This is a genomic window from Streptomyces sp. NPDC104309, from assembly GCF_055584025.1.
Genome location: NZ_JBVJMV010000033.1, coordinates 1 through 85,915 on the forward strand (window position 1 = coordinate 1; position 85,915 = coordinate 85,915).

The window sequence follows — 85,915 nt, forward strand, 5'->3', positions numbered from 1 at the left end:
ACTCGCAAGGTGAAGTCCCCCATCTCCCGTTACGCGGAAAGGAAGCTGGACGGCCGCCCCGACGGCAGCCGGGTCGTGACTTCAATGACGGTCACCCTCCTGCCGCCACCACCGCCGGAGCCCGAACTGCCAGCGACGACCGTCCGGGAGAACACCGGCAACGGCAAGCCCGGCAGCCGCATGGCACGCGTCCTGGCCATCCTGCAGGCAGAACCCGAACGGCTGTGGCGCTCAAGGGAGATCGCCGAGCTCCTCGGCGACATCACCCTCGTCGCCACCTATCGACAACTCGCTCGCTGGACCGAGAAAGGAATGATCAAGAGAGTCCGCACCGGCCGCTACGCGGCAGTCACACCGATGACGAATCCCTTGCGTGACCTGCGGAAACGCTAACTACCCGGCCTTGGATCAACCTCACATCGACGCCGACACCCGTCACGTGGTCGCCGTCGGCCGGCCCCTGCCGGGCAACCGCAACGACTGGAAGGCATGGAAACTGTCCGGCGCGATGGACGCAGTCGGCCACACCACGGTGATCGCGGACGGTGGCTACCGGGCACCGGCCTGATCATCCCGCACCGCCGTGAACCCGGCCAGGCTAAACTCCTGCCTGGAAAGAGGAACACAACGCCTCTCACCGCAAGGTCCGCGCGCGGGTCGAGCACACCTTCGCCCGCATAAAGGCCTGGAAGATCCTTCGAGACTGCCGCCTCAAAGGTGACGGCGTCCACCACGCCATGCTCGGGATCGCTCGCCTGCACAACCTCACCCTCTCCGCCCCCCGGTGCAGGTCCTCTCCCGCCCCTTCAGGGGCGGGCTCGGCGGAAGCCTGATGGTGGTGAACAGTCGCACTGACCTCACTCCAGTGGCAGCTGAACTCGGCGGCCCTGCAACGTCGCCCGCGTCACCGACTGGATCGACACCGCACCCAGAACACGACGCCGAGCCACGCACTTCCGCACTCTGTGCCCAGCCACCGCATGATCTGCCCAACATCACCAGCAGAGTCGCGTCGTTGAGTTCCGCGTCGAGGGCGCGATGCATGAAGAGAGGGCGCCGTGTCCCGGCGGGGCGGGTAAAAGCCGGTCCGTAGGGAAAGATGACAAGGCGCGGTCCTTACCCGTGCTGTAGCGGGCTGGAGGGAAGTTCTCGTGAGACGAACGCCTGCAAACGCAGGCACCGAGATCGTAGGGTGGGCCATCCCAGGGGACGGCGGGCAATGGTTTGCCCCCCTGCAGTGCAAAACCCGGGACCTCTCGCTGCTCAACCCCGACCTTCCCCACGTAGAGCCGCACGTCACGGCGTGGGCGCAGAAAGTGGGGCTGCTGTCTGCGGAAGCGGCTGAGCAGGCCCGCAGGGAGCGTCATATTGCCTTCGCCGGACGGGTCTGGCCATGGGCACCCCCGGAACGGCTGGCAGAGCTGTCTCGCTTGACCCTGTGGATGTTCGTCGTCGATGACCGCAGTGACGCCCGCGGGGACGATTCCGGAGCGGTCGACGCAGAGCTGCAAGCCATGATGCGCATCGTCACCTGCGCACAGGACGTTGTGCCCGAAAAGGCGCCGGGGACCGTACGCGTCCTGGCAGAGGTCGTGCCCCGATTGACCGATCAGATGGGCCCCGCATGGAGCGATCGCTTCCGCCGGCATCTGGCGGAATGGATAAGCACCAACCGGGACATGATCCGGCGCCGGGTGGAACGCAGCGTACCCACGCCTCATGCCTACGTCGCCTGGCGCCGGGTCTCCGGAGCGGTCGGCTGGTGCTTCGACCTCACCGAATACGCACAGGATGCGGAACTCACCGAGCTGGTGTGGTCCTCGCCGGCCTGCCGACAGCTGCGGGATACCGCCGCCGACATCATCTGCTGGACCAACGACCTGTACTCCCTCGGCAAAGAACTACGCACCGGCGAAACCAGCAACCTCGTCGTGATACTGCAGCACCATGACCACTTGACGCTGCAGGACGCTGTCAACGAGGTGCACCGCCGGCTCTCCCTGCGAATCATCGAACTGCCTGCCGCAATGGCCAGTCTGCAGACCACCGCCCTCGCCATGAACCTGACGGTGCAGGAACAGGCCGCAGTTGACCGGTACGTGGACGGGATCCGCGCATGGGCGCGTGGGTTTCTCGAATACAGCCAGGAATCGGCACGGTACGCCGAGGCCTCCGTTCCCCCAGCAACGGCGGGGCTGCGGTTGTGAGCCAGAATTGCTTTGGAACGGGCGACCGATCGATGTCCGCCCGACCGGCTCGGGAAGCGTCCTGAGCGTACTGGCAGCAGGACCGCACCCGGTCCTGCTGCCGGCCCTTCAGCGGCTGGCGGTACGCCCCGGAAAACCCCGAGGCCGACGCCGGGTTCGACGACTCGTCCTGGCGGCTCTGCGACCTCACCACGTCCCACAGGTGGCGCGCGAACCCTCCTGGGCCAACGACGTCTTCAAGTCGGCCCGTGGGCTGACCGCGGCCGGACTCGACGGCGACGCCACCGTGCTTGCCTGGCGCATCCGGGGCGGGACCGGGGACGAACCCGTCCGGGGACCGCTCAACGCCGGTGGATGTACGAAGCCGAACCCCACGCCGGCGTTGCGAGATGCCACCGCACGATCGCCCGCATCCAATCCCTCGACATCTCTGCCGTGTATATGTGTGTTTCGCTAGGCTTCCCCGCATGCTGGCAGAGCAGGGGGAATAAAGTGTCGGAACGTTACCGCACCGGGAGGACCACCGTCGTGGACGGACGCGATCGGGTGGGTAAGCCCCTGTACGAGCGCCAAAACGAGGTGGTCGCTGCTCGGAATGCGGTGGAGGGGATCTGCGCAGGCGGCGGGGACGGCGAAGGCAAGCAGGGTGGGCTTCTGTTCTTCAGCGCTGCCGCCGGGCTGGGCAAGACGACCGTGCTGGCCGAGGTCCGGCGCATCGCCACTGCCCGCGGCTGCACTGTACTGTCTGCCCGAGGCAGCGAGCAGGAGCATACCGTCCCCTTCCATGTCGTACGCCAGCTGCTGCAGCCCGTCCTCGCTTCCTGCACCGAGGCCGAGCGTCGCGAGATATTCGGCGGGTGGTACGAGATCGCCGGCCCGGCCGTTGGTCTGTTCGCTCAGCAGACCGGTACCGCCGCCCCGGACCCGCAGGGCGTCCGGGACGGTCTGGACTGGGTCGTCACCCAGCTGGCCGTGCGACGGGCACCGATAGTGATCGTTCTCGACGACGCCCATTGGGGTGATCTGGAGTCACTCGCCTGGCTCGCCGCGTTCGCGGTGAGAGCGCAGGAACTTCCCGTGCTGGTGGTCCTCGGCTACCGCCCGGACGAAGTGCCCACTGAGGCCGCGACGTTCCGCGAACTGATCGACGGCCGCAGCGGACGCCCGATCCCCCTGCACGTTCTCAGCCCGGAGGCAGTGGGCGAACTGGTGCGAAGTTCGCTCGGAGCGGAAGCCGACGACCTCTTCTGCCACGAGTGTTGGGTGGTCACCGGCGGCAACCCCTACGAGGCCGTCGAGCTCATCGCCAAGGTCCAGGACCGCAGCCTCGCCCCGAACGCGGAGTCGGCCTCCCTGCTGCGCGAACTCGCTGCGAGCGCACGCGGCGCCGGACTGGTCAAACGGCTGGAGAGGCTCGGCCACGCCTCTGTCCGGCTTGCCTGGGCCGCCGCGGTGCTCGGCACCGAGATCTCCCCGGAGCTGGCCGCAGCAGTGGCCGGACTGCCACCGGCCGAGGCCCAGGACGCCGTGGACCGGCTACGCGTCACCCGTATTCTCACCGGCAGCCGGACACTCGAGTTCATCCATCCACTCGTCGCCACCGCTGTGTACCAGGCCATCCCGCCGACCACCCGCACCGCGCTGCACGGTCAGGCCGCCTGGGCGGTGGCCGACGCGGGGCTGGGCGTCACAGCCGCCGCTCGGCATCTGCTCGAGACCCATCCCGAGGACGACCCACACACCGTCCTTCAACTGCGCGCTGCCGCGCGCGAGAATCTCCGTCTTGGCGCGCCCGACGCGGCTCGACGCTGTCTGGAACGTGCGCTGCGCGAACCGCCGGCGCCCGAGGATCGCGCGGGCGTGCTCTACGAACTCGGCTGCTCTGCCCTGCTCACTGCCCCGGCCGTCACCGTCAATCACCTCACGGCAGCCCTGGAGCAGCCCTTCCTGGACCCCGCGCTCAGGGAGGACGCCACCTTCCGGCTGGCTCAGGCATTCGCCCACAACGACCAGCCCGCCAGAGCGGCCGCCGTCGCGGGCGCCGAGGCAGCACAGGCAAAGTCCGCTCGAGCGCGGCTGCGCCTGCAGGCAGCGCATTATCTGTGGCTGGCCTTCGACGCGCACGAGGCGCAGGCGTCCGAGCGCTCCCGTCGGCTCGTACGGCTTGCCGAGCACGTGCCCGGAAAGGACATCGAGGAGCGGGCCCTGCTGTGCGTTCGAACGTGGGACGCGATGTTGCGCGGGGAACCGACCGCGAACACGCTGGCCATCGCCGCACGTGCCCTGGGACTGAGCTACACCGACCCGGACTGGGGTTTCGAACTCCCGAGCCTGACCGCGCTCAGCTACATGTACGCCGACGAGTGCGACCGTGCGGAAGAACTGTTCAGTTCGGCCATCGCAGAGTGCGAGCAGGTCGGGTGGAGTGGTGCCCACCTCTCTTTCGGCTTCACTCTCCTCGGCCTGGTCTGGTTCCGGCGCGGGATGCTCGTCGAAGCAGAGGACTGCGCGCGTGAGGGAGTGCGCCTGGCCGAGCGGGTGGGCCCCCGGGTGCCCGCCCAATGGTATGCCGTCGGACTGTTGCTGGACGTCCTGCTGTCCCGGGGCCGCGTCGAGGAGGCGCTTCGCGTCGCCGAGACGTACGACTTCGCGCCCCCCTACCCGAACGCGGTGGCCTTTCCCGACTCCCAAACCGTCTACGGACGACTGCTTCTCGCCCGTGGCCTGCGCGAGGAGGCCGTGGCACAACTCACCGCGGCAGGGAAACGGCTGGAAGCCAAGGGCATCCTCAACCCGACCTGGTGCCCCTGGGCGGGATACCTCGCCATCGCCATCGCCGAGGAGGACCCCCAGGGCGCCCGCGCCCTCGCAGCGGAGATGCTGCGTCGGGCAGAGCGCTATGGCACGCCCACCGCCATCGGTGAGGCGCTGCGCTTCGGCGCGGCGGTGGACGAGGACGGGCAGGCGCTGCCCCAGCGAGAGCGCGCGGTGAAGGTACTGAGCCGGTCCCCCAACCGGCACGCGTACGCTGAGGCACTGATTGACCTCGGCGCGGAGCTCAGGCGCGACGGCCGCACCGACAGGGTAGCCGAGCTGCTGTTCGAGGGTATCGAGCTGGCGGACCGATGTGGTGCCGACCATCTCGCTGAGCGAGGCCGTGCGGAGATGGCCAAGGCGGGGCTGCGGCTGCATCGGCAACGCACTTTGGCACAGCGTCGGGTGAGCGCCGCAGAGCAGGGCTGACCTTGAGCGAGGCAACGGGGTCGACCCCCCTGAATGGGGCCTGTGTGATGTCGTGATCAATCTTGCAGATCCGGATCCGCCTGGAAGGCGGATCCGGTGGGAAGACGATCGCGACGCGCAGGCAACTCACTGACGAACAGCGGAAGTTGATCGAGCCGTTCCTGCCGATAGCTGAGTACGGCCCGGACCCCGAGCGGCTGCGGGATCAGTTTGAGGGGGTGATCCGGCGGTTCAGGACAGGCGCGCAGTGGCGTGAGATGCCGGCCGTGCTTCACAGGCGGCACCCGCTGCCCGGGACGGTGACGTTCAACGGCGGGTTGCCGAGCTTGGCACACAGCTTGCTCATCGTGACCTTGACGACGGTGGTGAACGGGTCGGTGTTGGCGTCCCACGCCTTCTCCAGGAGCTCCTCGGCGCTGACCACCGTGCCCCGCGCCCGCATCAGCACCTCCAGCACCTTCAGCACGGCGTACTCCTTGAGGGACAGCGGCAGGTAGCGCCCGTCACGGTGGGCCTGTCGGAGCCCGGTGTCCAGTGCGATCCCGGCGCGTTCCAGCACTGGCGGCAGCGGCGGACCCGCCCGTCGGCGCCGACGATTCGCGCGGATTTACACCACCCTCGGAACCCAGGACCCCCTCTACCGGCGCTTCTGTCTCTACCGCGAACGAGACTTCCGTGAGGCGCCGGGCCAAGTTCGACTCGTGGACGACACTGAGATCACAATCAAGCTCACCTCCGACGAAGCCCTCGTCCTCTCGGACTGGCTGGAGCGAGTTCAGATGACCGACCTCAGCCGTCTGGTCGACGACCCAGCCGCATGGGTTCCGATCCACAAGCTCGCGGGGACATTGGACAAGACACTCCCCGGGATCTTCGCTGCTGACTACGCGGAGCGTCTGGCTACGGCACGGCGCCGTCTGAGGGAGACCATGGGCAGCTTCGCTGAAGAGCAAGACGGCTGAGTCAGCTGTCCCATCCGTCAGCACGATTCCGTGAAAGCCATGTCAGTTGAGAATACTGAGGGCCAGCGTTCTCAATCAACGTGGCACCCCACCAGGTCAACGGCTCACCATCTGACAGATGCACTTCGACAGGACATCAAGTCCAGTGAGACGAACTCCTCACCTGTCGTATCCAAGCTGGCGGATTCACTCGTTCTCGTTCTTGTTGGCAGAGGCCAGTCGACCTCGGACTGGCGTGGACCCGCTATTTCGACCGCATCGAGACACACCCCACCAACAAGAAGATCCCTCCGAAGACCGCCGCCTGGCGGCCTTCCCCGAGATCACGGTCGTGACTGACCTGATCCTCAACCCGGCGACGAACACCGCCGACTCCAAAAGAGCTCTGCCTGACGACGACAGCCAAGCTGAGCCGGCAGTTCGCGCGCACCTATTTGATCAGAAACTCAAATGGTTCTCGCTGATGGTGTAGCGGACGTGGGGGCCGCCGAAGTAGCCGCGGACGATGTGGGGCTGGCGTTGGCGGCGGTGGAAGAACCTGAGTGTATCGGCCGCGAGTTGGGCCTGGTCGCGTGCCCGGCTGCCCATGGGCAGGCTGCGTTTGAGGTCGGCGTTGACGAGTTCATCGGGGTTCAGCTCGGGCGAGTACGAGGGCAGGAAGTGTAGCTCGATCCGGTCGGCGTGATCGGCCAGCCATGTGCGAACCGTGCGGGAGCGGTGTGCGGAGTGACCGTCCACCACCAGGTGAATCTTGCGGTCGAAGTGGCCGAGGAGACGGTCGAGGAAGCGCCACATGACCTGCGCGTCGAAAGTCTCGGTGAACACCATGAAGTGCATCCGGCCCTTCGTACTGATCGCGGACAGCGCGTTCACGGAGAACCGGTTGCCGGTGCGGCGCACGATCGAGGTGCGGCCCTTCTCACCCCAGGTACGACCAGTGACCTGGTCGGAACGAATGCCGACCTGGTCGGCGAACAGCACTTCGCCGTCCTCGGCCTTCGCCTGTGCGCGGATCGCCGGCCAGGTTTCCTCCAGCCAGGTCCGCACCGCCTGCGGGTTCTGCTCGACCGCCCGCTTGTCGGGCCGCTGGAACGACAGCCCCCAACGCCGCAGGTACTTGCCCACACCCGGCTCCGTCAGCCGCACCCGATACAGCTTCGCGATCAGCTCACCCACCAGACCACGCGTCCATAACTGGCCCCGAAGGTCCAGGTCACACGGCCGGTGGTCGAGAATCGACTGCCGGATGGCCTGCTGCTCGGCCGTGTCGAGGACCTGATGTTCACCTGGGCGCCGCCCGCGAGGCTGGGCCAGTAGCGCCTGACGTCCGCCGGCCAGCCACTTCACCCACCAGCCTTCCACCGCCTTGAGCGAGACCTGAAACATCGCCGCGACGTCCTCGCGGTCCCGGCCCGACATCAACGCGGCTACCGCCCGCAACCGCAGAGCCTCCTGCCCCTGCGGCGACAACTGCCGTGCATCCCCAACCAGTTCTAGTGGTGGATGTGAAGCCGCACTGCCGGCTGTCCACCCCAGTGGTGGCGTTCACGTTCGCGTGGACCCGGCAGGCGGTCGAGTCACGTGACGGGCGCTCAGCGCCTCGTCTCGTACCTGGTCAGGATCACGCCGCAGGGAAGCGTCCGCGTCTCCACCAGGTTCAGGTTCACCCAGCTGTCCAGCGCGGTGAAGAACGGCGTGCCGCCGCCCACCAGGACCGGCGCGGTGGCCAGCACGTACTCGTCAATCAGCCCGGCCCGCATGGCCGCCCCGGCGAGCGTCGCGCCGCCGATGTCCATCGGGCCGCCGTCCTCGGCCTTGAGCCGGGTGATCTCGGCGACCGCGTCGCCGGTGACCAGGCGGGTGTTCCAGTCGACCTTGTCGATCGTCGAGGAGAACACCACCTTCGACATGTCCCGCCAGCGGCGCGCGAACTCGATCTGCGCCGGGGTGGCGTTGGGCTGCTGGTCGCCGGTCGGCCAGTAGGAGCTCATCGTCTGCCACAGCTTGCACCCGTACAGCGACAGGTCGGTCGCCTGCAACTGGTCGGACCAGAATTGGAACAGTTCGTCACTCGGCACGCTCCAGCCGATGTCGTCGCCGGGCGCGGCGATGTAGCCGTCCAGAGTCAGGTTCATGCCGTAGATCAGTTTCCGCATGGCGCCAACCTTCCGTGAGTCGGTCTCACGCGTACAGACCGGCGCGGCGCGGGAAACTCATCGGTGCGCGATCTGAGCTCGCATGTAGTCCTCGTGCTCGGTGGCTCAGCCGCAGACTCATCGTTCCGCCGAGGAGATGGCATCGATCTGAGACTGATCTTGGGTGACATCGCGGTGAGACAACAGAGAACCAGCAGGTCACAGAAGATCGACATGTCATCGGCGGCGAGACCCTACACGAAATGTAGGGTCTCGCGATCCATGGCGGAATCTCGTGGATCTTGGCGGGGTGGTGGCGGATACGCCACCCCGCTGAGATCTCATGTGGCGAGTGCGTGCGAGGGCTCCTATGCAACAGCTGGCAACCACGGGCTCGGCCGGTTCAGGGACTCTGTGAACCACCTTCGGTCCGCTGTTAGCTACCTGGAGTCCTTCCAGTAGATATCGGGTCCCCGGATGTCTCCGCCGCAGGAGAGAAGAAGGTGACGCTGGTTGGCGAGGGCGTGACCACCGCAGTGTGAGGCTCCGGCGGCGGGGGCCGGTACCTCGCACAGAATCCTGTCGTGCTGGGAAGGCACAATCGGCGCATGCCTGAGACCTTCGTTGACCTGGGATCCGTCAATGCGCCGTCCGGCGTGCTCGTGCTCGGCATGGCCGGGTGGATCGACTACTGGCGGGAGCTCGGGCAGCCCTTGCCCGAGCGCGCCAGGACGGCAGCGTCGTCGGGAGGACGCCATCTTCGCGAGTGGTTGTGCGAGGCGGTCGCGGTCCCGGCCGTCGCCGATCGGCCGTTGAAGGTGAGGGCGAGCACCTCACCATCCCCGTTCGACGAGGAACCGGCGATCGCGACCCTGGAGATCAGCCTCGGCCTCCCGTGGCCCGGGACCGCGGGCCGATCGGCGCAGATCCGGCTTGGGGACCTGCCCGTTGACCGGTGTGGCATAGTCATCGGCGACGCTGCGGGGCTGGACACGTGGACGGGAATGGACGGCGAGCCGGCCGACGGGCTCGCCGACGTCTTCTACTGGGGCCGGTACGCGGACGACGCGCACGCGCAGTTCGGCGGTGAGCGGATCGCGCAGTACGGCGTCGACGGACCGCACGGGTGGCTCGACCTCCCGCTGGCCGAGGCAGCCGCGCGCGCGGCCGAACTCACTGCCTGGTGCGACCGCCTCCATGGCAAGGGCCTCGTGGTCTCGATCGACAAGCACACCGACTTCCACCGTTTCCGGCGAGCCGGGTGGCACCACCCGCTCCGCGCCGGAGTGATTGAGGTCGGCGGCTGCCAGGTACTCGGCATCGAATGGGACCAGGGGGACCACTCGATGAGGCACCGCGGTGAGCGGGATGCCGGCCAGGTCTATCCGGTCACGCTTGAAGCCGACACGGCGGGCGGGACGGTGATGAGCTGGACCATCCCGCCCTACGACTTCGACGACGAAGACGAATGACGAGCCCGGCTCTGGGGATCCGCCACCGTCGTGAGACTGATCAATTCCGACATGTGGTGAGACGGGTTGGAGAGCTCCAGGTCACAGCGGTGACTTCTGACACGAGTCGCAAGCCGGCGGAACCGTGCGCGCCTGAACCGAACGCCTCACAGCAGTCCCCATACAGCACGTCGCGAGCCCATGGGTCAGCAATGCCAAGAGCCCGCGTTTTCCCCGCCCGAGGCGCAAGCATCTGGCCATCTTGTCACTTTATACGCCAGGAGCATTTCTTTCCGTGACCGCCAAACCGATATCCGAGTACCCGGATCCGCACACACCCGACACCGTCGAGCGCTTGGTCGAGGCCGCACTGGCTACCGACGGCATCAATGCGCCCCGTGAGGCTCTTACCGCCGCATTTGCCTACGCCGCCGAGCCGGTCGAACACCTCGTCACCACCGAGCGGGGTCGTGAACGCATCCACCCCGCCCGCCTGCGCTCCGTGCGCGTCGGCGGCGAAACAGCCCTGGAGCTGGATGTGCGGCTGTTCGGCTGCGCCGGCAGCACCTGGGAGCGCAACGACTCCTGCTGGGGCTCCCCGGCCGACCCGGCCTCGGCCAGCGCCGAGTGGATGCTCACGCCGACCGAGGTCTGGCACGGCTCCGACGGCAAGCCGAAAGCAGCGCTGAGCGTCACGATGACGAGTGCCGACCCCGTCGCCGAAGTGATCGGCCGCGCCTCGGAACTACTCAGCGCAGGCGACGGCCGCCGCCGCTACGACCTCTGCGCCGACCTCCTGCTGAACGGACAGGAAGTCCCCTGCCTGATGGTCGCGCAGGTCTACCGCACCCCCGAGGGCGATTTCTGGGCCTGGCCGACCGTCAAAGGCAGCAACCGGACGAAGGGTCGCCATCACATCCTGAAAGCCGACCAAGCGGCGCTGCTCACGACACCGGATGTGACTGCCGCTCTTCGACAATGGACGGTTGAGCGCAACGCCGAACTGAAGCATGCCGACTCGAACGAGCACCCGGCGCGACTCGCGCTCCAGATCGCCGTCGTCGATGCCAGGCTCATTGTCGGATGTACCAAGCCCGAGCTGCTGCACCAGGTAGCGCAGGCCGGAAACCGGCGCGACCACATCCACGCGAACCTGGGATTCACGCCGAACGAGTCGTGGTCACGAGCGACGCCATGCACACCCAGCGCGAGCACGCCGGCTACCTCCTGGGCCGCGGTGCCCACTACATCGTGATCGTCAAGGGCAACCAGAAGAAGCTGCGCAGACAACTCAAGTCCCTTCCGTAGCAGGACATCCCGCTTCAGGGCCGCGCCAAGGGCGTCGGCCACGGCCGCTCGGAGGTCCGCCGGATCAAGGTCGCCACCGTGAACAACCTCCTCTTCCCCGGAGCCCGCCAGGCCGTCCAGATCAAGCGCCGCCGCACCGACCGCAAGACCGGCAAGGCCACCGTCAAGACCGTCTACGCCGTCACCAGCCTGACCGCCGAGCAGGCCACCCCGGCCCAGCTCGCGCGACTCGTCCGCGACCACTGGCAGATCGAGAGTCCGCACCACGTCCGCGACACCACCTTCGCCGAGGACGCCTCCCAGCTACGGACCGGCAACACGCCCCGCGCGATGGCCACCTGGCGCAACCTCGCCATCGGAGCCCTCCGGGCAGCCGGAGCGAAGAACATCGCGGCCGGTATTCGCCGCAACGCCCGCGACCCCCGTCGCCCCCTCGCACTCCTCGGCCTCGCGTGATCACAAAACGGGCGTCACACAACTACGCCGAAGCCCTGCCTGGGAAGCCAGTCGCCACAACGAATGTCGCGCGGGTCGCAATGTGCCCGGAAAGCAACCGTCGCAAGACGGCGCCGGGCGGTCAAGATCCAGCCGGGTGCGGGAACCGTCGGCTGGCCGCACCGAGGTCGTCTCGGGCGCCTTCAGCGTGCCGGTCACGCCAGCCCTTTGGCTTGCGCCTTCAAGTTGTGGTGGAGCTCATCAGTCATATCCTTCGAGTGTGTATCCGCCCTCACGGTTGGTGGCATTGCCGTGACTGCGTCCGCCGCTCGGCCGGGCGCCCCAACTTCGTGCCGACCGCAACCGTGTCGGGGGTTCTCACGTCCAGTTCTGCAGAGCACGTCACCAAAATCACAGGGAGAACCTATGGCCAGAGGTGGCAAGGTCGTGAAGACGCCCCAGGAGAAGTCGCGCGAACGCTGGATAGCCCGATTCCAGGTGCGGCTGGCTCTGCAACCGGGCGTGGACCGTCCCGTCGTGCTCCAAGCGGTCAAGGAAGTGACGACCTATTGCGCTGACACTGGAGAGGAAGCCGAGTCCGTTTTCGGCGACCCGGACACGTACGCTGTCCAGACAGCGGCGCGACTCGTCCCGGCGGAGAGGCGGGAGCGGGAGGAGCAGCGCGAGACCAAGCGGAACGCTTTTATTTCGCTCGCGCGAAGGGTCAGGGACCTTGGAGGGCTGTAACGTGACCCAACTATTCCCACCGGAGCTGCGGGACGCGGAGCGACACTTGACCACCACGCGCGGCCACGCGGTCCGAGCAGATTGCCAACTCGACATCTGCGGTGCGCAACCTGGCGCTGGCGCTCGGACCCGAGATTCAGATCGAACATCTCACGACAATCATGACGACGGCGCTCACGGGTAACCATCCACGCCGAAGCCCCCAGCATCTCCAGGCCGTCGCAACCGTGCACCGCTTCGCCCTCCGCCATGGCTTCAAGCCTCACGACCTGGTCATCCAGGCATGGCGAGTGGAACTCCGGACCGCGCAGGAGTGGACGCGGAGAGCCCGGAAAGCAGGGTTTCCAGGGACCCGCTCCGCCGAGCTCAAGAAGCTCAACCCTCCGAAGTGGCCCGAGAGGGGGAGGTGACCGGCGCTCGGCCTGACCATCGAGCAGACTGTCGATCGGGCAACGCGCCTCCGGCACGAAGTGGGCATAGTGGTCCAGCGTGATGGTTGCAGACGAGTGCCCCAGCCCGCCAGTGTCACCACGGACTCCCCGCCCTCAAGGACGATCGAGGTGTACGTGTGCCTCAGCGCATGGAAGCCATCCCTGCGCTCCGCCTGCCACTGCCGCGGCTTCGCACACTCGTCTACCTCAAAGCCGCCCCGAAAGAGGTCGACCTCATCCCCGGCTTCACGGGGGACATGACGGGCATCGGCCACCACGGAACCTGCGACCTGGAGCTGCAACTGCGCAGGCAACGGCGTCCGCGATGGGGGTGGGTCCTGCGGTGAGTTCGAGGATGCGGCGGCGGATGCCGGGCTGGCGCACGAGTTCCGCAAGGACGGGGGCGATGTCGTCGCGGGGGACGTCGGCGAAGTCGATGGCCTGTCCGATGCGCTGCCGCTGCCCGGCTGCTTGGTGGCTCCGGTAACCAGCCGCGTTGGTCTCACACCGCGTGGCGACGGTTCGCCGATTACTGCGGAGAAGCACAGGAGGCAGCGGCTGGAGGGGGGCGGACTGATTGGGGGGCGTTGTTGACACAGGCGTACGGCGAGGAGTCGGGCGTTCCGGCCGTGGAGGGTTCCGGGTCGATGGTGGTGAAGCGGCGGTTGGCGGGGCATGGATGTGGTCGCGTGGGTTCATCCGGCCGTCTATGTATGGGTTTCACGGTGAGGGGGCCTGCCGGTGCGGGACCATGTGCCACCAACCATGGCCGGCTCCGCAGAAACCCGCCAGGCCTGACCCCAGGCGCGCGGAAGGGGAGAACACTACCCGCCCGATCCGCCCCGAATGCCGAAGTTCATCGCTGCGTAGTCAGCACCAAGTCAGCACGGGACAGGTGATCAGGGGTGCTGACATGCGGTTTCAGGTCAGCACCAAACCAGCACGGGAGTCAGCACCAGGGCAATAAACCATGCCTAATAGCGCAATCCTGACAGGCGCCTGCCGGCCTTCAATACGGTCCTCGAAGCAGTCTCGACGTGCCTGTCATGGTGGCCCCGCGCACACCCGGCCCGAGAACTATGGTGTCCCGCCACATGTGCCTCTGACCTGCCCATTCCTACGGTGTGGCGACACGAATCCGTCCCCGCCAACCGCCCGGAAGTGGTGTTCATGGCTGCCTCGGCATCCGCCCCGCCGACCACCCGCTCGCTCAAGCGCATCGTCGCCGCAAGTCTCATCGGGACCACCATCGAGTGGTACGACTTCTTCCTGTACGGGTCAGCCGCCGCGCTGGTCTTCAACAAGCTGTTCTTCCCCGAGTCCGACCCGCTCGTCGGCACGCTGCTTTCGTTCCTGACCTACGCGGTCGGCTTCGCCGCCCGGCCGCTCGGTGCCCTGGTGTTCGGGCACTACGGCGACCGGCTCGGCCGGAAGAAGCTGCTGGTGCTCAGTCTGTTGATGATGGGCGGAGCGACGTTCGCCATCGGGCTGTTGCCGACGCATGCCACGGTCGGGGCCGCCGCCCCCGTGCTCCTCACCGTCCTGCGTCTGGTGCAGGGCTTCGCCCTCGGTGGTGAATGGGGTGGAGCCGTGCTGCTGGTGTCGGAGCACGGGGACCCCGAGCGGCGTGGGTTCTGGGCCTCCTGGCCGCAGACCGGGGCTCCGGCCGGGCAGTTGCTCGCCACCGGGGTGCTCTCCGCTCTCACCGCGCTGATGTCGGACTCGGCCTTCGGGGCCTGGGGGTGGCGCATCCCCTTCCTGCTCTCCGGGGTGCTGGTGATCATCGGCATGTGGATTCGTCTCTCCGTCGATGAATCGCCGGTGTTCAAGGCGGCGCTGGCTCAGGCTGAGGAGCGTAGGTCGGCCGCCGGCGCGACGGAGAAGATGCCGCTCGTCGCCGTGCTGCGGCACCACTGGCGCGATGTGCTGATCGCCATGGGGGCCCGGATGGCGGAGAACATCAGCTACTACGTCATCACGGCGTTCATCCTCGTCTACGCGACCACCGCGGCAGATCTGGGCAAGCAGACGGCGCTCAACGCGGTGCTCATCGCCTCGGCCATCCACTTCGCGGTCATTCCGGCGTGGGGCGCACTGTCGGACCGTATCGGGCGCAAGCCCGTCTATCTGGTCGGCGCCATCGGCGTGGGGCTGTGGATGTTCCCGTTCTTCGCGCTGATCGACACCCGGAGCTTCGGGAGTCTGCTGCTCGCCGTCACTGTCGGACTCATCTTCCACGGCGCGATGTACGCGCCTCAAGCGGCCTTCTTCTCGGAGATGTTCGCGACCCGGATGCGCTACTCGGGGGCGTCGATGGGGGCGCAGTTCTCGTCGGTCGCGGCCGGTGCCCCCGCGCCGCTCATCGCCACCGCTCTGCTCGCGGACTTCGACAGCTCGACACCCATCTCGCTGTACGTCATAGCCGCGGTGCTCATCACCGTACTGGCGGTCGGTTGCGCCAAGGAGACCAGGAACCGGGATCTCGCGGACATCGACGGGGCCGCCGCCCCGGAGCCGGACGCGCCCGCGGCGCTGCCGGCCGACGCCCGGGGCGTCTGAGCCGTGCTCGTCGGACGGGCCGGGGAACCGGGCCCGTCCGACGAGCACCGGTCGTCACCGCTGAGCGGTGGGTTCGAACCAGGTGGGTTCGTCGGTCAGTGACTGCTTGATCCTGAAGAGCGAGAACTCGTTCAACGGCGGCAGCGCGTCCACCGGGAACCAGCCCACCTCCAGCGACTCGTCGTCGTTGACGCGCGCCTCGCCACCGGTCGCCCGGCAGCGGAAGGTGACGTCCATGTACTGGCAGCGGTCGCCGTTGGCGTACTGCACCGGTGCCAGGGCCTGGGTGAGGACCACCCGCTCCGCCACACAGCGCACGGCGGTCTCTTCGTACACCTCGCGCTCCGCCGTTGTCGCGGGCTGCTCACCGGGCTCGCAGATGCCGCCGATGACCGACCACTTTCCGGTGTCGGACCGGCGTCCGAGGAGCACTCTGCCTTCTTCGTCGAAGACCACGGCTGTGACTCCCGGCAGCAGGAGCAGTTGTCGGCCGGCGGTGGCGCGGATCTCGCGAATGAAATCAGGAGTAGCCATGGACCGACCCTACGTGGCGGGCGGGGTGGTTCAGCGGCTCCGCCGCATCCGTACCGCACGCGCGGTTGCCCAGCCGAGCCCCGCCACGGCGATCAGCGCGAGGATTCCTTCGGGAAGCGTGCCCATCCGGGTCGCGGGCGTCAGCGAGGACCTCAGCGGCACCTTGTCCACGAGCGCGTCCGGGGTGAACAGCTTCGACTTCTGGACGACGGTCCCGTCCGGGCGGATGATCGCGCTGACCCCGCTGGTCACGGGGACGACGACGGACCTGCTGTGCTCGACCGCCCGGACCCTGGACATGGCCAGCTGCTGGTAGGTCATCTCGCTGCGCCCGAAGGCGGCGTTGTTGCTGGGTACGGCGATCATCTGGCCGCCGTGCATGACCGTGTCCCGCACGGCATCGTCGAACGCGGCCTCGTAGCAGGTCACCAGGCCCACGTTCGTGCCTGCCAGATCGAAGACTCCGACCTTCTTGCCGGGGCCGAAGTCCCGTCGTACGCGGTCCACGTCGGAGCTGAAGAGGCGTACGAAGGAACGCATCGGGATGTACTCGCCGAACGGCTGGATGTGGCGCTTGTCGTACGTCTCACCGGGCCCCTTCTTCGGATCCCACTGAATGAGGGTGTTGCGCAGCTTGCCGGTGTCGGGCTCCACCACCGCCCCGACCACGGTGGGCACGCCGATCGCCTTCACCGCGTCGTCGATCACGATCCGAGCGTCGGCGTTGCGGTAGGGGTCGAGGTCGGAGGAGTTCTCCGGCCACAGGACGAAGTCGGGCTGGGGAACCTTGCCCGCCTTCACGTCCTGGGCGAGTTGTTCCGTGCGGCGCACATGGTTGTCGAGGACGGCGCGGCGCTGGGCGTTGAAGTCGAGTCCGAGCCGCGGCACGTTGCCCTGGATCGCGGCGACGGTCACGGTGCCGTCCTCGGCCGAGTCGTCCACGAGCGGCAGGGCGGCGTAGGCGGCGGCGACGGGCACAAGAACGGTCGCGGCCGCCGCGGCGACGGCGGCCCGGGGCATCTCGCCCGTGCTGCGGTACTTACGGAATTGGCGTACCGCTTCGTAGAGACCGAAGCCGCACAGCACCACGGCGAAGGAGAGCAGCGGCGTGCCGCCCACGGCCGCGAGCGGCAGGAACACGCTGTCCGCCTGCCCGAACGCGATCTTCCCCCAGGTGAAGCCGCCGAACGGCACCCTCGCCCGGACCCCCTCGTCGAGGGCCCAGACCGCGGCGGCCCAGACCGGCCAGCAGGCCAGGCGCGAGACGGCGGCGATCCCGAGGCAGCCGACCGCGATGAACAGCGCCTCGGCCAGGGCCAGCGCCAGCCACGGCACCGGACCGACCTCCTCGCCCGTCCAGTACAGCAACGGCAGCATGAAGCCCAGCCCGGCGAGGAGGCCGAGGCCGAACCCCGCGCGCAGTCTGCGTGTGTGGAGCACCCAGCCGAGCAGTGCGAATCCGGGAAGAACCAGCCACCACAAGGGGCGCGGGGGGAAGCTCAGGTAGAGGAGTACTCCGGAGATCACGGCGGCTGCGGGCCGTACGAGCCGCTGTGTCAGCCGTCTCCCCCGGGGCACGGGGGTGGATGCGGGCTGCTGCGGGTCGTCGACTGAGGTGATGGTGGCGCTCACCCGGCGGAGTCTACGGTGATCGTCTGTGTGCCGGGCAGTCCCGTTCGCGTGACGGAACCCTTCATGCCGGATCGTTTCGGCATTTTCCCGCGCAGATCCGGTCCCCTGCCGTTACGGTGCCGCGGGTCAGGCTCCGGCCGGCGCGCCGGTCCCCCGCAGGTGCAAGCGCTCGCGGATGAACCGTACGCCCGCTTCCGCGTCGTCGACCGTGATGGTGAACGTCCGGCCGTCACCGAGCCTGAGCACCAGCCCCTCGCCCCTGCGGACCACCACGGCCGTGCCCTGCTCGGGGCGCCAGCGGTAGCCCCAGCCGCCCCACTGACGCGGGGTGACCCGTGGCGCGAATTCCGCGCCCACCACATGGGTGAGCAGGATCCGGCGGCGCGGCAGGCCCATGTGGCCGCAGCGTACTTCCAGAGCGTCCCCGTCGACCCTGACGGCCACGTTCACGAAGGCCAGAGTGCCGAACAGCATGAGCAGTCCGGCGGCGACGCAGCCGATCACGGACATCAGCAGCGGGGCGATGCCGGAGGTCCAGTTGGAGGTCACGGCCAGTTGGACGCCGAGCGCCACACAGGCCGCACCCGCGGCGGCGAGCACCCACTGGGCCCGGTTGGTGGCCCGGCCGATCCAGACCTCGGAGTGGGGGTCGGCTCCGGTGTGCCTCGGTTTTCGGGGGTGGTCCCTCATGTCAAGCAGCGTACTCAAGAACCCGCACGCCGGAGATGGGTCCGATGGCCCGCGCAGAATCAGCGGGCGGGGCTGACGGCGCCGAGCAGTCGCCCCTCGGCATAGGCCAGAGCGGCTTCCGGCAGGTCGGCGGTGCGTCCGCTGAGAAGCACGGTGAGGCCTCCGGCCGATTCGGCCGACGGAGCGGGTTCGGCCCCGATCCGGCGCAGCGCCTGGGCGGCGACGGCACCGGCGGAGCCGTAGAGCGCGACGGGAGGCAGACCGGGCTGCCGGACGGCGGCACGGATGCGCTCGGCGACCAGTTCGTAATGGGTGCACCCGAGGACCACGGCTCGCACATCACGCGGGGTGAGCGCGGCGGCTGCGGCCACGGCCCGGTCGATCGCCGCCTCGTCCGCGTGCTCCACGGCGTCGGCGAGACCCGGGCACGGAACCTCGGTGACGGCGACGGAGCCGGCGAATTCACGGATGAGTCCGCGCTGGTACGGGCTGCCCGTGGTGGCGGGCGTGGCCCAGATCGCGACGGGGACGCCGCCGACGACGGACGGCTTGATGGCGGGAACGGTGCCGATGACCGGCAGTGCGGGTTCGAGCTCGGCGCGGAGCGCCGGCAGGGCGTGCACGGAGGCCGTGTTGCAGGCGACGATCAGTGCGTCGGGCCGGTGGGCCGCGGCCGCTCGGGCCACGTCCAGCGCGCGGGCAGTCACGTCCTCGGGGGTACGCGGCCCCCATGGCATGCTGCCGGGGTCCGAGGAGAGCACCAGATCGGCGTCGGGCCTCAGGCGGCGTACCGCGGTGGCGGCCGCGAGCAGGCCGATTCCGGAGTCCATGAGCGCGATCTTCACCCGGTCACCTTAGTCGACCGCCCTTGCGGTTCCGTCACAGTGGGGCAGACTGCGGCAAATGAGTGCCGTTGCCTGGATCGCCGTGGGTTCGCTGGCCGCGTGGGTGTGGCTGCTGCTGGGACAGGGCTTCTTCTGGCGCACCGACCAGCGGCTGCCGCCCCGGGAGGCCCTGGAGCACTGGCCGTCCGTCGCGGTCGTCGTGCCCGCGCGTGACGAGGCGGACATGCTGCCGGTGAGCCTGCCGTCACTGTTGGCGCAGGACTATCCGGGGGTCGCGGAGATCTTCCTCGTCGACGACTGCAGCAAGGACGGCACCGGGGATGTCGCCCGCGCGCTGTCCGTGCGCTACGGGGGCCTGCCGGTGACGGTGGTGTCGCCCGGTGAGCCGGAGCCGGGCTGGACCGGCAAGCTGTGGGCCGTGCGGCACGGGATCTCATTGGCACGGGCCCGGGAGCCGGAGTATCTGCTGCTGACGGACGCCGATATCGCGCATGAGCCGGACAGCGTGCGGGAACTCGTCGCCGCCGCCGTCTCGGGCGGGTTCGACCTGGTCTCGCAGATGGCCCGGCTGAGGGTGTCGAGCGTCTGGGAGCGGATGGTCGTGCCGGCCTTCGTGTACTTCTTCTCGCAGCTCTATCCGTTCCGGTGGGTGAACCGGGCGGGTGCCCGGACGGCCGCGGCGGCCGGAGGGTGTGTGCTGCTGCGGACGGAAGCGGCGGAGCGGGCCCGGGTGCCGGAGTCGATCCGGCAGGCGGTGATCGACGACGTGTCGCTGGCGCGGGCGGTGCAGCGCGGCGGCGGGCGGATCTGGCTGGGGCTGGCGGAACGGGTGGACAGCGTGCGGCCCTATCCGTGCCTGGCGGATCTGTGGCGGATGGTGTCGCGGAGCGCGTACGCCCAGTTGAGGCACAGTCCGCCGGTGCTCCTCGGGACGGTCCTGGGGCTCGCGCTGGTCTACCTCGCGCCGCCGGTCACGCTCGTCGCCGGGCTGCTCGGCGGTGCTCCGGTGGCGGCGTGGGCGGGCGGGGCGGCGTGGGCCGTGATGGCCGGCACGTACATGCCCATGCTCGGCTACTACCGGCAGTCGCTGTGGCTGGCGCCGCTGCTGCCGTTCACCGCCGCGCTCTATCTGCTGATGACGGTCGATTCCGCCGTGCAGCACCACCGGGGGCGCGGCGCGGCCTGGAAGGGGCGTACGTACGCCCGTCCCGAGGCCGCGCCGGACCGGTGAGCGGAGCCGGCCGTGGGCCGATGACCGCAGTGCCTGCCGGACTCCCGGGGGGTCATTTACGACCGGGCGTCCAGTTCATACCCCACCCGTAGGCGTAGTCGATGGTGCGCTGCGGGCTCACTCCGCGCTCGGGTACGAGATAGCGGGCCTCGCGCTGCACCGTGAGGTCTCCCCCGTTGTTGGTGAGGAGCGCGAGCGCGCAGACGGTGGACGGGACGGTGCATTCGTCGAGCGAGAAGTCGATCGGGGCGCCGTGCTGGGGCCGAAGGGAGACCGTCGCATGGAGATCGGCGAAACTCCGGGCGCCTTCATAGATGGTGACGAAGATCAGGACGCGGCGGAGCTTGTCCTTCTGGTCGAGGTTGATGGTGAGGTTCTCACCGGTGGCGACGGCGCCGGTGCGGTCGTCTCCGTCGAGATGGATATAAGGGGGCTGCCTGAGTGCGCCGAACGCGTTTCCGAGTGCCTGTACGACTCCCTTGCGGCCGTCGGTGAGTTCGTAGAGGGCGCAGAGATCGAGGTCGAGGTCCGCGTGGTCGGCGACCGCTCTGCCGAGTTTGCTCGCCCAGCCCTTGAACTGTTTGCGCACTTGCCAGTTGAGATTGACCTGGAGGACTCCCGTGGTGCCGCCCTGTTTGGCCAGGGAGACCGAGGGTGCCTCCTTGGTGAGCGTCACCTTTGACAGCCGGACGGGCGGGGCGGCGGGAGGCACGGGGGGCGCCGTCGGCGGTACGGGCGGGAGCACCGGCGGAGGCGGGGGCAGATCGTCAACCCGCGTACCTCCTTGGGTCTGTTGAGGGGATTGGGGTTGTTGATACGGCTGGGGCCGCTGTGGTTCATCGACGGAAATACCGAAGTCCGTCGCGAGACCTTCGAGACCGCTGCTGTATCCCTGGCCGACGGCACGGAATTTCCAGGCGCCCTGGCGCCGGTAGAGCTCGCCGAGGATGAAGGCGGACTCGACCGTCGCGTCCGTGCTGTCGAAGCGCGCGATCTCCGAGCCGTTCGACGCGTCCATGACGCGTACGTAGAGCCCCGTCACCTGACCGAAGGTGCCGCCGTCCGCGGAGGCCGCCAGGACGATGCTCTCGACGGCCGGCTCGACGCGTGCCAAATCGACGGCAAGGCTGTCCGTCACCCCGTCAGCGGTGGTGCGCTTTCCCTCGTGGCGAACCGCGCCGGACGCGTGGGAGGGCTGGTTGTAAAAGACGAAGTCGGCGTCGTCCCGCACCTTTCCCGACACGAGAAGCAGTGCCGAGCCGTCCACATCCGGCGTCCCCGGAAGGGCGCGCCACCCCAATTCGACCCGCACGGCCCGAGCCGCCACCGGAACATTGGCACCTTTTAGCATGATCATGCTCGCCCCCATCGCGAGTCCGGCTGCCCGAAGGCTTTTCTCCGACAACCTAATCCCCTGCGCGCCACGGGGCCCACAGCGGTGCGGCCACCGCCAGGAGGCAACCCGGTGAACCGTGCCGTCGTCCTCAACGACAGGTCGTCTCAAGGAGGTCATGCGGTGGGTCCGCACGCCGACATCGTCAAACCACTGCCGGAACTGCTCGGGGACCACGCCCGGCGCCTCGGGGACAAGGTCTGTTTCCAGCACCGGCTCAGGCGTGTGACCTACCTGGAGCTGGAAAGGAGAACCGCACGGCTGGCCGGTCACCTGGCAGAACTCGGCCTGGCGCGCGGTGACCGGGTGGCCGTGCTGCTCGGCAACCGTGTCGAGGCGGTCGAGAGCCTGCTCGCCGTCACCCGGGCGAGCGGCGTGGGGGTACCTCTGGACCCGGGGACCTCGGAGGAGGAGCTGACCCGCTTGCTGGACGACAGCGGGGCACGGGTGCTCATCACCGATGGCGCCTGCCTGACGCGGCGGCGAACGCTGCCGTCGCGACCCGGGCTGACCGTGGTGGTGGCCGAAGGCGGCGCCGAGGACGGGGACGGGAACTCGCCTTGGTGCGCGGACTTCGAGGAGCCGACGGACGGGGCCGGCGCAACCGGGGGCCGGCCCGCCGCGGTCGCGGGCGGCGTTCTGCGGTACGAGGAGTTGGCGGGTACGGAGCCGCGGACGCCGGCCCGGGACGATCTCGCACTGGACGAAGTGGCCTGGCTGCTCTACACCTCGGGATCCTCCGGCGTGCCCAAGGGCGTCCTGTCCACCCAGCGAAACCGCCTCGCGCCGGTCGCGACGGGCCTCGTCGGCGTCCTGGGCCTGTCCGAACGGGACCGGGTGCTGTGGCCGTTGCCCCTCCATCACGCGATGAGCCAGATCGTGTGCTTCCTCGGGGTGACCGCGGTGGGGGCGAGCGCGATGCTGCTGCCCCGGTTCTCGGTGGCCGGGGTGCTCGGCGAACTGCGTCGTGGCGAAACCTCGTTCACCCTGCTCGGCGGGGTCCCCACCACGTATTCGGCGCTGCTCGACGCGGTCCGGGGCGAGGAGAGCGGCAAGGACGGCGGCGGTCTCGGCGCCCCCGCGCTGCGGGGTTGCGTCAGTGCTGGCGCCGCGGCGGGGCCCGGGTTCCGCGAGTCCTTCGAGGCGATCTGCCGTGCCCCCTATCTGGAGCACTACGGCAGCACGGAGGCGGGCCCGGTCACCATGCCGGCGCCGGGCGAGGCGACGACGTCCGGGGCGTGCGGCCGGGTGCTTCCCGGCACCCGGGTCCGGGTCGGCGGGGGCCCCGACGGCCGGGACACGGGCGAGGGCGAGTTGTGGGTCAACGGGCCCGGTGTGATGGCCGGTTACCACGGCAGGCCGGAAGCCACTGCGGAGGTACTGCGCGATGGCTGGTTCCGCACGGGTGACCTGGCCAGGATCGATGCCTTCGGTGGACTGGCGGTCACCGGCAGAGCGAGTGATCTGATCATTCGGGGCGGGGTGAACATCCACCCCTCGGAGGTGGAGGCGGTGCTGCGGCGGCTGCCGGGGGTGGCGGACGCCGCCGTGGCCGGACGCCCGCACCCCGTCTTCGGCGAGGTGCCGGTCGGCTACCTGGTCCCCGAGCCCGATGGCGGCGTGCTGGACAGGGGGCGCATCCTCGCCGCCTGCCGTGCGGAACTGTCCGGCTTCAAGGTACCCGTCGAGCTGTTCGAGGTGACGGAGATTCCCCGTACCACCTCCGGGAAGACCCTGCGACGGGACCTCGCCGGCCGGCCGGCGCGGGCGCTGGGCGCGGAGACCACCGGGAAGCCGTCGGAGGGCTTGCTGACCCTGGTGCGGAACGAGGTGGCGGCCGTGCTCGGCTGTGCGGCTCAGGCGGTGGAGCCGAACACGGCACTGCGGGACCTGGGTATGGACTCCCTGACGGCGACGGTGCTGCGGGAGCGCTTGTCGGCGGTCACCGGCCTGCCGCTCTCCGAGGCCGTCGCCTTCGACTTTCCCACGGTCGCCGCGCTCGCCGCCCACCTCGGGGCACGGAACGCCGCCGCGCCGGCCGGTGCCGGGCCCATGAACCGGGGTGCGGCCCGGTCGGACGACGACCCCGTGGTGATCGTGGGGATGGCATGCCGCTATCCCGGAGACGTGACGTCTCCCGAGGAACTGTGGCGGCTGGTGGCGGACGGGAGGGACGCCATCGGTCCCTTCCCCACCGACCGGGGCTGGGACACCCGGGCGCTGTACGACCCGGACCCCGGGCGGCCCGGACGGACGTATGTGCGCGAGGGCGGTTTCCTCTCGGGTGTGGACCGCTTCGACCCCGGCTTCTTCGGCATCTCTCCCCGCGAGGCGCTGGCCATGGACCCGCAGCACCGGCTGCTGCTCGAAGTGGCGTGGGATGCCTTCGAGCACGCCGGTCTCGTCCCCGGCACCCTGCGCGGCTCGGCGACCGGGGTGTACGTCGGGCTGATGTACAGCGACTACGCCCGCCACCTGACAAGGACGCCCGAGCATGTCGAGGGCTACCTCGGCCTCGGCAACGCCGGAAGCGTCGCCTCGGGTCGTATCGCCTACACCTTCGGTCTCGAAGGCCCGGCCCTCACCGTGGACACGGCGTGTTCCTCGTCCCTGGTGGCCCTGCACCTGGCGGCCCAGGCGCTGCGCCGGGGTGAGTGTGCCTTCGCGTTGGCCGGCGGCGCCACGGTGATGTCGGGGCCCTCGTCGTTCGTGGAGTTCAGTCGCCAGCGGGCGCTGGCTCCGGACGGCCGCTGCAAGGCGTTCGGCGCGTCGGCCGACGGCACGGGGTGGGCCGAGGGCGCCGGAATGCTGCTGCTGAGCCGGTGGTCCGAGGCGCGCCGCGCCGGACTTCCGGTACTGGCCGTGGTGCGCGGTTCGGCGGTGAACCAGGACGGGGCGAGCAACGGGCTGACCGCACCGCACGGACCGGCGCAGCAGCGGGTGATCCGGCAGGCACTCGCGGACGCGGGGCTGAATCCCGGGGACATCGACGCGGTGGAGGCGCACGGCACCGGCACCCGGCTGGGGGATGTCATCGAGGCGGAGGCCTTCTTCGCGACGTACGGGCGCCAGGCGCGGCAGCGTCCCCTCCGGCTGGGCTCGGTGAAGTCGAACATCGGTCACACCCAGGCCGCCGCCGGAGTGGCCGGCGTGATCAAAATGGTGCAGGCGATGCGGCACGGCGTGCTGCCGCGTACGCTGCATGCCGACGAGCCGACCCCCCGTGTCGACTGGTCGACGGGGCGGATCGCGCTGCTGACCCGCATGGTGGAGTGGCCTGCGACGGACCGTCAGCGACGGGCGGGGGTGTCCTCGTTCGGCATCAGCGGCACCAACGCCCATGTGGTGCTCGAAGAGGCCCCGGGCCACGGGGAGGCCGCACCGCCGTACGTCGTGGCGGACGGCGGGACCGCAAGCAGCCGCGTCGGGCCCGGGGCGGTGCTGGAAGGTGCGACACGCCCCGGACCGGCCGCGGTGGCCTTTCCGGTGTCGGCCAGGAGCATGCCGGGGCTGCGGGACCAGGCACGACGGTTGTACGACCATGCGGTCGCCGCCCCTGATGCGGCCCCGGTGGACATCGGCTACTCGCTCACCACCACGCGTGCGGCCTTCGAGCACCGGGCCGTGGTGGTGGCCCGGGACCGTGCCGAGCTGCTCGGCTCCCTGCGGGCCGTGGCGGAGGGTGGCGACCGGCCCGGAGTGCACACGGGCACGTCCCGCCACCACGGCCCGCCGGCCCTGCTGTTCACCGGTCAGGGCAGCCAGCGTGTCGGCATGGGCCGTGAACTGTACGAGTCGCGGGATCTGCATCCGGCCTTCGCCAGTTCGTTGGACGAGTGCTGTGCCCTGCTCGACACACTGCTGCCGGTGCCCCTGCGGGACGTCATGTTCGCCGGGCCCGGTACGGAGTCGGGCGCGCTGCTGCATACGACCCGGTTCGCGCAGCCGGCGCTCTTCGCCCTGGAGACGGCCTTGTTCCGGCAGTTCGAGGCCTGGGGGGTACGCCCCGGCCTGGTGGCCGGGCACTCGGTGGGCGAGGTGACGGCGGCACATGTCGCCGGGGTGTTGTCCCTCGCGGACGCGTGCACACTGGTGGCGGCCCGGGGCCGGCTGATGGACGCGCTGCCTCCGGGCGGCGCGATGGTGGCTGTGGCCGCCGGGGCGGACGAGGTGGCCGCCCACCTCGCCGAGACCGGGGGTGCGGTGGAGATCGCCGCGGTCAACGGGCCCGCCTCGGTGGTCGTCTCGGGCGACGAGGCCGCGGTGTGGGAGGCCGCCGCGTACTTCCGGACGCGGGGCCGTTCGGCGACGCCGCTGCGGGTCGGCCATGCCTTCCACTCCGCTCGGATGGAGCCCGTGCTGGCCGACTTCGCGGACGTGGTCCGGCGTCTGTCGTTCGCCGCGCCGCGGCTGCCTCTGATCACCGCCGTGCCGGGCCGGGCGGCCACCGACGAGGAACTGTGCACACCGGAGTTCTGGGTGGACCATGTCCGCCGTCCGGTCCGCTTCGCCGATTCGGTGGCGCACCTGGGTGAGCGAGGCGCGGCACACTACGTCGAACTGGGGCCGGACGGGGTGCTCACCGGCCTGGTACGAGATTGCCTCGCCTCGTCCGGACCGGCCCCGGCCGACCCGGACACGGGCGAAGCGGGCGGCGGCAAGCGGGGCCCGGCACCGCTGGTCCTGCCGACACTGCGCGGGACGCGGCCGGAAGCGGACGCCCTGCTCGACACGCTGGCCGCGCTGCACGCCCACGGCGTGCCCGTCGACTGGCGGGCCGTCTTCGCCGGGCGCGGCGGGCGGCGCGTCGCACTGCCCACGTACGCCTTCCAGCGCCGCCGGTACTGGCTGGAGTCCGCCCCAGGGAATCCGCCCGTGTCCCCGACGGCCGAGCCCACTCATCCGTTCCTGCGGTCGGACACCCGCACGGCCGACGACGACGGGTTGCTGCTGAGCGGGTTGCTCTCGGTGCGCGACCAGCCGTGGCTTGCCGACCATGTGGTGGCTGGGGAGATCTTGCTACCGGCGACCGCCTTCGTCGAAATGGCCCTCCACGCCGGCGAGTTGGTGAGCGCGGCCGTCCTGGACGAGCTCGTCCTGACCGCGCCGCTGCCCTTGCCCTCGGACGGTGCCGTCGCCTTGCAGGTGAAGGTGGCGGGGGCGGACGACGCGGGACGGCGGACCGTGCTCTTCCACTCCCGGCCGCACACTCCGGCGAGTGACCAGCCCTGGCTCCGGAACGCCGTCGGCACTCTTTCGCCGGCGCAGCCGCCCGCGGACCGGAAAGCGGCCGCCGTCGAGACCGGCGGCGCGCCCCGGCCGCACGTGTCCTGGCCGCCGGAGGCGGCGACGCCGGTGCATGCCGACGATCCGGGGACCGGACCGTACGAGCGGCTGGCCGCCGACGGGCTGCGTTACGGCCCCGCCTTCCAGGGCATGCGCGCCGCCTGGAGGCACGGGGAGGAGCTGTACGCCGACGTCGCGCTGCCCGAAGCGGCCCGGGCCCCGCGCCCGGAGGCGGACGGCCCGGACTTCGTCCTGCATCCCGCACTGCTCGACGCGGCGCTGCACGCCCTGGCCCTGGACAGCCTTGGCACGAACGGTTCCGGGACAGCCGGTCCGGCAGCCGACGGGTTGTCCCTGCCGTTCGCCTTCAGCGGAGTGCGCGTGCACACCACCCGCGTAGAGCGCTTGCGGGTACGGGTGACCCCCGGGCCCGACGGGCGGGCCGGAGTGGAGCTGACCGATGGGACGGGCTCACCGGTGGCGACGGTCCGTTCGCTGACGCTCCGGCCCCTTCCGCGTACCGGATCGGCGACGACGGACGCAGTCACCGGTGCTCTCCACCGGACGGACTGGGTGCCGTTGACCGAGCCGCCCGCACCTGCGGCGATGCCCCGCTGGGGGGTTCTGGGCACGGCGGGCACACGGCTGGTGGACGCCCTCGTGCCCCCGGGTTCCGTCGTCCCGGTGTACCCCGGCCCGGCGGCGTGCGACGCGTCGTCGGCCGTCGTCGTGGCACCGTGCCCGCCGCCGCCCGACACGACCGGCGGCGCGCGGGACCAAGCTGCCGGGGTGCTGCGGGCAGCGGACTGGGCGCTGAGGCTCGTGCAGGAGTGGCTCGCCGAACCGCACCTGTCCCGCTCCCGTCTCGTCCTCGTGACGTCCGGCGCCGTCACTTCGGCCGACGACGGTTTCCCTGCGGACGGCGCCGGTCGCGGGAATGACGGCCGATCCGGCGAAACAGCGTCCGTACCGTTGCACACACCGGTGTGGGGACTGGTCCGCTCGGCCCTGCGGGAGAACCCGGGCCGCTTCGCCCTGATCGACGTGGACGAACACCCCGACTCCTGGAGTGCCCTGCCCGCCCTGCTGACCGCCTCGGTACCGGAGGCAGCCGTACGTCGGGGGACGGCGTACGTGCCGAAGCTGGTGCCACTGGCCACGGCGGCACCGAAGCCGCGGAAGCGGCGGCCGCTCGACCCGGAGGGCACCGTCCTGGTCACCGGCGGCACCGGTTCCCTGGGCATGCTGGTGGCGCGGCACCTGGTCACCACCCACGGCGTCCGGCATCTGCTGCTCGCCGGCCGACGCGGGCCGGACGCTCCAGGGGCCCGGGAACTCGTCGCGGAACTGCGTGAGGCGGGCGCCCGGGTGACCGTTCACGCCTGTGACGTCGCGGACCGGACCGCGCTCGCCGCCCTGCTCGACGTGGTACCGGCGGCCCACCCGCTGACCGGTGTGGTGCACACCGCGGGAGTGCTGGACGACGGCGTCGTCGCGGCGCTCACCACCGACCGTCTGCGCCGGGTACTGCGCCCCAAGGCGGATGCCGCTCTCGCTCTGCACGAACTGACCTTGGGACACGACTTGGCCGTGTTCGCGCTGTTCTCCTCGGTGGCGGGTACCTTCGGCTCCGCCGGCCAGGCCAACTACGCCGCGGCCAACTGCGTGCTCGATGCCTTGGCACGGCACCGCGGGCGGCTCGGACTGCCCGGTACGTCGATCGTCTGGGGCCCCTGGCGGCAGAACGACGGCATGATGGCGCACCTCGGCGACGCGGATCGGCAGCGGATGGCCCGCTCCGGGTTCGGCCCGCTCGGGCCGGAAGAGGGCCTGGTCCTCTTCGACGCCGCGGTGGCCGGTGACGAACCTGTGGTGGTGGCGGCCCGCCTCGCCCCGGCTGCTCTCCGCGGCGGCGACCCGGCGGCGAACAGGCTCCGAACGCCTGGTGCCGACGCGGACGGGGACCCACTCGGCCGGGCGCCGGCGGCTGCTCGCCCCGACGAGCAGGGCGGGGTGCTGCTCACCAAGGTCCGGATCCTGGCGGCCCGCGTCCTGGGCCACCGGGAGGAGGCGAGCGAGATCGACGAGGACACCCTGCTGGCGGACCTGGGGCTGGACTCCCTGGCCGCGGTCGATCTGCGCAATGAGCTCGCGGAGTGGACGGGGCTGGCACTGCCGTCCACGCTGCTGTTCGACTTCCCGACGCCGCGCGCGCTCGCCGCCGAACTGACGCGGCGGTATGCCGCCGAGGCACCTCCTGTGGGCGCCGCGTCCGCCGGCCCGGTACGGCCCGAGGCGGCCGGCTCTCCGGGGCGACCGGCGGACGACGGCGCGGGGGGCGGTCCAGGGGCGGGCACTCCGCCGGACGCCCGGGTACAGGCCGCCGACGCACCGCACGCCGGGGAAGCTCCGGATTCCCTGGGCGCGCTCTTTCGTACCGCATGCGCCCGGGGACAGAGCTGGGACGGCATGGTGCTCATCACCGTCGCCGCGCGCCTGCGCCCGGTTTTCGACAGGGACGGGGCGCCCGGTGCGACGCACGTACCCGTCGTGCTCGCGGCGGGCGGCACGGGGGCCCGGCTGGTCTGCTCCCCCGCGCTCAGCGCGCTGTCCGGACCGCAGGAGTACGCGCGCCTCGGTGCCGGGCTGCGGGGGCTGCGGCCGGTTTCCGCGGTGCGGCACCCGGGGTTCGAGCCCCGAGAGGCTCTGCCCGCCACACTGGACGCCCTTGTCACCGCCCAGGCCGCCGCCGTCCGCGCAGCCGCGGTCGAAGGCCCCCCGGTACTGCTGGGGCGGTCGGCCGGTGGCTGGGTGGCCCATGCCGTGGCCGAGCGTCTGGAGTCCGAGGGTGCCGCCCCGGCGGCCGTCGTCCTGGTGGACACCCATCCCCCCGGTCACGGCGACCGGGGTCAGGCGCTCTCCGCGATGACCTCGGACATGCTGCGCCGGGCGGCGGAATTCGCCTCTGCCGAGCCCGACCGGCTCACCGCCATGGCCGGATACTTCGAGCTCTTCAGTGACTGGAAACCCGCGCCGCTCGCCTGTCCCACCTTGTACGTACGAGCCCGGGACCTGCTGCCCGGCGCCGAACCCGCCCCGGACTGGGGCCTGCCGCACGCCGAGGTCACCGTGCCCGGGGACCACTTCACCATGCTGGAGGAACACGCCCGTACCACCGCACTCGCGGTCCACGAGTGGCTGGGCAGCCGGGTCTGAGGACGTCCTGGGAGAAGCGCGGGGGTGCGTGGAACGGCTCCGTCCCACGCACCCCCGCGCCCGCCGCCCTCGCGGCCAGTGCCGTTCGCTGCCCGCGCCACGGCGGTCGCCGACCCGCACACCGCATGCCTGGCACACCTCACAAATGACCAGCGCGATTCTCGACTCTCCGTCTCGGAAAGGGGGCGTGGCATGATCGGCGCCATGGAGCACTTCATACGTCCCAACGGTTCACCGCCCGTCAACGGCTACAGCCACGCGGTCGCCTTCACCGGAGCGATGGTCGCCGTCTCGGGGCAGGTTCCGATGGACGGCGACGGCAATCCGGTCGGTAAAAAGGACGCTGAGGCCCAGGTCCGGCAGGTCTACGCGAATCTGACCACCGCGCTGGAGGCAGCGGGCTCCAGCCTGGAGCACGTAGTCAAACTGACCGTTTACCTGACCGATCTGGACGATCTGGGCGCGTTCCGTAAAGTGCGAGACGAATACCAGGACGCAGAACACCCGCCCGCCTGCTCCTTGGTGAGGGTCGCCGGCCTGGTTCACCCGGACTTCCGGGTCGAGATCGACGCATTGGCCGTGGCACCGAGCGCTGGGTAATGGCTGGGTCCACTGAGCCTCCGCCAACTTGAAGCCAGAGGCCAAAGGGCTGGTGTGACGGTCTTGTGGGTGCTCACGCTGGTCGGGAGCGGAAGTCTGCGGAGTAGATCGTCCGTCAGCACTGTCGGTTCGCCGGTTCCTGCTCACTGCGGCCGGGGGGCCTTCTACGATCCTGTGCGGCGGGCTGCGTGAACGACCGTCCGGCCCGCATCACACCCCGTCCGACGCCGTGCCGGCCACCGCACGGACGGCGATGGCCGCGATGTCGTCGTCGAGACGGCCGTGGCTGTAGCGGACCAGGTCGCTGTGCAACTGCCCGAGCAGCCGGGACGGGGAGTCCGCGTCCCACTGTCCCGCGTGCTGCACCAGCGGGAAGAACGCACCGGTGTGGTCGCGGGTCTCGGTGACGCCGTCGGTGTAGAGCAGCAGCTGATCCTCGGCGGCGAAGGAGAAGGTGTCGATGCGGTAGTCCTCCCCGACCAGCGCACCCATGTTGATGGGTGGCGAGGGAGCCGTGGGGGTGACCTCGCGGACCGTTCCCGCGCGAAGCAGCAGCGGAGGAGGGTGTCCGCAGTTCACGGTCCCGACGGCCGACCCGCCGTCGGGGACCTCGACCAGCAGGGCCGTGGCGAAGTACTCCATCCGGTCGCCGGGCCGCAGCGCGGTGTAGCGGCTCGTGCTGACGTCCAGTCGGCGTGCCAGCCGTGCCAGGTCCGGCTCGTCGTACGCGGCTTCCCGGAAGCAGCCGAGGATCGCTGAGGCCATGCCGACCGCAGGGAGGCCCTTGCCGCGCACGTCTCCGATGATCAGGCGGACGCCGTGGGCTGTCTCCAGTGCTTCGTAGAAGTCGCCGCCGACGCGGGCCTGCGCCGCGGCGGCCAGGTACAGAGCCTCGATGTCCAGCCTGCCGAGGCGGTGCGGCATGGGGCGCAGCAGGACTTTCTGGGTCGTCTCGGCGACGGAGCGGACGTCGGCGAGGGTCTGCTCCCGCTGCTGGCGCACATAGCTGGCGCAGGCGGCCGCGGCGGTGGCGCCCGCGATCACCGCGAGGGTGAACAGGTGTGTGTGCGAGCTCTCGCCCGGATTGCCGATGGTCAGAACGATCACTACGTCGATGGCCCCCGCGAGCCCACCGATGGCCACCGTTCCGGCCACTGGCCACACCGAGGCGGCGAACGCGGGGGCGAGCGAGAGAAAGCGGCTGAAGTAGAGACCACTGGGAGTCACGAAGGCCAGCACGGTGATGACGGCGGTCAGTGCCAGGGGCGCCAGACGCACCAACTGCTCCCCGAGACCGCTGCCCGCACGACGCCAGAATCGACCCGAACAGTTCACATAAGCAGCGTATAGGGGCGATTGCATCGAATCGGCCGGACACGGCGCCGGCAGCCCGCCAGGCCCAGGGCGACCGGATCCGCGTCACCGGGGCCGGGGCCACCCTCCTCCCCGCACATGGCGAGCCCCGCACCGAGCCCGGCCGGGCCGATCACCGCTCTGCTCGACCCCGGGCAGGCTCCCGCCGAGCGGGTCGCCCGGCTCTGTGCGGAACGCCGGAAGGCCGGGCTCGCCCTCGACGGCTTGAATCGGACCGAGCGTTCACCCTCGGCGCCGGGCCGAGGATCTCTGCCGCGGACCCCGGCTCCCCTCGCACCGGGCGGCCGACGAAGCCGTTCGTCCGGGCGACCCGGCGCGAAGGTGCCGCGCAGGACCACTGCGCCGTACCGCAACCCGACGGAGTAACCGCGCGAGCGCCTGTCCCCGCACGGCGGTAGGAAGGAACCGGACACCGGGGGCGATGGAAGGAGTGGCTCGGAATGCGGATCGTCGTAGACCTCACCCGCTGCCAGGGGTACGCGCAGTGCGTATTCCTCGCGCCGGACGTGTTCGAGCTGCACGGGGAGGAGGCGCTGCTGTACGACCCGGCCGTCCCCGATGACCAGCTCGAACGCGTGCGCCAGGCCGCGGCCGCGTGCCCGGTCCAGGCCATCCGGCTGGGTGAGGAGGTGAGCGTCGATGTCCGGTGACCTGTGGGAGGGCCGGATCGTCATCGTCGGCGCGTCGCTGGCCGGGCTGCGGGCCGCCGAGACGCTGCGGGAGGAAGGCTTCACCGGACCACTGACCGTGGTCGGGGACGAGCCCCATCCGCCCTACGACAGACCTCCGCTGTCGAAACAGGTGCTGCTCGGCCGGGTGGCGGCGGACTCCACCGGTCTGCCGGTCGGGCGGGACCCGGAAGCGGAGTGGCGGCTCGGAGTGCGTGCTACGGGGCTGGACCCGGTCAGGAAGCAGGTGATGCTGGCTGACGGGGAACCGCTGCCGTACGACCGGCTGCTGATCGCCACCGGGACCCGGGCGCGTCCCTGGCCCAACCCGGCGGAGGCCGCACTGGACGGGGTGTTCACCCTGCGTACCAGCGACGACGCGGGCCGCCTGGCCGAGCGGCTGGCCGCCGGGCCGCGCCGGGTGCTGGTGATCGGCGCCGGATTCACCGGCTCGGAGATCGCCTCGGCGTGCCGGGAGCTGGGCATCGAGGTCACGGTCGCCGAACGCGGCCCCGCGCCGCTGGTGGGCGCGCTCGGAGGAACGCTGTCGAAACTCGCGGCGGGCATGCAGCGAGCCCACGGTGTGGACCTGCGCTGCGGTGTGACGGTCACCGCGCTGCGCGGCAACGGCCGGTTCACCGGCGCGGACCTGTCCGACGGCAGTCGCGTCGACGCGGACCTGTGCGTCGTGGCGCTGGGGGCGGTCCGCAACACCGAGTGGCTGGCGGACTCCGGGCTCGCGGCCGGCCCGCGCGGGGTCGCCTGCGACGCCGGGTGCCGCGCCTTCAGCATGTACGGGATCGTCACCGACGACGTCTTCGTGGCGGGCGACGTGGCCCGCTTCCCGCACCCGCTCTTCGAGTACCAGATGCTCTCCCTGGAGCACTGGGGCAACGCGGTCGCGCAGGCCCGGGTGGCGGCCCACAACATGATCAACCCTGGAGTACTGCGGCGCCCGCACCTCACGGTCCCGGTGTTCTGGTCGAGTCAGTTCGGACTCAACATCAAGTCCGTGGGCGTCCCCACCTTCTCCGACCAGGTGGTCATCGCCCAGGGCTCGCTCGACGAGCGCCGTCTGGCGATGGTCTACGGCTACCGGGGCCGCATCACGGCCGCCGTCACCGTCAACATGGCCAAATGGCTTGAGTACTACGAGGGCCTGATCGAGACAGCGGCCCCGTTCCCCCCTGCGCCCGGCGCGGCCGACCGTGCGACGGCAGCCGACATTGCGATCCCCTCCGACGTACCGGACCCGCAGCTGCTCTCGCACGGCCCCACCGTCGCACTCACCGGTTACCTGCCGGACCGCCGGCTCATCACGGTGCGGCACACCGGCTGACCCACCGTCCCGCCCGTCCACGAGGAGCCCAACCGCATGACCGCCGACACGCTGCTGGAACGGATCACCGACTACGCCAACCGACCCGACCCCTACCCGTTGTACGCGGAACTCCGTGAGGCGGGGGTGGCACGGCAGACGGACGGCAGCTACCTGGTCGGCACGTATCACGAAATCGCCGCCCTGCTGCACGACCCGCGCATCAGCGCGGACCCTCGCAACCGCAGCGTCCCGCGCAGCCAGCTGTCCGAGGAGGAGCTGCGGCCGCCCTTCCTCCGGCTCGACGACCCCGAGCATCAGCGACTGCGCAGCCTGGCGATGCGGCCCTTCGGTCCGCCGCACAGCCCGGGCCGGGTCGACGCCATGCGAGGCGAGATCGCCCGGATCACCGAGGAACTGTTCGAGGCGCTCCAGGACCGCCGGCAGATCGACGTCGTCGACGACTTCGCCTACCCGCTGCCCGTCACCGTCATCTGCCGGCTGCTCGGTGTGCCGCGCGAGGACGAGCCGCTCTTCCGGGGATGGTCGGACACGATTGTCGAATCCGCCGACATCAGACCGGGCGAGGAGGCCACCGAGCGCCTGCGGGCAGGCCGGCAGGCGCTGGCCGAGATGGGCGACTACCTCGTGGACCTCGCCGAGCGCCGCCGCGGCCGGCCCGGCGACGACATGCTCTCCGCATACGTCAACGACGACGACCCGGCCGGACCGCTCACCCGCGAGGAACTCGCCGCCACCGCCGTGCTGCTGCTCATCGCGGGACACGAAACCACGGTCAACCTCATCACCAACGGGGTGCTCACCCTGCTGCGCCTGCCCGACCAACTGGACCGGCTGCGCCGTCACCCCGACCTGCTGCCGAGCGCGGTGGAGGAGCTGCTGCGCTACGAGCCCCCGGTCCACATGCGAGAGCGGTTCCCCCTCGCCGACATGGACGTCGCCGGCACCACCATTCCCAAGGGCTCACCTCTGGTGCTCGCGCTCGCCTCAGGCAACCGTGACCCCAAGCGATTCCGCGACCCCGACGTGTTCGACCCCACCCGGCCGGACAACCAGCACCTCGGCTTCGGCAGCGGCATCCACCTCTGCTACGGCGCACCGCTCGCCCGCATCGAAGCCCAGATCGCCCTGGGCGCGCTGATCCCCCGCCTCGGCACCGCGCACCTCGTCCAGGACCCGCCCCCCTACCGGCGCAACGCCATGCTGCGAGGCCCCCGCCACCTGCCCGTCGAGCTCTGAGCGGTCAGGTGATTGGCGTGGCAGGCTCCGCTCCACGCGGCCCGACAGGAGCTGCTGGAGGCCCGGGGCCCGGGGGCATGAGTTCCAGTGGTTGTCGCAACACCCCAGTTGAGGGGATGCGATGGACTTCAAGATCCAGGACCGGTCCGTCATTCAGGAGCGCCGTGCCTTGTCCGAGGCACGGCGCCCCTGCCTTCAGCTCATGCGGCAGGGTGTGAGCAGCAAAGAGGCGTGCCGGATCGTCGGCATCAACGAGAAGACCGGGCGGCGCCGACGTAACGGCCGTGCACCGTCCGGCGGGCGCGTCGGGGCCGGATATCGGCGATCAGCACCAAGGGCCGGATGCACTTCATGGTCTTCACCAAAGCATTCACCGCCGAGGCGATGTGCCACTTCCTGGACCGGCTCGCCGGCCGCTTCGACCGCAACCACCGACAGGTCCGGTTCGACCGCGACCCAATCGCCGTGCCGCCAGACACCGGGATAGACATCGAAGCAACTCGCCAGACAGCGCTGGATCTCCAGGTCGTTGACGAAGTGCAACGGCATCGTGGGAAGCGGTGCCGACACCACCAGCTCCCCCTGTGCCCCGACAAGCGGCTGCCCGGAGCCGTCCCAGGCGGCGATGGCGACGCCGAGCTCGGGACACTGCATCCGGCCGACCCGCACCGGGAGGAGCGGGGAGCCCTCGCGAGGATCGAGCAGACATCGGTCCCTCCACAGATCGACTGCAGCCGGGCGTCGGGGGCGAGACGGTCGTAAACCCAACGCCACGTGCTGCCGGGAAGCGATGAGCCGGTCTGCAGGATGGACCGCAGAGCGCTCAGATCGATCCGATCTGCTGGGTGTGCATCCGCTTTCTCTGCGGCGACCAGGTAGGCCGCTCCCACGCCGACCATCGTCGCGCGCGTCTGTGCGGCGACCTTCCAGACGCCGTTGATGTCGCTGTTTGTGGGGCTGCCGTCGTACAGGACGATCGTGGCGCCGTGCAGCAGGCCGCCGACCATGAAGTTCCACACCATCCAGCTGGTGGACAAGGGGCGCTCTGCGGCTCACGGCTCCCTCCTGCCCGGCGTGGGCAGGAGGGAGCCGTGAGACAAGGTCGTCGCCGGTCACGCGGACATGTCGGACGAGGCTCGGCCGAGTTCGCGCACGAACTCCTCCGCCCGGGGCCATGCGCCGTAGCCCGAGGCGGGGTTGAGGTGACCGACCGGGCCGAGGTCCACGAGGCGGCTCCCCCACACCCGGGCGAGATCAGCGACGCGATCGGCAGCGGCCAGGGGGTCGTTCGTGCTCGCTGCGACGATGCTGGGGAAGGGCAGGGGCGTCCGCGGCGTCGGCGTCCAGCCGTTTTCGCGCAGCGCTACCGGGGTGGGATAGCCGTCCGGCAGCGGGGTGACGAAGTCGGGCGGCGTCGCCAGCAGCGCCCCCTTGACCGGACGCCGGTGTCGTTGCGCCCAGTGCACGGTGGTCATCACCCCTGCGCTGTGGGCGACCAGTAGGACGGGGCCGGAAATATCGGACAGGACCTCGTCCAGTGCGGCAACCTGGGCGTCGCGGCTCAGCCTGTCCTTCTCCAGCGGGGGAACGGTTCGGGCGTCGGCGATCTTGGTGGCGAGGACCGTCTGCCAGTGGTCCGGCACGTGATCGCGCAGCCCGGGGACCATGACGACCGTCGGCAGTGCGCTGAGACTCATGACTGCAACTCCGGGATCTTGAGCGCCAGGTCGGGGAGCAGCCCCAGGCGGCGCAGATCTCTTTCGTAGGAGAACTTGCCGATGGTGAAGGCCACGCCGCCCGCGAGCGCGACGAGCGGAATCACCCGCAGTGCGCCGAGCAGGCCCAGGTGGTCCGCGAGCATGCCCGTCACCGCGGGTCCGGGAGCCAGCCCGAGCAGGCTGTTGGCCAGGGTCAGGGTGGCGAAGGCCGTCGCCGCGATGGCGGCGGGGGTCAGATCTGCCACCATGGCGGCCGCCGGACCGGCTGTGCCGCCGGCCACCAGGGTCCCCGCCGCGATCAGCACGAGTTGCAGCGGGCCGGCCGGCAGGTGGAATCCCGCCATCAGCAGCACGAACGACCCGAGCGCGCAGCCGATCGCAACGATCCACTTCCGGGCCGCGGCCTTCCGGCTGAGGCGGTCCGCGACGATCCCGCAGAGGATCATGCCAATGCCACTGATCAGCGCGAAGACTCCGGCGGCCAGGCCGGCCTTCGCAGGAGGCATGGCGTAGTACCGGTTGAGGAAACTGGGTATCCACGCGAGCAGGGCCATCGCGATAAACATCTGCAGCCCGCTGCCGATGTAGGCGCAGACCACGGAGACCGAGGAGAACAGTCGCGGCAATTGGGACCGGATGGGGGCGTGTTCGCCGGACTTGGCGCTGTTACGGATGGACGCCGGGCTCAGCCTCTTCTCTGTGACCACGACGCCATAGACTGCGGCCAGGATCAGTCCGAGGATTCCCATCGCGCCGAACGCCCAGCGCCAGCCATACTCCTGGGCGATCACACCGCCGACCGACACACCCAGCACGGATCCGAACGACCCTCCCGCCATGAAGGCTCCGGAGAGCGTGGCTCGCAAGTTGATGGGGAACACGCTGAGAACCACCGCGATGCCGACACTCCCGTAGGCAGCCTCTCCGACGCCCACCATGAACCGGCCCAGGAACATCTGGCCGTAGCTCGCGGAAATGGCGCAGCCCAGCGTCGCCAGGCTCCAGGCCGTCGCGGCGACGACCAAGATCTTGACCCGGCCCCAGCGGTCCGCCAGAAGCGACAGGGGGAAAGTGAGCACACCGACCATCAGGGCCACGATGCCGCTGAGAGAGCCCAACTCGGCATCGGAGAGCAGCCATTCCGCCTTCAGCAGAGGAAAAACCGCGTTGAGGACCTGTCGCGACATGTAGTCGGACAGCAGAAGCCCAAAACCGAGGGCGAACACCAGCCAGGCATAGCTCCGGGACACAGTCGGTGCGACGGGAAACGTCCCTGACACCGTTGTACCGGCAGTGTGCAGTCCCATTGGCATCACCATTTCGTCTCTGGTCAGGGCTCAGAAAGGTTGGTCGCCGACAATCCCCGCGCGCTCCATCCTGCGGACGGCGGGCCAGTAGTCCTGGACGGCGTAATGCTGAGTGGAGCGGTTGTCCCAGATGGCGACGCTGTTCTTCTGCCAGCGCCAGCGCACCTGGTATTCGGGGACGGCCGCCTGGCTGATCAGGTAGTTCAGGAGACTGCCCGCTCCGGGCGCGTAGTCCTGGCCGAAGCGCACGTTCTCGGGCGTGTGGTAATTGACGAAGTGCGTGGTGAAGGCGTTGACGAAGAGAATCTGCTCGCCGGTCTCCGGGTGGGCACGCACCACTGGGTGCTCCGGGTCGGGGAAGCGGGCCTTCAGTTGATGGCGTTGCTCCGTCGGCATCACGGCACCGAAGGTTGCCTCGATGCTGTGACGTGCGCGCAGGCCCGCGATCTGCGTCTTGATGTGCTCCGGCAGCCTACGGTAGGCCTCAGCCATGTTGACCCAGATCGTGTCACCACCCACCTCTGGTGTTTCCACGCAGCGCAGCACGGCGCCCATGGGCGGGCACGCGCGCCAGGTTGCGTCGCAGTGCAGCGCGTTCTCGTAGTGCTCGGGTTTGCTGTCCAGATCCTTGTAGATACGGACGAGCCCTGGGTGGCCGGGGTCGCTGCCGACCACCGGATGGTCCTCCAGCGGGCCGAAGCGCCCCGCGAAGGCGATGTGTTCGGCGCGCGTGATGTCCTGGTCACGCAGGAACAGGACCTTGTACTGCAGCAGCAGCGCCTTGATTTCGGCGAAGAGATCGCCGTTGCGCGCAGCGTCGCCGAGGTCCACACCGGACAGTTCGGCGCCGATGGTGCAGGTCAGGGGCTCAACTTTGATCGAGCTGCGGAGGACACCCGGGCGCACCAGGGCGGGCGTGTCTTCCTTCGGGCGGACGGTCTGGGGCATGTGTTCACTCCTGGGGGTGACGTGCGGGGCACGACGAGCTCAGAGGACGAAGACAGAAGATCCCGTGGTCCGCCCCGCTTCCAGATCACGATGGGCCTGCACCGCGTCCTGAAGGGCATAGCGCTGGTTGGTCTCGATCTTGATGCGGCCGCCCGCGACGTGCCCGAACAGCTCGGCGGCCAGGGAGTCCCGCTCCGCCGGATCGGCGATGTAGTCGGCCAGCGCGGGGCGGGTCACGAACAGCGATCCGTGGATGGCCAGTTGCATGGCGTCGAGCGGCGGGATTCCGGAGGCCGTGCCGAAACACACCAGCAGGCCGCGGCGTTGCAGCGAAGCCATGGATCCGGCGACGGTGTCCTTGCCGATACTGTCGAAGACGACCGGGACGCCCTTGCCGTCGGTCAGTTCACGCACCCGCTCGGCCACGTTCTCGCGCCGGTAGTGGACGATGTGCTCGCAGCCGTGGGCGCGCGCGACCTCGGCCTTCTCCTCGCTGGAGACCGTACCGATCACCGTGATGCCAAGCAGTTTCGCCCACTGGGAGACGATCAGACCGACGCCGCCGGCCGCCGCGTGGAGCAGCACGGTATCGCCGGAATTCAGCGGGTGGATCCGTCGCAGCAGGTACGCCGAGGTGAGGCCGCGCATGGTCATCGCCGCGGCGGTCTCGCAGCCGATCTCGTCCGGCAGCTTGATCAGTGAATCCGCGGGCATGACCCGCTCCGTGCTGTAGGCACCCAGCGGACTGCCGGTGTAGGTCACACGGTCGCCCTCGGCGACATGCGACACACCCGCGCCCACGGCCTCGATCACACCCGAGGCCTCCACGCCGAGCCCCGCAGGCAGCGGAGCCGGGTACAGGCCCGTGCGGAAATAGATGTCCGCGAAGTTGAGTCCGACGGCGACGTGCCGGATCCGTACCTCGCCCGGCCCCGGGTCACCGACGGCGACCTGTTCCCACCGCATGACCTCAGGGCCACCGGTTTCGTGGAATCGAATGGCATGTACCAAGGCGTGCTCCGTTTGCTCGTGTGTAGGGCTGCGTGGAGCGGCGGCGGGACGGGAACCCGGGCCGCCGCCGCTGGGGGCCGGTCAGCTCTTGAGGTCGCGCAGCATGGAACCGCGGTGGCCGGGGCGGCGGTTAGGCACCATGCCGAGCTGGGCCAGGGTCTCGTCGGCGTCCGAGTACCATTCGCCGATCTTGTAGATCTTCTTCGCTTCCTGCCCGGTGGCGATCTCACGCCCGAGCGCACGGGCGATCTCGGCCATCTGCTCGACCTGCTCCACGGAGGACATCCGCTTGCCCTTGTGCCGCCACAGGTTGTCCTCGTTGCCCACCCGCACGTGCGTGCCGAGGGCGATGCCGATCGCGTTCATCGGCGCCACCGCGCGCATGGATGCCTCGATGGTGAGTACGGCACCATCCGGGACACGGCGGATGAACTCGATCAGGTCGGCCGGGTGCCGGCCGGCGAACCCGCCGCCGATGGCAACGTAGTTGAGGACCAGCGGCCCGCTGTAGACGCTCTTGCGGATCAGCCGCTCCACGGTCTCCAACTGTGCCATGTTGGCGAGTTGGAAGTGCGGCTGGATGCCGTGGGCACGGAGCCGCTTAAGATGCTCGAGATAGAAGTCCGGACCAGCCTCGACCACCATGTCCCGGTAGGCCTTGTGGTACCCCGGCTTGGCGATCGAGGTGCCCTCGATGTCCTCGTCGTCGAAGAGCTCGATGATGTTCATCTGGTTGGTGTTGATCGCGATCGTCACCTGATCGGGCCTGGGAGTGATCTCGGCCAGCATGTGGCGCGTGTCGTAGCTGAGCCACTTGGCGTCGCCGCCCTCGTCCTCGGGGGCGAAGGAGATCGATCCGCCGATCTGCAGCACCATGTCCGGCACGGCCTCGCGCAGGCGGGCCATCAGCTCGTTGAACATGGAGATGCGCTTGGATCCGTGGCCGTCCAGCTCGCGCACGTGGATGTGCAGCACCGTGGCGCCGGCGTTGTAGCAATCGACGGCCGCCTGCACGTGCTCGTCCATGGTGAGCGGGAGGTCGTCGGCGTCACCGGGCAGCCACTCCGGCCCGTAGGGCGCGGCCTGGATGACCAGCCTCTCCTGGTTCTCCGGGTACAGGGAGTCGTCGAAGAAGTGCATGGTCCATCTCCTTTGTCGGATCGGTCTTCACTCGCCGCACGCATCACTGCCTGCGATGCGAGGCCCGGAGGGCTGGCGAGGAGCGGACGCGGGAATGCAGACGGGCTGCCTGGGCTCGCCGGGGTCTCGGATACGATCAGCGGGCCCGGGAGAGAACATTCGGCTGCGGGCAGGGTTTCTGCCCGTCCTCGTGGGATCGGCCATGTTCCTTGCGGTGAGGCAACGTTAAGTGCGGGCTAGGGTGCGCGCTTGACCGAGGGTGACAGAAGACTTGCCGCTTGGGGACATGCCTTGCCCTCGCGGCCGTCGTCCCCGGGCCGAGGCAGGGACATGACGGGGTAGGGCGTGAACTGCCGTTCCACGCCCCTGTACAGAAATCTTGGTGGTCACTCCTCGCCGGAGGGCTGCTGCCTCGTCCCACGGACCCGCCACTGCCTCGGGCTGCAGCCGAACCGCTCGCGGAACCAGCGCGAGAAAGCACTCGGTGCCGAGAATCCCAGGAGCCCGGAGATCTCCGTGAACGAGCGGCGCGGGTTCGCCACGAGTTGCTCCGCGAGCTGGGTACGTGTGGCGTTGAGAAGGGCGGAGAACGTCTCGCCCGAGGCCGCGAGGTGCCGGTGGATCGTCCTCCGGTCGATGCCGAGGCTGTCTGCGACCTGCTCGATCGAACAGCGCCCGGTGGGCAGCAGGACTTCGATCAGCTCACGCACGCGGTCCAACACGGTGGTGTCCTTCGAGACCGCGACGGACTCGAAATACTGCCGGGCGTACGTCCGCATCAGCGGGTCCGACATGGGGTTGGGAGCCCTGAGATCGCCGGCGTAGAAGACGATCCCGTTGAACTCCCGGTCGAATTCCACTACGGGGCCGAAGAGGCGCCGGTGGGTGCTGGGATCCGCCGGCGCGTCGTGCGTGAAGCACACGGACAACGGCTGCCACCGGGCACCGAGAAAGCTGCGGAGGACTCCGTGGAAGGCCCCGACTGCCAGCTCAGTGGCCTGGCGGGCGGCCATGGCCTCCCCCAGTTCGAGGCTCACTTTGAGGGTGGCCAGGCCGTTCGCCCCGGAGAGCCTGCTGCGGAGCATCTCGTTGTACATGTGCTCATGGCGGACGAGAAGTTCGAGGGCGCTGCGGACATCGGGCTCGTCGCGCAGGACCAGACTGATGGGGCCGAGATTGGAGAAGCTGCGTCGCTCGGCGAGGAGCAGGCCGAAATCTCCGCGCCGTGAGGCCGCCGCCGAGAGTTCGAGCAGCTGGGTGACCGCCGTGCCGGGGATCCATCTGTCCTGGACCGCGAGGCCGACAGGGTCCAGGCCCACGCGCTTCATCAGGGCCCGCGCATCGATGCCGAGCGAACGGCTCACCTCGACATAGTTGTTCAGCGCTGCATTGCGGACAAGAGGCTTCATGGGCGCGCTCCAGGGGCTTTGTCCCCAAGTGATAAGTGAGATGTCACGTCACGTCAAGCCATGGGTCACGTCGTGACATAGCGTTGCACCACTGCGGTTGGGTCCTCCGCCTGGATACGGCGACCCGGCCGATCGGTGACCGAGCGGAGAACACCATCACGAACAAGTTCAAGTGCTGACCGGCCCTGAAAAAGCGGTCTGGAATCTCCTGCGGATCAATTGATTCGGGGCGGTGACACGCACCGAATCCGCCAGAAATATTCCACAGGGAAAGGAGGGCGGTGATATGCGCGATTTCTGTTCCAGCCGGCAATGAGCTGCACACGAGCCCGAAGAGAGATGTACGACCTGAGGGAGGTCACCATGACGAGCGTGATCAATGTGCCGCGTCGGCCCGGTACCGGGCCGGCCGTGTGGGCGGGTCCGGACCTGGCGGACTCCGAGGAATGGGTCATGCAGCTCTCACCGGCGCAGATCGACGAACTCGAGGCGGCCCTGCACGCGGTGCGCGCACGGGGCCTTCCGCTGTTGAAGATGACCGCCGGCGACTTTCCACTGCCGACCCTGGCCGGCGAACTGGAACGCATCGCCGGCGTACTGGAGAACGGACGCGGATTCGTGCTCGTCAAACGCATTCCGGTCGAGCGGTACAGCCAGGCGGCCGCGAGCACCATTTTCTGGGGATTGGGCCGGCACCTGGGTCTTCCGGTATCGCAGAACGCATCGGGCCATATGCTCGGCCACGCCCGGGATACCGGCCGTAGTCTTTGCGACCCGGGAACGCGCGGATATCAAACCAGAGCGAGGTTGCCGTTCCACACCGACGGATCCGATGTCCTTGGGCTGCTGTGCCTGAAAGCGGCCCGCTCTGGCGCACGGACCGCCGTCGTCAGCTCGGCAGCGGTCTACAACGCCGTCCTGGCACGGCGACCGGATCTGCTCGAGCGACTGCACCGTACATACTTCCTCGACCTGCGGGAGGAGCAGGCCCCCGGCGAATGCCCGTACGCCGCGGTCCCGCTCGTGTCCTGGAACGGGGGCAAGCTCAGCATGCGCTACAACCGCTGTTACCTCGAATCCGCACAGCGCTTTCCTGACGTTCCCCACTTGGAGCCGACGGACGTGGAACTGTTCGACCTCGTCGACGCATTGGCAGGGTCACCGGAGCTCCGGCTCGAAGTCGACTTCGAGACCGGCGACCTACTCTTCCTCAACAACCATACGGTTCTTCATTCCCGCACGGAGTACGAGGACTTCGCCGAGCCCGAACTGAAACGCCACGTCCTGCGGCTGTGGCTGGCCGTGCGGCAGGGACGCAGCCTGCCGCCCGACGTGTGGGGAGATCCGCACAGCACCGGCGGCGGTCCCGATCTCGGTGGGATTGCCCCTCGCGACGTGATCGCGACACAGAACTCCGTGGGCCTCGGCGGCTGCCGGCACCAACGGTGATCGCCACCAACCCGGACGGAAGAGGAAAACGCATGAACAACCTTGCCACACTCCTGGCCGAATCCACCCGGGCCGACGGCGACCGCGTCGCCGTTCGCCAGGATGAGATTGCCCTCACCTATGCCCAACTCAGCCGCCGGAGCGCCCGGTTCGCCGGACTGCTGCGGACCAGGGGCGTGCGGCCGGGTGATCGCGTCGCACTGGTCATGCCCAACATCACCTGTTTCCCGGTCGCGTACTACGGCATCCTCCACTGCGGTGGCGTGGTGGTACCGATGAATCCGCTGTTGAAGGCCCGTGAAATAGCCTTCGCTCTCCAGGATTCCGGATCGCGGATCGTGGTGACATTCCCGCCTTGCGCGGACGAGGTCGCCAGGGCTGCGGCAGAGGTCGGGGCCGACTGCCTGGTCATCGACTCGACGGCGTTCGACACCCCGGTGCGGGCCGCCGAACCGATGCCCCGGGTCGCCGACCGGGCGGACGACGACACTGCCGTGATTCTCTACACATCGGGCACGACGGGAACCCCGAAGGGCTCCGAGCTGACCCACCGCAACCTGATGACCAACGCCGCCACCGCGGCCGAGACACTGCTCCACGTCGGGCCGGGCGACGTACTGTTCGGGGGCCTGCCGCTGTTCCACGCCTTTGGGCAGACCTGCGCTCTCAACACTGCCGTCGCCGCGGGCGCCACTCTGGTCCTGCTGCCGCGGTTCGAGCCGGCCAAGGCTCTGGAGATCATGCATCGCGACGGGGCCACCATCTTCCTGGGCGTGCCCACGATGTACACCGCCCTGCTCCACACCGGGATCCCCGACGGCTACGACCTCTCACGACTCCGCCTGGCCGTTTCCGGCGGTGCGTCCTTGCCGGTCGAGGTACTGCACGACTTCGAACGGGCATTCGGCGTCACGGTGCTGGAGGGCTATGGACTGTCGGAAACGTCGCCCGTCGCGTCGTTCAACCCCTCGGACAGGCCGCGCAAGGCCGGTTCGATCGGTCTCCCGATCCATGGGGTCGAGTTCAAGATCGTGGCGGACGACGGCACCTCGGTGGGCCCGGGTGAGGTGGGTGAGATCGCGATCCGCGGCGACAACGTGATGAAGGGCTACTGGAATCGTCCGGATGCGACCGCTGATGCCATCCGGGACGGATGGTTCCACAGCGGCGATCTGGCCCGTGTCGACAAGGACGGCTACTACTTCATCGTCGACCGGAAGAAGGACCTCATCATCCGCGGCGGATACAACGTCTACCCACGTGAGATCGAGGAGGTGCTCTACGAACACCCGGCCGTCGCCGAGGCCGCAGTGGTCGGCGTGCCGCACGAGACCTACGGAGAGGAGATAGCCGCCGTCGTGACACTCCGGGACGGTGCACAGACCACGGCCGATGAGATACGCGACCATGTCAAACAGCGGGTGGCGGCCTACAAGTATCCGCGGATCCTCACATTCACCGACGCACTCCCCAAGGGGGGAACCGGCAAAATCCTCAAGCGTGAGATCGTCGTCAAGCAGAGGGCTTCCACGGACTGAACCGATCTGATTCGACGGCGGCAACCGCAGGAAGACGCTGCGTGCACAGCGGCGTGCGCAGCGCGGTGGGGCTTCTGGTCGACGGTCTGCAGGGAACCGGGGTGTGCGGATCGGCACAGGTACTTGCCCACCCCCTGCTCGGTCAGCCGCACCCGGTACAGCTTCGCGATCAGCTCACCGACCTGCCCACGCGTCCACAACTGTCGGAAAGCTCCGGCTCGCGGTCGCGCGGTACCGGTCGCGGCCCGAAGCGGCGATCAGATCGGTCGCCGCTGATCTGAGGGTCAACTCGGAGACGCTGCGGAACGGGATCCGGGCGGCCGGAGCAAGCCGGCCCCGGGGGGGCGCCGGGCGGAGGTGCCGGCGGAGCCGCCCACGCCGCTGGAGGCGGAGAATGCCGCCCTGCGGAAGAAGGTCCGCGAGCTGGAGGAGGAGCGCGAGATCCCGCGGAAGGCGGCGAAGTGTTTCGCCGGGGAGGCGGGCTGGTGATGAACCGCTTCCAGTTCGTCGCCAACCACCAGCGCCGCTACGGCGTGAAGCTGCTGTGCAGCATCCTCGGCATCGCCCGCTCCAACTTCTCCTACTGGCGCCGGACGACCGCGAACCGAGCCGCCCGGCAGGCGGCCGACGCCGGGCTCGCCGCCCGGATACGCGCCGCGCACCGCGAATCGGACGGCACCTACGGCGTCCCGAGGATCACCGCCGAACTCCGCGAGCCCATCAACCACAAGCGGATCGCGCACGTGATGCGGAGCATCGGTCTGCCAGGAGTGCGGCTGCGTCGCAGGCACCGCACCACTGTCGCGGCGAAAGCCCCCGACTTGAACGGCCGCAACGTCACCACGAACGATCCGAACACGAAGTACGTCGGCAACATCACCTATCTCCCTGTAGCGAACGGGAAGTTGCTCTCTCTGGCCACCGTCATCGACCTCTCCTCGCGCCGCCTGGCCGGCTGGGCCCTTGCCGATCACGTGCGCACCTGGCTTGTCATCGACGCGTTGGCCGTCGCCGAGCGATGCCGCGGCAGCCTCGCCGGGGTGGTCATACACACCGGCCATGACGCCCAGGGTGGATTCAACTGATCGTCGCAACACCTCGTAGTCGGAGGTGGAGTGATGGGTGCTGGTCCGCTACAGCGCAGGGTTCGTGAGCACCGGGGGCAGCTGCCGTCGCCGGGTCGGCCGACGGTCGCGTGGCGTGAGGATCGCGTCCGGTTTTGGGCTTTGGGCACGGCCGGCACGTAACCGATTCCGGTCTCCTCCAGCATCCGGCGGAAGCGCCATTCCTGCCGGTAAAGGCTGTCGGCCGCCACCGATGCGACCGGTAATCGTGAGGCGGAAGCGCGGGCCGCCATGGCATTTGCCAACTCTCCCTTGGCGGCAATCGCACGCCCGTCGGGGATCTTCGCCGCACGGCACCGCTGTCGGTTCTCGGTCCAGGATTCGGCAAATGCAACTGGTATCCGCACGTCGGCTTGACCGATGGACCTGCGACAAAGTAGCTTCGAGCGCACCGACTCGTGAGTTGCTGGAAGGGGGCGAAGTCGGATGTCGACCATCTCCGACCTGCATCGCCTCGCTCACCAGACCGCCTGGGTGCCGGGTCGTGTAGCACACGGCTGCTGAGCAGCCTCCTTCTTGTAGTACACGGCTGCCGAGCGGCCCCTTTCACGTTGCACACGGCTGCCGAGCGGCCCCCTTCCCGGCGTGCCCGATTGCGGCCCCGGCACCTTCCGATATCCGTCACCGCCCCCGGCACGTCGTCGCGTGCTGATTTGCGCTCCGGGTTTTCAAGCCGCGCCACCGAAATAGAAAGCTCCTAAAATGGCGACTAGGACAATCAGATCGACCGCGCACCGAAATGAGAATGTGCCATGGTAGCGGCACGGATCACGGTCAACGGGAAAGAAACACCGATTTCACCGGCTGCGCCCCACAGCACGGTGCTGGATTTTCTGCGCGAGCGCGGCCTCACCGGCGCCAAGGAGGGCTGCGCCGAGGGTGAATGCGGCGCCTGTTCGGTCCTGGTAGCCCGTCCCGGGGTGAACAAGCCCACCGACTGGGTGGCGGTCAACGCCTGCCTGGTCCCGGTCGCGGCGCTCGACGGTCAGGAGATCATCACCTCCGAAGGTCTCGCCACCGTCGGCGAACCCGGCACGCCGCCCACGCTGCACCCGGTGCAGGAGGAGATGGCCGTCCGCGGCGGCTCCCAATGCGGTTACTGCACACCGGGATTCATCTGCAGCATGGCCGCCGAGTACTACCGACCCAACCGCTGCGCGCACGCGGACTCGGCCGACAGCACCGACTCCGAGCACGGTCCGAACGGTTTCGATCTGCACTCGCTGAGCGGAAACCTGTGCCGCTGCACCGGCTATCGCCCGATTCGCGATGCCGCGTTCGCCGTCGGTACGCCCACCGAGGACGACCCCCTGGCGCAGCGTCGCGAGCAGTCCCCGCCCGAACCGGTTGCCACCGAATACACCCAGGACGACAGCGCGTTCCTGCGGCCGAGCACCCTGGACGAAGCACTGCAGCTGCTGCGCGAACGGCCCTACGCGGTGGTGGTCGCCGGAAGCACCGACTGGGGCGTGGAGGTGAATATCCGTTCCCGCCGGGCGAATTGCGTGGTCGCCATCGACCGGCTGCCCGAATTGCGCGAGCTGCGAGTCGAATCCGACTACATCGAGATCGGGGCGGCGCAGACGCTCACCGAGATCGAACGCCGCCTCGACGGCAGCGTCCCGCTGCTGGCAGAGCTGTTCCCGCAGTTCGCATCCCGGCTCATCCGCAACAGTGCGACCATCGGCGGCAACCTGGGTACCGGCTCCCCCATCGGTGACAGCCCACCGGCGCTGCTCGCGCTTGAGGCGTCGGTGGTGCTCGCCGACGCCGACGGTGAGCGCGAGGTCCCGCTGGCGGACTACTTCACCGGCTACCGGCAGAGCGTGCGCCGTCCCGGCGAGCTGATCCGCGCAGTGCGCATCCCGCTGCCGCTGACGCCGGTCACGGCCTTCCACAAGATCGCCAAGCGGCGCTTTGACGATATCTCCAGCGTGGCGATCGCTTTTGCGCTCGACATCGAGGACGGGATCGTCCGCAAGGCACGCATCGGCCTGGGCGGCGTGGCCGCCACCCCGATCCGCGCCCTTGCCACCGAGGCGGCCCTGGAGGGCAAGCCGTGGGCGGCGGAGACCGTCGGGGCCGCGGCCCAGGTGCTGCAGGCCCAGGGCACGCCGATGAACGATCACCGCGCCAGCGCCGAATACCGCGCCGCGATGCTCGGCCAGAGCCTGCTGAAGCTGTACGCGCAAACCACCGAGGCGGTGTCGTCATGAGCCATTTGTCCGAGCGTCCCGAAAAACCCGTCGTCGGCGTTTCGATGCCGCACGAGAGCGCCGACCTGCACGTCACCGGCACCGCGCTCTACACCGACGACCTGGTCCATCGCACCAAGGACGTGCTGCACGCCTACCCGGTCCAGGTCATGAAGGCCCACGGCAGGATCACCGCGCTGCGCACCGCGCCCGCGCTCGCCGTGCCCGGTGTGGTCCGCGTGCTGACCGTTGCCGACGTGCCCGGCGTCAACGATGCTGGCATGAAGCACGACGAACCGCTGTTCCCCGACGAGGTCATGTTCCACGGCCACGCGGTCGCCTGGGTGCTCGCCGAAACCTTGGAGGCGGCCCGGCTCGGTGCGGCGGCCGTCGAGGTGGAACTCGACGAACAGCCTTCCCTGATCACGCTGCAGGACGCGATCGCGGCCAACAGCTTTCACGGTGCCCGGCCCGTGATGCTGACCGGCGACGTCGACGCCGGCTTCGCCGACTCCGCGCACGTGTTCACCGGCGAGTTCCAGTTCTCCGATCAGGAACACTTCTACCTTGAGACCCACGCCGCGCTGGCCCTTGTCGACGAGAACGGACAGGTGTTCATCCAGAGCAGCACCCAGCACCCCTCGGAGACCCAGGAAATCGTCGCGCACGTGCTCGGCCTGCACAGCCACGAGGTGACCGTGCAGTGTCTGCGCATGGGTGGCGGCTTCGGCGGCAAGGAGATGCAGCCGCACGGGTTCGCGGCCATCGCCGCGCTCGGTGCCAAGCTGACCGGCCGGCCGGTCCGGGTCCGGCTCAACCGGACCCAGGACCTGACCATGTCCGGCAAGCGTCACGGGTTCCACACCGAGTGGAAGATCGGCTTCGACGCCGACGGCCGCATCCAGGCCCTGGACGCCACCTTGACCGCGGACGGTGGCTGGAGCCTGGACCTGTCCGAGCCGGTGGTGGCCCGCGCGCTGTGCCACATCGACAACACCTACTGGATTCCCCACGCACGCGTCGCCGGCCGCATCGCCAAGACCAACAAGGTCTCCAACACCGCCTTCCGCGGCTTCGGCGGACCGCAGGGCATGCTGGTGGTCGAGGACATCATGGGCCGGTGCGCGCCGCTGCTCGGCCTGGATCCAATGGAGTTGCGGGAGCGCAACTTCTACCGACAGGGCCAGTCGACGCCGTACGGACAGCCGGTCGCTCACCCCGAACGGATCTCCACCATCTGGCAGCAGGTTCAGGACGACGCCGGCATCGCCGATCGCAAGCGTGAGATCGCGACCTTCAATGCCGCGCACCCGAACACCAAGCGGGCGCTGGCGATCACCGGCATCAAGTTCGGAATCTCGTTCAACCTCACCGCCTTCAACCAGGGCGGCGCGCTGGTGCTGATCTACAAGGACGGCTCGGTCCTGATCAACCACGGCGGCACCGAGATGGGGCAGGGCCTGCACACCAAGATGCTGCAGGTGGCCGCGACCACGCTGGGCATCCCGCTGCACAAGGTGCGGCTGGCCCCGACGCGAACCGACAAGGTTCCCAACACCTCTGCCACCGCCGCCAGTTCCGGAGCAGATCTCAACGGTGCGGCGGTGAAGAACGCCTGCGAGCAGTTGCGCGAGCGGCTGCTGCAGGTGGCCGGCACCCAGCTGGGTACGAACGCCTCGGACGTGTACATCGTCGAGGGCATCGCGCGCGCCCTCGGCAGCGACAAGGAACTGGCCTGGGACGACCTGGTGCGCACCGCGTACTTCCAGCGGGTTCAGCTGTCGGCTGCCGGTTTCTACCGGACCGAGGGTCTGCACTGGGACGCGAAGACGTTCAGGGGCTCACCGTTCAAGTACTTCGCCTACGGCGCCGCCGCAACCGAGGTGGAGGTGGACGGCTTCACCGGCGCGTACCGCATCCGGCGTGTGGACATCGTGCACGATGTCGGCGACAGCCTGTCCCCGTTGATCGACATCGGTCAGGTCGAGGGCGGTTTCGTGCAGGGCGCGGGCTGGCTGACGCTCGAGGAGCTGCGCTGGGACAACGGTGACGGGCCGAACCGGGGCCGGCTGCTGACCCAGGCCGCGAGTACCTACAAGCTGCCGAGCTTCTCGGAGATGCCCGAGGAGTTCAACGTCACGCTGCTGGAGAACGCCACCGAGGAGGGCGCGGTCTACGGGTCCAAGGCGGTGGGTGAGCCTCCGCTGATGCTGGCGTTCTCGGTGCGCGAAGCGTTGCGGCAGGCCGCCGCAGCATTCGGGCCCGCAGGAGTCAGCGTGGAACTCGCCTCCCCCGCGACGCCCGAGGCGGTGTACTGGGCAATCGAAGTAGCCCGCAGGGGCGACGTGGAGCGCAACGGCAGCGAGATCCCCACCGACGCAAGCGCTTTGAGTCATGCCTGACATGACCTGGGTCGCCGCGGTCGCGCGGTTGCGAGCACGCCGGGAACCCGGCGTGCTCGTGACCGTCGCGACCGTGCGCGGCCACGCACCCCGCCGGGCCGGTGCCAAACTCGTTGTGGGCCGGACCGAAACGTGGGGCTCGATCGGCGGCGGCAACATCGAGGCCGTCGCGATCGATCGGGCCCGCGAGCTGATCGGCACGCCCGATCCGGAGTCGGAGCTGATGGAGTTCGCCCTCAACGACAAGGTAACCAGCCGACACGGCGTCCAATGCTGCGGCGGAACCGTCAGCGTACTGCTCGAACCGCTGCCGGTAGTCCAGGCGGTGGCGATCTTCGGCGTCGGGCACGTCGGGCTGGAGCTGGCACGCATCCTGGCCCGCCACGACCTCGATCTGCACCTGATCGATACCCGCCCCGACATGCTCACCGACGAACGGCTCGGCGTGCTCGCTGATGCAGTGGCGCAGATCCACGTGCACCACACACCGCTGCTTCCGGAGGAGGTGCTCACGGAGCTGTCACCCGGCACCCACATCCTGATCATGACCCATGATCACGCCGAGGACGCCGCACTGTGCGACGCCGCCTTGCGCACCGCCGATCTCGGCTCGATCGGATTGATCGGCTCGGCCGCCAAATGGGCGCGGTTCCGGCAACGCCTGGCCACCGAGGGCGGCCACGACGCCGCCACCATCGGCCGGATCAAGACCCCGATCGGAATTACCGAGATCACTGGCAAGGAACCCGCCACGATCGCGGTGAGCGTCGCGGCAGACCTGCTCCGGACCTTCGAACAGGACCGCCACTGGGCGGTGCTGAACGCGGCTACCGCAGTCCACGTACGCTCCAGTAGCCAATAGCGCGCGAATTGGCACAGACCAGGCACGGTCGGCTGGCACGGTACGCCAGCGCCGCCGGTCGGATCAGAGATTCCCAGGTCGGGGTCTGCCTCGCCGACGCTACCTGCCGCGGGCATGCGGCCATCGACCGGGAGCTGTACCTGCCGCACAGTTGGACAGACGACGCCAACCGCTGCCGATCAGCCCGCCTGGAGGAGCCGCCGGCGTTCGCGACCAAGCCGTAGCCGGCCACGGCGGTGATCGAACGCTTCCTAACTGCCGTGGACCAGGCGCCCTGGTTGGCCGCCGACGAGGTCTACGGATCCAACCCGAAGCTCCGGGCGAGCCTGGAAAGCCACGGTATGGGCCACCTACGTCTGCTTGGACGGCCTCCCCATCGGCCGAAAGGCTCTCCCAGCAATGCGAGTCACGCAATCCGGCGGACGGAGCCTGCGGCCTCCTGTCGCGCGCCGCACGCATCCCACTTCGGCCAAGCGCTATCCACGTGCACAGTGGCAGCCCGACTTGAAGCAGCCTGGCTGCCGCTGCGTCCTATCCGAAGACCTTGATGTTGTTCCATTTCAATGTCAGGAGCACTGACCAAATCGCCCGGCACCTCTTCCGTTCGGTGACCAGGTTCTGGGCGCAGCATCGGTGGGTGGTACGGAGCCGGTCGAGGAAGGTGCGTACGTCCTCGACCCTGACTCGGGGACCTTCTTGGCGCCGAGGTCGGAGATGGGGTGGAGACGGACGCAGGCGGCGTAGCGGGGGTGGATGTTCTCCCGAAACCGGTGGGCGGCGACGCCGAGCCGACGGGCCCAGTAGTCTCCGCGCGTGCTCGGCGACCCGGCAGGCAGCGGTTGCCGATGGCGATCTCCTGATGGTCGTAAGGTTCCAGGAGCTCGGGGTCGAGGCCCTCCGTCCTGGCGAGTGCCGCGCGGGGGTCGGCCTTTGTAGCCCATCCGCCACTTCTCGTTAACCATGGGGCCCTACAACGGAAAAGCCCCCCGCCGTTAACGGAAGCTCTAACGATTTTTTGGCATGTCAGGCGGACAGAACAAGCGTAAAACGGATGACCCCAAGATTGGGACTCCCCAACCAGCACATCGTGGGCTTAACTTAGGTGTCATGACCTCCCCTCGCTCCACCTACGGCGGCGGCTACTACGCCGCCCCGTCGTTCCCCGACACTCCGATCTACGACTCCCTGGTCGCGGAGCGGGGCACCCCTCAGATCGCTCCGATCCGAGTGCCTGCCGCCTATGACACCGGCAACAGCTATCTGCCGGCTCTCCCGGCGGCACTGCCGGCTCTTCCCGCGGCCCCTTCCCAGCCCAACCCCTCGTACGGCTACCCGCAGCAGCCTGCGCAGCAGGGTTACGCGCCGATGCAGCCCGCACAGCTGCAGCACGCCCCGGCCCCGTACATCCCGCAGCAGCCGACCGCGGCCCGCGGCGGGTACCAGGCGCCGCATCCGCCGCAGCAGCAGCGGCCAGCGCCCGGCACCGGGTACGAGGCGATGCGTCCGGCGTCACCGCGGCCCGCCCCGGCCCCCTCTCCTTACGAGGACCCGTACAACCGCCCGTACCAGGGCCGGGGGTACTGAGCCGGTCATCACCGACGGTCGCGTCGAGGTCGTCGTCGAGCCATGGGGACTCGCCGACGACCTCGATGTGCCCGCACCGGGCCGAACGGCCCTCCCAGGGTCTTTCGTTTGGATCAAGCCGGATCCGAACGAGAGGCCCCAGCCGCGCGCACACCTCGGACGGACCGTCAGCCCCGACGGTCGACGGGGAACTCACTGGGGTGGTCCGTGCGTTGGGCGGGGTGACGTTGCTCTCTCTTCGCCGCTTCAGCGCGCGAAGCGTGCCGTATCGGGTTAAGACGGATACGGAAGGGGGTGCGGGACTGTGCGAGCGGTTACGGGAGTGTGGCGCTGGCGGCGCAATCCTCTGCGCCGCGCCACCGACCGGCACGAGGCGTGGGCGGCTCTTGTCGCGCTGCTGCTGATGGTGCTGGCGGCGCCGGCGCTGGGCTGGTTGTGCGGAGCGCTCACCGACGACGCCTTGCAGGAATCGGTGCGCGCCCAGCGGGCACAGCGTCGCACCACGACCGCGGTCGTGGTGCGACGGGCACCGGACGCGCCGCGTTTCGTCACCGATCCCGAGGTGTCCTCGGAGCACGCCCCGCAGACCCTGGTGGTGGCGCGCTGGAAGGCCCCGGACGGCACGGACCGCCACGGTACGGTGAGCACGCACTCCCGGAAGACCGGCCCCGGTGCCGTCGTGGAGATCTGGACCGACCTGGACGGCCACCCCGCTCTGCGCCCCATGGACGCGCCCACGGCTCGAACGCATGCGGCGCTGGCCGGGTTCGGGGCGATGCTGCTCGCCGTCGGGCTGGTCGAGGGAGGCCGGCGTCTGCTCGTCTGGCGCATGGTGCAAAAGCGGTACAGCCGGATCGACCGGGCCTGGGCAGCTGCCGGTCCCGACTGGGGCAGAACCGGGACCGGCAGCTGATCAGCTGCCGATCGGGTCAACTCCCGCCCGCCGCGCGCGCTACGGTGGACCGGCCCGCCCCTTCCTCGGCGGGCGGGCCGGGGTTCGCCGCTGCCGGAAGGCCGGTGACCGGGCATCACACACGCACGAGGCGGGGGCACAACAGCGCCATGGCACAGGGCACGGTCCAGGTGACGCACACCGGCACATCGCGGTGGCGGCGCCGCACAGGCGAATACGCCTCCCTCACCGCAGCCCTGGAGGCCGCAGCGGACGGTGACGTCCTCACCGTCGCGCCGGGCACCTACCGGGAGAATCTGGTCCTGCACCGCGCGGTGACCCTGCGTGGCCCCGAGGGTTCGGTCGGCTCCGTTCGGATCGCGCCGGTCGACGGCGTACCGTTGACCGTCCGCGCCTCCGCGGTCGTCTCGGACCTGCATGTGGAGGGTCAGGACTCGACCGCTCCGGCGCTGCTCGTCGAGGACGGCGCCCCGGAACTCGCGGATCTGCGGATCGTCACGCGTTCGGCCGCCGGGATCGAGGTGCGCGGTGCGGCCCGGCCGACCGTGCGCCGCTGCACGGTCGACAACCCTGCCGGGGCCGGCATCGCCGTACTCGACGGTGCGGGCGGGGTGTTCGAGCAGTGCGAGGTCGTCTCGGCCGGCCAGGCCGGGGTCTCGGTGCGCGACGGTGCGCATCCGCGGCTGGAGCGGTGCCGGGTCCACCACGCGTCGGGGGCGGGGCTGAGCATCACCGGCGAGGGCAGCGGTCTGGAGGCCGTCGGCTGCGAGGTCTACGAGATCAAGGGCAGCGGAATACAGGTGACCGCCCGCGCGGCCGCCCACCTCACCGACTGCACGGTGCACCGCACTTCGGCGGACGGGGTCACTCTCGACACCGACGCCGTACTGACGCTCGCCGACTGCGACATCCACGACATCCCGGAGAACGCGGTGGACCTGCGTTCCCGTTCGGTCCTCACCCTCACCCGCTCCACGGTCCGCCGGTTCGGCCGCAACGGACTTTCCGTCTGGGATCCCGGCACCCGTGTCGACGCCAACCAGTGCGAGATCCACGACAGCACGGGCGACTACCCGGCGGTCTGGGTGAGCGACGGGGCGACCGTGATACTGGACTCCTGCCGGGTCCATGACGTACCGGACGCGATCTTCGTGCTCGACCGGGGATCGCGCGCCGACGTGGTGGACAGCGATCTCTCCCAGATCCGCAACACCGCGGTGTCGGTGAGCGACGGGGCGACCGCCCAGCTCGACGACTGCCGCATCCGCGAGGCGTCCACCGGCGCCTGGTTCCGTGATCACGGCAGTGGCGGCACGCTGAACAACTGCACCGTCGACGCGGCACAGACCGGAGTGATCGTCACCAAGGGCGCCGATCCGACGATCGAGCGCTGCACGGTCACCTCGCCCGCCGAGGCCGGTTTCTACGTCTCCGCCGAGGGCCGCGGCACCTTCCACAGCTGCCGGGTCACCGGCAGCGAGGGCTACGGCTTCCATGTGATGGACGGCTGCCGTACGACGCTGACCCGCTGCCGCACCGAGCGGTGCGCCCGTGGTGGCTACGAGTTCGCCGAGGGCGGCGACGGTCAGGGATCGGGGCCCGTCGTGGAGGACTGCACGAGCGACGAGAGCGCGCTGCGTGCCCCCGCTGCACCCGCCCCCACCGTGCTGACGGCGACCCAGTCGGCCCCCGGGCTGCTCGGCGCGGTCCCCGGGCCGCGCGCCGTCGAGCCCTCCCCCGCCGCGGTGCCCGCCGCCGAGCCGGTACGTGCCTCGGACGCCGTCCTCGGGGAGCTGGACGCGCTGGTGGGCCTGGACAGCGTCAAACAGGAGGTGCGTGCCCTCACCGACATGATCGAGGTCGGTCGCCGGCGTCAGGAGGCGGGGCTCAAGGCCGCGTCGGTCCGGCGCCATCTCGTCTTCACCGGCTCCCCCGGCACCGGCAAGACCACCGTGGCCCGGCTGTACGGCGAGATCCTCGCCTCGCTCGGGGTGCTGGAGCGAGGCCATCTCATCGAGGTGTCCCGCGTCGATCTGGTCGGTGAGCACATCGGCTCGACCGCCATCCGCACCCAGGATGCCTTCGACCGGGCGCGCGGCGGGGTGTTGTTCGTCGACGAGGCGTACGCCCTGTCGCCCGAGGACTCCGGCCGGGACTTCGGCCGGGAGGCGATCGACACGCTCGTGAAGCTGATGGAGGACCACCGCGACGCGGTGGTCGTCATCGTCGCCGGGTACACCCATGAGATGGAGCGGTTCCTCACTGTCAATCCCGGTGTGGCGTCACGCTTCTCACGGACCATCACCTTCAGCGACTACGAGCCCGCCGAGCTGCTGCGGATCATCGAGCAGCAGGCCGACGAGCACGAGTACAGCCTGGCCTCCGGGACCGGGGAGGCGCTGCTGAAGTACTTCACCGAACTGCCCAAGGGCCCGGCGTTCGGCAACGGCCGCACGGCCCGGCAGACCTTCGAGTCGATGGTGGAGCGGCACGCGGGCCGGGTCGCCCAGCTCGCCGAGCCGAGCACGGACGACCTCAGCCTGCTCTACCCGGAGGATCTGCCGGAGCTCCCCTGAGACCGTGGGGCCTTCGGGGCCTGTGCCCCGTCGGCCTGGCGGGGCAGGACCGGGGCGAGCCGGTCCAGCAGCGCTGCGCGTTCCTCCGCGAAGACCGGGTCGGCCTGATAGTCCGAGTGCCCCAGGACGGGTTCGGGCAGTGGGTGTTCGGGGGTCCGGCCGTAGACCAGCGGATCCTTCAGCGGCCCCCGGTCCACCTCGGGCCCCGGTCCCTCATCGAGCCTGACCATGCCACCGATCGGGTCGGTGGCCCGCCACAGGTTGCGCCAGCAGTGCACGGACCGGTGGAGCCCGTGCAGCGGTACGGGGCCGAAGTAGGCCGGGAACCAGCGCCCGTACAACCGCTCGATCGGCGAGCCGTAGGTGAGCAGCGCGACCCGGCTACGGGTCTCGGCGGGCAGTTGCCAGACGGCGGAGGCCGCGAGGACGCTGCCCTGGGAGTGGCCGGAGATGACGAGCCGGCCACCGGTCAGCCCGGTCCAGCCGGACATCCGTGACGCCAGATCCGGGACGGCGCGCTCGGCGTAGCAGGGCGGAGCGAAGGGGTGCGCGGCGCGCGGCCAGAACGTGCCGACGTCCCAGAGGATGCCGATGGTGCGCCGCGCGGAGGCGTCGCGGTAGGCGCGCCGCCCCCAGGTGACGAAGAGTATGAATCCGAATCCGATCACCCAGGAGCCGGTGGACTGGGCCGCTTCGGCCACGGCCTCGGCGAACGGGCCGCTGCCCTTGAGCGCCAGACCGGGCACCTCACCGCTCTCCCAGGCCCCGCCGACCGCCGCCGCGCCGAGCAGCAGCGTGGCTCCGGAGACCGGGCCGAGGATCCAGGGCGCGGAGTCGGTCAGGGCCGCCGTGGCCCGGATCCGGGCGATCTGCCGGGTCCGGGCGGGGTCGGGCCGCTCCTGCCCGTACTCCCGGTCGACGTCGGGTTCCAGGGCGCGGGCGGCGAGCCAGGTGCGTAGCAGCAGCAGGAGGGTGGGAATCACCAGGAGCGCCAGGAGCACGGGAATGACCGAGGCCTGCCAACTGAGCAGCACCGGTGGCCCCTCGATGACGGAGCCCCTGCCCATGCCCGGGGTGCCGGATCCGTCGAGCCAGTCGGCGACGCGCTGGGCGATCCCGCCGGTCATGACGCCGCCGAGAGCGCACGCGAGCATGGCGACGACCGGTCCGCCGAGTCCGTACATGACGGTGCGGGGTTCGGGGGTGCGGCGGTACAGGCTCAGTGAGACCACCGCGAGGACGACGACGAGAATTCCTTGACCGAGGGTGACGACGCTGAAGGCGACGTCACCCGGCAGGGCGCCCGCCGACACCCAGGCGGGACGGGACCAGGACGCGTACACCGCGGCGAGGACGAGCAGCGCGAGCGCGGCGCCGGGCAGATAGGTGATGAGTGCCTGGTCGAGCCGGTTGTCGAGACGCCGTTCGCTCCGGCCGCGGCGGCAGACGACCCAGAGGACCACGAGCGCGCCCAGGACCAGTGCCGCCTCGATCAGCCGGCCGAGCATCCCGGGCACGGGGCTGCTGACGGCGCGGTCGTGGCGGGCCGCGGCGCCCGCGACCGACGCGGCGACGGTCAGGAATCCGGCGGCGGTGTGGGCGGCGCGCAGCCGGGCGACCAGACGGCGGCCGTACCAGAATCCGGGCCTGCCGAGGGCCGGCCGCCCGCCGGGGACGGTGCCGGACGTGCTCAGGTCGTGTCCGGTCTCCGGGTCGACGTCGTCCGGTTCGGACCCGGTGAGCGGGCGCTGTGACTCGTACGCGCTCCAGGTCCGGTTCGACAGGAACCAGAGCAGCCCCACCACCGCCGTGGGCATCAGCGAGGCGAGGGCGAGCCGTCGGCCCGGCTGGGACCACCAGCCGCCCTGCGCGGTCGACAGGAAGCCGAGCCAGGACCGCTGGTTCGAGCAGTCCGGCACGCCGGCGCACTGCCAGGCCGTCAGATCGAGTGCGACCTCGCAGGCCGCCCCGATCAGCAGGACCGTGAGGCTGAGCGCGAGGAGCCGGACGACGACGCCGTAGAGGCGTACCGCGCGGGTACGGGCGCGGGCGGTGGGGCGCATCCAGTGGGCGAGGTTGACGACCATGAACGGGAGCAGCAGCAGCCACAGGGCGCGGGAGCCGTTGCCGGAGGTGAGGTTGGACCAGCAGTAGGCCTCGGCGATGGGCCGGTCGCGGTACCGCTCCGAGTGCTGCTCGGCGTCCATGTCGTCGGCCCGCCGGTAGATGGCGGCGGTCGCGTCGCCGGTGACCCGGACCGTACGCGGATCGTCGAGCATCTCCTGGGGGGTGGCTCCGCCCACGCCGTGGACCAGCAGTTCCAGCGCGGGCCCCGGACTGCTCTGCGGGGCCTGGGTGGCAGGTGGCACTGGAGTGACTCGCTCTCTCGGTCGTGGGGGGTGTGCTGACGCACGGTCACCAGAATCGTGGAAGCGGGCCGGTGTACGCGCCGCTCTCACGGAATCTCCCCAGTGCGACGGCCGACGACACCGCGTGGCAGGATGACCCCGTCCGAAGAGAGACTGTCGCGCGGCCTGAGGGAAGGACCGGACCGGCGTTGAGCGAGAATCAGAACCTGCTCGCGGAGCAGCGGCGCGCCCTGATCCTCGACGAGGTGCGCAGGCGTGGCGGGGTGCGGGTCAATGAGCTGACCCGCAAGCTGAGCGTCTCCGACATGACCGTCCGCCGGGATCTGGACGCGCTGGCCCGCCAGGGTCTGATCGAAAAGGTCCACGGCGGGGCCGTTCCGGTGGTCGAGGCCAGTACGCACGAGCCCGGCTTCGAGGCCAAGTCGGCTCTGGAGCTGACCGCCAAGGAGGACATCGCGCGGGCAGCCGCGGCGATGGCCGTGCCCGGCAGCGCCATCGCGCTCTCCGGCGGTACGACGACGTACGCGCTCGCCCAACAGCTGCTGGACGTACCGGATCTGACCGTGGTGACCAACTCGGTGAGGGTCTCGGACGTGTTCCACTCCGCGCAGCGGTCCGGGACCGCGGGCGGGGTGCGGACCGGGGCCGCCACGGTGGTGCTCACCGGCGGGGTACGGACTCCGTCGGACTCGCTGGTCGGTCCGGTCGCCGATCAGGCGATCGCCTCGCTCCACTTCGATGTGCTGTTCCTCGGGGTGCACGGGATCTCGGTGGAGGCGGGTCTTTCGACGCCGAATCTGGCGGAGGCCGAGACCAACCGCCGTTTCGTCCAGTCCGCGCGTCGTGTGGTGGTGGTCGCCGACCACACCAAATGGGGAACGGTGGGCCTGAGTTCCTTCGCCACTCTGTCGCAGGTGGACACGTTCGTGACGGACGCGGGTCTGTCGGCCGCTGCCCGCGAGGAGATCGAGGAGCACCTGCCGGGCCTGCTCGTGACGGGCCGGATCGAGGACGGCGACTCCTGAGGCGCCGGGCGGTGTGTCGCTTCCGCTCCGCTCGGACCGGGCTGCGCACGGCCTAGGATCGTGCTGTGGCCGTCTTCCGGATCGAGCGCTTCACGCATCTGCCCACGGCCGAGGCCTGGCGCCGGGTGACGGACTGGGAACGGCACGCGGCGCACGTCCCGCTGACCACGATCACCGTCCGCACGGGGCCGCCGACCGGGACGGGGACCGTCTTCGTGGCGCGTACGGGTGTCGGTGCGCTGGGGTTCGACGATCCGATGGAAGTGGTGCGGTGGACGCCGCCCGCAGCCGGGCGGGCGGGGCTGTGCGGGCTGGCGAAGCGCGGTTCGCTGGTGCTGGGTCGGGCTTCGATCGACGTGTATCCGACGGACTTTGGGTCCCATGTGGTGTGGGTGGAGGAGCTGAGCGTCCGGCTGCTGCCGCGGTGGGTCGATCCGTTGATCGCCGCGGCGGGCCGCCGGGTCTTCGGCCGGGTGCTCGACGGCATGCTGGACCGTCCGGCCGGTCCGTGTCCGTAGCCCGGTGTGGTCGGGTGACCCGTATGCCGCCGTTCGGAGTGCTCCGCCGGGCCCCGAGCGGCGATCCGGTGGAAGACTCGGACGGATGAGCGAATCCTCCGGTGACATGCCGCTGCGTTGTCTGGTGACCGGTGCCTCCGGGTACATCGGCGGCAGGCTGGTGCCCGCACTCCTCGACGCCGGTCACCGGGTGCGCGCCCTGGCCAGGACCCCGCGGAAGCTGCGTGACCATCCATGGGCGGACAGGGTCGAGGTGGCCGAGGGGGATGTCTTCGACGCCGCTTCGGTGCGGGCGGCGATGCGGGACATGGACGTGGCGTACTACCTGGTGCACGCGCTCGGCTCCGGACCGGGGTTCGAGGAGAGGGACCGGGAGGCGGCCCGGATCTTCGGCGAGCAGGCGCGGGCCGCGGGGGTCGGCCGGATCGTGTACCTCGGGGGACTCGCCCCGGCCGGGGTGCCCGAGCGGGAACTGTCACCGCATCTGCGGTCGCGGGCCGAGGTGGGGCGCATTCTGCTGGATTCCGGGGTGCCGACGGCCGTACTGCGGGCCGCGGTCGTCATCGGATCGGGCTCGGCCTCGTTCGAGATTCTGCGCCATCTCACCGAACGGCTGCCGGTGATGATCACCCCGAGCTGGGTGCGCACGTCGATCCAGCCGATCGCGGTACGGGACGTCGTGCGGTATCTCGTCGGCTGCGCGCGCCTGCCGGCCGAGGTGAACCGCACGTTCGACATCGGCGGCCCGGACGTCATGACCTACCGGGACATGATGCGGCGGTACGCCGAGGTCGCCGGACTGACGCACCGGGTGATCCTCCCCGTACCGGTGCTCACGCCGGGACTCTCCAGTCTCTGGATCGGTCTGGTGACTCCGGTGCCGCCCTCCATCGCCCGGCCGCTCGCGGAGTCGCTGCGCCACGAGGTGGTCTGTCGCGAGCACGACATCGTCCGGTACGTACCCGATCCGCCCGGCGGACCCATCGGCTTCGAGCGGGCGCTGCGACTGGCGCTCCAACGGATCAAGGACGCCCGGGTCGACACCCGCTGGTCGTCCGCGGCGGTGCCCGGTGCGCCCAGTGACCCGTTGCCCACCGACCCCGACTGGTCCGGCGGCAGTCTCTACCGCGACGCACGGGAACTGACCGTGCCGGTGGCGCCGGAGGCGCTCTGGCGGGTGATCGAGGGCATCGGCGGCGAGAACGGCTGGTACTCCTTCCCGCTCGCCTGGGCCGTGCGGGGCTGGCTCGACCGAATCGTCGGCGGTGTCGGACTGCGGCGCGGGCGGCGGGACGCGCAGCGGCTGCGGGTGGGCGACTCCTTGGACTTCTGGCGCGTGGAGGAGATCGTTCCCGGTGAGCTGCTGCGGCTGCGCGCGGAGATGCGGCTGCCCGGTCCGGCGTGGCTCGAACTGTCGGTGGACCGGAACGAACAGGGACGGACGGTCTACCGGCAGCGGGCTCTGTTCCATCCTCGCGGATTGCTCGGCCACGCCTATTGGTGGAGCGTATGGCCGTTCCACTCGGTGGTGTTCGGCGGGATGGCCCGTAACATCACCGCGGCCGCGCGGGCGGTCCCTTAGTGGTCGGCTCCAGAAGTCCTTCGGGGGTTGATCACGGTGCCAGCGCAATGGAGGATTCTTCTGGTTGATCGGCGGTGCGCCAGTCGAGCCTGGCCAGCAGATCATCCAGGTCGGAGGTGGTGAACTTCCACTGGAACGCCTGTGCTGTGGCGTTGTAGCGGCCTTCGAAAGCTCGGAGCCGGCCCCGGACCTGGGTCAGGCCGGTGAAGTCGTTGGGCGAGACGACCTTGCGCTGCACGACGGAGAAGAAGATTTCTACCTGGTTCAACCAGGAGGCGTGCACCGGGGTGTGGCCCGGCACCGCGTTCGGGAACGCGGCGACAAGACGGTCCGCTGCGGCTTTGCCGCGGTGGGAGGAGCCGTTGTCCACGATCCAGAACACGCGCTTCGCGCTGGCGTAGGGTTCCTGGCTCATGACCTGGGTGGCCAGGTCCGTGAACGGGGCGATGCCGGTGGTCGGCTCGCAGCGGCCGAACACTGTGGCCTGGTGGACGTCGTAGGCGGCCAGGTAGGCCAGCGCGCCGCCGCGGCCGTAGGTGTGGTTCAGCCGCATCGTTCTGGCCTGTCCCGGTGCGAGGGTGGGGTGGCAGCGGCAGCGGGCTTGGATGGAGGTCTGCTCGTCCGCGCTGGTCACGTACTCGTCCGCGCCGAGCGGCTCGCCGTCCCAGGTGCGGGCGTACAGGTCCTGCACACGGGCGGCCTTGGGCCGGAAGTCGGGGTCGGTAATGAAGATCCAGGAGCGGTGCTGCCAGGGTTTGATCGCGTCCTGGTCGAGCCGGCGGCGCACGGTGGAGGCCGACAGGAAGGGCGCGATGCCGCGCTCGACGGCCTCGCGGGCCAGCTCCGGGCACGACCAGCGCGACAGCGGCGCGTCGGCCTCGCCGGGAAGCCGGCAGGCCAGCGCCTTGACCTGTGCTGCCTGCAGGGGCGTGATGTGGGCTGTCGACCTCGCAGCACGCCACCCCTGCTGATGGCCGAGGCACTGCCCGGGTTGTCGGCCTCGGACATCGCCCGGGAGGTGGCAAGTTCCCGACAGGCCGCCAACGAGATGCTCGGCGGTCTCGAGCTGGAGGGCCTGATCGAACGGTGCCCGAATCCGACCGATCGGCGCAGTCACCAGATCCATGTCACCGAGTCCGGACTGGCATGCCTGGCCGAGGCTCGCATCGCCGTCGCCCGCCGTGAAGCCGAACTGGAAGCCGCGTTCACACCGGAGCAGCGAGACGCGATCCGCGACTGGCTCGAAGGTGTCTCCGAAGCCTGCCGCTGAGCCTCTGGATCGCAATATGCTCCGGGCCCGCCGGATCGAGGGGCTCCGGAGTCAACCCCCGAAGGACATCTGGAGCCGACCACTTAGCGCCGGGCCGTCAGCGTAACTCCCCTTCTTGCGAGGACATCTGACGATACGCCAGCTATGGTGTGCGCCAACCGTCCGCCGCCGACCGCACGGGAGGTGCGATCCGTGTTCCGCCGACTCCGTTCCGTGGAACTCGACTTCGTCGAGTCCGCTCCACTGCGACTGGTCTTCGCCGCCGACGTTTCCGCGCCGCCGGAGGCGGTCTACCGTGCGCTCGCGGACGACGTGGCGGGCTGGCCGAGTTGGTTCACCTCGGTGACGGCGGCCCGGCCCACCCGGGAGGGCACGGGGCGCGAGGTCCGACTGAAGGGGGGCACGGTGCTGCGTGAGACGATCCTCGCGACGGAGCCGGGAGAGCGGTACGCCTACCGGGTCGACGAGTCCAACGCCCCTGGTCCGCGGGCGCTGTTGGAGGAGTGGCGGCTCAGCCCCGCCGGGACCGGGACGCGGGTGCGGTGGACGTTCGCCGCGGACGGTTCGGCGCTCTTCCGGTTCGCGCTGCGGCTGGGCCGGCCGGGGATGCGGCGGGCGTTCCGGGACGCGGTGCGCACGCTCGACGGGCGACTGACCGAGCCCGCGGCCTGAAAGCGGCCGCGGACCGCGCGGACTCCGCTCCTTCGGCTATCCGGGCCAGTCACCGCTGCGCAGGAAGGAGTCGATGGTCTCCGTGTACGGGGCGATGTCCAGGCCCTGTGCGGCGAGCCAGCTGTCGGAGTAGTACTTGTCGAGGTAGCGGTCACCGGGGTCGCAGATCAGGGTGACGATGCTGCCGGTGGCGCCCTGCCCGACCATTTCCGCGACCAGTTTGAACGCACTCCACAGCCCGGTGCCGGTGGAGCCGCCCGCCTTCCGGCCGATGGCCTTCTCCAGAGCGCGTACGGCGGCGACACTGGCCGCGTCCGGCACCTTCATCATCCGGTCGATGGCCCCGGGCACGAAGCTCGGCTCCATCCGGGGCCTGCCGATGCCCTCGATCCGGGAGCCGCAGTCGCTGGTGGCGAGGGGGTCGTGCTGGGTCCAGCCGTCGAAGAAACAGGAGTTCTCCGGGTCGGGCACACAGATCCTGGTGTCGAACTGCATGTAGTGCACATAGCGGGCGATGGTCGCCGAGGTGCCCCCGGTCCCGGCCGTGGCCACGATCCACGTCGGCTCCGGGTAACGCTCCAGTCTCAACTGCTGGTAGATCGACTCCGCGATGTTGTTGTTGCCGCGCCAGTCGGTGGCCCGTTCGGCGTAGGTGAACTGGTCCATGTAGTGGCCGCCGGTGTCGGCGGCCAGCGTGGCCGACTCCTCGTACAGCCTTCGCGAATCGTCGACGAAGTGGCAGCGGCCGCCGTGGAATTCGATCAGCCGGCATTTCTCGGGGCTGGTGGTGCGGGGCATCACCGCGATGAACGGCACACCGATCAGCTTGGCGAAGTACGCCTCCGAGACGGCCGTCGATCCGCTGGACGCCTCGATCACCGGCTTGCCGGGCCGGATCCAGCCGTTGCAGAGCCCGTAGAGGAAGAGCGAGCGGGCCAGCCGGTGCTTGAGGCTGCCGGTGGGGTGCGTCGACTCGTCCTTGAGGTAGAGGTCGATGCCCCATGCATCGGGAAGCGGGAATCGCAGCAGATGGGTGTCGGCGGAGCGGTTGGCGTCGGCCTGGACCTTGCGTACGGCCTCGTTGAGCCAGGCCCGGTACTCGGGGTCGGAACGGTCGACGTCGATGGTCGCCGCGGCCCGGCTGTCATCTCTGTGCTCACTGGTGCCCATCAGCGCATTCCTCCTGGTGTCACGGGACTCCGGCCGTCAACGATATTCCCCCTACCTGCAGAAACGTTCACTTTGATGTCCCATAGCCCCGCCTTGGCCCCGACGGACCGGGCGGCCGTGACTTTGCGCCGTGACGCGGCCTGGCGCGCCGCGCCCGGGTTGTGCAGACTGCCCATCAGAGACATGACGAAGGGGGCGAAGCGGCCATGCCGGAAACGGAGTTCAGCGCGACGGGGGTACGGATCGAGCGGTGGGCCCGCTCGCTCACCACGGCCGGGCAGGTGATCGTCAAGGACGGCAGGCTGGCCCTGCTGACCAGCTACGGACGGGAGATCGACAGCGCCCCGGTGGTGGCGGTCAGCGCGGGCAGGCCGTGGTTCGCCGGGGCCGGTGCGGCCGTGGCACGTCTCAACGGCACGCGGTACCGGCTGACGATGGGGCAGCGCAATCACGGTCCGGACACGGCGGGGCCCGCGCGCAGGCTCCTCGAAACGCTGCGACGTGCGGGCAGCCGGATGATCTGACGGAGCGGCGCCGCCGGCAGGGGGCGCCGCGAGTTGCGGACCCGTGACCCCTGAGCGACATTGGTCACACGTCACTCATGGTCTACCGGCGGTGACACTCGGATCCGCACCGTCGGACCGGAATCAGCAGCTGGATGTCTGCTGGATCCGTTCCTCCGTCTTCTTCCGGACCTATTTCGGGGAGTCGCAGCCGTGATCAGCGAGCCAAGCAGGCACTGCACGGTGGAGCTCCAGGCCCTGCCGTCGCGGATCGGTCAGGTCCGCAGAATCGTTTCGGCGCAGCTGCGCTACTGGCATCTCGATCCATTGATCGACCATGCAGCGCTCGGCGTCACCGAACTGCTGACCAACGTCCACCGGCATGCCCAGCCGGACAAGTCATGCACTGTCGAGATCGAGTTGCTGCTCGAACGGCTGACGGTGTCCGTCCATGATCACGACCCCCGGCTGCCGACCGTGCGCGAGGCCACCGCGTCCAGTACGTCGGGGCGCGGGCTCGCCCTGATCGCCGCGGTCAGCGAGAGCTGGGGGGTACGCCCGAGGGGCGGGGCCGGGAAGGTCGTCTGGTTCACGCTTCCGGCCCCTCCCCTGTTCGCCGCGCAGCCGTCCCACCCGGTGTACGGGGCGGCGACCGACGGGCCGTTCGAGCCGGACGCCGTCGTGTACCTGGAGAGCGTCACCCCGTCCGCCGCCCGGTCGTCGGTGGTCGGGTAGCGGAAGGAAGGAGGAGCGGGGCGCCGGCCGGCGCCCCGCTCCTCCTTCCGCCGTGCCGCTCCGGCCGCGGATTGCGCTGTGCGCTACTCGGCGGCGACCGCTCGGAGCACGTCCAGCCGGGCCGCCCGACGGGCCGGCCGCCAGCCTGCCAGCGCCCCGGCCGCGATCCCGACGAGGGCGACCACCAGGAGCCGCAGCGGCGGCAGCGCGAAGGCGAGGGACGTGCCGCCCGCGGACGCGGACGCCTTGACCAGCACCCAGCCGAGGAAGCCGCCCAGCAGCAGGCCGCCCGTCGTGCCGAACGCCGCGACCAGGACGGACTCCCAGCGGACCATGGACCGCAGCTGGTTCCGGGTCTGCCCGACTGCCCGCAACAGGCCCAGTTCCCTGGTGCGTTCGTGGAGGGCCAGCGTGAGCGTGTTGGCGATGCCCAGCAGGGCGATCAGTACGGCAAGCGCCAGCAGGGCGTAGACCAGGGTGAGCATCATGTCGATGCCGCTCGCCGAGGACTGCGCGTACTCGCTGCGAGTCTGTACGTCCGGATTGCCGTACGCCGCCGCGGTCCTGGCGACCGCCGCCTTGCCGTCGGCGGTGGACACACCGGGCTCGAAGGAGACGGCGATCAGCGAGTCGGAGTCCTGCGCGCGGTGCGGGGCCCAGGCCTGACGGGTGATGACGTAGTCGCCCGCGAGTTCCGACCGGGCGTAGACGGCGCGGACCGTGAAGTTCCGCTGCGCGCCGTCGGCGAAGGCGAGCCGTGCGGTGGAGCCGGTGCGCAGTCCGCGCTCGGCGGCCTCGGTGCCGGACACGGCGATCCCGTTCGCGCCCAGGTCCTTCAGCGACCCCTCGACCGGCCCGAGGTCGAAGACCTTGCCGAGCGCGGCCGGGTCGGTGACGGTCAGGGCGCGTCCCGCGCCGTCGACCTCTGCGACCCCTTTGCCGAGGCCGACGGCGGTCGCGACCTCCGGCAGCCGGTCGACCGCCGGAGCGAGCCGGGGGCTGAGGCCGCTGCCGCCCGCGCCGAAGGCGGGAGCGCTGATGACCACGTCGCCCGCGAAGGACCGGTCCACCGTCCGGTTCATGGTCGTCTTCAGCGAGGCGCCGAAGACGGTGAAGAGCGAGACCACGGCGACGCCGATCATCAGCGCGGTCGCGGTGGAGGCGGTCCGCCGGGGGCTGCGCAGGGCGTTGCGCCTGGCCAGTCGGCCCGTGACGCCGCGCAGCCGGTCGAGCGGGGCGCCGAGGAACCGTACGGCGTACGAGGAGACGACGGGTCCGAGCACCACGAACGCGGCGACCGCCAGCACCGCGCCGGTGGCCGCCTGCCAGACGGACGGATCGCCCGACACACCGGTCAGGATGGTGCCGACGGAGACCAACAGAAGCACGGACCCGGCGAGGGCGCGCGTCCGGGAAGCCGCGGAGTCGTCGACGGCGCTCTCGCGCAGGGCGGCGAGCGGGGCGGTGCGTCCGGCCCGGACGGCGGGCAGGAGGGCGGAGCCGAGACAGACGAGGAAGCCGACGGCGAGCGGCAGCAGCAGGGACACCGCGCCGATCACCAGCGTGCCCTCGGGAAACGGGAATCCGACGGCGGGAAAGAGCGCCTGCAGCCCGGCGGCAACGCCGATGCCACCGGCCAGACCGGCCGTGGAGGCGATCATCCCGACCACTGTCGCCTCGACGAGTGTCGCGCCGACGACCTGACGGCGGGCGGCCCCGAGGGCGCGCAACAGCGCGTTCTCGCGGGTTCGCTGGGCGACGACGATCGCGAAGGTGTTGTGGATGGAGAAGGTGGCGACGAGCAGCACGATCCCGGAGAACACCAGCAGCAGCGTGGTGAACACGCTGAGGAACGCGCCGGAGATCATGTCGCGGTTCCCGGCGGCCGAGGCCTGTCCGGTGATGGCCTCGACTCCCCTGGGCAGTACGGGGCGCAGCGCGTCGACGAGTTCCTGCTGGCTGGTGCCCGTGGTCGCGCGCACCTGGATGGCCGATGCCTCGCCGGGCTTCGGCGTGAGGTACTTCTCCGCGTCGGCCTGCGTCAGCGCGGTGTAGGTGACCTGCCCCATGCCGTCCTGGCCGCTGAAGGTCGCCAGACCGACGATCCTGACGTGTACGGGGTCTGGGGTGCGCAGCACGGTCGTGTCGCCGATCCTGAGCCCGCCCCGGACGGCGGTGCCGCGGTTGACGACGGCTTCACCGGGCGCGGACGGGGCACGCCCGGCGGCGAGCCGGTACGGGTTGAGCCTCGGGTCGTCGATCCAGTTTCCGGCCAGGGTGGGCGGGCCCTGGCCTCCGACGGGTGTGCCGTCGGAGCCGATGAGCTGACCGGCGCCCTGGATGTCGGGCGCCGCCGCGGCGACCCCGGGGATCCGCTCGATCCTCTTCACGAGTGCGGTGTTCACCGGTTGCCGGACGCCCTGGGACTCACCGGCGACGGTGACCACATGGGAGCCGCGCACCACGGCGTCGGTACCGGCGGTCGCGTTGCCGAACATGGTGTCGAAGCTCGCGCGCAGGGTGGCGCCCATGACGAGCGTCCCGGTGAGGAACGCGACGCCGAGCAGGACGGCGACGAATGTGCCGGCGAACCGGCGCTTGTGGGCGCGGAGCGAGGAGATGCTCAGGCGTACGGAGGTCCGGGTGCCGGTCATGTGGTCACCGCCTGTGCGTGGGGTGGGGCGAAGGACTTGAAGCGGTCGAGCACGCGCTCCGCCGTGGGGTCGGGCATCCGGTCGACGAGCCTGCCGTCGGCGAGGAAGACGACCTCGTCGGCATGGGCCGCGGCGACCGGGTCATGGGTCACCATGACGACCGTGCGAGCGGTCTGCCGGACGGTGCGACCGAGCAGCCGGAGCACCTCCTGGCCCGAGCGGGAGTCGAGGTTGCCGGTCGGTTCGTCGGCGAAGACGACGTCGGGACTGCCCGCGAAGGCCCGCGCGACCGCCACGCGTTGCTGCTGTCCGCCGGACAGTTCACCGGGCCGGTGGTGCAGCCGGTCCCGCAGTCCGACGGTGTCGACGAGTGCGTCGAGCCACTCCGGGTCGGGCCGCTCCCCCGCGAGGTCCAGGGGGAGGGTGATGTTCTCGGCGACGGTGAGCGTCGGCAGGAGGTTGAAGGACTGGAAGACGAAACCGACGCGCCGGCGGCGCAGCAGGGTGAGCTTGCGGTCGTCGAGGGTGCTGAGGTCGGTGTCGCCGATGAAGGCGGAGCCGGAGGTGAGGGTGTCGAGTCCGGCCGCGCAGTGCATCAGGGTGGATTTGCCGGAGCCGGAGGGGCCCATGATGGCGGTGAAGCGGCCCGCCGGGAAGTCGACGCTCACCCCGTCCAGGGCCCTGACCCGGGTGTCGCCGTGGCCGTAGAGCTTCACGGCATCGACGACCCGCGCGGCGGCGTCGGCGGTAGGGGCGGACTTGGAGATGGGGACGGTGGTGGTCATGCCGGTCCTCCCTTGCTGCCGCGGCCGAACTGTTCGTCGAGGACGGAGATTCTGCGCCAGTACTCGTCCTCCTCGATCTCTCCGGCCGCGAAGCGGCGGCCGAGCAGGGTGATCGGGGACGGTTCGGCGGGGCCTTCCTGGGCGGCACGGGCCTGCCAGGGGCCTCCGCGGCCGTGCCGGACCGTGCGGCGCAGAAATGTGACACCGCCGATGACGACGGCCGCCCACAAGAGCGGGAAGAGCAGGATCCAGGGCCCGGGTCCACCGCTGTACGCCAGGGTGTTCATCTCGGTCGTCTCCCTCGGTTCGGTAGTCGTGTTCAGGTTTTCCTGACGCTGAAGAGCCTGGCCCCGAGAGGGGGTCCGGGTCGTCGTACGGCCAGCGGCCGTACGCGTACCACCTCGGGAGTACGTGGCGGATCCGCGGCTGCTCCCCCCGGCCGACCGAGATCGCTGGATTCTGTACCTACCAGTATGTACAGTCGCTTCATGAGCACTCCGGAACGCCTGATCGAGGCCACCCAGGAGCTCCTGTGGGAGCGCGGCTATGTGGGCACCAGCCCCAAGGCCATCCAGCAGCAGGCGGGCGCGGGCCAGGGCAGCATGTACCACCACTTCGCGGGCAAACCCGATCTGGCGCTGGCGGCCATCCGCCGCACGGCCTCACAGATGCGCGAGACGGCCGGGCGACTGCTCGACGGGCCGGGAACGGCGTACGAGCGGATCTCGGCGTACCTCGTGCGCGAGCGCGACGTGCTGCGCGGCTGCCCGGTCGGCCGGCTGACGATGGATCCGGATGTGGTGGCCAGTGACGAGCTGCGCGCACCGGTCGACGAGACGATCCGCTGGCTGCGCGGCCGGCTCACCGAGATCGTTCGGGAGGGCCTGGACCAGGGCGAGTTCTCCCGTTCCCTGGTCGCCGAGGAGGTGGCGGCGACGATCGTCGCGACCGTGCAGGGCGGTTACGTGCTGGCCCGCGCCGCCGGTTCGACGGAAGCCTTCGACGCGGGCGCTCGCGGCCTGCTCTCGCTGCTCGCCCCACGCGACACCGCCGACCGGCACCCGCGGGCCGGTGCCGACGAGCACCAGGTCTGACGAGGACCCGGCCCGAGGAGCGCACAATGCATGCCATGCAGTACGAGATCACCCTCCCCGCCGACTACGACATGGGGATCATCCGCGACCGCGTCGCGACGAAGGGCCACCTGCTGGACAGCTTTCCGGGCCTCGGCGTCAAGGCGTACCTGATCCGCGAACAGGGCGAGTACTCGCCGGTGAACCAGTACGCGCCCTGCTATCTGTGGACGACTCCGGAGGGCATGAACTCTTTCCTGTGGGGTCCCGGATTCCAGGGCATCGTCCAGGACTTCGGGCGTCCCCAGGTGCAGCACTGGACCGGGCTGGCGTACGAGGAAGGGCCGGCGTCGGCCGCACTCCCCCGCACGGCCACCCGCCACCGGGCGGCCGTCACGGCCTCTGTCGCACCCGCGGACGCGGTCGAGGCGGGCCTCGCGGAGAGCCGCAGGCTGGCGAGGGCGCCCGGCGCGGTGGCCACGGCGCTGGCGATCGACCCCCGCCGCTGGGAACTTCTCCACTTCACCCTCTGGGAGCACGACACCCCCGAGGCTCCCGGCGAACGGTACGAGGTCCTTCATCTGAGCGCGCCGGAGCGGGACCGACTCGGAGCGGGACGGCAGTGGTAGCGAACGTCCGCACCGTACTCTGCGATGTTCCCGTCGCCGAGTTGGGCGTCTGCGACTCTCATGACCACCTCTTCACCGGTGCGCCGATCCGCCGTCCACCCGGAGCCGGGAACGACCGCACTCGACGTACTGGACCTGCTCCGCGAGGAGTTGGCCGTCGCGCCGCAGCGGGTGGTCCTGGGCCATGCGGGCCGGCCACCGGACGGGGCCGTACCGCGTGACGCGGCGCGGACGGGAGCGTTTGTGGCGTTCGACGGCCCGTCACGGGCCCATCACCCGAGGGACCGGCGGCTGCCCGAGCAGCTGACCGCCCTCGCCGACGCAGGCCTCGGCGGGCAGTTGCTCCTGGGCGGAGACACGACGGTGCCCGGGACCCCGGGCCTGCCGTATCTGCTGTGCCCTCGCCTCGAACAGGCCCTGGAGAAACAGACGTTGGACGCAATCCTGGTAGGTCCTGTCCTGTCGATCTTCGTGGATCGGCCCGGGGCGTCTGGTGCGGTGCATCGCAAGGCGGAGGTTCGTCCTCGTACTGAACGTGCTTGGGCGACACCGACAACGCGGCGAGGTGCCGCACCAGACGCCCCGGGCCACCGAAGTTCGGCACGACAGGGCCTAGGCGACGCGGCACGGGCCTTCGCGTGGAGGACGCCTTCGGGTCGATCCGACGGCTGAGGACGGCGCGGCCGTCCCCCACGTCGTCACACGGGCCCGGCCGCCCCCGTCACGCGAGCGCGGCCAGCGGATCGTCCAGGACCGGCTGCCAGGCCAGTTCCGCCGCGCCCACCAGGCTGTTGTGGTCGAGCGTGCACGGCAGGATCGGCACGCTGCCGCTGCGCCCCCACAGGCTGCGGTCGGCCACCACCGCGCGCAGCCGTTCCGGATCCGCGTCGAGCAGGGCTCGGTGCAGTCCGCCGAGGATGATGCGATCGGGGTTGAGGATGTTGACCAGACCGGCGAGCCCGAGGCCGAGCCGGTCGATCAGTTCCTCGGCCGCGCCCCGCACCGCAGCGTCCGCGTACTCCGTGCGCAGCAGATCGCCGGCCTGCTTGAGCAGCGACTCCTCCGGACCGGGTTCCCGGCGGGCGGCGACGAGGAAGGCCAACGGGTCGGTCTCTACGTCCAGGCAGCCCCGGCCGCCGCAGTGGCACGGGCGGCCCTCCGGATTCACGGTGAGATGCCCGACCTCCAGCGCGAGTCCCGAACTCCCGGTGTGCAGACGGCCGTCGAGGACCAGAGCACCGCCCACGCCCCGGTGCCCGGTGGCCACACAGAGCAGATGCTGGGCGCCTCGCCCAGCACCGTGCCGGTGTTCGGCGAGCGCGGCGAGATTGACGTCGTTCCCGGTGAACGCGGGTCCGGGGATGCCCGCCTCCCGTACGCAGGCGGCGAAGATCTCACGCACCGGCGCCCCCGCCGGCCAGGCGATGTGCAGCGGGTTGAGCGCGGTGCCCTCCGGCTCGGCGACCGCGGACGGCACCGCGAGGCCCGCCCCGACGCAGCGCAGCCCGCTGTCCCGGAGCAGCCGGGCGCAGTCGTCGACCACTTCGCCGATGACCTGCGCCGGGTCGGCCGTGACGGCGACACAGCCGGGGGCGGTGGCGACGAGCCGTCCGCCGAGCCCGACGAGCGCGGCCCGGTACCCGTCGGCGTGCACCTGCGCGGCGATCGCGACGGGCCCGGACTCACGGATGGCCAGCCGGTGCGAGGGGCGACCCTGCGATCCGGCGGCGGAGCCGGGCCGGGAGTCGACCCGGATCAGGCCGAGCGCCTCCAGTTCCGCGGCGACCGCGCCGGCCGTCGCCCGGGTGACGCCGAGTTCGGAGGTGAGGACGGCGCGGGTGGGCGCGCGTCCGGTGTGGACCAGTTCCAGCGCGGGTCCGAGCGCGCTGCGGCCCCTCTCCAATTTTGTCCGGGTGGTGGTCACCTTGCCGTTCATGGGGGCGAGTCTCCCATGATCCGGAGGTGCCGCCGACGCCCCGGTGGCTCAGTTGTGCCCCTTGTGGCCGCCATGGGCGGCCGTCTTGCGCCCGTCGTCCGGACGCCCCTATGCTGAGTTTGTGCCGCAACTAAACAAACTGCGGACGGCCCTGCCGGGGGGACCGGGCGGAGACACCGCCCGACCTTCGACGACCCGCCTCCGTACCGCGCTGACCGTGTTCTTCGCCCTCGACGGCTTCCTCTTCGCCGGCTGGGTGGTCCGCATCCCGGCGATCAAGCACCAGACCGGTGCTTCGGCCTCCACCCTGGGGCTCGCTCTGCTCGGCGTATCCGCCGGGGCCGTGGTGACGATGATGCTCACCGGCCGGCTGTGCCGTCGCTTCGGCAGCCACCCGGTCACCGTGGTCTGCGGCGTCCTTCTCTCCCTGAGCATCGCCCTGCCCGCACAGACGCATTCGGCCCTCGCGCTCGGCTCGGTGCTGCTGGTCTTCGGGGCCGCGTACGGGGGGATGAACGTCGCGATGAACAGCGCGGCGGTCGATCTGGTGGCCGCGCTGCGACGCCCGGTGATGCCGAGCTTCCACGCCGCGTTCAGTCTCGGCGGAATGGTCGGTGCCGGGCTCGGCGCGCTGGTCGCGGGCGGCCTCTCCCCCGCCACGCACCTCTTCGCCCTCACCGGGGTCGGACTCCTCGTCACCGCGGCGGTCGGACCGGTGCTGCTGCGCGACCCGGCACCGAAATCCGCACCCGCCACCGACGGGGCGCGAAAGCCGCGACGGCTGGACGGGCGGGCCCGCCGCCTGGTGCTCCTCTTCGGTGTGATCGCGCTCTGCACCGCCTACGGCGAGGGCGCGCTGGCCGACTGGGGCGCCCTCCATCTGGAACAGGACCTGCACGCCCACCCGGGCACCGCCGCCGCCGGGTACTCCCTGTTCGCACTGGCCATGACGGCCGGCCGGCTCAGCGGCACAGCGCTGCTCGAACGCCTCGGCCAGACCCGGACCCTGGTCGTGGGCGGCGCCACGGCCGCCGCCGGAATGCTGCTCGGCTCGCTGGCCCCGAGCGTCTGGCCGGCGCTCCTCGGTTTCGCCGTCACCGGTCTCGGTCTGGCCAATATCTTTCCCGTCGCGGTCGGTCGGGCCGGCGAGCTGGCCGGGCCGGGGGGTGTGGCCGCCGCGTCGACGCTCGGCTACGGAGGGATGCTGCTCGGACCGCCCGCGATCGGCTTCCTGGCGGACTGGGCCTCCCTCCCGGCGGCCCTCACCACGGTGGCGCTGCTGGCCACCGCGGCTGCTGTACTGGGGTACGGAGCGCGCAACGCCGCACACGCCTGAGAGACCGGCCGCACCGCATGGGATGGCCGGAACCACCCCGCCGAGGAGGCCGAACCGCTGGCACAATCGAAGACATGGAGATCACGGACCACATCAAGTCCCTGGCCGACGAGGGACGGATGCTGGCAACCGCCGCGCAGGAGGCGGGCACGGCGGCTCCCGTGCCCACCTGTCCGGGCTGGCAGGTACGTGATCTGCTCCGGCACACGGGGATGGTGCATCGCTGGGCTACCGCACTCGTCGTCGAGGGACACACCTCGTACCACCCGGACGGCGGGGAACCCGGGCTGGACGGGCCCGAGTTGCTCGGCTGGTTCCGCGAGGGCCACCGCCTCCTTGTCGACGCACTGGAGGCCGCGCCCGCCGGACTGGAGTGCTGGTCCTTCATGCCCGCGCCGTCGCCACTGGCCTTCTGGGCACGACGGCAGGCGCACGAGACCACGATTCACCGGGTGGACGCGGAATCGGCGCGCGGCGGGCGGCTGTCGCCGGTGACGGCCGATCACGCGGTGGACGGCATCGACGAGTTGCTGTGTGGATTCCACGCGCGCCCGAAGAGCAGAGTGCGTACCCGCACACCGCGTTCCCTGCGGGTGCGGGCCACCGACGCGGGCACCACGTGGACCGTACGGCTGTCACCGGAACCGCCGCAGACCGTACGGCATGAAGCGGCTCCCGAGGAGGGCTCGGCGGACTGCGAATTGAGCGCGACGGCCGGTGAGCTCTATCTGATGCTCTGGAACCGGCTGCCGCTCACCGCGATCCCCGTGACGGGCGACCCCGAACCGGCCCGGATCTGGTGCGAGAACTCCGGGGTCACCTGGTCCTGAGAGCAGGCCCGGACGAGGTGGTGTCCGGCAGCCCCCAGGGCCTTTCGTTTGGATCAGGCCGGATCAGTGAGCGGGGTCCGGTGCCGTGGATCGCGAGGCGGAGGAGGGAGGCAGATGGGGTCTCCCCTGCTCGAACGGAGCCGAGAGCTCGGGGAAAGAGCCATGGCGACCGACGACAACGCGGCGAGGCGCGGTGCCGGGGCACGCGAGCCCCGGCGTGATCCAAACGAAAGCCCCTGCCCCCGGGAGGCACGCGGCAAGGCGGTCGGCCCCCGCGCCGTCCAGCATCCGGGCGAGCACCGACCTCTGCAGCGGCTCGACCTCCGCGTGCCGTGCCCGGCCCTTCGCCGTCGGCTCGACCCTGACGTGGTGACCGCGGTCGCGCCGGCCGGGCTGCTGGTCACTCTGACCGGGCTGCGGCGTGGCCGGCCCGTGCGGCGCACCGTGCTGATCGCCTCGTCCGAAATGGACCGGGCCGCCGCGGCCGAGGCGGCCGCCGCCCGGAAGGTGTCCGTGCGGGACCGACCGTCCGGCGAGGGGGAACGTGCGGTGGCCGACGGGAAGTCACCCTGTCGGCCACCGCGCGTCCGACGCTTCGCAGCGGGCAGGGTCAGCCGAGCCAGCCGGGGCGCACGAGACCCGACTCATAGGCGAGCACGACGAGTTGGGCCCGGTCGCGGGCGCCGAGCTTCACCATCGTCCGGCTGACGTGGGTCTTGGCGGTGAGCGGACTGACCACCAGCCGTCTGGCGATCTCCTCGTTGGAGAGCCCGATACCGACGAGCGCCATCACCTCCCTTTCCCGTTCGGTGAGTTCACTCAGGCCGGTCGCCGCGGCGGGCTCCTTGGAGCGGGCCGCGAACTCGGCGATCAGACGGCGGGTGACCCCCGGTGAGAGCAGGGCGTCGCCCCCGACCACGGCGCGTACCGCCCGCAGCAGCTCATCCGGTTCGGTGTCCTTGACGAGAAAGCCGGAGGCGCCGGAGCGGATCGCCTCGAAGACGTACTCGTCGAGCTCGAAGGTGGTGAGCATGACCACCTTGACGTCGCTCAGTTCGGGATCCCCGGTGATGGCGCGGGTTGCGGCGAGGCCGTCGAGACGTGGCATCCGGATGTCCATCAGCACGGTGTCCGGACGCAGTTCGCGTACCAGGCGCACCGCTTCCTCGCCGTCGGCGGCCTCCCCCGCCACCTCGATGTCCGGCTGGGCGTCCAGCAGGGCCCGGAAGCCGGCCCGGACCAGCAGCTGGTCGTCGGCGAGCAGTACGCGGATCACGTCGTCTCCTCCTTGCGCGCCGATGCGCCAGGTGTGTCGGAAGGCAGCGGAAGCTCGGCCCGCACCCGGAAGCCGCCGTCGGTCCGGGGCCCCGCCTCGATCGTGCCACCGAGTGCGGCGGCGCGCTCACGCATGCCCGCCAGCCCGTTGCCGCTGCCTCCGGCGTCGTTGCCGGTGGCGGGCCCCTCGTCGTCGATCCGGAGCCGGATCCGGCCGGGCTCGTAGCCGATCCGCACCTGCGCGGTGCGCGATCCGGAGTGCCGGACCACATTCGTCAGCGCCTCCTGCACGATCCGGAAGGCGGCGAGATCCGCCCCGGGCGGGACGGCGCCGCGTACCCCTTCGGCCTCGACGGTGACGGTCAGTCCGGTGCTCGCCGCCTGTTCGACGAGCTCGGGAAGCCGGTCCAGTCCGGGGGCCGGGGTCCGAGGGGCGTCTCCCGGGGTGCGCAGGGTGTCCAGGACCTGACGGACCTCGCCCAGCGCCTCCTTGCTGGCGGCCTTGATGGTGGTGAGGGCGGTGCGGGCCTGCTCGGGGTCGGAGTCCAGCAGCGCGAGTCCGACACTCGACTGGACGTTGATCACGGAAATGCTGTGGGCCAGGACGTCATGGAGCTCACGGGCCATCCGCAGCCGCTCCTCGTCGGCCCGGCGCTGTTCCGCGGCCTCCCGCTCCGCGCGCTGGTCCGCCCACTGCTCACGGCGTACGCGGACGAACTCGGCGGCGGCGATGATGGCCACCACCCAGGCGGCGACGCCCAGTTCCTGCCCCCAGGGAGGGACGTGGTCCTCGGCGGGCGGCAGCCACCGGTAGAGCCAGTGCGCCACCAAAACATGCCCCAGCCACACCATGGTTACGGCCGACCAGGCGGCCCGCCGGTGCCCGGCGACAACCGCGCTGAAGCAGCCCACGGCGACGGCCAGGAAGACCGGTCCGTACGGATAGCCGGCCGCCAGGTAGACCATCGCGGCGGCCGAACTTCCGAAGACGGCCACCACGGGGTGGCGGTGGCGCAGCAGGAGCACGGCGACGGCGAGGAAGAGCAGCAGCCGCGCGAAGACGTCCAGCGGTGCCCGCTCGTCCATCTGCCCCCGGGCCGCGACGGTCGAACCGATCATGACGACGGCCCCGAGCACGATCGTCGACGGCCAGGGCAGCCGGGAGGCGTACTGCCCCGGTGTCTCCGTCAGCCACCGCGGAGGCTCGCCGTGCAGCCGGTGTGGGCGTTGCTCTTCCATGTCCGCCACGCTAGACCGCGGGCCGTGGCGGGGTCGTCAGCCGGGCGCGGTGGTCACCCGTACTCCCTGTGGAGTACGTCGAACGGGGCGGGCGGCGGGCGAAGTACGCCGCGTCCCGGGAAGGCCCGGACCGGGCGAGCGGCGTCTGCCCGGCGGAGCATGGCCCCGGCCTCCTCGTGCACGGCTCACGGCCGGGCCCGCCGGTTGTGAGCCGTGCACGAGGCCGTCAGGCGCTGCGGTGGCCGAGCAGACCGACTGTGCGGGCCAGTTCGGTGACGGCTTCACGGAAGAAGATCTCCCTGGCCTCCACCACCCGGTGGAACTGGCCGAAGATCTCGAAGGAGATCAGCCCGAACAACTGCGACCACGCGGCGACCAGTGGAGCGACCACCCCGGGAGGCAGGTCGGGGGCGAACTCGGCGACCATCCGCTCGGCCTCGGTGCGCAGTTCGTCGGCGAGCGGCGGCACGGCCAGACCGTCGGTGCGGAAGGCCTCGCCGACGATGGCGATCAGGACGAGGCCGACACGGGAGGCGGGGCCGGTCGTCGCCTGCGGCGCGGTGTAGCCGGGCACCGGCGAACCGTAGATCAGGGCGTACTCATGGGGGCGGGAGAGGGCCCAGTCGCGTACGGCGCGGGCGACCGCCGTCCAGCGTGCGAGGTGGGGGGCGGCGTCGGCACGGGCGGCCCGGTGGGCGGCGTCGGCACGGGCGGCCCGGTGGGCGGCCTCGGCGCTCTCGCCGACGGAGTCGTAGGCGTCGATGATCAGGGCCGTGAGCAGTTCGTCCCGGCTGGGGAAGTAGCGGTAGAGCGCGGAGGACGCCATCCCGAGTTCCCGTGCGACCGCCCGCAGCGACAGCTTCGCGGCACCCTCGGCCGCGAGCTGCTTCCTCGCCTCCTCCTTGATGGCGGCGGTGATCTCGATACGGGCCCGTTCCCTGGCTCCTCGGACAGCACTCATGGCTCTCAGTCTGCCATGGATGAAGAGCACCGACCAACAACGAGAGCACCGCTCTTGCTTTGGAGTGCCACTTCTGTGCACACTGCTCTCAAGCGAGAGCAGTGCTCTCAATATGTGAGGGAGTCACCATGTCTCAGCCGTACTACCTTCAGGGCAACGCCTTCAACGTCCGGATGAACAGCGTCATCGGCTGGCTCGCCCGGCACGGCGTCAGCCTGCTCGGCTCGGCCGAGTTGTCGGTGCGCGGCCGCAGGAGCGGACAGCTGCAGCGCATCCCGGTGAACACCCACACCTACGACGGCGCGCAGTATCTGGTCTCCGCACGGGGCCACTCCCAGTGGGTACGCAACATGCGGGCCGCCGGTGGCGGCGAGCTGAGGGTGGGCCGGAGGGTCCGCACCTTCACGGCCGTGGAGATCGCGGACGACGAGCAGAAGGTGCGGGTCGTCCGCGCCTATCTGGAGCGGTGGGGCTGGGAGGTCAACCAGTACTTCCAGGGCATCACCGCGAAGTCCACGGACACCGAACTGCTGGCCGCCTGCCCCGACCACCCCGTCTTCCGGATCACCGTCAAGGGCTGACCGTGCGGCTCGGCCCGCTCTCGGCCTCACGGCCCGGCGCCGTGACCGGAGGGTTCAACCGCCCGCGGCGTCCGGCACGGCAGCCCGCCGCGCCGTCGCATCACCCGAGCGCGTCCGGCAAAGCGGGCGACCGCCGCCTCGCGACACACCGCGCCGGACGCCGGCGAACCTCTCCGGCCTAGCGGTCCATCGCGGACAGGGCCCGCTGCGCCAGCGGGTGCGTACGGACCAGCTCGGCCAGGGAGGTCGTGCCGCGCGTGATCCCGGCGAACGCGTTCCAGGCCGGACGGAACCCCGTCAGCACCGCGTGCAGCACCCCCGGACGGCGCTCGAACAGCTTGAGCATGCGCCGCCCGACACCCATCTCGACACCCAGGCCCGCCTTGATGGCGAAGGCATAGTTCAGCGCCTGCCGCCGGGCGTCCACCGCGTCGTGCGACTCCGCGATCCGGACCGCCCACTCACCGGCGAGCCGCCCCGACCGCAACGCGAAGGAGATACCTTCGCGGGTCCACGGCTCCAGCAGCCCCGCCGCGTCGCCGCACACCAGCACCCGCCCGCGCGACAGCGGCGAGTCGTCACTGCGACAGCGCGTCAGATGCCCGGAGGAGATCTTCGGCTCGAAGCCGGCCAGACCGAGCCGGGCGATGAAGTCCTCCAAGTACCGCTTGGTCCCCGCCCCATCACCCCGCGCCGAGATCACACCGACGGTGAGGGTGTCCCCCTTGGGGAACACCCAGCCGTAACTGCCGGGCAGGGGGCCCCAGTCGATCAGCACCCGGCCGGCCCAGTCCTCCGCCACAGTCTGCGGAACCGGGATCTCCGCCTCCAGGCCGAGGTCCACCTGGTCGAGTTTCACCCCGACATGGGCTCCTATCCGCCCCGCACTGCCGTCCGCACCGACGACCGCGCGGGCCAGGACCGTCTCGCCTCCGGAGAGCACCACGGCGACCGTGCGCCGGTCCGGCACCGCGGCACCGTGCTGCTCGACCCTTGTCACCGTCGCTCCGGTACGGAGTTCGGCGCCCGCCTTCTGGGCCTCCTCGACCAGCCCCGCGTCGAACTCCGGGCGGTTGATGAGCCCGAAGAGCATCCGCTTGGAGCGACGGGTCCGCGCCAGCCTGCCGTTGAGCGAGAACGTGACCGCGTGGATCCGGTCCCGCAGCGGCAGTTCGAATCCGGGCGGCAACGAATCACGCGAAAAACCGATGATGCCGCCGCCGCACGTCTTGTAGCGGGGCAGCTCCGCCTTTTCCAGGAGCAGTACCCGTCGGCCGGCCACCGCCGCCGCGTATGCCGCGGAGGCTCCGGCCGGTCCGCCGCCCACTACGACGACGTCCCACACGGACGACTCTTCGTGCTCATGCCCGGCGTCTGCGTTCTCGCTGCTCACGATGTGCTTCTGCTCCCGATCCCACCAGTGGCCCATGCTGCTCACGGCATCCTACGGCGCGCCCGGCCCGGCCCCCTCTGTGGGAGGATCGACCGTACGTTCATCCTCCATGCAACGCCGCTCACTCGGTACGCATGTGGCCGGATTCGTACCCATAACGTCGCACCCACGAGGAGCGTGCCCATGACCGCCCGTCCGATCTCCGAGACCATTGCCTCGCTCATGCCCCGTGCCAGGGCGGAGCTGACCGAGCTGGTGGCCTTCCAGTCGGTGGCGGATCCCGCGCAGTTCCCGAGGAGCGAGTGCGAGGCGGCCGCCGACTGGGTCGCCGACGCGCTGCGTGCCGAGGACTTCCAGGATGTCGCCCTGCTCGACACCCCCGACGGGACCCGGTCGGTGTACGGCTTCCTGCCCGGCCCGGCAGGCGCCCCGACCGTGCTGCTCTACGCGCACTACGACGTGCAGCCGCCGCTCGACGAGTCCGCCTGGCTCTCCCCGCCGTTCGAGCTGACGGAGCGTGACGGCCGCTGGTTCGGCCGCGGCGCGGCCGACTGCAAGGGCGGCTTCATCATGCACCTCCTCGCCCTGCGCGCACTCAAGGCGCACGGCGGCGTCCCGGTCTCCGTCAAGGTGATCGCCGAGGGTTCCGAGGAGCAGGGCACCGGAGGTCTGGAGCGGTACGCCGAGGCGCACCCCGAGCTGCTGACCGCCGACACGATCGTCATCGGCGACACCGGCAACTTCCGGGTCGGACTGCCGACGGTCACCGCGACGCTGCGCGGTATGACGATGCTGCGGGTCACGCTCGACACCCTCGAAGGGAACCTGCACTCCGGCCAGTTCGGCGGCGCCGCCCCGGACGCGCTGGCCGCGATGATCCAGCTGCTGGCCTCGCTGCGCGCCGAGGACGGCACCACGACCGTCGACGGACTCGCCACGGACGCCGAGTGGGACGGACTGCAGTACCCGGAGGCCGATTTCCGCAAGGACGCGAAGGTTCTCGACGGTGTCGGACTGATCGGAACGGGTACGGTCGCCGACCGGATCTGGGCCCGGCCCGCCGTCACCGTCATCGGCATCGACTGCCCGCCCGTGGTCGGCGCGACTCCCTCGCTCCAGGCGAGCGCGCGGGCTCAGATCAGCCTGCGGGTGCCGCCGGGCCAGGACGCCGCCGCGGCGACGGAGCTGCTGACCTCCCACCTGAAGGCGCACGCCCCCTGGGGGGCCAGGGTGTCGGTGGAACAGGTGGGCCAGGGCCAGCCGTTCCGCGCGGACACCTCCAGCCCCGCGTACACGTCGATGGCGCAGGCGATGGAGGCCGCGTACCCCGGCGAGAAGATGCAGACGTCCGGGATGGGCGGCTCGATCCCCCTCTGCAACACGCTCGCCGCCCTCTACCCGGAGGCCGAGATCCTGCTGATCGGCCTGAGCGAGCCGGAGGCGCAGATCCACGCGGTGAACGAGAGCGTGTCGCCCGAGGAGCTGGAGCGGCTGTCGCTCGCCGAGGCCCTGTTCTTGCGGAACTACGCCGATTCCAAGCAGGGCTGATCGCACGTCATCCATGTCCGGTCCCGCGGGCTGCCGGCACCCGGCCGGCCCGCGGGGTGCCGGGCCGGTCGCGTGGCCGGTCTACGCGCTGAGCGAAGCTCGCCCAGAGCGTAGATCCGGTCGCCGGGCGGGCGGGGCCACGTACGTTCGATGTATGGATCTCGTCGAGGTGCTTCCCCAACTGCACATGTTCCGCTTCCCCATCGGCCAGGCGTACCTGTGGCGCGACGGCGCGGACCTGACTCTGATCGACGCGGGCGACATCGATGCCGCGCCCGCGATCGAGGGCGCGGTGCGCGGCCTCGGCCTGGACCCGGGCCGCATCGGCCGGATCGTCGTCACCCACGGGCATCGCGACCACTACGGCGCGGCCCAGGAGCTCGCCGACCGGTACGGCGCCGAGATCCTGGCCCATCGGCTGGACGCGCCGGTGATCCGCGGCGAGGAGGAGATCGCCGACCCCGTCCTGCTGGACTGGGAGCGCCCGTTGTACGAGCGCGCGCTGACCGTTCCTCCGGCGCCGCCGACCCGCGTGGACCGCGAGCTGGCCGACGGCGACGAGATCGCGTTCGGTTCGGGAGCCCGGGTGGTCCACTCCCCCGGTCACACCCCCGGCTCCATCGGGATCCATCTGTCGCACCACGGGGTGCTGTTCACCGGCGACTGCGTGGCCGGGGTCGGCCGGGTGATGCTGGGCGTCTTCAACATCGACCGGGCGCGGGCCATGGCCTCGTTCCGGCGGCTGGCCGCGCTGGAGCCGGCCACGGCCTGCTTCGGGCACGGCGATCCGCTCACCGCCGACGCCGCCGCGGTGCTGCGTGCGTCAGCCGACCGGGACTCCGGCCTCCAGGTTGAGCACGGTTGACCGCTCCCGGGCGCGCAGCGCCCAGCGCAGCCGTTCGTACCGGGTGGGGGGCAGCATGGTGGCTGCCTCCACCTCGGTGACGAACCGCCAGTCGCGCAGTTCGGAACCGGGCAGCAGCAGCCGTTCGGCGTCGGCACGGGGCAGCAGGCCGCCGTCGAAGAGCATCCGCAGCCCTCCGTAGCCGGGGGGTTCGGGTGCCTCCCAGTCGACGACGAGGAGTTTCGGCACCCGATCGAGATGGATGCCTATCTCCTCGGCCACTTCACGGATCCCGGCCTGTGCCGGTGCCTCTCCGGCCTCGACCACTCCGCCGGGGAACTCCCAGCCGGGCTTGTACGTCGGGTCGACGAGCAGCACCCGGTCGCGTTCGTCGAAGAGCAGCACACCGGCCGCGACGGTCTCCGCGGTCGGCTCGGGGGTCTGCACGATCTCGCATGCGGCGGCCGTTCCGGTGCGGACCGCCTCGGCTATGTGCTCGGCCGTCTCGTGCGGGGAGAGCGCGCTGGTGTCGATGGTGTGGGCGTCCCGGGTGAGCCAGCCGAGCGCCGCCCGATAGGGCTCGATGTGTTCGTAGACCCACTGCCGGATCCGTTCGCTGTGCTCCGGGTCGTCGGCGAACTCCACCCCGTCGGCGATCCGTTTGCGCAGGATCGTTTCCTCAGGTGAGAGCAGGACATGGCGCACCGGAATGCGCCGGGAGGCGAGCCCTCCGAAGATCTCATCGCGATACTCCTGTCGCAGCAGCGTCATCGGCACCACCAGCACCCCGGGCATCTCGGCGAGCAGGGCCGCCGCGGTGTCCACCACCAGTCGCCGCCAGATCGGCAGGTCCTGGAAGTCCGTCACCTCGGCAAGCCGCTTCTGGGGCAGCAGACACCGCAGCCCCGCGCCGATCAATTCGGGGTCGTAGAAGGTGCTGTTCGGGATCAGATCGACAAGCTCGCGCGCGGCGCTCGTCTTGCCCGCGCTGAACGCACCGTTGATCCAGACGATCACGGTTCCCCCTCTTCCGTAGCCCCCTGTGGCTTGCCCGCAACACCCTGCCGCGAAAACCCGGCTGTCGCGATGCTGTTGCCCGAAAGGAACCATCGGATGCCCCTGGACGGCGTCCCACTGCACGAGTCCGGCCGTCCGCACAGCCGTAACGGGGGCGGCGGCAGGTCGTTGGAGGGCGTTGTCACGTTGGTGGGGTGTTGATCGATTGAGGGCGCGTCAGGGCGTGGAGGGGTCGGGCGGGGGCCTGGGTCACGCTGCGGCAGGCAGGC

General features: G+C 70.2%; 68 protein-coding genes and 6 pseudogenes. 43 read left to right on the plus strand and 31 right to left on the minus strand.

Annotated features, from left to right (window positions below; translation table 11 throughout):
- The 5 genes and pseudogenes from ACZ68L_RS33775 to ACZ68L_RS33795 form a co-directional block, all read left to right on the plus strand.
- Positions 1-393: pseudogene (locus ACZ68L_RS33775) on the plus strand (hypothetical protein); the annotation flags it as partial.
- Between the two features lie 16 nt (positions 394-409).
- Positions 410-833 (plus strand): annotated as a pseudogene (locus ACZ68L_RS33780) (transposase); the annotation flags it as partial.
- Positions 834-1,151: 318 nt separating this feature from the next.
- The gene (locus ACZ68L_RS33785; protein WP_469584822.1) at positions 1,152-2,207 is read left to right on the plus strand and encodes a terpene synthase family protein; all 1,056 of its coding nucleotides are present in this window, start codon (positions 1,152-1,154) and stop codon (positions 2,205-2,207) included.
- Between the two features lie 528 nt (positions 2,208-2,735).
- The gene (locus tag ACZ68L_RS33790; RefSeq protein WP_469584825.1) at positions 2,736-5,450 is read left to right on the plus strand and encodes an ATP-binding protein; all 2,715 of its coding nucleotides are present in this window, start codon (positions 2,736-2,738) and stop codon (positions 5,448-5,450) included.
- A gap of 107 nt (positions 5,451-5,557) precedes the next feature.
- A pseudogene (locus ACZ68L_RS33795) lies at positions 5,558-5,716 on the plus strand (transposase); the annotation flags it as partial.
- Between the two features lie 5 nt (positions 5,717-5,721).
- Here ACZ68L_RS33795 and ACZ68L_RS33800 read toward each other — a convergent pair.
- Positions 5,722-6,036 (minus strand): annotated as a pseudogene (locus ACZ68L_RS33800) (winged helix-turn-helix domain-containing protein); the annotation flags it as partial.
- Positions 6,037-6,151: 115 nt separating this feature from the next.
- On the opposite strand from ACZ68L_RS33800, the gene ACZ68L_RS33805 reads away from it, so the two are divergent.
- Positions 6,152-6,412, plus strand: a complete 261-nt coding sequence (locus tag ACZ68L_RS33805; protein ID WP_469584828.1) for a hypothetical protein — start codon at positions 6,152-6,154, stop codon at positions 6,410-6,412.
- Positions 6,413-6,850: 438 nt separating this feature from the next.
- Here the strand turns inward: ACZ68L_RS33805 and ACZ68L_RS33810 are convergent, their stop codons facing one another.
- Together ACZ68L_RS33810 and ACZ68L_RS33815 are read right to left on the minus strand one after the other, a co-directional pair.
- Positions 6,851-7,852 (minus strand): IS630 family transposase, encoded by a 1,002-nt coding sequence (locus tag ACZ68L_RS33810; protein WP_469584830.1) that lies wholly within the window; start codon positions 7,850-7,852, stop codon positions 6,851-6,853.
- A 152-nt stretch (positions 7,853-8,004) separates the two neighbouring features.
- On the minus strand, positions 8,005-8,568 hold the full coding sequence (locus ACZ68L_RS33815; protein WP_403883390.1) for a dihydrofolate reductase family protein: 564 nt from the start codon (positions 8,566-8,568) through the stop codon (positions 8,005-8,007).
- 587 nt (positions 8,569-9,155) lie between these two features.
- Here ACZ68L_RS33815 and ACZ68L_RS33820 point away from each other — a divergent pair.
- From ACZ68L_RS33820 to ACZ68L_RS33845, 6 genes are all read left to right on the plus strand, one after another.
- Positions 9,156-10,019 (plus strand): hypothetical protein, encoded by an 864-nt coding sequence (locus ACZ68L_RS33820; RefSeq protein ID WP_469584837.1) that lies wholly within the window; start codon positions 9,156-9,158, stop codon positions 10,017-10,019.
- A 274-nt stretch (positions 10,020-10,293) separates the two neighbouring features.
- Positions 10,294-11,253 (plus strand): hypothetical protein, encoded by a 960-nt coding sequence (locus ACZ68L_RS33825; RefSeq protein ID WP_469584839.1) that lies wholly within the window; start codon positions 10,294-10,296, stop codon positions 11,251-11,253.
- A gap of 131 nt (positions 11,254-11,384) precedes the next feature.
- Complete coding sequence (locus tag ACZ68L_RS33830; RefSeq protein ID WP_469584844.1) at positions 11,385-11,762, plus strand: transposase; 378 nt, start codon at positions 11,385-11,387, stop codon at positions 11,760-11,762.
- Between the two features lie 405 nt (positions 11,763-12,167).
- Positions 12,168-12,488 (plus strand): hypothetical protein, encoded by a 321-nt coding sequence (locus ACZ68L_RS33835; protein WP_469584847.1) that lies wholly within the window; start codon positions 12,168-12,170, stop codon positions 12,486-12,488.
- A 580-nt stretch (positions 12,489-13,068) separates the two neighbouring features.
- Positions 13,069-13,266: a hypothetical protein gene (locus ACZ68L_RS33840; protein ID WP_317867307.1), complete on the plus strand. Its 198-nt coding sequence runs from the start codon at positions 13,069-13,071 to the stop codon at positions 13,264-13,266.
- Positions 13,267-14,089: 823 nt separating this feature from the next.
- Complete coding sequence (locus ACZ68L_RS33845; protein WP_469584851.1) at positions 14,090-15,478, plus strand: MFS transporter; 1,389 nt, start codon at positions 14,090-14,092, stop codon at positions 15,476-15,478.
- 54 nt (positions 15,479-15,532) lie between these two features.
- Here the strand turns inward: ACZ68L_RS33845 and ACZ68L_RS33850 are convergent, their stop codons facing one another.
- The 4 genes from ACZ68L_RS33850 to ACZ68L_RS33865 form a co-directional block, all read right to left on the minus strand.
- Complete coding sequence (locus tag ACZ68L_RS33850) at positions 15,533-16,012, minus strand: NUDIX hydrolase (RefSeq protein ID WP_469584856.1); 480 nt, start codon at positions 16,010-16,012, stop codon at positions 15,533-15,535.
- A gap of 30 nt (positions 16,013-16,042) precedes the next feature.
- A complete protein-coding gene (gene lnt / locus ACZ68L_RS33855; RefSeq protein ID WP_469584858.1) occupies positions 16,043-17,644 on the minus strand; it encodes an apolipoprotein N-acyltransferase in 1,602 nt (533 codons plus the stop codon).
- A 126-nt stretch (positions 17,645-17,770) separates the two neighbouring features.
- Positions 17,771-18,334, minus strand: coding sequence for a hypothetical protein (locus tag ACZ68L_RS33860; RefSeq protein WP_469584860.1), 564 nt, complete (start codon positions 18,332-18,334; stop codon positions 17,771-17,773).
- A gap of 59 nt (positions 18,335-18,393) precedes the next feature.
- Positions 18,394-19,179: a glutamate racemase gene (locus ACZ68L_RS33865; RefSeq protein WP_469584862.1), complete on the minus strand. Its 786-nt coding sequence runs from the start codon at positions 19,177-19,179 to the stop codon at positions 18,394-18,396.
- Between the two features lie 58 nt (positions 19,180-19,237).
- Between ACZ68L_RS33865 and ACZ68L_RS33870 the strand changes: the two genes are divergently transcribed.
- Positions 19,238-20,410 carry a glycosyltransferase gene (locus ACZ68L_RS33870; RefSeq protein WP_469584864.1) on the plus strand — a complete coding sequence of 391 codons (1,173 nt, stop codon included), beginning with the start codon at positions 19,238-19,240 and terminating at the stop codon, positions 20,408-20,410.
- 52 nt (positions 20,411-20,462) lie between these two features.
- On the opposite strand, the gene ACZ68L_RS33875 is transcribed toward ACZ68L_RS33870, so the two are convergent.
- A complete protein-coding gene (locus tag ACZ68L_RS33875; RefSeq protein WP_469585012.1) occupies positions 20,463-21,779 on the minus strand; it encodes a TerD family protein in 1,317 nt (438 codons plus the stop codon).
- A 147-nt stretch (positions 21,780-21,926) separates the two neighbouring features.
- Here ACZ68L_RS33875 and ACZ68L_RS33880 point away from each other — a divergent pair, with 147 nt between their 5' ends.
- Both ACZ68L_RS33880 and ACZ68L_RS33885 read left to right on the plus strand, forming a co-directional pair.
- On the plus strand, positions 21,927-30,305 hold the full coding sequence (locus tag ACZ68L_RS33880) for a type I polyketide synthase (protein ID WP_469584866.1): 8,379 nt from the start codon (positions 21,927-21,929) through the stop codon (positions 30,303-30,305).
- Between the two features lie 192 nt (positions 30,306-30,497).
- Complete coding sequence (locus ACZ68L_RS33885; protein ID WP_469584868.1) at positions 30,498-30,905, plus strand: RidA family protein; 408 nt, start codon at positions 30,498-30,500, stop codon at positions 30,903-30,905.
- 210 nt (positions 30,906-31,115) lie between these two features.
- On the opposite strand, the gene ACZ68L_RS33890 is transcribed toward ACZ68L_RS33885, so the two are convergent.
- A complete protein-coding gene (locus tag ACZ68L_RS33890; protein ID WP_469584872.1) occupies positions 31,116-32,183 on the minus strand; it encodes a PP2C family protein-serine/threonine phosphatase in 1,068 nt (355 codons plus the stop codon).
- Positions 32,184-32,719: 536 nt separating this feature from the next.
- On the opposite strand from ACZ68L_RS33890, the gene ACZ68L_RS33895 reads away from it, so the two are divergent.
- The 3 genes from ACZ68L_RS33895 to ACZ68L_RS33905 are packed head-to-tail and all read left to right on the plus strand — an operon-like array spanning position 32,720 to position 35,525.
- On the plus strand, positions 32,720-32,929 hold the full coding sequence (locus tag ACZ68L_RS33895; protein WP_469584875.1) for a ferredoxin: 210 nt from the start codon (positions 32,720-32,722) through the stop codon (positions 32,927-32,929).
- Complete coding sequence (locus tag ACZ68L_RS33900; RefSeq protein WP_469584878.1) at positions 32,919-34,286, plus strand: NAD(P)/FAD-dependent oxidoreductase; 1,368 nt, start codon at positions 32,919-32,921, stop codon at positions 34,284-34,286. The genes ACZ68L_RS33895 and ACZ68L_RS33900 overlap by 11 nt, the downstream gene beginning before the upstream one ends.
- Before the next feature lie 36 nt (positions 34,287-34,322).
- The gene (locus ACZ68L_RS33905; RefSeq protein ID WP_469584881.1) at positions 34,323-35,525 is read left to right on the plus strand and encodes a cytochrome P450; all 1,203 of its coding nucleotides are present in this window, start codon (positions 34,323-34,325) and stop codon (positions 35,523-35,525) included.
- Positions 35,526-35,720: 195 nt separating this feature from the next.
- On the opposite strand, the gene ACZ68L_RS33910 is transcribed toward ACZ68L_RS33905, so the two are convergent.
- The 8 genes and pseudogenes from ACZ68L_RS33910 to ACZ68L_RS33945 form a co-directional block, all read right to left on the minus strand.
- Positions 35,721-36,194, minus strand: a complete 474-nt coding sequence (locus tag ACZ68L_RS33910) for a hypothetical protein (RefSeq protein ID WP_469585017.1) — start codon at positions 36,192-36,194, stop codon at positions 35,721-35,723.
- Between the two features lie 29 nt (positions 36,195-36,223).
- A pseudogene (locus ACZ68L_RS33915) lies at positions 36,224-36,547 on the minus strand (AMP-binding protein); the annotation flags it as partial.
- Positions 36,548-36,637: 90 nt separating this feature from the next.
- Entirely contained in the window at positions 36,638-37,222 is a 585-nt protein-coding gene (locus tag ACZ68L_RS33920; RefSeq protein WP_469584884.1) for an RBBP9/YdeN family alpha/beta hydrolase, read from the minus strand.
- Positions 37,219-38,469 (minus strand): MFS transporter, encoded by a 1,251-nt coding sequence (locus ACZ68L_RS33925; RefSeq protein WP_469584886.1) that lies wholly within the window; start codon positions 38,467-38,469, stop codon positions 37,219-37,221. Before ACZ68L_RS33925 ends, ACZ68L_RS33920 begins: the two co-directional genes overlap by 4 nt.
- A 111-nt stretch (positions 38,470-38,580) precedes the next feature.
- Positions 38,581-39,498, minus strand: a complete 918-nt coding sequence (locus ACZ68L_RS33930; protein WP_469584891.1) for a TauD/TfdA dioxygenase family protein — start codon at positions 39,496-39,498, stop codon at positions 38,581-38,583.
- A 39-nt stretch (positions 39,499-39,537) separates the two neighbouring features.
- Positions 39,538-40,509, minus strand: a complete 972-nt coding sequence (locus ACZ68L_RS33935) for a quinone oxidoreductase family protein (protein ID WP_469584896.1) — start codon at positions 40,507-40,509, stop codon at positions 39,538-39,540.
- Positions 40,510-40,590: 81 nt separating this feature from the next.
- Positions 40,591-41,649 carry a beta-keto acid cleavage family enzyme gene (locus ACZ68L_RS33940; RefSeq protein WP_469584897.1) on the minus strand — a complete coding sequence of 353 codons (1,059 nt, stop codon included), beginning with the start codon at positions 41,647-41,649 and terminating at the stop codon, positions 40,591-40,593.
- Between the two features lie 386 nt (positions 41,650-42,035).
- Entirely contained in the window at positions 42,036-43,058 is a 1,023-nt protein-coding gene (locus ACZ68L_RS33945; RefSeq protein WP_469584899.1) for an AraC family transcriptional regulator, read from the minus strand.
- Positions 43,059-43,421: 363 nt separating this feature from the next.
- Between ACZ68L_RS33945 and ACZ68L_RS33950 the strand changes: the two genes are divergently transcribed.
- Together ACZ68L_RS33950 and ACZ68L_RS33955 are read left to right on the plus strand one after the other, a co-directional pair.
- Positions 43,422-44,507 carry a TauD/TfdA family dioxygenase gene (locus tag ACZ68L_RS33950; protein ID WP_469584902.1) on the plus strand — a complete coding sequence of 362 codons (1,086 nt, stop codon included), beginning with the start codon at positions 43,422-43,424 and terminating at the stop codon, positions 44,505-44,507.
- Positions 44,508-44,539: 32 nt separating this feature from the next.
- Entirely contained in the window at positions 44,540-46,045 is a 1,506-nt protein-coding gene (locus ACZ68L_RS33955) for a long-chain-fatty-acid--CoA ligase (RefSeq protein ID WP_469584904.1), read from the plus strand.
- On the opposite strand, the gene ACZ68L_RS33960 is transcribed toward ACZ68L_RS33955, so the two are convergent.
- Positions 45,937-46,245, minus strand: coding sequence for a helix-turn-helix domain-containing protein (locus tag ACZ68L_RS33960; RefSeq protein WP_469584907.1), 309 nt, complete (start codon positions 46,243-46,245; stop codon positions 45,937-45,939). The genes ACZ68L_RS33955 and ACZ68L_RS33960 overlap by 109 nt on opposite strands.
- Positions 46,246-46,402: 157 nt before the next feature.
- On the opposite strand from ACZ68L_RS33960, the gene ACZ68L_RS33965 reads away from it, so the two are divergent.
- Both ACZ68L_RS33965 and ACZ68L_RS33970 read left to right on the plus strand, forming a co-directional pair.
- Entirely contained in the window at positions 46,403-46,534 is a 132-nt protein-coding gene (locus tag ACZ68L_RS33965; RefSeq protein ID WP_469584910.1) for a hypothetical protein, read from the plus strand.
- Positions 46,534-47,130, plus strand: coding sequence for an IS3 family transposase (locus ACZ68L_RS33970; RefSeq protein ID WP_469584913.1), 597 nt, complete (start codon positions 46,534-46,536; stop codon positions 47,128-47,130). The genes ACZ68L_RS33965 and ACZ68L_RS33970 overlap by 1 nt, the downstream gene beginning before the upstream one ends.
- Positions 47,131-47,312: 182 nt before the next feature.
- Here ACZ68L_RS33970 and ACZ68L_RS33975 read toward each other — a convergent pair.
- Positions 47,313-47,606, minus strand: a pseudogene (locus tag ACZ68L_RS33975) (transposase); the annotation flags it as partial.
- 315 nt (positions 47,607-47,921) lie between these two features.
- On the opposite strand from ACZ68L_RS33975, the gene ACZ68L_RS33980 reads away from it, so the two are divergent.
- The 7 genes from ACZ68L_RS33980 (at position 47,922) to ACZ68L_RS34010 (ending at position 57,701) form a co-directional block, all read left to right on the plus strand.
- Complete coding sequence (locus tag ACZ68L_RS33980; protein WP_469584916.1) at positions 47,922-49,385, plus strand: xanthine dehydrogenase small subunit; 1,464 nt, start codon at positions 47,922-47,924, stop codon at positions 49,383-49,385.
- Complete coding sequence (gene xdhB, locus ACZ68L_RS33985) at positions 49,382-51,766, plus strand: xanthine dehydrogenase molybdopterin binding subunit (RefSeq protein ID WP_469584918.1); 2,385 nt, start codon at positions 49,382-49,384, stop codon at positions 51,764-51,766. Before ACZ68L_RS33980 ends, xdhB begins: the two co-directional genes overlap by 4 nt.
- Before the next feature lies 1 nt (position 51,767).
- Positions 51,768-52,628: a xanthine dehydrogenase accessory protein XdhC gene (gene xdhC / locus ACZ68L_RS33990; RefSeq protein ID WP_469585014.1), complete on the plus strand. Its 861-nt coding sequence runs from the start codon at positions 51,768-51,770 to the stop codon at positions 52,626-52,628.
- 8 nt (positions 52,629-52,636) lie between these two features.
- A complete protein-coding gene (locus ACZ68L_RS33995; RefSeq protein WP_469584922.1) occupies positions 52,637-52,852 on the plus strand; it encodes a transposase in 216 nt (71 codons plus the stop codon).
- 883 nt (positions 52,853-53,735) lie between these two features.
- Positions 53,736-54,212, plus strand: coding sequence for a DUF6643 family protein (locus ACZ68L_RS34000; protein ID WP_469584926.1), 477 nt, complete (start codon positions 53,736-53,738; stop codon positions 54,210-54,212).
- A 304-nt stretch (positions 54,213-54,516) separates the two neighbouring features.
- The gene (locus tag ACZ68L_RS34005) at positions 54,517-55,125 is read left to right on the plus strand and encodes an Rv1733c family protein (RefSeq protein WP_469584929.1); all 609 of its coding nucleotides are present in this window, start codon (positions 54,517-54,519) and stop codon (positions 55,123-55,125) included.
- Between the two features lie 149 nt (positions 55,126-55,274).
- Positions 55,275-57,701 carry a right-handed parallel beta-helix repeat-containing protein gene (locus tag ACZ68L_RS34010; protein ID WP_469584931.1) on the plus strand — a complete coding sequence of 809 codons (2,427 nt, stop codon included), beginning with the start codon at positions 55,275-55,277 and terminating at the stop codon, positions 57,699-57,701.
- Here the strand turns inward: ACZ68L_RS34010 and ACZ68L_RS34015 are convergent.
- On the minus strand, positions 57,671-60,070 hold the full coding sequence (locus tag ACZ68L_RS34015) for a hypothetical protein (RefSeq protein ID WP_469584933.1): 2,400 nt from the start codon (positions 60,068-60,070) through the stop codon (positions 57,671-57,673). The two genes, ACZ68L_RS34010 and ACZ68L_RS34015, sit on opposite strands and share 31 nt — an antisense overlap.
- 188 nt (positions 60,071-60,258) lie before the next feature.
- Here ACZ68L_RS34015 and ACZ68L_RS34020 point away from each other — a divergent pair, with 188 nt between their 5' ends.
- The 3 genes from ACZ68L_RS34020 (at position 60,259) to ACZ68L_RS34030 (ending at position 63,195) form a co-directional block, all read left to right on the plus strand.
- Positions 60,259-61,095 carry a DeoR/GlpR family DNA-binding transcription regulator gene (locus ACZ68L_RS34020; protein ID WP_469584935.1) on the plus strand — a complete coding sequence of 279 codons (837 nt, stop codon included), beginning with the start codon at positions 60,259-60,261 and terminating at the stop codon, positions 61,093-61,095.
- Positions 61,096-61,160: 65 nt separating this feature from the next.
- Positions 61,161-61,613 carry an SRPBCC family protein gene (locus ACZ68L_RS34025; protein ID WP_469584938.1) on the plus strand — a complete coding sequence of 151 codons (453 nt, stop codon included), beginning with the start codon at positions 61,161-61,163 and terminating at the stop codon, positions 61,611-61,613.
- An 85-nt stretch (positions 61,614-61,698) separates the two neighbouring features.
- A complete protein-coding gene (locus ACZ68L_RS34030) occupies positions 61,699-63,195 on the plus strand; it encodes an SDR family oxidoreductase (protein WP_469584941.1) in 1,497 nt (498 codons plus the stop codon).
- 31 nt (positions 63,196-63,226) lie between these two features.
- On the opposite strand, the gene ACZ68L_RS34035 is transcribed toward ACZ68L_RS34030, so the two are convergent.
- Positions 63,227-63,982, minus strand: a complete 756-nt coding sequence (locus ACZ68L_RS34035; RefSeq protein WP_469584944.1) for a transposase — start codon at positions 63,980-63,982, stop codon at positions 63,227-63,229.
- Between the two features lie 183 nt (positions 63,983-64,165).
- Here ACZ68L_RS34035 and ACZ68L_RS34040 point away from each other — a divergent pair, with 183 nt between their 5' ends.
- Together ACZ68L_RS34040 and ACZ68L_RS34045 are read left to right on the plus strand one after the other, a co-directional pair.
- The gene (locus ACZ68L_RS34040; protein WP_469584947.1) at positions 64,166-64,465 is read left to right on the plus strand and encodes a MarR family winged helix-turn-helix transcriptional regulator; all 300 of its coding nucleotides are present in this window, start codon (positions 64,166-64,168) and stop codon (positions 64,463-64,465) included.
- A 192-nt stretch (positions 64,466-64,657) separates the two neighbouring features.
- Positions 64,658-65,137 carry an SRPBCC family protein gene (locus ACZ68L_RS34045; protein ID WP_469584950.1) on the plus strand — a complete coding sequence of 160 codons (480 nt, stop codon included), beginning with the start codon at positions 64,658-64,660 and terminating at the stop codon, positions 65,135-65,137.
- Positions 65,138-65,173: 36 nt separating this feature from the next.
- On the opposite strand, the gene cds1 is transcribed toward ACZ68L_RS34045, so the two are convergent.
- Complete coding sequence (gene cds1 / locus ACZ68L_RS34050) at positions 65,174-66,307, minus strand: L-cysteine desulfhydrase Cds1 (RefSeq protein WP_469584953.1); 1,134 nt, start codon at positions 66,305-66,307, stop codon at positions 65,174-65,176.
- Between the two features lie 206 nt (positions 66,308-66,513).
- Here cds1 and ACZ68L_RS34055 point away from each other — a divergent pair, with 206 nt between their 5' ends.
- The gene (locus tag ACZ68L_RS34055) at positions 66,514-66,831 is read left to right on the plus strand and encodes a hypothetical protein (protein WP_469584955.1); all 318 of its coding nucleotides are present in this window, start codon (positions 66,514-66,516) and stop codon (positions 66,829-66,831) included.
- Positions 66,832-67,023: 192 nt separating this feature from the next.
- Positions 67,024-67,545: an ATP-binding protein gene (locus tag ACZ68L_RS34060; RefSeq protein WP_469584957.1), complete on the plus strand. Its 522-nt coding sequence runs from the start codon at positions 67,024-67,026 to the stop codon at positions 67,543-67,545.
- Positions 67,546-67,628: 83 nt separating this feature from the next.
- Here ACZ68L_RS34060 and ACZ68L_RS34065 read toward each other — a convergent pair whose 3' ends face one another.
- From ACZ68L_RS34065 to ACZ68L_RS34075, 3 genes are read right to left on the minus strand one after another with little or no spacing between them, the layout of a single operon-like run.
- Positions 67,629-70,199 (minus strand): ABC transporter permease, encoded by a 2,571-nt coding sequence (locus ACZ68L_RS34065; protein ID WP_469584960.1) that lies wholly within the window; start codon positions 70,197-70,199, stop codon positions 67,629-67,631.
- The gene (locus ACZ68L_RS34070; protein WP_469584963.1) at positions 70,196-70,984 is read right to left on the minus strand and encodes an ABC transporter ATP-binding protein; all 789 of its coding nucleotides are present in this window, start codon (positions 70,982-70,984) and stop codon (positions 70,196-70,198) included. Before ACZ68L_RS34070 ends, ACZ68L_RS34065 begins: the two co-directional genes overlap by 4 nt.
- Positions 70,981-71,271: an SHOCT domain-containing protein gene (locus ACZ68L_RS34075; RefSeq protein ID WP_469584967.1), complete on the minus strand. Its 291-nt coding sequence runs from the start codon at positions 71,269-71,271 to the stop codon at positions 70,981-70,983. The genes ACZ68L_RS34070 and ACZ68L_RS34075 overlap by 4 nt, the downstream gene beginning before the upstream one ends.
- 201 nt (positions 71,272-71,472) lie before the next feature.
- Here ACZ68L_RS34075 and ACZ68L_RS34080 point away from each other — a divergent pair, with 201 nt between their 5' ends.
- On the plus strand, positions 71,473-72,078 hold the full coding sequence (locus ACZ68L_RS34080; protein ID WP_469584970.1) for a TetR/AcrR family transcriptional regulator: 606 nt from the start codon (positions 71,473-71,475) through the stop codon (positions 72,076-72,078).
- Positions 72,079-72,104: 26 nt separating this feature from the next.
- The gene (locus tag ACZ68L_RS34085; protein WP_469584973.1) at positions 72,105-72,686 is read left to right on the plus strand and encodes a DUF4865 family protein; all 582 of its coding nucleotides are present in this window, start codon (positions 72,105-72,107) and stop codon (positions 72,684-72,686) included.
- A 721-nt stretch (positions 72,687-73,407) separates the two neighbouring features.
- On the opposite strand, the gene ACZ68L_RS34090 is transcribed toward ACZ68L_RS34085, so the two are convergent.
- Complete coding sequence (locus ACZ68L_RS34090) at positions 73,408-74,622, minus strand: ROK family protein (RefSeq protein WP_469584977.1); 1,215 nt, start codon at positions 74,620-74,622, stop codon at positions 73,408-73,410.
- A gap of 121 nt (positions 74,623-74,743) precedes the next feature.
- Between ACZ68L_RS34090 and ACZ68L_RS34095 the strand changes: the two genes are divergently transcribed.
- Both ACZ68L_RS34095 and ACZ68L_RS34100 read left to right on the plus strand, forming a co-directional pair.
- Complete coding sequence (locus ACZ68L_RS34095) at positions 74,744-75,958, plus strand: MFS transporter (RefSeq protein WP_469584981.1); 1,215 nt, start codon at positions 74,744-74,746, stop codon at positions 75,956-75,958.
- A gap of 74 nt (positions 75,959-76,032) precedes the next feature.
- Complete coding sequence (locus ACZ68L_RS34100; protein WP_469584984.1) at positions 76,033-76,788, plus strand: maleylpyruvate isomerase family mycothiol-dependent enzyme; 756 nt, start codon at positions 76,033-76,035, stop codon at positions 76,786-76,788.
- Between the two features lie 610 nt (positions 76,789-77,398).
- On the opposite strand, the gene ACZ68L_RS34105 is transcribed toward ACZ68L_RS34100, so the two are convergent.
- From ACZ68L_RS34105 to ACZ68L_RS34115, 3 genes are all read right to left on the minus strand, one after another.
- A complete protein-coding gene (locus ACZ68L_RS34105) occupies positions 77,399-78,064 on the minus strand; it encodes a response regulator transcription factor (RefSeq protein WP_469584987.1) in 666 nt (221 codons plus the stop codon).
- Positions 78,061-79,302, minus strand: a complete 1,242-nt coding sequence (locus tag ACZ68L_RS34110; RefSeq protein ID WP_469584991.1) for a sensor histidine kinase — start codon at positions 79,300-79,302, stop codon at positions 78,061-78,063. Before ACZ68L_RS34110 ends, ACZ68L_RS34105 begins: the two co-directional genes overlap by 4 nt.
- Positions 79,303-79,528: 226 nt before the next feature.
- Positions 79,529-80,263 carry a TetR/AcrR family transcriptional regulator gene (locus ACZ68L_RS34115; protein WP_469584994.1) on the minus strand — a complete coding sequence of 245 codons (735 nt, stop codon included), beginning with the start codon at positions 80,261-80,263 and terminating at the stop codon, positions 79,529-79,531.
- A 128-nt stretch (positions 80,264-80,391) separates the two neighbouring features.
- On the opposite strand from ACZ68L_RS34115, the gene ACZ68L_RS34120 reads away from it, so the two are divergent.
- Positions 80,392-80,844: a nitroreductase family deazaflavin-dependent oxidoreductase gene (locus ACZ68L_RS34120; RefSeq protein WP_469584996.1), complete on the plus strand. Its 453-nt coding sequence runs from the start codon at positions 80,392-80,394 to the stop codon at positions 80,842-80,844.
- 178 nt (positions 80,845-81,022) lie between these two features.
- On the opposite strand, the gene ACZ68L_RS34125 is transcribed toward ACZ68L_RS34120, so the two are convergent.
- Positions 81,023-82,237 carry a geranylgeranyl reductase family protein gene (locus tag ACZ68L_RS34125; protein WP_469584999.1) on the minus strand — a complete coding sequence of 405 codons (1,215 nt, stop codon included), beginning with the start codon at positions 82,235-82,237 and terminating at the stop codon, positions 81,023-81,025.
- Between the two features lie 183 nt (positions 82,238-82,420).
- Between ACZ68L_RS34125 and ACZ68L_RS34130 the strand changes: the two genes are divergently transcribed.
- Together ACZ68L_RS34130 and ACZ68L_RS34135 are read left to right on the plus strand one after the other, a co-directional pair.
- Entirely contained in the window at positions 82,421-83,785 is a 1,365-nt protein-coding gene (locus ACZ68L_RS34130) for a M20/M25/M40 family metallo-hydrolase (RefSeq protein ID WP_469585002.1), read from the plus strand.
- A 154-nt stretch (positions 83,786-83,939) separates the two neighbouring features.
- Positions 83,940-84,650 (plus strand): MBL fold metallo-hydrolase, encoded by a 711-nt coding sequence (locus ACZ68L_RS34135; RefSeq protein WP_469585006.1) that lies wholly within the window; start codon positions 83,940-83,942, stop codon positions 84,648-84,650.
- Here ACZ68L_RS34135 and ACZ68L_RS34140 read toward each other — a convergent pair.
- On the minus strand, positions 84,609-85,646 hold the full coding sequence (locus tag ACZ68L_RS34140; protein ID WP_469585009.1) for an NUDIX domain-containing protein: 1,038 nt from the start codon (positions 85,644-85,646) through the stop codon (positions 84,609-84,611). The genes ACZ68L_RS34135 and ACZ68L_RS34140 overlap by 42 nt on opposite strands.
- Positions 85,647-85,915: the final 269 nt, after the last annotated feature.

What these genes read in the sequence shown, in the direction of transcription:
- ACZ68L_RS33815 (WP_403883390.1), bottom strand. Translation starts at nt 8,568, where the DNA reads ATGCGGAAACTGATCTACGGCATGAACCTGACTCTGGACGGCTACATC.
- ACZ68L_RS33820 (WP_469584837.1), top strand. Translation starts at nt 9,156, where the DNA reads ATGCCTGAGACCTTCGTTGACCTGGGATCCGTCAATGCGCCGTCCGGC.
- ACZ68L_RS33835 (WP_469584847.1), top strand. Translation starts at nt 12,168, where the DNA reads ATGGCCAGAGGTGGCAAGGTCGTGAAGACGCCCCAGGAGAAGTCGCGC.
- ACZ68L_RS33840 (WP_317867307.1), top strand. Translation starts at nt 13,069, where the DNA reads ATGGAAGCCATCCCTGCGCTCCGCCTGCCACTGCCGCGGCTTCGCACA.
- ACZ68L_RS33845 (WP_469584851.1), top strand. Translation starts at nt 14,090, where the DNA reads ATGGCTGCCTCGGCATCCGCCCCGCCGACCACCCGCTCGCTCAAGCGC.
- ACZ68L_RS33850 (WP_469584856.1), bottom strand. Translation starts at nt 16,012, where the DNA reads ATGGCTACTCCTGATTTCATTCGCGAGATCCGCGCCACCGCCGGCCGA.
- ACZ68L_RS33860 (WP_469584860.1), bottom strand. Translation starts at nt 18,334, where the DNA reads ATGAGGGACCACCCCCGAAAACCGAGGCACACCGGAGCCGACCCCCAC.
- ACZ68L_RS33870 (WP_469584864.1), top strand. Translation starts at nt 19,238, where the DNA reads ATGAGTGCCGTTGCCTGGATCGCCGTGGGTTCGCTGGCCGCGTGGGTG.
- ACZ68L_RS33875 (WP_469585012.1), bottom strand. Translation starts at nt 21,779, where the DNA reads ATGGGGGCGAGCATGATCATGCTAAAAGGTGCCAATGTTCCGGTGGCG.
- ACZ68L_RS33885 (WP_469584868.1), top strand. Translation starts at nt 30,498, where the DNA reads ATGATCGGCGCCATGGAGCACTTCATACGTCCCAACGGTTCACCGCCC.
- ACZ68L_RS33895 (WP_469584875.1), top strand. Translation starts at nt 32,720, where the DNA reads ATGCGGATCGTCGTAGACCTCACCCGCTGCCAGGGGTACGCGCAGTGC.
- ACZ68L_RS33900 (WP_469584878.1), top strand. Translation starts at nt 32,919, where the DNA reads ATGTCCGGTGACCTGTGGGAGGGCCGGATCGTCATCGTCGGCGCGTCG.
- ACZ68L_RS33905 (WP_469584881.1), top strand. Translation starts at nt 34,323, where the DNA reads ATGACCGCCGACACGCTGCTGGAACGGATCACCGACTACGCCAACCGA.
- ACZ68L_RS33920 (WP_469584884.1), bottom strand. Translation starts at nt 37,222, where the DNA reads ATGAGTCTCAGCGCACTGCCGACGGTCGTCATGGTCCCCGGGCTGCGC.
- ACZ68L_RS33930 (WP_469584891.1), bottom strand. Translation starts at nt 39,498, where the DNA reads ATGCCCCAGACCGTCCGCCCGAAGGAAGACACGCCCGCCCTGGTGCGC.
- ACZ68L_RS33940 (WP_469584897.1), bottom strand. Translation starts at nt 41,649, where the DNA reads ATGCACTTCTTCGACGACTCCCTGTACCCGGAGAACCAGGAGAGGCTG.
- ACZ68L_RS33945 (WP_469584899.1), bottom strand. Translation starts at nt 43,058, where the DNA reads ATGAAGCCTCTTGTCCGCAATGCAGCGCTGAACAACTATGTCGAGGTG.
- ACZ68L_RS33950 (WP_469584902.1), top strand. Translation starts at nt 43,422, where the DNA reads ATGACGAGCGTGATCAATGTGCCGCGTCGGCCCGGTACCGGGCCGGCC.
- ACZ68L_RS33955 (WP_469584904.1), top strand. Translation starts at nt 44,540, where the DNA reads ATGAACAACCTTGCCACACTCCTGGCCGAATCCACCCGGGCCGACGGC.
- ACZ68L_RS33970 (WP_469584913.1), top strand. Translation starts at nt 46,534, where the DNA reads ATGAACCGCTTCCAGTTCGTCGCCAACCACCAGCGCCGCTACGGCGTG.
- ACZ68L_RS33980 (WP_469584916.1), top strand. Translation starts at nt 47,922, where the DNA reads ATGGTAGCGGCACGGATCACGGTCAACGGGAAAGAAACACCGATTTCA.
- xdhB (WP_469584918.1), top strand. Translation starts at nt 49,382, where the DNA reads ATGAGCCATTTGTCCGAGCGTCCCGAAAAACCCGTCGTCGGCGTTTCG.
- xdhC (WP_469585014.1), top strand. Translation starts at nt 51,768, where the DNA reads ATGACCTGGGTCGCCGCGGTCGCGCGGTTGCGAGCACGCCGGGAACCC.
- ACZ68L_RS34000 (WP_469584926.1), top strand. Translation starts at nt 53,736, where the DNA reads ATGACCTCCCCTCGCTCCACCTACGGCGGCGGCTACTACGCCGCCCCG.
- ACZ68L_RS34010 (WP_469584931.1), top strand. Translation starts at nt 55,275, where the DNA reads ATGGCACAGGGCACGGTCCAGGTGACGCACACCGGCACATCGCGGTGG.
- ACZ68L_RS34030 (WP_469584941.1), top strand. Translation starts at nt 61,699, where the DNA reads ATGAGCGAATCCTCCGGTGACATGCCGCTGCGTTGTCTGGTGACCGGT.
- ACZ68L_RS34040 (WP_469584947.1), top strand. Translation starts at nt 64,166, where the DNA reads ATGGCCGAGGCACTGCCCGGGTTGTCGGCCTCGGACATCGCCCGGGAG.
- cds1 (WP_469584953.1), bottom strand. Translation starts at nt 66,307, where the DNA reads ATGGGCACCAGTGAGCACAGAGATGACAGCCGGGCCGCGGCGACCATC.
- ACZ68L_RS34055 (WP_469584955.1), top strand. Translation starts at nt 66,514, where the DNA reads ATGCCGGAAACGGAGTTCAGCGCGACGGGGGTACGGATCGAGCGGTGG.
- ACZ68L_RS34065 (WP_469584960.1), bottom strand. Translation starts at nt 70,199, where the DNA reads ATGACCGGCACCCGGACCTCCGTACGCCTGAGCATCTCCTCGCTCCGC.
- ACZ68L_RS34070 (WP_469584963.1), bottom strand. Translation starts at nt 70,984, where the DNA reads ATGACCACCACCGTCCCCATCTCCAAGTCCGCCCCTACCGCCGACGCC.
- ACZ68L_RS34075 (WP_469584967.1), bottom strand. Translation starts at nt 71,271, where the DNA reads ATGAACACCCTGGCGTACAGCGGTGGACCCGGGCCCTGGATCCTGCTC.
- ACZ68L_RS34080 (WP_469584970.1), top strand. Translation starts at nt 71,473, where the DNA reads ATGAGCACTCCGGAACGCCTGATCGAGGCCACCCAGGAGCTCCTGTGG.
- ACZ68L_RS34085 (WP_469584973.1), top strand. Translation starts at nt 72,105, where the DNA reads ATGCATGCCATGCAGTACGAGATCACCCTCCCCGCCGACTACGACATG.
- ACZ68L_RS34090 (WP_469584977.1), bottom strand. Translation starts at nt 74,622, where the DNA reads ATGAACGGCAAGGTGACCACCACCCGGACAAAATTGGAGAGGGGCCGC.
- ACZ68L_RS34100 (WP_469584984.1), top strand. Translation starts at nt 76,033, where the DNA reads ATGGAGATCACGGACCACATCAAGTCCCTGGCCGACGAGGGACGGATG.
- ACZ68L_RS34110 (WP_469584991.1), bottom strand. Translation starts at nt 79,302, where the DNA reads ATGGAAGAGCAACGCCCACACCGGCTGCACGGCGAGCCTCCGCGGTGG.
- ACZ68L_RS34115 (WP_469584994.1), bottom strand. Translation starts at nt 80,263, where the DNA reads ATGAGTGCTGTCCGAGGAGCCAGGGAACGGGCCCGTATCGAGATCACC.
- ACZ68L_RS34120 (WP_469584996.1), top strand. Translation starts at nt 80,392, where the DNA reads ATGTCTCAGCCGTACTACCTTCAGGGCAACGCCTTCAACGTCCGGATG.
- ACZ68L_RS34130 (WP_469585002.1), top strand. Translation starts at nt 82,421, where the DNA reads ATGACCGCCCGTCCGATCTCCGAGACCATTGCCTCGCTCATGCCCCGT.
- ACZ68L_RS34135 (WP_469585006.1), top strand. Translation starts at nt 83,940, where the DNA reads ATGGATCTCGTCGAGGTGCTTCCCCAACTGCACATGTTCCGCTTCCCC.